The following is a 104,148-nucleotide window of genomic DNA, read 5'->3' on the forward strand; positions in this document are numbered from 1 at the left end:
CATCGCCTGGGAGATCGCAGACACCGGCCCGACTCCGCCTGGCCCCGTGGCTCGAGTCGACGACGTCACGTTCAGCCCGACCACCGCACGATACGTCCGCCTGTTGGGCGTCACTCCGTTGACGGCATACGGCTACTCCGTCTACGAGATGGAGGTCCGTAACGGAGCGTCGGGTGCCAACCTTGCACGAGGAGAGGCGGCGACCGCGTCCTCGCAGAGCTTGCCGGCCACGAATGCCGTCGACGGTGACTACTCGACGCGCTGGGCGGTGTCCGCAGGCGACCGCGGTCGGGCGGACTCCTGGCTGTCGGTAGACCTCGGAGAGACCACAACGGTGGACCGGGTAGCTGTCTACTGGGAGGCAGCCACGGCTCTTGTCTATCGCGTACAGACCTCCACAGACGGCACGCGGTGGACCGATGTCGCGACGTATGACGTGTCCACTCAGGACGACGGCGTGGTCGCTCGGCCAGTATTCGATTTCGAGGACCAGCGGCTGGAGCCGGGCCCGCCGCCCATCCTCACCCGAGACGGCAAGATCCTGCTCGTGTACAACGGCCAGACAACCGGGGCAGGTGGCTTCCCGAAGAACTCGTATTCGAGTGGCCAGATGCTCATCGATCCTGCGAACCCGAAGGTCGCGCTCGCCCGGCTTGAACGCCCCTTCATCGCGCCGTCGACGGGCGACGAGCAGAACGGTCAGGTCAACAACGTCGTCTTCAGCGAGGGTCTCGTTGAGTTCCGCGGCACCTATTTCCTGTACTTCGGGATGGCTGACTCAGTCCTCGGAGTAGCCACTTGGAAACCCTGAGCGCGAGCGGGTGACCGTCAGTCAGACGCCTCTGTCGTTACAAGGACGCTAGCCAACCGTCAGCTTGATCGCCGACCATCGCCCCGTCGACTGAAGTTCAGGTCAGCGACGACAGACCATCTCAAGAGGACCACCACGTCGCCATCAAGGACGCGGTCCAGATGGCCGTCGGCCATCGCGAGCGGTCTACCTTTATAAGGGTGCAGCTCCCGGCTCCGTGGTGTTCAACGTCGGTCAGACCCTGTCGCTACGCACTGGACCGAGGCGTTCGGGGCGGGCCTCGGTGGGTCAGTGTGCGGGTCCATCAGACTTCGCGGGTTGGATTTCAAACCCGGAACACACGCGGCGGTTTGACGCACCCTGAGCACGCGCACCGACCATGCGGAAAGACCTGTGTGGCGAGCGCTGTGCGAGGAGACTCGGAGGATGAGACTCAGGAACTTCCCTTGCTGGTTCATGGGCCACATGTTCCGGGTGAAGCCGGGCGACAAGGAGATGCTCGTCTGCCAGCGATGCGGCAAACAAGAGCTCGCGGCGATGAAGCGCCTGCGCGACAACACCGACAGGCCGTGGGTGTAGCGGCTCAGTCACCAGGGACGGCCGTCACGACGACGCCGGACTGGGCGAGCGAGGGGGGATCGGCGCTGTGGAGTATCGACCGAAACGCGGCGGAAAGACGCCGTGCAAGGCGTATGACCTCGGTCTGCCCGAGGGCGGATGCGGGGGTGTTTGCCTGGTGCTGCTTGGACCCCGACAACCAGGCTCGGATGCCCTGACTGAGGAGGCCGGGGGGCGGAGGGAGTCGCCACCGGTTGAGGACCCGTTCGGGGGCCGCGGTTGAAGTGGGCATGGAGAGATCGGTCGGTCGCCGCCGTCGGCGAAGTTGAGGTTCTTGCCTACTCGCTCCGGCAGCCCGAGATGATGGCTTGGATGACGTAGCTGGTTTGACGATGAGGAGGACTGGATGCTCCCCAACGACTGGGATGTCGTCCTGGGTGACGCCGTGCGCTCGCGTAGCTGGTCAGAACTCACCGAGTTCGTCGATCAGGAGCGCAAAGCAGGCAAGGTGTATCCGCCGACGGAGAGCGTCTTCCGCGCGTTCGAACTGACCCCCTACGCCAAGGTGCGCGTTGTCATCCTGGGTCAGGACCCGTACCACAGGGAGGGTCAGGCGCACGGCCTTGCATTCTCGGTCGCCCAAGGAAAGCCCCCGCCATCGCTGCGCAAGATCTTCAAGGAACTCGAGCGGGACCCCGAGGTTGCTCCACCCGATGATGGAAACCTCGAAGGCTGGGCACGTCAAGGGGTTCTCCTCCTCAACGCGGCGCTCACCGTGCGTGCTGGCGCTCCCAACTCTCACCACGCCCGAGGTTGGGAGGACTTTACCGACGCTGTCATCAGGGCCATCAACAAGAAGTCGGATCGCGTCGTGTTCCTCCTCTGGGGCGGCCAAGCACAGAAGAAGGCGAGACTGATCTCGAACGAGAGGCACAAGGTCATTCGCGCCGCGCACCCGGCAGCGCGCGCGAGCGCTCACGATCCCCTCGTCGGGTCGGGCGCGTTCTCCCGGGCGAACAAGGCGCTAGTCGATGCAGGTCTGTCGGCGATCAAGTGGGATCAGGCTGCCCAAGCGTCCTGAGCGCCGAGTGAGCGCAGACGAGCGGCGGATCCACGCCGCCCTGCAAGCGGCGGTATGGGTCGCCAGATGGGCCGCGGCCACGGTCGTCGCTAGCTCAACGGCCATACCCTGAAGTCGTGACGGCTCGGGATGAGGTACTCGCGGCAGCCAAAGAGTTGTCGGCTCGGTCTGTCGACGGAGCCTTCACCGTTGATGAGGTGGTCGAGTACCTCGAGCGCTCAGGATCGCGATACCTGCCGTCGACCATTCGAACTCATGTCACGTCGCGTATGTGCACGAACGCTCCCGACCATCACGCAGTCACTTACAGGGATCTGGTTCGAGTCGACGCCGGCAGGTATCGACTCGATCAGGCGAGTCGCTGATATGACTCGGGCCGGGACGAATGCGCGTGGACATCGCGCGATAGGCGGCGGTGTGACGCACCTGTCGCCGCCCGCGTGGCCGTGACCACACCGGGCGGAAGTCGGCTCCCGGCCAGGAGCACCACAGCCGGCTTAAAGCGCCTCGGTGTGCATCGGAGGTGGTGTCCTTTGACTGCTTGGTTTCCTTCGATTCCTTGCTTTGCTGCTTTGTTGGGTTTAGGCTGGGGATGCTGGACGATTCGGAACCAGGAGCCCTATATGTACACCGTCGACCTAGACGAAGACACCTTCAACGCCATCCAACTGGCGGCACGACTGACCGACATCCCGCCGGGCCAGGTTGTTGCTCGCCTCGTCGCGAAGTCGCTGGCCAATCCTGCGGCTGCGCTGGCCGACCCCGCACCCGTGCAGGTGCCGGCGCAACTAGAGGAAATTGGCGAGCCCAATGAATGGGTGCCGATCTACAACGACTACGCGGGTGTGCGGACGAAGGCGCGGTTCTTTCCACTGACGGGCAGGGTAGAGATAACGTCCGGCCCCATGGCCGATCAACGCGCCGGAAGCCCGAGCCAGGCGGCGCGAATGGTCGTCGGTCACTACAAGCCTGATGTAGACCCGAACCGGAACGGCTGGACCTTCTGGGTCATCGATGATGGGTCCAACCGCTTCATTCAGTCGATCCGCCGCATCGACTCTCCTGACCAGCAGATTCCGCGCCTGCCCGCTTCATGATCGAGCCGGGGCATCCCTCGACAGATGCGCTGCTCTAGGTGCGAGCTGTTGCATTGCGACCTCATGACGCACCTGCAGCAGTTCGCGACGAGATAGGCGCTTTGGCACTTACCCGAAACGAGCGCACAGCGCAGCGTTGCCCTGATTCCGTCGCAGTTGGGGCGCAGGCGTCCAGACGCGGGCCCGACTCCGATGGGATTCATCATCCGCCGTGGCAGTCTGGCGTGTCGACCGTGATGAGCATGTGCGGCTCGATCGGGGACGCCTCGCAGCTAGTGATGCGCGGCCGGCTACGAGAGTCTGACCAGTTGCGGCGCCGCAGTGGGTTGGCCCTTCCGCTGGAGCTTCGGTACGACGAGTACTACGTTGACATCGCCGAGAACCGAGTACTTCGCGCGGCGACGGAGCGGCTGCTGCGTGTGCCTCGTCTGCCGTCGTCGATCTCGCGGCGGCTCCGGCATCTGCTGAGTCGCCTGTCTGATGCCGGACGGGTCGTGCCGGGTTTGCCGCTACCCGCCACCCCCACGACGCGGCTCAACGCGCGGTACCAGCCTGCGCTCGCGCTCGCGCGGATGGCGCTCCACGGCCGCTCGGTCGACGTGCTGGATGCGGGCGTGCGAGCGACTGGCTTTCTTGTCAACATGAACGCGGTTTTCGAAGACTTCGTCACCGTGGCACTTACCGAGGCTCTGGCTGCGTTCGGGGGCCAGTGCGTCGCACAGGACACAAGGCACCAATTGGACATGGCACGGAGAGTCCGCCTCAGGCCAGACCTCGTTCATTATGGGGCGAGCGGGCATCCAAAAGGCGTCGTCGACGCGAAATACAAGGCCGAGGGCCCGGCGGGATACCCCTACGCTGACCTGTATCAGATGCTTGCATATTGCACGCCGCTGGAGCTCCCCCAAGGCCACCTTGTCTACGCTGAGGGCGGCAGCGCTAGGGATATCGCGGGGCGCCACACGGAAATCACGATCGTCCAGCACGCTGTCGATCTGGGCGGCTCCGTGGCCTCGCTCCTTGATCGAATGGCTCAACTGGCACGAGAGCTGGCATCGACGGGGTCTCCTGACCCAATGCAAGTCTGACCTGTCCTTGGCGCCGGGCTGATGGGGCCAGTCGTGGGCTGGTCCTCGTAGCGGAGCATCTATAGGGCGCGGTGGGTTGGGTCAAGGGTGGCCGAAGGCCATCGCGTAGCGACGCCGGTGGCGCGCTTGACGCGCTCCGCCGCGCCCGGATGATGGGGAGCGGGGGGCCAGCTCGTCTCGCCACCACTGGGATTCGCTGAGCACGCGGGCGTGCCCGGGACAGCGCTGGGGGCGGGGGCTCGGTACGAATCAGACTTCTCCGTGGGCGAGCGGTGCCCATTTGGCGGGCTGGTGACCAAGGATCCTCCGCCCAGCTCGTGTGGCACCTTTTGCCGATCAGTCGCTAGGTGAATCTCGCGCGACGCCCAAGTCCAGATGTATAGAGCCCACGGTCGCCGACCTCAAGTCGGCCACGGACCCAAGCACGGTGGCGTCGATCCGTCGTGGAGCGGCTGCCGACTGGACTTCGCCAGATAATTGGTGACCATGCGCGACATGCCGCTTCTGTCGATAGCATCCAGCTGTGACGGGAAAGATATGGACGGTCGAGGCGCGCGGAAACATCATGCTCGACGTAATGCAGAGGGACCTCAACTTGAGCTACCCGCAAATGGGTAGAGAGATACGCGCTGCGCACACCGCGACCGTCAACATTTTGGCCGACAAGGGCGTCGACTATTCTCGACTGCGAGGCGCCTTGACACCGAGAAGAGATCGACACGAGATCGCTTTCGTTTTTGATTCGTCAGAGAGTGATGGATACGACTACGGTTCCGCAGTTCATGAACGATTGCTCGCGCTTTTGCCAGCGAAGGACTTCTCCTGCGCACTGCTCTCGGGAGACCTTCTTATCAGGGATCAGGATCTCGGATTCCTCTTGCTTGAGAGTGGACTGCGACTCCACAGGCCGGTGCGGGCATTTGGGCACACAAGTGAACTGTTCGCTATCTATGTCAACAACTTGACCCGTGGACGCGCGCAAGCTCTGCACCGCGGGCTACAGTCCTGGAAGGGATATGTTGGCTACATTCCGGCGACATATTCCTCGCCTGTTAAGGACTGGCTATCCACGACATTGAGCACGAGGTATCTGAAGTTGGACAAGACCTTCATCGGCACTCACGAGGATGACGCCAATAGCGCCGAGAACACCAATCTTCCAGGATGGCCGCTAGACCGGCATGGATTCTCCATCGTTAGCATTCCCACGATGTACTTTGACCTTCTCTTGTCCTACAAGATCGAGCGCCGGGTCGTACCGGGAGAGACTGATACATCGCACGCGTTGGCGGTCATATCCGATGACGCCTTGGATCTGAGCACTCTCGAAGTCGCGATTGACAGGGACAAAATGAACTACATCTCGTCCCATGGCGGTGGCTACCGAGCTGCAGGGCTCGAAGGCAACAGCTCGGCTGAGATGGCCGACCTTATACGAGCTCGAATTGGTGAGAACTACATTTACGAGTTGGAGGTCAAGGAGCATGATCAAGGGGAGACAAGCAAGTTCAACCTGATGCTGGAATTTCCTGGAACTCGCGGGGCCAGAGTGCGCATGCAAGCCACCATGGAGTACCTTCCGACAGACCGGACGTTGCGCCTAATCACGCTGTATTAGCGCTCACGCCTCAAGACCGGTGTCACCAACGTCATGAGCAACTACAGCTAGGCTCAAGAGTCGGCGCAGCTACTTGTGACGTCTCGCGAGGGGGGCGATATTGCTCACCTGAGGCTTGTTTTCGGTGGTTGGCGAGCGTTGCACGTCAGTCCCTTCCGTTGCTGGCGCGTGAGGAGACCGGTTCCACTCGGACTTCTCGCCGATATCGGCGCCTGGCAAAGCGCGCTGCCTGCGAGTCCTGGCGGATGATGGTGTGCCCGAGTCCGGTGGGGTGCGCGCAGGGCGCGAAGCGCCCGGAGCGCGGCCCCCCGCCGCTGCGGCGCGAAGCGCCGCCTTGATCCACTAGAGGCCGATTCGGCAGAGGTAGGAAGCTGCAATGCTCATGTCCTAGGCCGAAGTTGTCTGTCTTGGGGCACCGCTTCGCCGTTGACCGGATCCGCCAGTCTGGTCCGGAGCATCCCTTGACCCGGAGCGCTTGGTTCACTCCTCGCGCTCTTGGGCCCCACCCCTTGAAGAGGGACGGTGTCCTCGCCGCCATCAGCTCCAAGCTAGATCACGCCCTCCGTCATCCTGCGCGAATGATCCCGACGAGACCCTATGTGGCTCGAGTCCGACTGAGAGGGTGGCCCGCGCCGCTAGGGTGTGACTCTCTGTACGGATCGAGAGGAGCTACACATGGTGCGGGCCGCCAAGAAGGCAGCACCGGCAAAGTCTCTGGAGCGTCGCCTCTGGGATGCAGCGGATGCCCTCCGTGGGAACCAAGAGCCAAGTGAGTACAAGCACATCGTCCTTGGCCTGGTTTTCTTGAAGTACATCTCCGACCGCTTCGAAGCCCGGCGCCGCAACTTGGCGGCAGAGCTCACCGCAGATGGAATCCCGGCGGAGAGGATCGCGGAGTTCCTTGAAGCCCGCGACGAGTACGCCTCTCACAACGTGTTCTGGGTCCCCGTGGACGCTCGCTGGTCAACGATTCAGTCACGCGCGAAGCTGGCATCGATCGGCTCCGACCTAGACACTGCGATGGACCTCATCGAGAAAGAGAACCCGGTCATTCGTGGAGTACTCCCGCGAAACTACGGAAGGGAGGGCCTTGATAAGGGTCGCCTCGGTCAACTCGTCGACCTTATAGGGTCGATCGGATTTACCGAAACGGACGACCATGGCTCCGACGACGTCTTGGGCAGGGTGTACGAGTATTTTCTCGGCCAGTTCGCCGGCAAGGAGGCGGGCAAGGACGCCGGAGCGTTCTACACCCCTCGCAGCGTAGTCAAGACCCTTGTCGAGATGCTCGAACCGTTTGAAGGCAGGGTGTACGACCCTGCATGCGGATCGGGTGGAATGTTCGTCGAGTCAGCGAAGTTCGTGGAGGCCCACGGCGGTAACACAAATAGGATCTCTGTCTACGGCCAGGAGTTCACGGATACCACTTGGCGTCTGGCCAAGATGAACTTGGCGCTCCGGGGCATCGAGGCCGACCTCGGGGACCGTTCGGCCGACTCATTTACGCAAGACCTGCATCCAGACTTGCGGGCCGACTTCGTCCTTGCGAACCCGCCCTTCAACGTCAGCAACTGGTGGGACCCCAAATTGGCGGACGACCCGCGGTGGGAGTACGGGACCCCTCCCCCGGGTAACGCGAACTTCGCGTGGGTGCAGCACTTCATCTACCACCTGTCTCCGAGAGGCACCGCTGGCTTCGTTCTTGCCAACGGCTCGCTGTCTTCGAAGTCTGGTGGCGAGGGGGACATACGCCGAAGGATCCTAGAAGCCGACCTCGTCGACTGCATTGTTGCTATGCCCGACAGGCTGTTCTTTAATACGGGCATTCCCGTGTGCCTCTGGCTCGTGTCTAGGGAACGTTCGGGAAACGGTCACCGTGAGCGCGAAGGCGAGGTACTCTTCATCGACGCTCGCAAGCTGGGGCGCATGGAGAACCGCCGCCTCCGCGTCCTCGATGATGATGACATCGCCCAGATCGCCGATACGTTTCACTCTTGGCGGAGCCGCGACGGCGTATACGACGACATCGCGGGATTCGCGAAGTCCGCATCGCTGGCCGAGATTAAGGCGCACGACTTTGTCCTAACCCCGGGTCGGTATGTTGGCGCGGAAGAAGCTGAGGTCGACAGCGAGCCACTTGCCGACAGGATTGATCGGCTTACCACGGTGCTGTATGCCGAATTCCAACGAGGACGCCAGCTCGAAGACGAAGTCCGCCGGCGTCTAGGGAGCCTGCAGGGATGAGTTGGCGGCGTGTGACCCTCGGAGACCTCGAACTCGAGTCGGGGGGCACCATCCAGACAGGCCCGTTTGGTAGTCAACTGCATGCCAGCGACTACTCCGTCGTGGGGACTCCCGTCGTCATGCCCACGAACATACGGGATCTCCGCATCTCAACAGAAGGAATAGCGCGCGTCTCAGACGATCACGTTGAACGGCTGAGCCGGCATAAGCTTCAGCAGGGCGACATCGTGTATAGCCGCCGCGGTGACGTTGAGAAGTGCGCGTTAGTCACCGAGGCCGAAGCCGGTTGGTTGTGCGGGACCGGCTGCCTCCTCGTCAGAGTTGGCGGCGATGGTGTCGATCCTCGGTTCCTCTCGTACGCCCTCGCACTTCCGGAAACGCGGAACTGGATCAGTCAACACGCGGTTGGCGCCACAATGCCTAACCTAAACACGGCAGTCTTGCGAGAGGTTCCCGTCCGTCTGCCACCGATCGGAGAGCAACGCTCGATCGCCGCAACCCTAGGTGCCCTCGACGACAAGATCGAGTCGAACCGGCGCGCAGTCGGGGTCATAAGCGATCTCGCTGCAGCACGCTTTTCTGAGTGGCGCGGAAGGAGCGATGTCGTGAGTACAGAGACCTTTGGCTCCTTCGCTGATGTCTTTGGTGGGGCAACACCGAAGACCACTGAACAGTCGTATTGGGATGGGGATCTCGCGTGGGCAACCCCGACTGACGTTACGCGGCTGTCGTCACCCTACTTGTTGGCGACAACTCGCAAGATCACGGCGGACGGACTGCGGAGTTGCGCAGCAATCTTGCATCCCGTGGGGACCATCTTTATGACTTCGCGTGCCACTATTGGGGCATTCGCCGTGAACCAACTCCCCGCGGCCACCAACCAGGGCTTCATTGCAGTTCGCCCTCGCCGAGACGCTGATAGATGGTTCTTGTTCGAAGAGATGCGTTCGCGCGTGGCGGAGTTCCTCGATAATGCAAACGGCAGCACCTTCCAGGAGATCAGCCGCGGAACCTTCAAGGAACTTCCCTTGCTTGTACCTGCACCGGAGGCAATTGATGAGCTGGATACCGCGATCTCCCCGCTGCATGGCAAGGCGGCTCAACTGGCTCAGGAGTCTTCAGCCCTAGAGGCCCTACGCGACATGCTCCTGCCAGAGCTCCTGTATGGGCGCCTCCTCGGAGCCGGGCCGAAGGCTGGCTGATCAACTTGCCGATCACCGCCTGGACCGCTGTCGTTTCCGGAGCACTGTGCGTTCTTCTGGTCGTTGTCACCGTGCTTGCCGCACGCTCCGTGCAACGGCCGCCATCGACCAGTGGCGCCACGACGACGGACGATGCATGGCTCCTCCGAGCACCGTTGATTCCCTTGGTTCTGGCTGTGGTGCTGGGGCTGGTCTCGACATATGCTTTACTGCTCCTTTTTGCATTCGGGGCGCACGACTTCCGGCTGACTGCCACGGACAGTCGGGCGAGTCCCGTGGTTGTCGCAGCTACGCTTATCGCAGGCGCGCTGACAGCCGCATACGCGGTGCTTCGGCTTCGTGCGCACCTACTAGCTGAGACTCGGGGAAAACTGGATCTCCACGGGGACGCACGTGCCGACGAGAAGCACCGAAGCGAACAAGAGGATGCCCTAGTCGAGCGGTTTTCCCAGTCTGTTGCGCTGCTCGCCGCGGACCACGCAATCTCTCGAATCGCTGGAGCCCACTTAATCCTCGCACTCGGGGATGAATGGCCGGGTGGCGCGCAGCGTTGCCTTGATGTCCTGGTCTCGCACCTGAGGGGTCTTCGGGAGAGCAACAGTGTCGAGGACAGCGCGGTTCCTAGAGGGGTCCGAGAGGAGGTCCGCCTGATCACCAGGGGGCTGTTCTTTCGACTGTCCAAGAGCGAACCACGATGGGATGTACGCTCTGGCGACTTCAGCGGCACAGCTCTCGACGGCGTAGAACTGGACGAAGTGCTTCCGTTCTCAACGCTTGATCTTCGCGAAGCACATATCTTCGGGAGTCTCGCGATCCCAGCTACCTCAAGCCCCTTGGCACCACTTCTCGCGGGCCTTCGATGCGAGGGGGATTTGACGATCGAATACGCGCCGGGGTGGGGAGCGGTTGACCTGTCCAATGGATCCGTGCGTGGCTCCGTTAGCATTGTTGGTGAGGCGCTCGCCGGTGAGTTCAACGCGACGGGGTTGCGCGCGGGTGAATCTTTGAACCTGTCGTTCGAGACTTTCCGTGGTGACGTCTTGCTGGACTCATTGGACGTCCAGGGGGAGGTCCGTGTGGGGCTTTTGGAGCTGGGCGCGGCATTCGGGCTGGAGGACGCGCCTGTGGATCTTTCCCTGGTGGACGCCTCATTCGGGCTACTGGCGCTGCAGCGGCTGACGCGTGGGCCGCGACTAAACATGTCCGGCGCCACCGGGTCTGTCGACCTGGCGGAGTCCGTCTTCCCGTTCGAGGTGACTGCCAACGATCTGGATGCCTCGTCAGGGTTCAGCCTACGTGGGGCACGGTTTGGGGACGCCTTCGTCCTGGACGGAGCTAAGCTGCCTGAAGTCGTGGACATGGACGGGCTCTACTTGTCCGACTATGCGCGAAGTGCAATCGAATCGTCTGAGTTCCCTCTGCGCGCTCGCATGCTCGGTCTGTTGCAGGGCAAAGCCTCGTCCTCCGCCACTGCAGGCCACCACGATTTCGACTGGCGCGGCGCTATCGAGCCCCTTCGGGAACGAGCGGGTAGCAAGCTGATGAAGGAACTCGAGGGTCGGCTTACCCGGATTGAAGCGAACCTTCCACTTGACTGGGCCAACAAGGCGTCCTTTGCCGCGCAGGTGGCGAGCGAAGTGTCTCGCGCAGTGGCCCGGGTCGGAGCCGCTCCTGACATTGAGCGTTCCCTGCAGTCGTCTCTTCGGGACCTGATCCACCCTTCTCCACTTTTGGGCGGGCCTCCGAAATGAGCACCATTAGGGAATCCGTTGTTGAGGCTGCGGCAATGGAGTGGTTCGCAGAACTTGGATTTACGACCATCCTTGGTCCAGAAATCGGACCCGGTGGCAGGTTCCAAGAGCGTTCGTCCTGGGATGAGGTCTATCTCCTTGACCGTCTCAGGTCCGCTTGCCGTCGTATCAACCCAGAGCATGTCGACCTTGTCGACGAGGCGATTAATAGGCTTCAGCGAGCCGAGTCGCAGTCAGAGATGTTGGAGAACTTTCGCCTCCACACACTGTTGGTCTCTGGTGTGCCGGTTGAGCATCGTGGCTCGGATGGGCAGGTGCGAACTTCGTACGTCCGTCTCGTCGACTTCGACGATCCAAGAAACAACGACTGGCTGGCGGTCAACCAATTCTCCATTGTGCAGCACAAGGTTCGTCGACCCGACATTCTGGTATTCGTCAACGGATTACCGCTTGCCCTCTTCGAGTTGAAGAGCCCTGCAGATGAACACGCGACCCTGAGGAGTGCATGGAACCAGGTTCAGACCTACCGGAGTGACATTCCAGCCGTCTTCACGCCCAATGCGGTGACCGTGATTTCCGATGGGACGTCTGCAGCAATGAGCTCGTTCAGCGGCAATTTCGAACACTATGCACCATGGAAGACAGTAAACGGCCGTGATGTCATCTCTAGCCGCCCCGCGCTGGAGGTCTTGCTTAAGGGCGTCTTCGATCCGGTTCGCTTCTTGGACCTGGTGCGAAACTTCATCCTGTTCGCAGATGAGCGCTCAAGCAGTTCGGCGGGATTGGTCAAGCGGGTCGCCAAGTACCACCAGTACTGGGCCGTTAACGCGGCGGTGGAGTCCACAGTTGCCGCAGCAGGTGATGGTGGCGATCGACGTGGTGGCGTCGTGTGGCACACGCAGGGCTCAGGGAAGAGCCTCGAGATGCTCATGTACGCGGCCAAGGTGATGCGCGACCCGCGGATGGGGAACCCTACCCTCGTCTTTCTGACCGACCGTAACGATCTTGATGATCAACTCTTCGGCGAGGTGTTCGCCCCCGCTGAGATTCTGCCAGAAAGGCCGGTGCAGGCCCGTTCCCGGGCGGGTCTGCGCACTCTGCTGCAGCGCTCCTCCGGGGGAATCGTCTTCACGACTCTTCAGAAGTTCGCGCCGTTAGCCGGCGATGATGTCAATCCGGTGTTGACCGAGCGTCGTAACGTAATCGTTGTGGCCGACGAAGCCCATCGTTCCCAATACGGATTCTCCGAGAAGCTGGTCCACGACGGCACATTGAAGTCTGGCATGGCCAAGCACATGCGTGACGCACTACCTGGCGCCACATTTCTGGGTTTCACCGGAACGCCGATCGAGACTGGGGACAGGTCCACGAGGTCGGTCTTCGGCGATTACATTGACGTTTACGATTTGACGCGCGCGGTGGAGGATGGCGCCACGGTCAAGATCTTCTACGAATCCCGGCTGGTGAAGGTTGCCCTATCGGAGATCGACATGGATGCCCTTGACGAGCTCGCGGAGGAGATCACCAGCGAGGTCGACGAGAAGGCAGCCACTTTGGCGAAGTCAAAGTGGGCACGATTGGAGGCGGTCGTGGGGGCCGAGGATCGGCTCGATCTGATCGCCCGTGACATCGTCGAGCACTGGGAGAAGCGTCGCGAGGCTCTGCTCGGCAAGGGAATGATCGTGACAACGTCACGACGTATTGCCGTGCGGCTTTACGAGAAGCTCGTGACTTTGCGTCCCGACTGGCACGCCGACGACCCAGCCAGCGGACGCATCAAGGTAGTGATTACAGGCTCGGCCGCAGATCCGCCTTCCTTCCAGCCGCACCTCTATACCAGAGAGGAGCGTCGAAATATCAAGGCCCGCGCGAAGAACCCCAATGATGGATTGGAGTTGGTGATCGTCCGGGACATGTGGCTCACGGGCTTCGACGCGCCGTCCATGCACACCATGTATGTCGATAAAACAATGCAGGGGGCGGGTCTGATGCAGGCTATTGCGCGCGTCAACCGTACGTTTCGGGACAAGCCTGGTGGGCTCGTAGTTGACTACATCGGCCTGTTCGCGAACCTGCAGAGGGCTCTCGTGGAGTACTCACCTTCTGATCGCGACCAAGCCGGCGTGCCTATCGAAGAACTTGTGGACGCCATGCTGGAGAAGCACGACGTGGTGCGGGGCCTTTTGCACGGCAGCGCGTTCAACTCCGCTTCCGACCTACCGCCTGCACAACGACTCGCCGAGCATGCGAAAGTCCTTGACTTCGTTATGGCTGACCCCGACCGACAGAGGCGCTTCCTTGATCAGGTGCTGGCGCTCGCCAAAGCTTACGCTATTGCCGGAGCGCGAGAGGAGGGCGCTGCGATTCATAACGACGTGCGCCTTTTCACAGACGTTCGCGCGGCGATTCTCAAGATTCTTAATTCCGATTCTGGCCGAGGTGGATCAGGAACCGTCGAAATTGACACTGCCATCGGGCAACTCGTGAACGAGGCCGTAACAGCCGATGAGGTCGTTGATATCTACAGGCTCGCCGGGGTCGAGGAGCCTGAAATCTCCATTCTTTCGGACGATTTCCTCGACTCCTTGGTGCACAGAGACAAGCCCAACTTGCAGCTCGGTTTGCTTCGACGGATCCTGAGCGATCGCATCAAGACGATATCTCGCTCCAACTTGGTGCAGTCCCGAAAGTTCTCTGCGCAGCTCGAAGAGGCGATAAGTAAATACACCAACCGATCGCTGACCACCGCCGAGATAATTGCCGAACTGGTGAGACTGGCCAAGGACATAAGAGATCAAGGCAACCGACACGAGCAGCTGGGACTATCCGAAGCGGAAGCCGCCTTCTACGATGCGATCGTTCAGAATGAGTCGGCTGCGCTTGAACTCGGCGATGAGAAACTCAAGAAGATCGCCGCCGACCTCGTTCAGTCCGTGCGTAGCTCAGTCACGATTGATTGGAATTATAAGGAATCCGTAAGAGCCGGCCTTCGATCCAAGGTCCGTCGGCTTCTAGCCATAAACGGATATCCGCCGGACCTCGAAGACCGGGCCATAGAACTGGTTCTCGAGCAGGCTGAACTATTTGCGGGCGCCGACAACTAGGATATTCGTTGACCAGTTGCGAAGGACGGTGAAAAGCTAACGTCTTCGGTTCCAGCCGAAACATGAGCCGCCTTCGACGCCTCGCGGACGTGGACGTACTACTCCAGAACGGGTCGAGGTCACGCCCGGCTGATCGGCGGAGAGGCACCCGGTTGACCCATGACCGCAACGGCACGTCGTCAGCCGTGAGGATGGTCGAGGTCGGTTCGGAGACCCCGCTGCATGCCAGGAGGACCTTGCCCGGCTCGCTGATCCAGATCGCTTCGCCGTCGGCCTGCCCGAGGTGGGAGGGCGCGTCTATCTGGGCGGGATGGGCTACGTGCAGGGAGTCCATTGCTCAGCAGCGAAACGGCCGGGGTGCGACGTCTTGTCGTGACCCCGGCGGTTTCTCGTACCTCTGACTTCAGGGCCGCAGAGCGCGCTCCCCCGGGGCCAGCTCCACGGGCAGGCCGTCGACGATGACCGTCGTGCCGCCGTGCTCGTCGAGGCCCGGCCGGAAGTGCACCGTGCCGTCGGCGTCGACACCGGCTATCTCCGCCGAGGCCCAGTCCAGACGCCGCCCCGCGACGTCGAGGCCGAGGGGCAGGATGTGCCCCGACCGCGGCGGCACGTGCAGGGTGGTGCCGGCCGCGATCGGGGTGCCGTCGAGGGCGACCGTCACCGTGGCCGGTGCGCCCGAGGTGTTGATGACGTGCACGGCGCGCTGCCCGTCGTCGGTGCTCGTCGTCGTGGCAAAGACGCCCGGCCACTGGGTCTCGAGACGCAAGCCGGGACTCACACCCAGACTCGACAGGGCCCGGTCGAAGAGCACCGGGTCCGACGGCACCTGCGCAGCGAGCACGATCGCACGCCCCTCGCCGAGCGGCACGTCGACGCCGCACACCGCGCCGTAGACGTCCGTCAGCACGACGTCCCCACGCTGGTGGTCAAGCTTCTGCACCCACCCGGCCCGCATCTCCGGCCACGGCTCCGCCCACCCGTGCGCGACGAGCGACGGGTAGTAGTGGCCGGTGTCGCGCACCACCTCACCCGCCGTGAGACCCAGCGCGTCCGCCAGCACCGTGCACGGCGACCCGTCGAGGTCGCGCTCGGGCAGCCGCCCGAGCAGCACGACGTTGCCGCCCGTCGTGACGTGCCCGACGAGTCGCTCCTGGACGACCCGCGACAGGTAGCGCCCCGTCCCGACGAGCACCGTCGACCCCGGCACAGGATCGCGCCGCTCGAGATGCGTTGCGCCGTAACGGAAGCCGCCGAGCAGGAGCGACCGCGCCAGCGCCTTGCGCTCCCCGGCCCCCCGATGCGACGTCAGGTCGTCGACGACCTCCGTCATCACATCAGACGAAGGGTGGTGGTACTCCGTCATGTACGCGTCGAGCACGAGCCCCAGCGACACGTCGTCGTGGTCCTCGTCCATCCGGGCCAGCCACGGCTCGTTGGCCTTGATGGCCTTCACCGCCCGCGCCGTCGCCGAGTACGCATACCCCCGCTGCCCCTCCGGCCCCACCGGCGCAGCCGTCCCGTGCCGCTCGCCGGTGAAGCTGATCCGGTCGTTGCCATCCCCCACAGCCTCGTCGAGCGGCGGGTTGATGCCGCCGGCGAAGAGGTAGTAGTTGATGAGCCGGTTGCCCTGCGCCAGGCACAACCGCGTCTTGAGGTCGGCCGTCGAGGGGTCGTACTGCATCTCCGCCCCTGCGCCGTAGTCACCAGAGCCGGCCTCGAACTCGAGCGAGGTCAGCGGCTGGTCGGAGTCGTGCACGGCCGCCATGTAGGCGTTGATGACGTAGAGGTCGGTCATCGTGTTGAGCGTCGCCTCGCCGAGGTAGTGGTCCGACCCCGAGACCATCCCCGGGATGCCGGCATACGTGTCGACGAGCTGGCTGATGCCGATCGGGAAGGGGGCGCCGTTGCCGCCCTCGGTCCCGTGGATGTTGACGAAGAACGGCACCCCCGCGACCCCGCGCTCCTCGCACATCGAGCGCAGCGCCGCGACGTAGTCGGCGAACCGCTGCCGCATGAAGAGCCCGAGGTCGAGGCGCAGCGCACCCGCCCACTCCTCCTTCGGCGACCGCACGACCTCGGCCCACCCCGACGAACCCGGCGACACGGCATACGGCCCCGAGTCCCCATGACGCGACCGCACGAACTCGCCGAACGACGCGACGAGCCCGTCGGTGAGGTCGGGCGAGTTCGTCACCCAGGCGAGCATGCCCACCTCGTTGTCGAGCTGGACGCCGACGATCGGGCCGCCGTTGGGCTGCAGCCGCGGCGCGAGCACCGGCATGATCGCGTCGAACCACCGCGCGCTCTCCGACAGGAACGCCGGCGCCAGGTAGTCCACGGTGCTCGAGCTGACCTGCTCGCCGTCCCACCCCACCGGGATGACCTCCGGGTGGTCGCGGTAGACGCTGAACGGGATGCCCTCGTTCTTCAGCTCGGCCATGATGAACGGCCCGGGCCGGGCGATGAAGCGCAGCCCCTTCTCGGCGGCGAGGTCGATGAACGCGCCGATGTCGCGCTCGGGACGCGTCTCGCCGGTCACGTCGAGCGAACCGTCGGGCAGCTCGTGGAAGATCCACGGGATGTAGGAGGCGACGGTGTCGCAGCCGGCCTCGACGAGCAGGTCGAGGCGCTGGCCCCACTCGGCTCGCGCGACGCGGAAGTAGTGCACCTCCCCCGACATGACGATGACGGGCTCGCCGTCGATGCGGATCTGGCGCTGGACGGTCTCGATCATGAGAAGGCCTTCGGGGACGTGACGGTCACGGACACGGACTGGAGTCGGGCGGCGTCGGGCCCGGTGAGCAGGACGATCTCGCCCTCGTCGACGCGCGTCGTGAGGTCACGGCCTGCGTATGCCGCCTGCTCGGCCTGCACGTCGAAGGTGACCTCGCGTGCCTGGCCGGGCTCGAGGTCGACGAGCGCCCAGTCGGTCAGCTCGACGAGCGGGCGGGTCACCTGGGCGACGGGGTCGCGGAAGTAGAGCTGGACGACCTCGCGGCAGGGCCGCTCGCCCGTGTTGGTCACGGTGACGGTGAGGGTCGTGGACCCGTCGGTCGTCATCGTCGGCGACGACAGGACGGGTGCCCCGTAGTCGACGCTCGTGTAGGACAGGCCGAAGCCGAAGGGCAGCCGCGGGTAGGTGAGGGCGTCGATGTAGCGGCCCTCCCGGTGGTCGACGTCGGCCCGGATGAGCCGCCCCGTCGGGCGCTGGTGCGTGCTCGTCGGGATGTGGCCCGTCGACAGCGGGAAGGTCATCGGCAGCCGGCCGTGCGGCTCGGCGTCGCCGAACAGGACGTCGGCCAGGGCAGTGCCGGCCTCGGTGCCCGGGTGCCACACGACGAGCACCGCGTCGGCGAGGTCGAGCAGCTCGGTGAGGTCGAGCGGGCGGCCGGTGTAGACGACGGCGACGAGCGGCTTGCCGAACCCCGCGACGGCGCGCACGAGCTCGAGCTGTCCCGGTGGCAGTCCGATGTCGACGACGGACTGCGCCTCGCCGGAGCGGGACCGGTGCTCGCCGAGGAGCAGCACCGACGTGTCGGCGGCCCGCGCCTGCATGAGGGTCACGTCGGGGAAGCGGCCGTCGGCCACGGTGACCCGGTCGCCGAGGCGCTCGCGCAGGGCCGCCTCCGGAGTGACGACCTCCTCGCCACGGCCGTCGAGGACCCACGTGCCGAGCAGCGCGTCGCCGTCGTCGACGAACGGACCTGACAGCAGGACCTTCCCGGCATCGTCGCCGAGCGGCAGGACGCCGTCGTTCTTGACGAGCACGTGCGCGGCCTGCGCCGCGCGGCGGGCGACGGCCCGGGTCTCGGGGGTGGGCGCGTTGGACACCCCCGGCCGGGCGGCATACGGACGCTCGAAGAGCCCGAGGCGGAACTTCAGGCGCAGCACGCGGCGCACCGCGTCGTCGACGAGCGCGAGGTCGACCTCGCCGGACTCGACGAGCTCCTCGAGGTGCTCGAGGTAGGCGCCGCTCACCATGTCGAGGTCGACGCCCGCGCGGATGGCGAGGGCCGCGGCCTCCCGCTTGTCGGCGGCGACGCCCTGGAAGACGATCTGGCCGATGCCGTTCCAGTCGGCGACGACGACCCCGTCGAAGCCCCACTCGCCCTTGAGGACCTCGCGGACGAGGTGCTCATGGGCGTGCATCGGGATGCCGTCGACGTCGTTGAAGGCGGCCATGACGGTGAGGACGCCGGCGTCGACGGCCGAGCGGAACGGCCGCAGGTGGAGGTTGCGCAGCGTGTTCTCGCCGACGCTGACCGTGTCGTAGTCGCGGCCACCGGCGGCGAGGCCGTAGCCGGCGAAGTGCTTGGCGCACGCCGCGAGGCGGTCGGGGTCGCTCGGGTCGTCGCCCTGGAAGCCGCGGACGAGCGAGGCGGCGAGGCGGCCGGAGAGGACCGGCGTCTCGCCGAGCGACTCGGCGACCCGGCCCCAGCGCGGCTCCTCGGAGAGGTCGACCATCGGCGTGAAGGTCCACGCCACGCCGTCGACCGCGGCCTCGCGGGCGGCGATCTCGCCGATCTCCTCGGCGACGTCGGGGTCGAAGGACGCCGCGATCCCGAGCGGGATCGGCGCGACGGTGCGGTGCCCGTGGATGACGTCCCGGCCGAAGAGGAGCGGGATGCCGAGGCGGCTGCCCTCGACGGCGTGCCGCTGGGCGGCGTCGATGTTGCCGACGAGGACGCCCTCGTCGCGCTCGTTGCCGGCCGTCGCGCCGGAGGCGTAGAGGCTCGAGCTGATCCGGCCCGACGCGATCTCGGCGGCGTCGGCCTCGGGGTCGATGTTGGCGACCTGGTGGGTCTGGCCGACCTTCTCGGCCAGGGTCATCTCGGTCATAAGGAGGTCGATGCGCTCCTCGACGGGCCGCGTGGCATCGAGCCACGGCCGCTGCTGGGTGGGCGGCGTGGCGGTGACGTCAGTCATGTCAGTGGGTCTCCACGAGGATCTCGCTGGTCGGGGCAGTGGCGTCGGGGCCGTCGGTGGTCTCGCCGGTCGGGGGCGCGAGCAGGTCGGCGGTCCGGACGGCCGCTCCCGCCCGGCGGTAGGGGTTGGTCAGCGGTCGCAGGCTCAGCTCGCGCCCGTTCACGGTGACCCGGCGGACGCCGTGGCCCTCGGGCCCGACGACGTAGCGGACCGTGAGGTCGGTGCCGGCCAGGGGCAGGCGCGCGGTCAGCTCTGAGGTGCCGGCGCCGGCGCCACCGTCACCGCTCGGCGGCAGGACCGGGTCGATCTCGACGTCGTCGCCGCGCTGGCGGATGCCGAGGAGCACCTCGGTGACGAGCCGGAGCACGAGCCCCGGACCGGACGAGTAGACGCGCCACCCGCCCTCGAGCGGCACGTCGCCGGCCATGAGCGCGGCGTACCGCTCCGACGCGTCGTAGCGGTCGGTGAAGGCGCCGTCGGACGAGGAGTAGTAGCACGTCGTCTGGCGCGGGCGCGCCTGCGGCACGAGCGAGTCCAGTCCGACCGGGCTCGCCTTGGCGAGCGCCGTGAGCAGGGCCGCGCCGTCACCGACACGGGCCAGCGCCTCGGCGTAGCGCAGGTGCGCGTGCATGTACATGAGGCCGATCTCGCGGCCCCAGAAGGTGCTCGCCTCGGCGCGCTGGAAGACCGTCATCGGACCGCCGACGTAGCTGACCGGCCGGTCGAAGAGGCGCGCGCCGTCCGGCCCGAGGAGGTGCTCCTCGATGAGGTCGAGGTGGTGGCGGGCCTGCTCCGGCGTCAGCAGGTCGGCGCCGATCGCGTGGATCCACGGCAGCACGCCGTAGTGCAGGCCGGTGCGCTCGTCGGTCGGGTGGACGAGCGGCTCGAAGTGCCCGTCCTCGTGCTGCAGCAGGTAGCCCGGGAGCACCGGGTCGGCCGCGAGCTGGTCGAGGAGGGCGTCGTGGGTGCGCTCGGCGAGCTCGTCCGCGTCGGCGGCCAGCGCAGAGGCGCCGTTGGGCGCACCGACCGCGTGGAGGCCCTCGGCGAGGGTGCGCAGCGACTGCGTCTGGAGCACGGCCGTCCACGTGGAGACGAGGTGGGCGGCGAGGTGCGGGTCGGCCGGCTGGAGCGAGTCGTTCCAGTCGCCGTGGCCGTATGCCGGCAGCGGGCTCCCGGGGACCGTGCACTCCGCGATCCGCGCGACCGCACGACGCAGGTGCTCGGCCACCGTGGCCGGCTCGCCGAGCGCGTCGTCGCCGACGAAGGCGACCGTCTCGTCGAGCAGGCTCGCGTCGCCGCTCGTGCGCAGGTAGTCGCCGGCTGCGAGGACGGGCCAGAAGACGACGTCACCGTGCGAGTCCTGCTGGCCCGTCTCGGGCAGCGGCGGGAGGAACTCGAAGGCCTGCGGCCAGTCGCCCCGGGCGTTCTGGGCGCGGAAGACGCGCAGCAGCACGTCGCGGACGGCGTCCTGCCGGCCGAGCGCCGTGAGCAGCCCGACGGGCCCCTGGCAGACGTCGCGGGTGCCCCACGCGCCGCCCGAGAACTGCTCGAGCCCACGCGGGGAGAGGTAGTGCACGAAGGCGTTGTGCGTGAACCACGGCAGGGCCGCCGAGAGGTTCGCGGCCTGGGACCCGGCGTGGCCGAGTGACGACCCGTCGAGGGTCACGGCGTGGCCGGCCTTGTCCCAGAAGGCTGCTCCGAGGTGCTCGCCGGTGGGGACAACCTCGCCGGCCGCTGCCTCGCCGGCGCCGGGGGCGGAGCGGACGACGACCTCGAGCTGCTCGCTCGGGTCGAAGAGCACGGTGAGCCAGCCCGGGCCGCGGCCCTCGCCGTCGGCCTGGAGCCGGGCGTCGCCGACCTCGGCGGTGCCGGAGCCGGACCACGAGACCCGCCACGGGCGCGGGTCGCCCGCGGTCGTGACCTCGACGTGGTCGTCGGCGGTCGTGACGGAGGGTGCGTCCGAGAGGTCGTCGGCGACCTGCAGCGCGAGCATGACCCGGCGCGGAGCCGCGCCGCGCTGCCCGACCGACAGCGTCAGGGCGTGCTCGTCGGCAGGCGCGGCGGACGTCACGGTGAGCACGGGACCCGACGCGGCGGCATACCACCACGTGCAGTGGTCGAGGCCGGTGAACCACGCGCTCGGGGTCTCGAGGAGGCTCCACGTGCCGTCGGCGTCCTCGACGAAGAGGCGCACGCCGTGCGCGCGCTGGAGGCCGAGGTAGGTACGGCGACCCGTGACGACGGGGTTGCGGCCGACGTGGCCGCGGGTGACCTGGGAGTGGAAGGTGCCGGCCATCCACACCGTCGACGCGAGCGACCGCGAGTCGGGTGTGAACGCGTCACCGGTGCGCAGCAGGTGGCCGTGCGGACGCAGGACCGCGAGCTCCTTGGCGGGAGTCACGAGCTGGCCGCCGCGGACGGTCCACGCGAGCTCGGTGCCGTCGTCGGCCGTCTCGACGTCGGTGCGGCCCTCGAGCAGGCCGGCGGCGTCGAGCTCGTCGCGGTCGAGGGCCCGTGACGCGAAGGCCGGGCTCGACGACCACAGCGTGGCGGGTGCCGCCGCTCGGTCGCCCTCGGCAGCATCTGTCGGCCGGCCGTGGGCGCCGTCGCCCGCCGGCGCCCACGGGGTCGGGGTGGCCGCGAGCGCGACGTCGGCCCAGCGGGCGTCGGCGTCGGACGTGGCCTCGGGGTGGTCCTCCAGGGCGATGCCCCAGAAGCCGGTGCGGTGGGATTCGGCCGGCACGATCTCGACCGGGGCGTCCTGCAGGGCGATGAGCGAGTGCTCGTGCTGGAGGCGCGCGCTCGGCAGGTCCGCGGCGTCGAGGCCCGGCCACGTCACGCCGCGACCGGTGCGGCGGACGAGCTGGAGCGCGTCGGTCGCCCAGCCGGTGCCGGTGCCCACCGTGCCGACCATGAGCCACGGCACGCGCTCGCCCGGCATGTTCTGACGCACCGCGACGGCCGTGCCGTGCGCGGCCGTGGCGACCGGGGTGATGTCGAGGTACTGGCTGACGTAGTACTCGTTGATCCGGACGTTGCCGAGCGGTGCCAGGGCGGGGTCGTGGGTCAGGACCGCGTCGGCGGTGACGGGCTCGCCCGTCGTGTTCGTCAGCTCGAGGTCCCAGTGCCACGTCGGGGTGGCGGGGGTGGCCGGGGCTTCGGGGGTGTCCGCTGAGCCGTCACCGACCTGGAGGGTGAGGCGGTAGTCGAGGCCCTCGTGCTGGCCGGTGACGACGACGGCGCCGTCGCCCTGGGTCCCGCCGACGGTGACGACCGAGCCGCTGCCCGGCCCCAGCAGGGCCCGACGACGGATGCCGTCCGGCCGGTGCACGCGGAGGTGGACGTTCGTCAGTCCCGCCTCGGCAACGGTCGCGGGGTGCAGCAGCAGGCTGGTGCCGAAGGCCTCGAGACGGCGGAGCGCACCGTTGTCGAGGACCTCGGCGAAGAGCCCGGAGCTGCCCTCCAGGGTGAGGACCGAGGGGGCGGTCAGGACGGCGTTGTCGTCGGGCACCTCTCTTTCCTACCAGTGCCTCCTCCGATCAGCGATAGGCGAATCCCCCTGAAAACAAATGAAAGTCAGGGGCAGCACGGAAGTGGGTATGAAAGTAGTTACATGGTCGCAAGTCGTTGACAGGGGGCGTTGACGGACGCCTAGCCTGACGCAAAACGCCCCCGACGGAGGTCTGCAATGACGCTGACTCGAAGTAAGCCCGTGCTGATCGTGACCGGCCTGACCGCCGCGCTGGCCCTCGCCAGCTGTGCCGGCAGCGCCAAACAGAAGGAGAACGACGGCGCAGCAGGCGCCGGAGGGATGATCGCCCAGCTGACGTTCCCCTCGGAGGCAGACGCATCGGTCGGCAGTCTCGCGAACTACAACCCCTATGCGCCGAAGCCACTGACGACGACGTGGCTCTACGAGCAGCTCATCGTCCGCAACGCGCTGACCTGCGAGGAGACTCCGTGGCTGGCCGAGAAGGCCACCTGGGAGGGTGGCGAGAAGCTCACCTTCGACATCCGGCAGGGTGTCAAGTGGACCGACGGCCAGCCATTCACCGCGAAGGACGTCGCCTTCACCTTCAACCTCATGAAGCAGTATCCGGCGCTCGACAAGCCCGGTGTCTGGACGTCGACCTTCGGTGCGCCCGCCACCAGCGTGACGGCGGAGGGCAACAAGGTCGTCTTCGCCTTCTCCGGCAACGCCGCACCCAAGTACGACGGGATCATCGCCGCGAAGATCCTGCCCGAGCACATCTACTCGAAGGTCGGCGACCCGACCAAGTACGTCGACAAGACGCCCGTGTCGACCGGGCCCTTCAAGGTGGGCAGCTTCAACGGCCGCCAGCTCGTCCTCGAGCGTCGACCGGACTACTGGCAGGCCGACAAGATCAAGGTGAAGAAGCTCGTCCTCGAGGGCCAGTACGACGCGGCGCAGGCAGCCCTCAAGCTGCGGTCCGGTCAGCTCGACGCCTACTTCGGTGAGATCCCCAACCCCGAGAAGACGTTCGTCAGCGCGGACCCCAAGAACAACCACTTCTACTACGCGCCCAACGGCATGACCGTGCTCACGGGCAACAACGAGAAGGCGCCCTTCAACGACGTCAAGTTCCGCGAGGCCATCTCCTACGCCATGAACAAGAAGGAGATGTCGGTCAAGGCGACCTACGGCGTCATGAAGCCGGCGAGCCAGACCGGTCTCAAGCTGCCGTCCATGGAGAGCCTCCTGCCCGACAAGTACGCCGGGGAGGACACGGTGCTGCCCTACGACCTCGCCAAGGCCGGTCAGCTGCTCGACGCGGCCGGCTACAAGAAGGGTGCCGACGGCAAGCGCACCAACCCCGACGGCTCCCCGCTCGCCGTCAACTTCTCCGTCCAGGCCGGGTTCATCGACTACCAGGCGATGGCCGACGTGGCCGTCAAGGGGCTCAACGACCTCGGGATCACGTCGAAGGTCACGGCCTCCGCACCGGACTCGGTGGACGGCCAGAAGAAGACCGGTGACTACCAGCTGATGCTCGAGTACCTCCACGGTGGCTGCGAGCTCGCCAAGAACCTCGGCACGAAGCTCTCGAGCACCCAGATCCCGACCAAGACCGAGGTGCTGCCCAACGTCCAGCGCTTCAAGGACCCTGCGGTCGACGCGGCCGTGACGAAGCTCGCCGGTGACACGGACAAGGAGAGCCAGAAGGCCGACCTGGCCCCGCTCGTCGACACGATGATGACGCAGTACCCGGTCACGTCGCTCATCTACGCGCCGGCTCGCGTCATCTACCGCACCGACAAGGCGGTCGGCTGGCCGAGCGAGCAGGACCCGTACGCCAACCCCCAGGACGACAAGCTCCTGATGCTGACCCACCTCGCTGCCCCGAAGTGACGAACCCCGCCTCCGCCGGGGCGGCTGGTCCAGCCGCCCCGGCCCGGGCAGAGAGGCCCGCATGACGTACTTCGCGCGGAAGTTCGGCTTCTTCCTGGCCACCCTCTGGGCGGTCGTCACCCTGAACTTCCTCATCCCACGACTGCAGCCCGGCGACCCGGCCGAGATCATGGTGAAGCGGATGGCCGGCAAGGACGCCGCCCTGGACCAGGCCCAGGTCGAGGCGATGCGGGCCATGCTCGGCACCCCGACGGATTCGCTGTGGCACCAGTACATCTCGTATCTGGGCGAGCTCATCCACGGCAACTTCGGCCTGTCCTACACCTACTACCCCTTCCCGGTGACCGAGGTCATCGCGCAGGCGTTCTGGTGGACGGTCGTGCTCGTGACGATCGCGCAGGTGCTCTCGTTCGTCGGTGGCGTCGTGCTGGGGGCGTATGCCGCGTGGCGACGCAACTCGCGCTTCGACTCAGTCGTCACGCTGGGCTCGACCTTCCTCGGCACGCTGCAGCCCTTCTGGATCGGTCTGCTGCTCCTCTACGTCTTCGGCTACAGCCTCGGCTGGTTCCCGACGTCGGGCGGCTACGAGGAGGCCACCCCGGGGTGGAACTGGCCGTTCATCCAGGAGGCCGTCTCGCACTCCTTCCTGCCCGCTCTGGCCCTGCTCATCGTCACGCCCATCGGCTGGATCCTCGGCATGCGCAACACGATGATCATGAACCTCGGCGAGGACTACATCCGGCTCGCCAAGGCCAAGGGCCTGCGCGACCGGGACGTCGCGCTGAAGTACGCCGCCCGGAATGCCTTGCTGCCCAGCGTCACCGGCTTCGCGCTCGCACTCGGCGGCGTACTGGGCGGCGCGATCCTCGTCGAGACGGTCTTCGACTATCCCGGCATGGGCCGGTTGATGGGCGAGGCCGTCGAACAGAAGGACTACCCCTTGCTGCAAGCACTGATGCTCCTGACCACGGTCGGCGTGCTCCTTGCCAACCTCGTCGCAGACCTGCTCTACGGCGTGCTCGACCCGCGTGCGAGGAGGGCTGAAGGATGACGACGACCCCCGTACCCACCCCCGGCGAGGACTTCATGTCAGCGGGAGAGCCGGGTCAGGACCTCGCCGTCGAGCAGGTCAGCGACGTCGAGACACCCGACCAGTGGTGGCAGGTGATCTGGAGCAGCAAGAAGGCCAGGGTCGGCGTCATCGTCCTCGGCATCTACGTGCTCGTGGCCGTCTTCGCGCCCCTGATCGCTCCCCACGACCCGCTCGACGGGTCCTTCGAGCCGCTCGCCGGCCCGAGCTCGACCAACTGGCTGGGCACGACGACGAGCGGACAGGACATCGCGTCACAGCTCATCTACGGCTCGCGGATCTCGTTGCTGGTCGGTCTCTTCGGCGGTCTCTTCGCGACCGTGATCGCCACCGTCATCGGCCTCATCTCGGGCTACGCGGAGGGCAGTCTGCTCGACGACGGGCTGTCCTTCCTGACCAACGTCTTCCTCGTCATCCCCGTCTTCCCGCTCATCATCACCCTCGTCGCCTACTCGGAGGTGCGCGGACTCTGGCTCATCGTCGGCGTCGTGTCGATCACGTCCTGGGCCGGCGCGGCCCGTGCGAAACGCTCGCAGATCATCACGCTGCGCAACCGCGACTTCGTCACCGCGGCGAAGTTCTCGGGCGAGGGGACGTGGCGCATCGTCTTCCGCGAGATCATGCCCAACATGAGCTCGCTCGTGCTCGCGAGCTTCGTCGGTGCCGCGACCGGCGCCATCGCCGCCGAGGCAGGCCTGGCGGCACTGGGACTCGGTGACAGCCGCAACGTCTCGTGGGGCACGATGCTCTACCAGTCCAACGCGCAAGGGGCCATCGCCCAGGGTCTGTGGCTGTGGGTCTTCGCGCCGGGTCTCGTGCTCGCCATCCTCATGACCGCGACGACGTTCATCAACTTCGGCGTCGACCTGCTGAGCAACCCCCACCTGCGGGAGGACGCATGACACTCCTCGACGTGCGCGACCTCAGCGTCCGCTACGAGCCCAAGGCATCACGCCCCCTCGACGCCGTCCAGGGCGTCAGCTTCTCCATCGAGCCGGGTGAGTTCGTCGGGCTCATCGGCGAGTCCGGGTCGGGCAAGACGACGCTCGGCACGGCACTGTTGCGGCTGCTCCAGCGCCCGGGTCGCATCAGCGGTGGCTCGATCGAGTTCAACGGGACCGACATCACCGAGCTCCCGGAGGACGAGCTGCGCTCGCTGCGCTGGCGTGACCTCTCGACGGTCTTCCAGAGCAGCATGAACTCGCTCAACCCCGTCGTCCGGGTCGAGGCGCAGTTCCGCGACGTCATCGAGCAGCACTCGCAGCTGCGCGGCGAGGCGGTGACGCGCCGCATCCGCGAGCTCTTCGACATGGTCATCATCGACCCGAAGTTCATGACCGCCTTCCCGCACGAGCTCTCCGGGGGCATGCGCCAGCGGGTCAACCTCGCGCTGGCCCTGGCGCTCGACCCGAAGTTCATCCTCCTCGACGAGCCGACGACCGGTCTCGACGTCGTCGTGCAGCACTCGATCCTCGAGAACGTCCGGCGCCTCCAGGCCGAGCAGGGCTTCGCGGTCCTCTTCATCAGCCACGACATCGGCACCGTGCTCGAGCTCTCCGACCGCATCCTCGTGATGTATGCCGGTCGCATCGTCGAGGACCAGAGCGCCGGCGCGCTGCTGCGTGAACCCCTGCACCCGTACACGAAGGGGCTGCTCGGTTCGTACGGCGACCCCCGCGACGAGACCGTCAAGATCACCTACGTCCCCGGCCGGCCGCCGGACCTCAGCCGCGACATCGTCGGGTGCAGCTTCGCCCCGCGGTGCCCCGAGCGGATCCAGCTCTGCCTCGAGCAGGACCCCCCGCTCGTGCCGCTGAACGGTGGGCGGGTGGCCTGCCACGTCGCCGTGCTGCAGCGTGCGGACGGCGGCGCCGAGAAGTTCGGTGAGCCGAAGCGCGGATTCGAGGGACCCCAGTTCGTCAAGACCTCCGACGAGTCCCGGAGCGCCCTGGCCAACGAGGTCGTGCTCTCGGTCGAGAGCGTCTCGAAGGTCTTCGAGCGCCGACGGGGCTTCACCGTCACCCGCACCGAGGCGGTCAGCGACGTCAGCTTCGAGCTCCGCAGGGGCGAGGTGACGGCGCTCGTGGGCCAGAGCGGCAGCGGCAAGTCGACCCTCGCCAAGATGATCACCGGTGTCGAGACCCCGACCGAGGGGCGCATCGTCTTCCACGGCCCGGACGGCGACAAGCTCGTCTCGGGCTTCAAGGGAAGGGCGCTGCGTGACTACCGCAGCGACGTCCAGATGGTCTTCCAGGACCCGTACAGCTCGATCAACCCCGCCAAGCGACTCGGCTACGTCCTGTCCCGTCCGCTCGTCAACTACCAGGGGCTCAAGGGCGAGGAGCTGCGCGAGCGCGTCAAGGAGCTGCTCGAGCGGGTCGCGCTGACTCCGGCCGAGCGGTTCATCAACCGCTACGGCTACGAGCTCTCCGGTGGCCAGCGCCAGCGCGTCATCATCGCCAAGGCGCTCGCCGTCGAGCCGGAGATCATCGTCGCCGACGAGCCGATCTCCAGCCTCGACGTCTCGATCCGTGCCGAGATCCTCGAGCTGCTCAACGACCTGGTCAAGGAGAACGACGTCGGCATCCTCTACATAACCCACGACCTGCTGAGCGCCCGCATGCTCTCCGACGAGGTCATCGTCCTCAACAACGGGAAGGTCGTCGAGAAGGGGCCGACCCTCGGAGTCATCCGTGACCCCAAGGACGACTACACGCGCAGCCTGCTCGATGCGATCCCCAACCCGTTCTGAGGTCTCGCTCGGCAGGACCGTTCGGACGTCGCGGCGGGGTGGTCCGGGAGGGAGCCCCGGACCACCCCGCCGTGGCTGCCGAGCCGGCCGGACGGCATACGCCATCGGTCGCCGTGGCGGTCGGCCCGGGGTGCTGCGCCCCGCTTGTGAAGCGGCGCGGCGCCGTGCACAGTTGTCCCCGGAAGAGGGAGCCCGGGTGTCCACTGAGCACGATGACGCGCGACCGGTCACGATCTACACCGTGGCCGAGCGGGCCGGCGTGTCCATCGCCACCGTCTCGCGCGTGCTGAGCGGCTCGACCCCGGCGTCGGCGATGACCCGTCAGCGGGTGCTGCGGGCCGTCGAGGACCTCGAGTACGTCCCGCTCCGCGCCGGCCGCACCGTCGACGTGCCGTCGCACGAGACGCACGGCCTCGTCCTGCCGGGGCTGCGCGGGCCCTACTACTCCGAGCTGCTCTCGGGCTTCGAGTCGACGGCCGCCCGCGAGGGGCAGTCGGTCGTCGTCGTCGTGTGCGACGCGTCCAAGGACGCCGAGGCCTCGGTGCGCAAGATCCTCGGCCGTGTCGACGGCATCGTCATCGCCAACGACACGGTCAGCGACACGATGGTGCGCCAGATCGTGCGCTCCACCCCGACGGTGCTCGTCGCGCGCGACGCCATCGAGGGCTGTGACTCGGTGCAGGTCGAGAACTTCATCAGCTCGGCCGAGCTGACCCGGCACCTGCTCGAGCACGGCCGCACGCGGCTCGTCTTCGTCGGCGACCCCGACACCTCGCACGACGTCTCGGAGCGCTACCGCGGCTTCCAGCACGCCCTGACCCGCAAGCGCGGCGCCGAGGTGGCCGGCCCGATCCGCGTGCAGTACGAGGAGACGTCGGGTCGCCGCGTCATGGAGGGCCTGCGCGAGGCCGAGGCAGCCGGTGCCGAGATCGACGGGCTCGTCTGCGCCAACGACGAGCTCGCGCTCGCGACGATGGTGCTGCTCGGCCGCGAGGGCCGGCGCGTGCCCGACGACATCGCGGTCGTCGGCTTCGACGACATCATGACCTCGCGCTACCTCGCGCCGGGCCTGACCACGGTGCAGCAGCCGATGCGCGAGCTCGGGCGGTGGGCCGCGATCCGGCTCCACGAGCGCATCGCCGGGCGCACGTTCGACGTGCACCCCCAGGTGCTGCCCACCCGCATGGTCGTGCGCGGCTCGTGCGGCTGCGACTGGGACCAGACCTCCGTCGTCGGCGACTGACCCCACCGCACCCCAACCCCGTCGAGTGGTCACTCCCGCTCGTCGAGTGGTCACTCCCGTGCGTGCGGAAGCGACCACTCGAGGGAGGGACGGTCTCCCGACCCCGTCGAGTGGTCACTTCCGTGCATCCCCCAGACCCGCCAACCCAAGCCGAAGGACCCTTCCGTATGCCTGACCGCACCACCCTGCTCCGCTGGGCCGCCGACACGTGGCGCTCCTTCGAGGCGATGACCGACCCCGACACGGGCCTGCCGACCGACAGCATCGCCGCCTCGCTCGACCCCGCGACGCGCAGCGGCTACACGTCACCGACGAACATCGGCGGCCTGCTGTGGTGCACCGTCGCCGCCCGCGACCTCGGCCTCGTGGCCGCCGACGACGCGCACGACCGCCTCGCGCGGCTCCTCGCGACGCTCGCCCGCATGGAGGTGCACGACGAGTCCGAAATGTTCTACAACTGGTACGACGACCGCTCCGGTGCCCTGCTCCGCCGGATGCCCGACAGCGGGCACGAGATCCAGCAGTTCCTCTCGAGCGTCGACAACGGCTGGCTCGCGGCCGGCCTCATGGTGGCCGCCGCCGCCGAGCCCCGCGTCGCGCCTGCAGCCCGCGTCGTGCTCGACCGGATGGACTTCGGGGTGTTCCACGACCCCTCGGCCGGGCCCGACGGGCCGGGCGGGCGCCTCACCGGCGGCTTCTGGGTCGACGACCCGGGCCAGCCGACCCGGCGCGCCGCCTTCGTGCCGGGGCACGCCGAGGTGTTCCACACGACGCACCACTACGACCTGCTCGACTCGGAGCCGCGGATCGCGAGCTACGTCGGCATCGCCCACGGCCAGATCCCGCCGGAGCACTATGCCGCGCTCGACACCCCGCTGCGGCACTACCGGGGCCGCGACGTCGTGCCGACCTTCGGCGGGTCGATGTTCGAGGCGCTCATGCCGACGATCTTCGTGCCCGAGGCGACGTGGGCGCCGGACACGTGGGGCGTCAACGAGGCCCGAACGGTCGCGTTGCAGCGGGAGTACGCGATGGACGACAAGGGTTACGGCTACTGGGGATTCAGCCCCTCGGCCTGCCCCGGCGAGGGCTACTCCGTCTTCGGCGTCCCGCCCATCGCCTGGGAGCCCGACGGCTACCCGAGCGAGCGCGACGGCGAGGTCGTCGTCACGCCGCACGCCTCGGCCATGGCGCTCATGGTCGAGCCGGACGAGGCAGCCGACAACCTCGTGCGCATCGAGCGCGACCTCGGCGCCTACGGACCGGGCGGCTTCATCGACGCCGTCGACACCCGCACCGGTCGGCACGCGGGTCGCCACCTCTCGCTCGACCAGTCGATGGTGCTCGGCGCCCTCGCGAACGTCCTCGCCGACGACTGCCTCCGGCGCTGGTTCTGCACGCCCGAGGTCGAGGCCGTGCTGCGCCCCGTCGTCGCCGCCCGCGAGATGCCGCTGACCGGCCCTGCCTGACGGACGAGACCCGGCAGGTCGTGGAGTTCTTCCGGCACCTGGTGCCGGAAGGACTCCACGACCTCACCGACAGGCCGGTCGTACGCTGGAGGTGCCCCGAGCGCGTGAGAGGCGGTGGCGGTCGTGTCGCAGTGGCGTGAGCAGTGGTCGGAGCAGGAGTGGGTCACGCTCCGGTTCGCCCCCGTGTGGGTGCTGAGCGCCCTGGCCGGACGGGTCCGCTTCGACGAGGACGAGCGTGGCGCCTTCTGGGACGCCGTGACCGACGCGGCCCTGCGCAGCGCGGGTCCCGGACGCGAGCTGCTCGGCACCGCCGCAGCCGAGCGCCGTTGGCTCTTCGACGAGTTCGAGCTCGACGGCCGCCCGATCGTCTCCGGACTGCTCTCCGTCACGCGGCTGCTCGAACGGATGGCCGTCGAGACCCGGGACGACGTGCGCGCCACCGTCCTGCGGGTCGGGGAGGGCGTCGCCCGCGCCCGCGGCCACTTCGGCCGGCGCATGACGCTCGAGGACGAGCAGACGCTCCTGCTCGTCCACCAGCTGCTCCGGACCGCGCCGGAGACCACGAGCAACAACCCGCTCAACTCGCCGGCCGCCATCTGAGCCACGTCCCGGCCGCTCGGATGTCGGGGAGTGGCCCATCCGGCATACGCGGAGGTTACGGGCATACGATCGCCGGGTGGGCGAGGTCGAGCAGACTGGCCGGACGTCCACCGTGGTGAACGGCGCCCGCACACCCGGGCAGGAAGGACGCAGGGGAACCTCATGTCTGACAAGGAGATCGGCCGCGAGATCGGCCAGGCCCTCGGGGGCCACCTCAGCCGGCGCTCGCTCTTCGCGCTCGGCGGTGCCGCTGCGGTCACGGGTGCGCTCGCCGCGTGCGGCAGCAACACCGGACGCGAGCCGGCAGCCACCGGTGGCGCGACCGGCGGAGGCAGCGGCGCCACGCTCAACCAGTGGTACCACCAGTACGGCGAGGCCGGCACGCAGCAGGCCGTCGAGCGCTACGCCGCCGCCTACAAGGACGCCACCGTCAAGGTCAGCTGGAAGCCCGGCGACTACGACCAGTCCACGGCCGCCTCGCTGCTCACCGACGCCGGGCCCGACGTCTTCGAGTACGGCAACGGCCCGACGATCGACATGATCAAGGGCGGCCAGGTCGTCGACCTCACCGACCTCATCGGCGACACGAAGTCCGACCTCAACCCGAGCATCCTCGAGCGGATGACCTACGAGGGCAAGACGTACGCCATCCCGCAGGTCGTCGACATGCAGCTGCTCGTCTACCGGAAGTCGATGCTCGACAAGGCCGGCATCACCCCGCCCCAGACCATCGACGAGCTCATCGACGCGGCGAAGAAGCTGACCCAGGGCAACGTCAAGGGCCTCTTCCTCGGCAACGACGGCGGCGCCGGCCTCATGGGCGGCCCGATGCTGTGGTCGGCCGGGCTCGACTACCTCACCAAGGACAACCAGTTCGGCTTCGACGACCCACGCGCGGCGACCGCCCTCGGCAAGCTCCGCGAGATGTGGGACGCCAAGGTGCTGCTCCTCGGGGCGCCCAAGGACTGGTTCGACCCGTCGGCCCTGACCGCCGGCCTCACGGCCATGCAGTTCACCGGCCTCTGGACCTTCCCCGACCTCAAGAAGGGCCTCGGCGACGACTTCGGCGTCATGGCCTGGCCCGCCCTCGACGGCCAGGGCAAGGCGTCGGTCCCCGTCGGCGCCTACGGCTCGTGCGTCAGCGCCAAGAGCAAGGACGTCGAGGCCGCCAAGAAGTTCGCCAAGTGGCTGTGGATCGACCAGACGGCCTACCAGCTCGACTTCGCGACGGCCTACGGCTTCCACATCCCGTCGCGCACGAGCCTCATCAGCCAGGCGTCGACGCTCGCGAGCGGGCAGGCGGCCGAGGCGGCCAAGCTCGCGACCGACGTCGGCCACGCGCAGAGCCCGATCCTGTGGACGCCCAAGTGCGCCACGGCCTTCGGTGACGCGATGAACCGCATCGTCAAGGAGGGCGCCGACCCGGCAGGCGAGATCGCCAAGGTCAAGACCGTGGCCGACGCCGAGCTGAAGCGGGTCCTCGCCTGACGGCGCAGGCCGACCCGGCGGCATACGACAGCGCCGCGCAGCGGAAGGCAGCCGACCGGGCGACGCCACCCCCCACCGAGCCGGGGAGGCCGTCGCTCGGTCGCCGCCTGCGCGGGCGCCAGGACCGCAACCTGTGGTTCTGGGTCTTCGTCGGGCCGTTCGTCATCGGGCTCATCGTCTTCGTCTACATCCCGATCGCCTGGTCGATCTACCTGTCGTTCTTCGAGTCCTACAACACCGTCACCCCCACGAAGTTCGTCGGCGTCGGCAACTACCTCGACATGCTCCGCGACCCCGCCTTCCGCAACAGCCTCGTCACGTTCCTCGCCTTCGCCGTCTTCATCGTGCCGACGACGTTCGTCATCTCGCTCGGGGCGGCGCTGCTCGTCGCGCGCACCCGCGTCATGCAGTCGTTCTTCCGGTCGGTCTTCTTCCTGCCGACCGCGTGCTCCTACGTCGTGGCCGCGCTCGTCTGGAAGATGTCGATCTTCAGCGGCATCCGCTCGGGCCTCGCCAACGCGGTGCTCGGCTGGTTCGGCATCGACTCGATCCCGTGGCTCAGCCTCGCCGAGCCGCCGTGGTACTGGCTCGTCATCGTCACGGCGAGGCTCTGGCTGCAGGTCGGCTTCTACATGATCCTCTTCCTCGCCGGCATCCAGCGGATCAGCCCGACGCTCTACGAGGCGGCTGCGATCGACGGCGCCGAGGGGTGGAAGGTCTTCCGTCACATCACCCTGCCGCAGCTGCGCGCGACGTCGACGGCGGTGCTGCTGCTCCTGCTCATCAACGCGTTCCAGGCGTTCGACGAGTTCTACAACATCCTGTCGACCTTCGGCACCTACCCGCCCTACGCGCGGCCGCCGCTCGTCTACCTCTACTACACGGCGCTCGGCTCGGGTCAGGACTTCGGCCACGGGTCGGCCGGCGCCGTCATCCTCACCCTCATCATCGCGATCGTCGCCGTGGTGCAGGGCCGCATCCTCCGACTCGGCGACAGGGGCGACTGATGGCGATCGTCCGCAGCAAGCGGCAGTCCCGCATCACGGGGTGGGCCCGCTACAGCGCCCTCGTCGCGGCGGCGCTGCTCTTCCTCGTCCCCTTCTACCTGCTCGTGCGCAGCGCGTTCATGCGCGAGCAGGACCTCGGCTCGCCCGACTTCCACTGGCTGCCGCCGGTCTGGGAGACCTCCAACCTCACGGGCCTCTTCGACAACCCGGCGATCCCGATGGCGCGCAGCCTGCTCAACTCGGGCCTCATCGCGGTGACCCAGACGGTCGGCGTCCTCATCGTGTCAGGCCTCGCCGGCTACGGCCTGGCGCGCATCCCGTACCGCTGGTCCAACGCCGTCTTCTACACGATCACCGCGACCCTGCTCATCCCGGCGGCCGTGACGTTCGTGCCGAGCTTCGTCCTCGTGTCGACGCTCGGCTGGATCTCGACGCTGCGCGGCCTCATCATCCCCGGGCTCTTCCAGGCGCTCGCGACGTTCCTCTTCCGGCAGTTCTTCCTCGGCTTCCCCAAGGAGATCGAGGAGGCGGCCTTCATCGACGGACTCGGCTACTGGGGCACGTTCTGGAAGATCGTCGTGCCCAACTCGTTCGGCTTCGTCGCGGCCATCGGCACGATCACCTTCATCGGCTCGTGGAACGCCTTCCTCTGGCCCCTCGTCATCGGCCGCGACCAGGAGTCGTGGACGGTGCAGATCGCGCTCTCGACCTTCCTCACGGCGCAGTCGGTGCAGGTGAGCCAGCTCTTCATGGCGGCGCTCGTCGCGATCGTGCCGCTGCTGCTGATGTTCCTCTTCCTCCAGCGCTGGATCGTCGAGGGCGTCGAGCGCACCGGCATCGGCGGCGACTGAGTGCGGTGGATCGTCGGCACCCGAGGCCGGTGATCCACCGCGCACCGCTGCGTGGCGGCGACCGACGGCGTGTGCCGTGCCGCCGGGGTCGGCCCGGTCGGGCCGGGTCAGCCCCCGTCAGGGCAGCTTGGCGACGGTGAGCAGCACCGCAGAGTCCTCGAGCGCCTCGAGGGAGTGGCGCGCCTGCGGGACGACGATCAGGTCACCCGGCGCACCCTCCCAGGACGCGTCGGCCGTGCTGATGCGCACCCGTCCGCGCAGCACCTGGACCGTGGCCTCGCCGGGGTTCTCGTGCTCGGTCATCGACCGGCCGGCTGTCATCGCGACGACGGTCTGGCGCAGCACGTGCTCGTGGCCGCCGTAGACCGTGTCGGCGTCGCGCCCGCTCGAGGCCGTCGTGGCGTGTTCGAGCAGCTCCCGCGCAAGGGCGGTCAACGACGACTTCTCCATGCACTCACCATGGCACCCCGGGGCCCGGCCGTCGATGGCGCCGACCCACCGATGGCGTATGCCGGGTGGCCCCGTCCCCGGGTCAGCGCACGCGCCGCAGGTGGTCGGGAGCCGGCATCCGGCGCACCTCGACGCTCCAGAAGCGGACGACGAGCGGGTAGGACGGCACGAGCACGACCCGGTGCTCGAAGCCGCCCTCCCCGGTGGGCACGACCTCGGACCGCTCGACCGCGGCGGCGGCCGCCACGGCGCGGTCGAGGTCGCGCCGGTTGGTGTGGAGCACGACGGCGCCGACGTAGGTGACGGTGGCGAGCTCGTGGCCCCGGTCGGTGTCGCCGGCGAGGAGGGTCCAGCTGAACGAGTCCCCGGCGATCGACCAGTCCTGCACCTGCGCGGCGTGGAGGTCGAGGGCCGCGAGGTCGCTGACGTCGGCGGGCAGCTCGGGCAGCTCGGGCAGCTCGGGCAGCTCGGGCAGCTCGGCGGGCATCTCGGTCACCTCACCATCGTGCCCCGTGGCGACGGGTGACGGTCAGTCGAGGTCCTGGACGTCGGCGCGCTTGGCGATCGTGGCGGTGGCGCGGCGGCACGCCATGACCGGCACGCGCGGCACGATCTCGTCGAGGAAGCCGAACCGGCGCCGGAGCGAGCGGTGGTAGGCGTCGCCGCTCGTGTCGGAGACGAGTGCGGTCCACCAGTCGGCGAGGTCGCCCCAGCCGGGAGCCGCGAGCGAGCCGCCGTACTGCTGGAGCGCGAGCCCGGCACACAGGCTGGCGAAGGTCATCCGCTGCTCGAGCGGCCACTCGGCGAGGGTGCCGACGAGCAGGGCGGCTCCGAAGACGTCGCCGGCCCCGGTCGGGTCGACCTCCTGCACCCGCAGCGCCGGGACCCGTGACTCCTCGCCCGTGCGGGCGTCGATGCCGAGGGCCCCGTTGGCGCCGTCGGTGACGATGGCGACGGGCACGCGGTCGGCGAGGGCGTAGACGGCCTCGACGGGCGAACGGGTGCCGGTGTAGGCCATCGCCTCGACGGCGTTGGGCATGAAGACGTCGCAGCGCTCGAGCCGGTCGAGCACGTGCGGCGACCACTGCTCCTTGGGGTCCCAGCCGACGTCGGCGAAGACGAGCGCGCCGTTGTCGCGGGCCCGGTCGACCCACGTGGGTCCGCTCGCCCCGAAGGCCTCGTCCTCACCGAGGTCGACCATGACCGCGCGCGACCGCGGGGGCGTGCCGATGAGCTCAGCGGCAGCGACCGGCGCGGGGTGGCCGTGCGAGACCATGCTGCGGTCGCGGTCGACCGACATCGAGACGGTGACGGGGCTGTGCCAGTCGGCGAAGCGGCGGCTCCGGGCGAGGTCGATGCCCTCCTGCTCCTCGAGCGTGCGCCAGCAGAAGTCGCCGTAGTCGTCGTCGCTGAACGCGGCCGCGAGCCCAGTGCGCAGGCCGAGGCGGCGGGTGGCGACGGCGAGGTTGGCGATGCCGCCCGGGCACGAGGCGAGACCCTCGGCCCACACCTCGGTGCCCGGCTTGGGTGCGCTCGGGAGCCCGGCGAAGATCATGTCGAGGAAGACCGTGCCCCAGACGAACACGTCGAGCGACGGCTCGTCGGCGGTGCGACGGGACGCGAGCGGGTCGAACGTGTGGTTGAGAGGCACGCCCCCATGATCCCGCACTCCGGTCCGCGACTCGCCGGGATTGACGCCGACGTATGCCGGGTGGCCACTCTTCGTGCCGGGCGCGAGCGTCTGGCGTCGCGACCGTCGAGTGGCCCCGTCGTCACACCTTGGTACGGTCCGAGGGTGGTGCTGCCATGAAGCTGGTCATCCTCGGCGGGGGCGGGTTCCGCGTGCCGCTCGTCCACGGTGCGCTGCTGCGCGACACCGCGGACCGGCGCGTCACCGAGGTCGTGCTCCACGACACGGACGGCGCACGGCTCGACGTCATGCGGCAGGTCCTCGCCGCCCAGGCCGCGTTGCACCCGGCCGCCGCGACCGCGCCGCCCACGGTCACGGCGACGACCGACCTCGACGCGGCGCTCGCCGGCACCGACTTCGTCTTCTCCGCGATGCGGGTCGGAGGCGTCGAGGGCCGCACCGCTGACGAGCGGATCGCGCTCGACCTCGGGCTCCTCGGCCAGGAGACGACCGGACCGGGCGGGGTCGGCTACGGCCTGCGCACGGTGCCGGTCGCGCTCGACGTCGCCGAACGCGTACGCCGTCTGGCGCCCGACGCGTGGGTCATCAACTTCACCAACCCCGCGGGGCTCGTGACCCAGGCGATGCAGACGGTGCTCGGCGAGCGGGTCGTCGGCATCTGCGACTCCCCGCTGGGTCTCGCCAAGCGCGCGGCCGGAGCCCTCGGTCACGACCTCGACGACCTCGAGATCGACTACGCCGGGCTCAACCACCTCGGCTGGCTCACGGGTCTGCGCCACGACGGCCGCGACCTGCTGCCCGACCTCCTCGCGGACGACGCCGCGCTCGGCGCCATCGAGGAGGGGCAGCTCTTCGGCACCGACTGGCTGCGGTCGCTCGGGTCCCTGCCCAACGAGTACCTCTTCTACTACTACTTCACCCGCGACGCGATCGCCCAGATCACCGGCGCTCCGCAGACGCGCGGCGAGTACCTCGTCGGTCAGCAGGCCGACTTCTACGCCGGGGTGGCCGCAGCCCCCGAGCAGGCCTGGCAGCGTTGGGACTCCGTGCGTCGCGACCGCAACGCGACCTACATGCAGGAGACCCGCGAGGGCGACGACGGGCAGTCGCACGAGCGCGCCGAGGCCGACGTCGAGGGCGGCGGCTACGAGGGCGTGGCGCTGGCGCTCATGGCGGCGATCGCCCGCGACGAGCCGGCCCGCCTCATCCTCAACGTCCGCAACGGCGGCGCCGTCGCGGGACTGCCGGACGACGCCGTCGTCGAGGTGCCGTGCCGGGTCGACGCGGCCGGCCCCGTGCCCGTCACGGTGAGCCCGCTCCCCGGCCACGCGCTCGGGCTCGTGCAACAGGTCAAGGCCGTCGACGAGATCGTCATCCGAGCGGCCGTCGAGCGGTCGAGATCCCTTGCGGTGCAGGCCTTTGCGCTCCACCCACTCGTCGACTCAGTCACGGTCGCGCGCGAGGTGCTGACGGCATACGAGAGCAGGTTGCCCGACTTCTACGGGTCGCTCTCGTAGACGTCCTCAGCCCGACGTGACGGTGAACCTCCGGACCGTGACCGTGCGGCCCGACTCGCCGGGCGCCTCGACGGACAGCCCCACGTAGCGGGCCGAGGTCCCGAGCCTCAGGGAGCCCAGCTGCGTGCCGGGGCCGACCCGGCCGACGCGGCGGAAGGTCAGGCCGTCGTCCGAGACCTCGACGGTGCCGAAGCCGGGCGCGGTGCCCCAGTCGACGACCGCCGTGCCGAGGGCGCGGGCGTCGCCGAGGTCGACCACCATGCGGCCCGACCCGGTGACCTCCCACGCCGTCGAGTCCGCCCCGTCGACCGCCGCAGCCGGCGAGGTCATCGTCGGGGGCAGGGGTGAGGTCGGGAACGTCTGACGGGTCAGGGCCAGGTCGTCGAGGGGGTATGCCGTGCCGCTGACCCTCGCGGTCGTCGTCCGGGTGCGCGACACCGTCACGCGGCGGTGCTCGCCGTTCGCGAAGGTGAGGTCGACCTGGCCGTCGATGCCGCTCAGGCGTGCGGTGACGGCGTCGTCGATGGTGACGACGAGGCCCTCCGCCGGCCGGCCGCCGCCGATCGCCGAGACCGTCGCCCGCGCTGCGAGCACCGCTCCCGACGACGCGGCGAGCGCGGCCGTCAGCACGCTGCCGTCGCCGGTGACGCGCTGCGTGCCGTCGTAGCAGGCCACGGGGCCCTCGGAGGGCAGCGCGACGTCGGTGTCGACGGCCGCGCCGGTGAGGTTGACGAGGCTGAGCAGGCCGCCCACGAGCGACGCCGTGACGCCCGGCGTCCCCGGTCGCGGAGCAGAAGCCTCCGCGGTCGCTGCGAGCCGCGCGAGATCGGCCGACCGGACGTCCGGGAGGCCCTCGACGACGATGCCGGCACTGCCTGCGGCCGGACCGGCCGACAGCGTGAGGATGCTGTCACCGACCTCGATCGGGTTGGTCGAGCCGCGCACGAGGAACCCGACCCGGTCGTCGATGCCGACCCAGCGCGAGCTGCGCAGCACGCGGGGGTAGGAGGCGCGCGTCGTCCACGACGTGCCGTCGTCGGACGTCTGCACGACGTAGGCCCGGCCGGCCGACGCCTCCCAGTCGATCGTCACCTCGGCGATCGCGGTCGGGGTCCCGAGGTCGACGGCGAGCCAGCTGTCGGCACGCGGACGGTCGGCCCGCGACACGGCCCACCGGGTCGAGGAGCTCGCGTCGGTCGCGAGGGACGGGGCGCGGCCGGTGTCGCTCGACGAGGCCGTGGTCGGGCGTCGGGCCGCGAGGTCGGCGCCGTCCGCCGAGGAGCGCACCTCGAAGGAGACGATCGAGTAGCCGTAGGTCGGGTCGGGTGTCACGCCGAGCATCCGGACGTGGCGCGCCGTCACCGACCCGGGGACGTCGACGACGTCACGGCGCGCGACTCCGCTGGGCAGGGGACCCTGAGCGTCGGCGGCCTTCGCCTCGAGCGTGCCGTCTGCGGTGACGAAGGTGCGGCTGCCGTCCAGCCCGCGCACGCCGGGCATCGTCAGGTTGTGCAGCCCGAACGTGCCCTCGCGATCGGCCACCCCCGAGCTCGTCATGACGACCTCGCCGCCGGGAAGCGTGGCGAGCCCGACCCGTCCGGCCGTGCCGAGGGTGAGCACGGTGACCGACGCGTCGTAGCCGTCGCGTGCCGCGGCATACGTGCGCACGTTCCGACCGGTCACCCCGAGGTTCGTGCGAGGAAGGTACATCGGTGAGCTGCCACCGAGGTTGAAGAACCAGTCGTCGTGCTCGGGCTGCCACGCGAGCTTGACGAAGCCGGCCTTGCTGACGGCGCCGGCCCAGGCGCGCGGGCTCTGGTGCGAGACGATGCCCGGACCCGAGCCCAGGTCGACGGCCCCGGTGCCGGCGGCATACAGCTCCTCGGAGGTCAGGGGCACGGGCACGTCGCCGTGGGCCGCGCGCCACTCGTGGAGCAGGAAGCTGATCGCGACCTCGGCGCGCGCCTCGGGCTCGTACTTCGGCTCGCCGGAGAACTTCGTCAGGCGGTACTCCGGCGGGTAGGCGAGGTAGGGCAGCAGCCGCTCGGCGAGGTCGGTCTCGGCGCGGGCAGCGGCGCGGTCGCCGATCACCTGCGCGAGGAAGGCGATCGGGATGACGTCGCGGCCGTAGAGGTGCTCGCGGTCGTCGACGAGCGGCATGAGGGGCTCGCCCGCGTCGCTCATGACGCCGACGAGGCGGTTCCACAGCGGCTCGCCGTTGGGCTGGCGGGTCAGCACCTCGGGCAGCGGCCGGCCGGCGACGATGAAGTGGGCGGAGTTGCGGCCCGAGGTGCGCCAGAGCTCGGACTGGTAGTGCGGGCCGAACGACCCGTGGTTCTCGACGACGAACGTGTCGTAGATGTTGTGGGAGGTGTTGGTCAGCACCGGGATGCCGTCGACGAGGGTCGGGTTGGCCGCGTCGGCCTGCGGGAGCCCGGCCTCGTTGCGGCTCCAGCGGCCGTACGTGGCCATCCAGCTCTCCCAGCGGGGGTCGTCGGACCCCCACGCCAGGCCCGGGGCGAGGGACTGCGTGTAGACCCCCATCTCCTCGAGCTTCGTGTCGCCGACCCAGCCGCCCTTGAGGCCGTTGGGGCTCCAGGACCCGGAGGCGGGGTCGTCGGAGGTGCCGAGGGACGTCGTGTAGGCCGCCTGCTCGACGGCGATGGCCTGCATGCGGTCGCGGGTCTGTGGGTCGAGCTCGTCCCAGAGCAGGCGCGCGGCCAGCTGGACGTAGAGCTGGAAGGTGCTGTCCCAGAAGAGGGTCCGGCCCCACTCGGTGCCGCCGGCGTTGCGGTTGGTGCCGGCGAAGTGCTTGATGGTGGCCAGGGTGCGCTGCCGGAGGGTGGCCTCGTCGATGCCGGCCTCGTCGGCGTCGTAGTCGCCGCGTGTGAGCAGGAGCGCGTGGCCGAGGACGACGGCGAAGTTGAAGTCCGTCTTGCGGTAGGTGCCCGCGGACGCGTCCCACTGCGTCTCCGTCCAGCGGGTGTGGCGCAGCAGCGCGCGGTGGTAGGTCTGCGCCACCGCGTCACCGTCCAGCCATCCGGCGGGCGGCGCGAGCGGCGCCACGCCGGACTCGGACACGCCGAACGCGGACGCCGTGGGCGTTTGGGTGAGGGGCAGACAGGTCGCGACTCCTCCCGCTCCGAGGAGCCCGAGGAAGCGGCGGCGAGAGGTGACGGTCGTTGTCATGCCGTGATCCTTCGGCGGCGCCCGAACGGACGTCAACGGTCCGTCACAGGACTGTCCGATCCGGACAGCCGCATCGGACAGGGCGCGCCACGCGTCGGGCTGTCGCATTCCGCGGCGGGCCCACCACGGCGCACGGTCGTGGGGCAGGATCGAGACATGCGACTCGACCTCAACGCCGACGTCGGCGAGTCCTACGGCGCCTGGACCCTCGGAGACGACGCCCCCGTGCTCGACGTCGTGACGAGCGCCAACGTCGCCTGCGGCTTCCACGCCGGCGACCCGCTCACCCTGCGCACGACGTGCCGGTATGCCGCCGAGCGGGGTGTCGTCGTCGGCGCCCAGGTGGCCTACCGCGACCTCGTCGGCTTCGGTCGGCGCTTCATGGACGTCCCGCCCGACGAGCTCGCGGCGGACATCATCTACCAGCTCGGTGCCCTCTCGGCGATCGCCCAGGTCGAGGGCACCGACGTGGCCTACGTGAAGCCGCACGGTGCCCTCTACAACGCGGTCGCCCACCACGAGGCGCAGGCCCGGGCACTCGTCGACGCCGTCGTGGCCGTCGACACGTCGCTGCCCGTCCTCGGACTGCCCGGCAGCCTCGTGCTCGAGATGGCGACCGACGCCGGGCTGCGCGCCGTCACCGAGGCGTTCGCCGACCGCGGCTACACCCCGGACGGGCGACTCGTCCCGCGCACCGAGCCCGGCGCCGTGCTGCGCGACCCCGCCGAGGTGGCGGCCCGGGTGGTCAGGCTCGCCCGCGACGGACTCGTGACCGCCGTCGACGGCACCGACGTCGAGGTGCGCGCCGAGTCGGTGTGCATCCACGGCGACACCCCCGGTGCGGTCGCGATGGCGCGGGCCGTGCGCGCTGCGCTCGAGCAGTCCGGCGTCGAGATCCGCCCCTTCGCGGGCTGAGCGTGGACGCCCGGCTGCTGCCGATGGGCGGCACAGCCCTGCTCGTCGAGGTGGCCGACACCGACGCCGCGCTCGCCCTCCGCGCCCACCTGGCGCCGCTCGTCGACGGCGCCACGGGGGTGTGGGAGGCCGTCGACCACCTCGTCGTCGGGGCGCGCACCGTGCTCGTCGCGCTCCGCGACCCCGGCCGGCGCTGGGACGTGGGACGGGCGTGCCTCGACGAGGCCACCGGTCTGGCCGCGGCGGTGACCGAGGTGGCCGAGGCGGTCGTCGACATCCCGGTGCGCTACGACGGGCCCGACCTCGAGGAGGTCGCCACTCTGACCGGGCTGACCCGCGAGGAGGTCGTCCGTGCCCACGCCGGCACGACCTGGCGGGTGGGGTTCGGGGGCTTCGCGCCCGGCTTCGCCTACCTCGTCGACGGTGACCCGCGCCTGCAGGTCCCGCGTCGCGCCGAGCCCCGCACGCGGGTCCCAGCCGGGTCCGTCGCTCTCGCAGGGCCGTTCGGCGGCATCTACCCCCAGGACTCGCCCGGTGGGTGGCAGCTGATCGGCACGACGGACGCCGTGCTGTGGGACGTGGACCGGGACCCACCGGCGCTGCTCGCTCCGGGCACCTCGGTCCGCTTCGTCGATCTCGACGCCACCGCCCACCCCCCGTCGAGTGGCCCCGTGACCCCTCCCGCCACCTCCAACCCTCTGTCGAGTGGCCCCGTGACCCCTCCCGCCACCTCCAACCCCCCGTCGAGTGGCCCCGTGACCCCTCCCGTCCCATCCAACCCCCGGTCGAGTGGCCCCGTGACCCCTCCCGTCCCGGAGACGCATGGGACGGCGGGGCCACTCGACGGTCTGGAGGGTGTTCAGGCTGGGACGGCGGGGCCACTCGACGGTGGTGGGGGTCGAGCACGTGGGGCCTCTGGGGCTTCTGGAGTTCTTGGAGTTCCTGGGGCTGTGGGGCCACTCGAGGGTGGGGTTCGTCGCGGGCTGGAGGTGCTTGCGACGGGGCCGCTCACGCTCGTCGAGGACCTCGGACGTCCGGGACTCGCCGACGTGGGAGTGGGCCGCTCCGGGGCAGCCGACCCCACGGCATACCTGCTCGGGCTGCGGCTCGTCGGGCACCTGCTCGACCCCGCGGACGTGGACGGGCCGGCGCCCGCGTCGCTCGAGGTCACGCTCGGCGGCCTCTCGGTGCGGGCTCACGGAGACCTGCTCGTCGCGCTGACCGGCGCGCCCTGCCCGGCCGACGTCGACGGCAGACCGGTCCCGCACGGCGCCCCCGTCGCCCTCGCCGACGGACGGGTGCTCACCCTCGGTGCGCCTGCGGCCGGACTGCGCACGTGGCTGGCGGTGCGCGGCGGCATCACGGTCGCGCCGGTGCTGGGCTCCCGCTCGACGGACACGCTGGCCCGGGTGGGCCCACCGGTGCCGACGGTCGGTGACGTCCTGCCCGTCGGAGCCGCGCCGCCGACGTTCCCCGTCGTCGAGGTGGCGCCCCAGCAGCCGACCCGCGGTGGCGAGGTCGTGCTCGACGTCGTCCCGGGACCACGTGCCGAGTGGTGCGACCTCGCCGGCGTGGACGAGGGTGCGTGGACCGTCTCGTCGCGCAGCAACCGCGTGGGAATCAGGTTGGAGGGCAAGGCGATCCAGCGCAAGCCCGCGTATGCCGACTGTGAGCTCCCGAGCGAGGGCGTGGTCCCCGGCGCGGTGCAGGTGCCCCCCGGGGGCGAGCCCGTCGTCTTCCTCGCCGACCACCCGGTCACCGGCGGCTACCCCGTCGTCGCCGTGCTCACCCGACGAGCCGTGGCACTCGCCGCCCAGCTGCGCCCCGGCCAGCACGTGCGGCTGCGCTGGTCCCGCGAGGGCTAGGAGGGTCTGATCTCTCCCGAGCCGCGCACGACCAGCGTCGGCTCGATGACGACGCGACGCGGCGGCGACGTGTCGCCGGCGATCCGTGAGAAGAGCAGTCGCCCCACCTCTGCGCCCATCTGCGCGACGTTCTGGCGGATCACGGTCATCGGCGGGTCGAGGAGGTCGGCCAGGGGGAAGTCGTCGAAGCCGACGACGGCGACACGACCGCCGAGTCCCAGGGCGCGCAGGGCCCGGACCGCGCCCACGGCGAGGTCGTTGCGTCCAGCGAAGATCGCCGTGGGCCCCTCTCCTGCCACGAAGAGGGAGTGCACGGCGTGCTGGGAGGCCTCGGGCGTGCGCAGGTCGAGCAGCTCGAGCGCGTCGTCCGCGGCGACGCCGGCCTCCTGCAGCGCCTCCCGGTATCCCCGGAGGCGCTCCTGCGCCGTCTGGATCGTCGACAGGTCGAGCAGCGCCGCGACGCGGCGGTGACCGTGCCCCAGGAGATGGCGCACGGCCTGTCGGGCGCCATCGACGTTGTCGACCGTCACCGAGTCGGCATCGACCCCTCTCGGCACACGATCGACGAACACCGTGGGCAGTCCGGCGCGCAGCTCAGGCGCGAGGTAGTCCTGCCGCGAGGTCGCTGGCATGAGGACCAAGCCGTCGACCCGACGGGCCACCAACCCTCGTACGAGGGCGATCTCGCGCTCGGGCTCCTCGTCGAGGCTTGCGGCGAGGACCGCGGTCTGCCGGGCCCGGGCGACATCCTCGAGCGACCGCAGGAGGCTGGCCGAGAAGCTGTTGCTGATGTCTTGGAAGAGGGCGCCGACGGTGCCCGTGCGCCCGCTGGTGCGACGCAGGTTGCTCGCATGCACGTTGTGGCTGTAGTCGAGGCGCCGGGCCGCCCGAGTCACTCTCTCGCGCACCTCGGGCGAGACGCCGGGCTCGTCGTTGACGACCCGCGAGACGGTCTTGAGACTGACGCCGGACAGGGCCGCGACGTCCTTCATCGTGGCGCGCGCGACGGTCCGACCCTCGTGCTGCTCGGCGAGCCGCGTGCCCTCGTCGTCACCTGACATCGTTGTCTCATTCACGATGCGAGTTTTAGCGGATCACTTGACGCCAGCGCAACAGGCCACCTATAAACACCTTTGACAACGTTGTCACCGTGGCGACGTCGGACAGAGAGGTCTCCGTCATGCAGCTCAGCTCCACCTCCCGCATCACGGTTCGTCGCGCGGTCGTCGCCATCGCGGCCGGCACGCTCGTGCTCGGCGCGTCCGCCTGTGGCAGCAGCAGCGACAACACGTCGTCCGCCGCAGGCACGGGCGGCGACAGCGGCGAGAAGGTGGGCGTCGCGCTCATCACCAAGGACTCGACCAACCCCTTCTTCGTCGCCATGCAGAAGGGCGCCCAGGCAGACGCCGCCAAGAACAACGTCGACCTCACCATCGCCTCCGGCGCCAAGGACGGCGACGAGCAGGGGCAGGTGCAGGCCATCGAGAACGCCATCGCGGCCGGTGACAAGGGCATCCTCATCACCCCCAACGGCCCAGGCGTCAACGCCTCGATCAAGAAGGCCCGCGACGCCGGCCTCTTCGTCATCGCGCTCGACACCCCGCCCGACCCGGCCGACACCGTCGACATCACCTTCGCCACGGACAACTTCAAGGCCGGCGAGCTCATCGGCCAGTGGGCCAACAAGCAGCTGGCCGGCAAGAAGGCGACGATCGCCCTGCTCGACCTCTTCAACGACAAGGTCGTCTCCGTCGACTACAACCGCGACCAGGGCTTCCTCACCGGGATGGGCATCGACACCAAGGACAAGCAGAAGAACGCCGACGAGGACAAGACCGGCACGTACGCCGGCGGCGACTACGCCATCGCCTGCAACGAGCCCACGCAGGGCAGCGAGGACGGCGGCCGCACCGCGATGGAGAACTGCCTCACCAACACCCCCGACATCAATGTCGTCTACACCATCAACGAGCCCGCCGCCGTCGGCGCGTACAACGCCCTCAAGGCCGCCGGCAAGGAGAAGGACGTCATCATCGTCTCCGTCGACGGTGGCTGTGCCGGCGTCAAGTCCGTCAAGGACGGCATCATCGGCGCGACGTCGCAGCAGTACCCCCTCAAGATGGCGACCCTCGGCATGGAGGCCATCGCGAAGATCGCACGTGGCGGCGAGAAGCCCAAGACGAGCGACGGGCTCGACTTCTTCAACACCGGCGTCGCCCTCGTGACCGACAAGAAGGCCGACGGCGTCGAGAGCATCAGCTCCGACGAGGGCTCGAAGATCTGCTGGGGCTGATGAGATGACTGCTGGCACCTCGGCCGCTGCGGCGGAGCTGGCTCGTCGTCGACACAGCCCCCTGCAGCGCGTGCAGCACCTGCTCCACGGCTACCCGTGGATCAGCCCGCTCGTGATCCTCGTACTGACGATGGTGGTCTTCACGTTCGTCAACCCGAGATTCGCCAACCCGGCGGCGCTCTCCCTGCTGATCCAGCAGACCGCGGTCGTCGCCTGCCTGGCCATCGGCCAGACACTCATCATCCTCACGGCGGGCATCGACCTGTCGGTCGGCGCCATCGTCATCCTCTCGATGATGGTGATGGCCAAGCTGGCGGCCGAGAACGGCGTCCCGGCCCCGTTGGCGCTGCTCATCGGCATCGCCCTCGGGGTCGCCGCCGGGGCCCTCAACGGCCTGCTCGTCACGAGGGTCAACCTGCCTCCTTTCATCGTGACCCTCGGCACGCTGAGCATCTTCACGGCCATCGCGCTGCTGTACTCCGGCAGCAAGAGCTTCCAGAACAACGAGCTGCCCGACCTGCTCAACTGGACGGGGACGAGCTTCCCGGTGGGGCCGTTCCGCCTCACCGTCGGCGTCGTCATCGTGCTCGTGCTGTATGCCGTCGTCGGCTTCGCCCTGAGCCAGACGGCGTGGGGACAGCACGTGTATGCCGTCGGTGACGACCCGGAGGCGGCGCGCCTGTCGGGCATCGCCAGCAAGCGGGTGCTGCTCAGCGTCTACGTCGTGGCGGGCCTCGTGTACGGCATCGGCGCCTGGGTGCTCATCGGCAGGGCCGGCGCCGCGAGCCCCAACGCGATCACCGACGCGAACCTGCAGAGCATCACGGCGGTCGTCATCGGTGGCACGAGCCTGTTCGGTGGTCGTGGCCGACTTGTCGGCACGCTCATCGGCGCGCTCATCGTCCAGGCCTTCTACGTCGGCCTCAGCCTGGCGCGAGTCGACCAGCAGTACCGCCTGCTCGCGGTCGGTGTCCTCGTCATCGTCGCCGTCGCCATCGACCAGTGGATCAGGAAGGTGAAGTCATGACCGCAGTGGCACGCGACACGACGGGCGCCGCCGGGGGGCCGGGCCGGCCGATCCTGTCCGCGCGGGGGCTCATCAAGACCTTCGGCCGCGTCGTAGGGCTCGACGGGGTGGACCTTGACCTACACGCCGGCGAGGTGCTGGCGGTCATCGGAGACAACGGCGCCGGCAAGTCGACGCTCATCAAGTGCCTCACCGGTGCCCTCGTGCCGGATGCCGGCACCATCGAGCTCGACGGCAAGCGGGTGCACTTCCAGCGCCCGCAGGACGCCCGCGACGCCGGCATCGAGACCGTCTACCAGCAGCTTGCGGTCATCCCGGCGCTCGACATCGCGAGCAACCTCTACCTCGCCCGCGAGGAGCGGCGTCCGGGCCCGCTGGGCTCGGTGCTGCGGATGCTCGACAAGAAGGGCATGCGTGAGCGGGCCGGAAAAGCCGTCCAGGACCTGGGCATCCAGACGATCCAGAACATGGGTCAGGCCGTCGAGACGCTCTCGGGCGGTCAGCGTCAGGCGGTCGCCGTGAGCCGCGCAGCGGCCTTCGGCGGCAAGGTGGTCGTCCTCGACGAGCCGACGGCCGCGCTCGGCGTCAAGGAGAGCAACCAGGTGCTCGAGATGGTGAAGTCGCTCCGGGACAAGGGACTCGGGGTCATCCTCATCTCCCACAACATGCCCCAGGTCTGGGACGTCGCCGACCGCATCCACATCCAGCGGCTCGGTGGGTGCGCCGGCGTCATCACCCCGCAGTCGCACTCGATGACCGACGGCGTCGGCATCATGACCGGCGCCATGAGGCTCGAGGACTGAGCCCACCCGACCAAGCGGGGTCGCCGACCGAGGCGGCGGCCCCGCTTGCCGACCCGCACGCAACCACCACGTCACCGAACAGGCTCTCGGCCAGCCCTCTCGTAGGAGACCCCATGTTCGCCAGGATCGTCGTCGGCTACATCCCCACGCCCGAGGGGGTGGCGGCTCTCGAGGCCGCCATCGGGCTCGCCCGGCAGGACGCCGCGCACCTGACCGTCGTCAACACGGGTCGGGACGGCAACTACGCCGACCCGTCCTTCGCCACGGCCGAGGACATCGACACCATCGACCTCCAGCTCGCCGACGCCGACATCGCCCACGCGGTGCGCCAGCCCACCACGGGACGGTCGGCGGCCGAGGAGATCCTCGCGGCCGCGAGCGAGGTCGATGCCGACCTCGTGGTCATCGGCGTCCGACGCCGCTCGCCCGTGGGAAAGCTCGTCACGGGAAGCACCTCGCAGCAGGTGCTCCTCGACGCGTCCTGCCCCGTCCTCGCCGTCAAGGCCGGCTGACGGACCGGTCACCGGCGGCTACCCCGTCGTCGCCGTGCTCACCCCACGAGCCGTGGCGCTCGCTGCCCAGCTGCGCCCCGCCAGCGCGTGCGGCTGCGGTGGTCACGCGGGGAGTGACCCTCAGGCGCTGCGGGCCCCGGTCCCGGCGTCCGGCTCGTGCCGCACCCCGGAGCGCCACAACGACACCCGCTCGGGGGCAGCGGGCGCGCTGACCGGCGTCGGGCGGACGACGGGAAGGACCGCCGGCTCGTGACGGACGGGGAGGATCATGGCGACGTCTGCGCCGCCCCAGGGTGAGACCCCGAGCTGGACCCAACCGCCGAGCCGCGTCGCGACGTCGCGCACGAGGGAGAGACCGAGACCCGTCTGTGAGAGGTCGTCGCGGGTCCCGTCGAGCACGAGGCCCTCCTGCCCGGGTCCGCGCTCGTCGGACTCCCGCAGATCCCGGGTGGCGGCCGACCGCAGCATGTCCGTGGTGAAGCCGCGCCCCGAGTCGGCGACCCCGATGGCGACGGCGTCGCGCATGGGACGGGCATAGAGCAGCACGGTGTCGTCGTCGTGCGTCGTGTAGCGCAACGCGTTCTCGATGAGGGTGTCGAGACACGCTCGCAGGCGCTCGCCCGAGCACTCGAGCGTGAGCGCCGACGACTCGACCTTCCAGCGGCGCTGGGCGACGGCCGACCACCTCTCGGCCGTCTGGTGCAGCACCGCGTCGAGCTCGACCTCCGTGACCTCGAGGTCCGACCCGACCCGCATGCTGCGCACGAGCCGCTCGCACACGCGGGTGAGCCGCGCCAGCTCCTCGTCGACGACCTGGAGGTCGGCGAGGTCCTCGCCGGGTGGCGTCCGGTCCATGAGCATCTCGAGGTAGCCGCGCGAGATCATGAGCGGCGACCGCATCTCGTGGGAGGTGCGCAGCGTGAGCAGCTCACGCATCGTCGAGTCGGCCCGTTCCCGGGCGGCGTTGACCGTGAGCTCCGAGAGGGCCTGCTGGCGTCGGCGCACGTGCCAGATCATGAGCGCCATGAGCAGCAGCATGAGCGGGATCTCGCTGGTCTCCTGCCAGTCGAGGACGTCGATCGAGACGCGGTAGACGAGGATCGCCCCGGTCACGAAGGTGAAGACGCCGAGACTGACCCACGTGGAGCGTGGGCTCCACTGCTCGATGCCGAAGCAGAGCGCGAAGGCCGCCCAGGCGATGTGGTACGGCACCGTCTCGCTGCCGGGCAGCGCGATCATCGCGACCGAGCAGACCGCTGCGATCAGGCTCCACACGAGGACCATCCGGTGCCGCACCATCAGGCGTCCTCGTAGAGCCCGTACCCGACGCCGCGCAGCGTCTCGATCGGGATGTCCTGGCCGAGCTTGGCGCGGAGCCTGCCGACGCACACCTCGACGACGTTGCTGCCCGGGTCGAAGTCGAGGTGCCAGACGTCGTGGAGCAGCTCCTCCTTGTGGCACACCTGGCCAGCGCGTCGCATGAGGTGCGCGAGCAGGCTGAACTCGCGCTCGGTGAGCGAGGCGCTGAGCGAGCCGAACGTCGCCCGACGTCGCCCGACGTCGAGGCGTATGCCGGCCACCTCGAGGAAGCCGTCGTCCACGGGCGCGCGGGTCACCCCGACGTTGCGCCGGACCCGGGCCAGCAGCTCCGTGAGGCTGAACGGCTTGGACACGACGTCGACGGCGCCGCGGTCGAGCGCCTCCACCCGGGCGCCCACGTCGGTGACGCCGGACAGGACGATCACCGGTGTCGTCCGATTGCGCTGGTTGAGGGCGGTGAGCACGGCGAGGCCGCTACCTCCCGGCATCACGAGGTCGAGCACGACGAGATCGACGTCCCTCGACTCGAGCCGGTCTATCGCGGCGTTCGCCGATGCAGCCGTCACTACCGAGTGGCCCTGTGACGACAGCGACTTGGCCAGCAAGGCCCGGACGCGTTCCTCGTCGTCGACCACCATGACTGTTGCCATGAGAAGCCCCCCTCCCCGATCTGCGCCAAGCATGGATCGGAGCGCCATTTCGCGCTGTGAGAAGTCGCACTCTCGCGCGAAATCTCGGGACGACAAGGTGACGTACTGCCACATAACGGATGCGAAGATGACGAAAGAATGACGGCTGCCTCACGGTTGTCTGAGAGGTTGATGATGCGGCCATCCGGAATTCATGACGGCCCGGTGAGTCGGCAGGACGACGTCCCGCGCGTGGTGTAGCGGGGCAGCCGTCCATCCCGTGGATTCGCCAACGTGAGCGCCGTGGTGGGGTTGTACTTGGTCAAGGACCACGCCGTCGTCGAGGAGAAGAGGACATGACACGCCGCACCGGGCGACGACTGACCGCGGCACGAGCCGCGGCGGCCTCCGTCGCCGTGGCGACGGTGCTGCTCGGGTCGGCGTCATGGGCAGCGGCCGACAGCGCGCCGGCCGTGCCGACACCGACACCCGCACCGCTGCTGTCACCCCTGGTCGGTGGGGCCACGCCCTCGACGAGCCCCGCAGGCCCGACCCAGCCCGCGACACAGCCGCCGTTCGATGCCGGGTTCGGCTCCGTGGCGGGCGACCTCGTGCTCCCGGTCTTCGACGAGATCCGCGTCGCGGCCGCGCTCTTCGCCGAGGCCGCGGCTCCCGTCCCGGTAGAGGCGCTCGAGCCCGGCGGTGGGTCGAGCAGCAACCCCACGCCGTGGCGGCCGAAGGCGGTCATCAAGATCCCGGTGGTCACCAGCGTGCCCCCGAAGGGCACCACGAAGCCGACCGCGCGCACCAAGGACGAGATCGTCTGGGCGGCATACGCCTCCGCCGCGGAGCGGCAGCGCTCCTGCCGCATCCCCGTCATGCTCCTCGCCGCGATCGGCGAGGTGGAGTCGTCCTCGCTCCGCGGCCGGAGGCTCGACGCGTCGCACGACGTCGTCCCCCCGGTCCGGGGTCCGGCGCTCTCGGGCGGCTCGTTCGCCGCGATCCGCGACTCCGACGGCGGTCGCTACGACGGCGACCCGGTGTGGGACCGCGCCGTCGGTCCGATGCAGTTCATCCCCGGCACGTGGCGCCTCTGGGGCGCCGACGGCAACGGCGACGGCGTCAAGGACCCGCAGAACATCGAGGACGCGGCGCTCGCCGCGGCGAACTACCTCTGCGCGGGCGGCCGGGACCTGTCGCGACCGGCTGACCTCTCCGCGGCGGTGCTGTCTTACAACCACTCGCAGCGCTACCTCTCGACCGTGCTCGGCATCGTCCAGGCGGTCGACTCCGGCCAGCTCGCCGGCCCCTGACCCCGAGCCCCAACCGTCGAAAGGCCACGAACCTGGACGCAGTTCGTGGCCTTTCGACGGTTGGGGGGCGTGGCTGCGCGGCATTCCCACCGGTTCGGTGGGAAAGGGCCGCACTCTGGACCCGCTTGGGCGGGGATAAGCAGTGGTTATACATTCGATTACATGACCGTCACCGACACCGCGACCGGCACGGCCCCGGTGCGCCCCGGCACCCGCCCGCCCCGCACCGGCCGCTCCAACGGCCAGTGGAAGGTCGACGGCGCCGAGCCCCTCAACGCCAACGAGGCGTGGAAGCAGGAGGACGGCGGCCTCAACGTCCGCGAGCGGATCGAGCAGATCTACTCGCGCGAGGGCTTTGCGTCGATCCCGCCCCAGGACCTCTCCGGGCGCTTCCGCTGGTGGGGGCTCTACACGCAGCGCCGCCCCGGCATCGACGGCGGCCGCACAGCCCACCTCGACGACACCGAGCTCTCCGACGAGTACTTCATGCTCCGCGTCCGCCTCGACGGCGGTGCGATCAGCCTCGCCCAGCTCAAGGTCCTCGCCGAGATCAGCCACGAGTTCGCCCGCGGCACGGCCGACATCAGCGACCGCCAGAACATCCAGTACCACTGGATCCGCGTCGAGGACGTCCCGGAGATCTGGCGGCGGCTCGAGGCCGTCGGGCTCCAGACGACCGAGGCGTGCGGCGACACCCCGCGCGTCATCCTCGGCAGCCCCCTCGCGGGGGTAGCGCAGGACGAGATCATCGACCCGACGCCGGTCATCGACGAGATCCTCGACCGCTACGTCGGCGACCCCGAGCTCGCCAACCTGCCGCGCAAGTTCAAGTCCGCAATCACCGGCCACCCGAGCCTCGACGTCGTGCACGAGATCAACGACATCTCCCTCGTCGGCGTCGTCCACCCCGACCTCGGCGCCGGCTACGACCTCTGGGTCGGCGGCGGCCTCTCGACGAGCCCCCGCCTCGCCGAGCGCGTCGGTGTCTTCGTGCGGCCCGAGGAGGCGGCCGAGGTCTGGCACGGGGTCATCCGGATCTTCCGCGACTACGGCTACCGCCGCCTGCGCAACAAGGCCCGCCTCAAGTTCCTCCTCGCCGAGTGGGGTCCCGAGAAGTTCCGCCAGGTGCTCCAGGACGAGTACCTCGAGCGCGAGCTCCCCGACGGCCCGCCGCCGGCACCCGCCAGCGGCCCCGGCGACCACGTCGGCGTGCACCTGCAGAAGGACGGCAAGCGCTACATCGGCGCGGCCCCGACCGTCGGACGCATCAGCGGCGACGTCCTCACCGGTCTCGCCGACCTCATGGAGTCGGTCGGCTCCGACCGCCTGCGCCTCACCCCGCACCAGAAGCTCGTCGTCCTCGACGTCCCGGGCCGCCGGGTCCGTGGCGCCGTCAGCCGTCTCGAGAAGCTCGGCCTCAGCACCGCGCCGAGCCCCTTCCGTCGGCACACGATGGCCTGCACCGGCATCGAGTTCTGCAAGCTCGCCATCGTCGAGACCAAGGCGACGGCCGCGACGACGATCGCCGCGCTCGAGCAGCGGCTCGCCGACGTGACCGAGCAGCTCGACACCCCGATCAGCCTCAACGTCAACGGCTGCCCCAACTCCTGCGCCCGCATCCAGGTCGCCGACATCGGCCTCAAGGGCCAGCTCGTGACGATCGAGGGCGAGCAGGTGCCGGGCTTCCAGGTGCACCTCGGCGGCGGCCTCGCCTCCGTCGACCGCGACGAGGCGGGCCTCGGACGCACCGTCCGCGGCCTCAAGGTGACGGCCGACGACCTGCCCGACTACGTCGAGCGCGTCGTGCGGACCTTCCTCGACCAGCGCGAGCCCGGCGAGACCTTCTCGTCGTGGACCCGCCGAGCAGACGAAGGAGCACTCCTGTGACCGCAGTCCCCCTCGCGACCCCGAAGGTCCCGCGCAAGCGGCGCAGCGAGGCCGAGCTCAAGGCCATCGTCGACGACTTCAACGCCACGCTCGGCGCCGACCCGGAGCACGAGCCGACGGCCGACGAGGTCGCCGCCTGGGCCGCCTTCCACTTCGACGGCACCCTCGCGGTGGCCTGCTCGATGGCCGATGCCGTCCTGCCGCACGTCGTCTCGCGCTTCGCGCCCGGCGTCGACGTGCTCTTCCTCGAGACCGGCTACCACTTCTCCGACACGATCGTCACCCGCGACATCGTCGCCGAGGACCTGCCGATCACCCTCGTCGACGTGATGCCCGAGCTGACCGTGGCCGAGCAGGACGAGAAGTACGGCCCGCGCCTCTACGAGCGCGACCCCGCGCTCTGCTGCCAGATGCGCAAGGTCGAGCCGCTCGCTCGCACGCTCCCGCTCTACGAGGCGTGGGTGACCGGCGTCCGTCGCGAGGAGGGCCCGACCCGGGCCGACACCCCCCTCGTGACGTGGGACGCCAAGAACGGCCTCGTCAAGATCAACCCGCTCGCCGCGTGGACCTTCGACGAGCTCCTCGCGTATGCCGGTGAGCACCAGGTCGAGGTCAACTCCCTCCTCTCCGACGGCTACCCGTCGATCGGCTGCGAGCCGTGCACCCGCCGGGTCGAGCCCGGCGAGGACCCCCGCGCCGGCCGCTGGGCCGGCTTCTCCAAGACCGAGTGCGGACTCCACACATGACGACGACCAGCACCCCGACCACCCGCGTCATCGCCGACGACAGCGTCACCGACGACAGCGTCGCCGACGACACCGCATTCCGGAATGAAGGGTCGGACGCTCACAAGCTCGCGAGCGACCCTTCCCCGGCTCCAGCCAGCGACGGAGACGAGCGGCGCCTCACGCACCTCGACGCCCTCGAGGCCGAGGCGATCCTCGTCATCCGCGAGATGGCCGGCGAGCTCGAGCGTCCCGCCCTGCTCTTCAGCGGCGGCAAGGACTCCGTCGTCATGCTCCACCTCGCGACGAAGGCCTTCTGGCCGGCGCCGATCCCCTTCCCGGTGCTCCACGTCGACACGGGCCACAACTTCCCCGAGGTCCTCGCCTACCGTGACGAGACGGTCGAGCGGCTCGGTCTGCGGCTCGTCGTCGCGAGCGTGCAGGACTACATCGACGACGGCCGGCTCCGCGAGCGCGCCGACGGCACCCGCAACCCGCTCCAGACCATGCCCCTGCTCGACGCCATCAACGAGCACCGCTTCGACGGCGTCTTCGGTGGCGGCCGGCGCGACGAGGAGAAGGCGCGCGCCAAGGAGCGCATCGTCAGCCTCCGCGACGAGTTCGGCCAGTGGGACCCCAAGAACCAGCGCCCCGAGCTGTGGAACCTCTTCAACCCCAGGCACCGACCGGGCGAGCACGTGCGCGTCTTCCCGATCAGCAACTGGACCGAGGTCGACATCTGGCGCTACATCGACCGCGAGGACATCCCGCTCGCGCCGCTCTACTACGCCCACGAGCGCGAGGTCTTCCAGCGCGACGGCATGTGGCTCGCCGTCGGGCCGGTGAGCCGGCCGCGTGACGACGAGGCCGTCGAGACGCGTCTCGTGCGCTACCGCACCGTCGGTGACATGTCGTGCACGGGCGCCGTGGAGTCCCCGGCCCGCACGAATGCCGAGATCGTCGTCGAGGTGGCCGCCTCGACCCTGACCGAGCGCGGCGCGACGCGCGCCGACGACCGGATCTCCGAGGCCGCCATGGAGGACCGCAAGAAGGAGGGGTACTTCTGAACTCCCCACGACGTTCTCCGCTCGTCCCTCGCTCCGATACGTCGCGGGGGCCCCACGACAAGGACATCCTGAGATGAGCGCCACCACCACGCCCGTCCTCGACCCGGCCGCCGTCGCCGGGGCCGCCCGCGGCACGCTGCTCCGCCTCGCCACGGCCGGCTCCGTCGACGACGGCAAGTCGACCCTCGTGGGCCGGCTCCTGCACGACACGAAGTCGGTGCTCTCCGACCAGCTCGCCGCCGTCGAGCGGGTCAGCCGGGACCGCGGCCTGACCGCCGCCGACCTCGCCCTGCTCACCGACGGGCTGCGAGCCGAGCGCGAGCAGGGCATCACCATCGACGTGGCCTACCGCTACTTCGCGACGGCGAGCCGTTCGTTCGTCCTCGCCGACTGCCCCGGTCACGTGCAGTACACCCGCAACACGGTCACCGGCAGCTCCACCGCCGACGTCGTCGTCCTCCTCGTCGACGCGCGCAAGGGGGTGCTCGAGCAGACCCGCCGACACCTCGCCGTGACCGCGCTGCTCCGCGTGCCGCACGTCGTCGTCGCCGTCAACAAGATCGACCTCGTCGACTTCTCGCAGGAGGTCTACGACCGGGTCGAGGCAGAGGTGCAGGCGGTGGCCCGCGAGCTCGGTGTCGTCGACGCCATCGCCATCCCGGTCAGCGCCCTCGACGGCGACAACGTGGCCGAGCGCTCGCCGCGCACTCCCTGGTACGACGGTCCGAGCCTGCTCGAGCTGCTCGAGGCGCTCCCGCCGTCGGACGACCCGGCGAACGAGTCCTTCCGCCTGCCGGTGCAGCTCGTCATCCGCCCCCAGGGTGCGGCCCGCGACGAGGCGCACCGCGACTACCGGGGGTATGCCGGCCAGGTGGCGTCGGGCGTCGTGCGCGTCGGTGACGAGGTGGTGGCCCTCCCGTCCGGCCGCCGCACGACCGTCGCCGGCATCGACCTCGGTGACCGTGAGCTCCAGGAGGCCTTCGCGCCGCAGTCGGTGACGCTCCGCCTCGCCGGCGAGATCGACATCTCGCGGGGCGACGTCATCGCCGCGGCCGCCGGCGCCCCGGAGCCGACGCAGGACATCAAGGCCGTCGTCTGCTGGCTCGGTGACGCGCCGCTGCGGCCCGCCCAGCGCCTCCTGCTCAAGCACGGCTCGCGCACGGTGCAGACCGCGGTGCGCTCGCTCGACGGCGCCCTCGACCTCGACGACCTGCACGCGGTCCCCTCGGAGGCCTTGTCCCTCAACGACATCGGCCTCGTGACGCTCCGACTGGCGGCTCCGGTCCCGGTCGAGAACTACTCGACCTCGCGCCGCGGTGGGTCGTTCCTGCTCATCGACGCGCACGACGGACGCACGGTTGCCGCGGGCATGGTGGGCGCGACGCTCCCGACGGCGGCCGACGCCCCGACGCAGCCCGAGGGTGACGAGGAATGGGAGATCTGAAGCCGGCCCTGCCGGTCGTCCTCGACCTGACCGGCAGGCTCGTCGTCGCGGTCGGCGGTGGGCCCGTGTCCGCGCGCCGGGTCCGGGCCTTCCTCGACGAGGGCGCGGTCGTGCGGGTCGTCGCCCCCTGGCTCTGCGAGGACCTGCGCGACCTGGCCGTCGCCGGTCGGGTCGACTGGCTCGAGCGCGACTACGCCGGGCCCGTCGACCTCGACGGCGCGTGGTTCGCCCACACCGCGACGGGCGAGCCGTCCGTCGACCGCGAGGTCGCCGCCGACGCCGAGGCCCTGCGCGTCTGGTGCGTCGACGCGACCGACGCCGCCGGCACGACCGCGAGCGTGGCCGCCCGCGCCGACGTGACCACCCCCGACGGCCGCGTCACCGTGGCTGCGTATGCCGCCGGCGACCCCGGTCTGGCCGTGACGGTCCGCGACGGGGTCGAGCGGGCGCTCGCCTCGGGCACCCTCGACCTGCGCCGCACGCGGACGCACGGCCGACGCGGCTGGGTGGCGCTCGTCGGTGGCGGGCCGGGAGCCGACGGCCTGCTGACGACCCGTGGCCACGAGCTGCTCGCCTCGGCCGACGTCGTCGTCGTCGACCGGCTCGCGCCCCGCGCCGTCGTCGACCGGCTGCCCGCGTCGGTGCGCGTCATCGACGTCGGCAAGACGCCCGGCCACCACCCGGTGCCGCAGTCCCGGATCAACGACATCCTCGTCGAGGAGGCCCAGCGGGGCCTCGGGGTCGTCCGCCTCAAGGGCGGTGACCCCTACGTCCTCGGGCGCGGGGGCGAGGAGCGCGACGCGTGCCAGGCCCACGGCATACGGGTCGAGGTCGTGCCCGGCGTGACGAGCGCGGTGAGCGTGCCCGCGGCGGCCGGCATACCCGTGACCCACCGCGGGGTCGCGCGCGGCTTCACGGTCGTCACGGGCCACGACGACATCCCGGTCCTGCCGACCGGCGGTGACCACACGCTCGTCCTGCTCATGGGTGTGACCCAGCTCGCCCGCACGACCGAGCTGCTCGCCCTGCACGGCCGGTCGGCCGACTGTCCGGTCGCGGTCGTCGAGCGCGGCTTCGCCCCCGACCAGCGCACGACCGTCGGCACGGTCGGCACCATCGCCGAGCTCGCGCGCGAGCGGGGCGTGCGGGCTCCCGCGGTCGTCGTCGTGGGCGACGTCGTGCGCCTCGGCCCCGACTGGCAGCAGCGCTGACCCGTCCCAGTAGCGCCGGTCCCGCTCACCGGCCCCGCAGTGCTTAGGCGCCACTGAGCCGTATGCCGCCCGCTCAGCCGTGTGCCGCAGGCTGAGCAGGCTTGGACGCGCGCCCCCTCTCGGCTATCGTGGTCGCGAACGCATACCCCCGTGGGTATCTAACGACCAAGGAGAGCGACCATGTGCCGAGCGGCCACCTGCAAGACCTGCGGCAAGACGACGTGGGCCGGCTGCGGCCAGCACGTCGACCAGGTCATGCGCAACGTGCCGACGGGCCAGCGCTGCCCCGGCCACGCGGAGTCGGAGAAGGCATCCGGTTCCGGCTTCCTCAGCCGCATCCTCGGTCGCGGCTGACGCCGTCGCGCCACCGGTCCCGCTCAGCCGAGCGCGGCCGCCTGGGCCTCGACGATCGCGGCGAGCTGCGGCCACCGGACCGCCTCGGCCCGTCCGCCGAGCGCCGCGACGACGACCGTGCTGCCGGCGACGCACCACACCGTGAGCGTGCGCGAGTGCTCGCCGTCGAGGACGAACGGCTGCTCGGCCGCCTCGACGTGCGTCGTGCCGGCCACCTCCGGTGCCTCCACCGCCCGCAGCTCGCCGACGTCGGAGAGGCCCTTGCTCTGCGGCATCGTCCGCGGCAGCGAGCGCAGCTCGGTGAGGGCCGCGCGGGCGTCCTCCGGTGACGCGAAGGGGATGACCTGGATGAAGAGGTCGGCCCGACCGACCTCCTGGTAGCCGCGCACGCTCGTGACCGACCGGATCGCCCGCGCCCGGGTGATGGCCTCGCTCGTGCTGCCGCTCGCCCCGGTGCGGTAGGTCCGCCCGCCGCGCGCGACCCACGGGCCGCCGGGCACGTCGCCCGCGGCCAGGCAGGCGTTGCGCGAGCCGATCGACTTGACCTGCGCGAGCATGAGGCGTCCGATGTTCGTCACGCGGTCACGATATGCCGGGGGTCGCCACTCGCGGGGATCGGCCGGGTCGTGTGCACGGACCGAGACCGTGGACCCCCGCACTCCCGAGAGGCAGCCATGCACGACGACATCCCCCTGACCGTGGGGCGCGTGACGCGCGTTCTCAAGGAGCGCATCCTCCCGGCCGTCCACGCCGAGTCGGTGCCGCTGACGGCCCAGTGGCACGAGCTGCCGGGCGAGCCCGTGGCGCCGGCCGAGGGCCTCGCCCTCGACTACACGCCGTATGCCGTCGGCACCCCGTGGGGCGCCGCCTGGGGCACGACGTGGTTCCGGCTCACCGGGCAGGTGCCGGCGCACTGGGCCGGGCGCCGCGTCGAGGTCGTGGCCGACCTCGGCTTCGACCGCGACATGACGGGCTTCCAGTGCGAGGGGCTCGTCTACCGCGCCGACGGCACGCCGGTGAAGTCGCTGAACCCGCGCAACCAGTGGGTCCTCGTCGCGGACGAGGCCGAGGCCGGGCAGGCCGTCGAGCTCTACGTCGAGGCCGCCTCGAACCCGATCCTCGTCGCCGGCAACCCCTTCGTGCCGACGAGCGAGGGTGACATCGTCACGAGCTCCTCGAAGCGCCTCTACACGACCGGCCGCCTCGACCTCGCCGTCTTCGAGCGCGACGTCTTCGAGCTGGCGCTCGACGTCGAGGTGCTGCTCGAGCTGCAGGCCGAGCTGCCGGCCGGTCCGCGCCGCATGCAGGTGCTCCAGGCCCTCGACGACGCCATGGACCGCCTCGACCTCCAGCACGTGGCGTCGACGGCCGCCGAGGCACGCGCCGCCCTCGTCGACGTGCTCGCGCGGCCCGCCGAGGCGAGCGCGCACGAGATCTCCGCCGTCGGCCACGCCCACATCGACAGCGCGTGGCTCTGGCCCGTGCGCGAGACGATCCGCAAGGTGGCCCGCACGACGTCGTCGATGGCGACGCTCATCGACGAGACCGACGACTTCGTCTACGGCATGTCGAGCGCCCAGCAGTACGCGTGGATCAAGGAGCACCGGCCGGAGGTCTGGGAGCGGGTCAAGGCGGCCGTCGACGCGGGCCGCTTCGTCCCGCTCGGCGGCATGTGGGTCGAGAGCGACACCGTCATGCCGTCGGGCGAGTCGCTCGTGCGCCAGTTCCTCCACGGCCAGCGCTTCTTCGAGACCGAGCTCGGGATCCGCTGCCGCGGCGTCTGGCTGCCCGACAGCTTCGGCTACTCCCCGGCGCTGCCGCAGCTGATGCGACGGGCGGGCTTCGAGTGGTTCTTCACCCAGAAGATCTCGTGGAACCAGGTCAACACGTTCCCGCACCACACCTTCCTCTGGGAGGGCATCGACGGCTCCCGCGTCCTCAGCCACTTCCCGCCGATGGACACCTACAACGCACAGCTCTCCGGCGCGGAGGTCGCCCTCGCCTCGCGCCAGTTCCGCGAGAGCCGCGTCGCGACCGGCTCGATCGCGCCGGTCGGGTGGGGCGACGGCGGTGGCGGCACGACCCGCGAGATGACGGGCCGGGCGAGCCGCCTCGCCGACCTCGAGGGCAGCCCGAGGGTGCGCTGGGAGCACCCCGACGCCTTCTTCGACCGCACCCGTGAGCAGCTGCCGCACGCGCCCGTCTGGGTCGGTGAGCTCTACCTCGAGCTGCACCGCGCGACGCTGACGTCGCAGCACCGGACGAAGCAGGGCAACCGTCGCACCGAGCACCTGCTCGTCGAGGCGGAGCTGTGGGCGGCCACGGCCGCGGTGCGGACGGGGACGGCATACCCCCACGACGAGCTCGACGCGCTGTGGCAGCAGGTGCTGCTCCAGCAGTTCCACGACATCCTCCCGGGCACGTCGATCGCGTGGGTGCACCGCGAGGCGGTCGAGCAGTACGCCCGGGTCACCGAGGCGGCCGAGGCGATCGTCGCGCGGTCGCTCGCGGCGCTCGTCGGTGAGGGTGACGTCGTGGTCGAGGCCAACGCGGCGCCCTTCGAGCGTGCCGGGGTGCCGGCCGGCGGCGTCACGCCGCTCGAGGCACAGGGCCCCGGGGCGTATGCCGTGTCGCTGGTCGAGCGCGACGGCGGCTGGGTGCTCGACAACGGCGTCGTCGCCGTGACCGTCTCGGCCGAGGGGCTCCTCACCTCGGCCGTCGACCTCGCGACCGGACGCGACGCCATCTCGCCGGGCCGCGAGGGCAACCTCCTCCAGCTGCACGAGGACGTCCCGAACCGGTGGGACGCGTGGGACGTCGACCGCTACTACCGCAACCGGGTCACCGACCTGCGCGACGTCTCCGCCCTCACGGCGGCGGTCGACGACGAGGGCGTGGCGCGGGTCGTCGTCGAGCGCCAGATCTCGGCGGACTCGACCGTGCGACAGGAGCTCTCGCTCGCACCGGGCGCGCGTCTCCTCGAGATCTCGCAGCAGACCGACTGGAACGAGACGGAGAAGTTCCTCAAGGTCGCCTTCCCGCTCGACGTGCGCGCCGAGCACGTCGCCGCCGAGACGCAGTTCGGCTTCCACCGCCGGGTCACGCACACGAACACGAGCTGGGAGGCGGCGAAGTTCGAGACGTCGATGCACCGCTTCGTGCTCGCCGAGGAGCGCGGCTTCGGGGTCGCGCTCGTCAACGACTCGACCTACGGGCACGACGTGACCCGCGACGTCGTCGGCGACGACGTCGTCACCACCGTGCGGCTGTCGCTGCTCCGGGCTCCGCGCTTCCCCGACCCCGAGACCGACCAGGGAGTCCAGACCCACCGCTACGGGCTCGTCGTCGGTGCGGACGCCGACGTCGCCACCCGGGAGGGCGCGCTCATGGGCACGTCGGCCCGCCGGGTCAGGGGCGCTCACGGGGTCGCGCCGCTCGTCACCGTGACGGGTGAGGGCATCGTCCTGTCGAGCGTCAAGGAGGCGGCCGACCGCTCGGGCGACCTCGTCGTCCGGGTCTACGAGTCCCTCGGCGGGCGGGCCCGCGGCGTGCTGCGGCTCGACCTCCCGGTCGCCTCGGTGACGACCGCGACGCTCCTCGAGGAGCCGCTCGACGACGGCGGGGTCGCGGTCACCGACGGCGACGTGCCCATCGTGCTGAGCGCGTTCGAGGTGCGGACCCTGCGCGTCGTCCGGGCCTGAGGGGGACGAGCCCCCGGTGCCCGCCGACGTCAGGTGACGGCGGCGAGCACCCGGTCGATGCGCGGCAGCGTCACCGGGTCGTCGGGGATCTCGAGGAACCAGGCCGCGAGGCGCTCGCGCTCGGACTCGCTGCTCGCGCCGACCCAGCGCGAGCAGGCGAGCTGGCCGATGTGGGCCTGCTCGGCCACGAGCATCGTGAAGTGGCCCCGCCGCGTGACCCGTCCCGGGCCGCCGGCCTCGCGGTATGCCGTGTGGAGCAGCCGCGCCCGCGCCGGGTCGTCGTCGCCGAACTCGAAGAGCACCATGGCGAGCTCCTGGCTCGGGTCGGCCGGGCCGAGGTTCTCGAAGTCGATGACGCAGACCTCGCCGCCCACCGTGGCGAGCACGTTGTCGGCCCAGAGGTCGCGGTGGCAGACGATGGTCGACTCGTGCGGCTCGACGACCGACTCGACGGCGACGAGCTCGTCCACGAGCGCCCCGAGCTGCCCGGCGAACGGCGCGCCCTCGTCGAGCACCCGCTGGTGCAGGTCGCGCCAGCGCTGCTCGCCGAAGCCGGTCGCGAACCAGTTGTCGACGGCCTCGTCCGACGGCGCACCCGCCCGGTGCAGCCCCGCGAGGGTGCGTCCGACCGCGACGGGGTCGAGCCGGCGCGTGCGCGGCTGCAGGTCGACCCACTCGAAGACCCGCACCGCCGTGTCGCCGTCGGCCGTGCAGACGGTCGTGGCCACGTCTCCGGTGGGCGTGTGCCGGATCCGCGGTGTGACGACCCCGTGCCCGCGGGCCGCGTCGACGAGGTCGGCGTCCCTGGAGGCCGCGTCGAGGTCGGGCGTCGCGAACCACTCCTTGACGGCGTGGCTCTCGTGCCCCGTGTCGAGGCGCCACACCTGGCCGAGCTGGCCCCGCGCGACCGGCCCGGTCAGGGTCGCGGTCCCGTCGAGACCGTAGGCGTCTGCGACCTCCCGGGCCGCTGAGGGGGTGAGCATCGGATCTCGCTCGCGCTCAAGCGATCCCGGTCACGGCAGCAGGCGCCAGACGGCGACGCCCACCGTGACGACGGCGAGTGCGAGGGAGGCCCATCCGAGGGGTGACCGGCCGGAGCGTCCACGACCGAGCAGGAGCAGCAGTGCGGCGAGGACGGACAGCACCGCTGCGACGACGGTCTCCTCGGCGCCGAGGTCGATGGTCCGGATGAGGATCGTGTCGGTGAGACCGTTGCGGGTCAGGAAGCCGAGCACGCGGATGAGGACGAAGAGCCACCAGCCGACGGTGATCCAGAAGAGCGCCACCCCGATCTGCCCGAGGAGCGGGTCGACGGTCTCGTCGGTGACTCGGCCGGGAGTGGGGCTCGCCGGCCAGACCGGCTGTCCGGCATACGGATTCGGCGGCACGGGTGGAGCGGACGGTGGCGGGGCGGGCCACGACGGGTCGGCCGTGGGCAGCTCCCGCGTCGGCTCGAAGACGGGGATGGCCTGCGTCGGAGCCGCAGCCGCAGGCGTCGTCGGTCCGGCTGCGCCGGCGCCCGGGCCGCGTGGCACGTTGGGCACGTTGGGCACGGGGACCGTGAACTGCTCGTCGGGGACCGTCGGCCCGGTGGACCCGCCTGAACCGGGGGTGTCGCTCATGGCGACAACGTACCTCGCGACCCGGCGCCCCGGCGGGATCGTCAGCGCTCTGGGCCACCGGCCCGGAGGTGGGTGATGATGATGTCGCTCAGCCCCGCTGAAAGGTGATCGATGAGACCCCCGACCCTGTTCCTGACCGTGGGACTGCCCGGCACCGGCAAGACCACGACCGCCCGGCGCCTCGAGGTCGAGCGCGGCGCCCTTCGCCTGACGAAGGACGAGTGGGTCAAGGCGCTCTACGGGAGCGAGAACCCGCCGGCGGCCCAGGACGTCATCGAGGGCCGGCTCGTCGAGGTCGGCCTCCGCGCCCTCGAGCTCGGCACCGACGTCGTCATCGACTTCGGCCTCTGGTCCCGGGACGAGCGCTCGGCGCTACGCCAGGCAGCCACGGACCGAGGTGCGGTCGTCGAGATCCACTACGTCGAGCTCACCCGCGCCGAGCAGCGCCGTCGCCTGGACCAGCGTCTGGCCGATGCGTCACACACGACGTGGCACATGTCCGAGTCGGAGCTCGACGCCTGGGCCGCGAGCATCGACGTCCCGACGCCCGGTGAGCTCGACGGGAGTGAGCCGGTCGACGATCCTCCGGCCGGCCTCGCGACCTGGGACGAGTGGCGCCGTCGTCGCTGGCCCCCGTCCGTCTGACGCCCGCCTGACCGGGGGGCGTATGCCGTCCGCGACGTCGGGCGAGCACGCCGACGCCGCGGACGGCCGGTGCTCAGGCGGCGCCGTAGCGTCGGCGGGCCACCGTCAGCCCGACGAGCGAGACCACGGCGACCACCATGTAGTAGACGCTGGGAGCGTTGAGCGAGCCGGTGAGGCCGATGAGCCAGGTCAGCACGAGCGGGGCGATGCCGCCCATGACCGTGACGCCCACGTTGTAGGCCACGGAGACGCCGGTGGCGCGCACGTCGCTCGGGAAGAGCGTCGTCAGCAGGGCCGGCAGGGGGCCGAAGTAGAAGGCCATGATGACGCCCAGCACCCCGATCGACACGACGAGGACCGGGACCGTCGGCGAGGCGATGACGATGGCGAAGAGCGGCCACGCGAGCACGAGCGCACCCACGGCGGCCCAGACCATGATCCGGGCCGGTCCGACCCGGTCGGCGAGCCGGCCGACGAGCGGGACGCCGACCATCGTCACGATGCCGGCGACGACGCCACCGAGGTAGGCGGCGCTCGCCGGGACGCCGAGGTTCTTCACGGCATACGTCGGCATGAAGAGGATGAGGTAGACCGAGATGGTGGCGACGCCGACGCAGGCCGAGCCGGTGAGCACGCGCCCCAGGTGCTCGGTGAAGGTCGCGCGGATCGGGGCCTCGTTCGGCGTGCTGTCGGTGAACTCCTTGGGCTCGGAGAGACGCGCCCGGATGTAGAGGCCGACCGGGCCGATGAGGCACCCGATGATGAACGGGATGCGCCAGCCCCAGGAGTAGAGGTCCTCCTTGGACAGCTGGTTGAAGAGCACGTAGCCGAACGCCGACGCGAGGAACATCGAGATGCCCTGGCTCGCCACCTGCCACGAGGCGTAGTAGGCCTTGCGGTGGGGTGCGGTCTCGACGAGGAACGTCGTCGCCGAGCCGAACTCGCCGCCTGCCGAGAAGCCCTGGACGAGGCGCGAGACGAGGATGATGACCCCGGCCCAGGCGCCGACCATGGCGTGGGTGGGCGCGGCCGCCATGAGGACGGTCCCCACCATCATGAGCAGGAGCGTCAGGGTCAGCGCCTTCTTGCGTCCGTGCCGGTCGCCGTAGCCGCCGATGAGCATCCCGCCGAGCGGCCGGACGAGGTAGGAGATGGCGAACGTCGCGAACGTGAGGATCAGGCCCAGGGTCTGGTCGCCCTCGGGGAAGAAGTTCTCGGCGATGACGATGGCGAACGAGGCGTAGACGATGATGTCGAACCACTCGAGCGCGGCGCCGATGGAGCTGCTCAGCACGGCCTTGCGGGCTTCGGCCAGGCGCTCGGGAGTCACGTCTGTCGGTGTGGCGGTCAGGGTCATGGTGTTCCTTCGGGACGGCGGGGGAGGTGGGGCGGAGGTCACGCGCTGAGGTGGGTCAGGAGGTTGGCGAGGAACGCGTCGCAGCGCTCGATCTGGTCGATCGCGACGAACTCGTCCGGCGCGTGGGCCTGCGCGATGTCGCCGGGGCCGCAGACGACGGTCGGGATGCCGGCCCTCTGGAAGAGGCCGGCCTCGGTGCCGTAGGCCACCTTCTCGGTGGAGGCCTCGCCGCCGAGCCGGGTCACGAGGTCGATGACGTCCTCGTCGTCCGGGGTGTCGAGGCCGGGGGCCTGGGCGCCGATGGACACCTCGACGCGGGCGTCGGGGTTCTCGCGACGCATCTCGGCCTCGATGCGACGCGCCTCGGCCCGGAACCTCTCGACGGTCGCGTCGACGTCCACCGCGCCGACGGCGCGGAACTCGAAGGTGAGGGCGCACTGGGCCGGGACGGTGTTGACGGCGATCCCGCCCTCGATCTGGTTGACGGTCGCCGTCGTGAAGGGCACGTCGTAGTGCTCGTCGAACGGGCCGTCGGTGCGGAAGCCGTCGGCGACGCCACGGACGAAGCGGACGAGCTGGGCGGCATACTCGATCGCGTTGACGCCGAAGGGCGTCCGCGAGGAGTGGGCGGCGACGCCGTGGAAGGTCACCTGCAGCATCGTCAGCGACTTGTGGCCGCGGATCACCCGCATGCTCGTCGGCTCGCCCACGATGCAGGCGCGGGGGCTCAGCCCGCGCTCGACGATCGCGTCGACGAGCGAGACGGCGCCGACGCAGCCGACCTCCTCGTCGTAGGACAGGGCCAGGTGCACCGGCTCCCGGAGCGGCGTGGTGCTCAGGGCCGGCACGGTGGCGAGGACGGACCCGATGAAGGCCTTCATGTCGCAGGAGCCGCGGCCGTAGAGCCGGCCGTCGCGGATCTCGGGGACGAACGGCTCACTGGCCCAGTCCTGCCCGTCGACCGGCACGACGTCGGTGTGCCCCGACAGGACGACGCCACCGGTGGTCGTGCCGTCCGCGGCCGGGAAGGTCGCGAGCAGGTTGGCCTTGGTGCCGTCGTCGTTCGTGACGAGGACCGGCTCGACGCCGTGCTCCCGGAGGTACCCGGCGACGAGGTCGATGAGCGGCAGGTTGCTGTCGCGGCTCGTCGTGTCGATCTCCATGAGCCGCGTCGTCCAGTCGAGGCCGGCCGGCTGGGTGGGTCGCGTCATCTCGCGGGTCGCGCCTTCGGGAGGCATCCGTCGCTCCTGTGTTCGTCGTCGGTTCGTCGTCTGGTGGTCGTCTGTTCGTCGGTGCGGACCCTGCCTTGAGCCGGCCGCGCCCGGGGACGAGAATGGCAGCCATGCCACGAGGAGCCCGGAATGCGCAGGATGGCGCGACGAGTGCTGAGATTCCGCAGGATTCCGCCGCACGTGCTGACGAGCTGGACCTGGCGATCGTCAACTGCCTCCAGCTGCAGCCCCGCGCGTCGTGGACGCTCGTCGGCGAGGCGCTCGACGTCGACCCGGTGACGGTGGCCCGGCGCTGGCAGCGCCTCTCCGGGGCGGGCATCGCCTGGGTGTCCGGGCGGGCGACGGGTCAGGGCCGCCCCGAGTCGTGCCTCGCCGTCGTCGAGCTGAGCTGCAGCGCCGCCCAGACGCTCGCCATCGCCCGGCGCGTCACGGAGCTGCCCCACGTGCTCAGCGTCGAGCACACGAGCGGGCCGCGGTCGCTGACGATCCTCGTCGAGGTGCGTGACCTCGCGTTCCTCTCCCGCTTCCTCCTCGAGTCGGTCGGCACGATCCCGGGCGTCGTCGCGACGAGCAGCCACGCGGTGACGAAGGTCTACTCGATGGGCGACCACTGGCAGCTGCACGTGCTCGACGCCTCGCAGCGCGCCGTCATGATGCGGGCGCCGCAGCCGCGTCTCGACGGCCTGACGTCCGAGCAGACCGACCTCGCCCGCGGCTACGACGCGGTCGAGCGGCAGCTGGTCCTGCTGCTCGGCGAGGACGGCCGCATGCCGGTGGCCACCATGGCCGCCCGTGCCGGCCTCAGCGAGAGCACCGTCCGGCGGCGTCTCGCCGACCTCGTCGGCAACGGTCGCGTCGTCCTCCGCTGCGACATGGCGCTGCCCGACTCGGGCTGGCCCGTCATCAGCTGGCTGTGGGCCTACGCCGACGCCGGCGACATCGACGCCGTGGCGACGACCCTCCGGCGCCTGCCGGGCATCCGGGTGTGCTGGCGCATCTCCGGTGGTCGCCCCAACCTCATGATCGCGCTCACGACCCACTCGCTCCACGAGCTCTCGCACGTCGAGGCGCGGCTCGCCGCCGAGGTGCCGCAGATGACCATCCACGACCGGTCGATGGTGCTCCGCTCGATCAAGCGGATGGGCCGCGAGCTCGACCTCGACGGCCGCAGCATCCGCTCGGTGCCGCTCGACATCTGGGCCGACGCGGCCGGTCGGCCGCACTGACGCTCGTCGCCGACCGATGGCGTATGCCGTCCGCTCCCCCGGGCGCGCCGCCGCGGATCAGGGGGCGCTCGTGAAGCGCCGTGGCTTGCCCGGGCCGAGGTCGGCCGCAGCGGCGACCGTCTCGACGGTGACCGGACGGTCGAGCAGCGCCTCGAGTGCCTTCCGGAGGCCGTCCGCGTCCCCGCCGAGACAGCGCGTGGTGACCGACCCGTCCGCGTCCTGCACGACCGCCCAGGCGCGGACGCCGAAGCGCTGGAGCTGCTGGGTCAGCTCGACCGACTGGACCCGCCGCCCGTCCCCGGCCGCGAACGTCACCGCCGACCGGCCCTCGAGCCCGACGATGCGGCGCTCCGTCCCCGTGCCGACGAGGGCGCCGCGGTCGCCGGTCCGGTAGCGCAGCAACGGCAGGTAGGGGTTCTCGAGCGACGACACCGTGATCTCACCCGCCGTCCCGTCGGCCACGCGGTCGCCGGCCTCGTCGACGACCTCGACCCACGCGCGTCGCGGCACGAGCACGTGCCCGGCCCCGGTCGCCGTCTCGCACGCCACCGGGCCCACCTCACGCAGCCCGTAGAGGTCGAGGACGGGCACCCCGAGCGTCGTCTCGAGGTGGGCCCTGGCCGGGGTCGCGAGGTCGACGGCCCCCGAGACGAGGGCGAGCGGTGAGCACGGGAGGTCGAGGGCGGCATACGTCTGCAGGGTGAGGGCGGAGCCCGTGACGACCTGCGGGTCGGCGGCCGTGAGGAAGGCGCGTCGGGCCCCGGCGTCCGCCCACGCGGAGGCGTGGAGGCTGACGCGCGACATCGACTGGCCGCCGCGCAGCGTCATCGCGGACGCGTACGTGAAGGCCTGCTCCTGGTCGACGACGCTGAGCAGCCCCATCCGAGAAGGGTCCTCGCGCCAGTCGACCCCGACACCCGTGAGCAGGAGGTCGAGCAGGGCGAGGTCCTTGGCGATGTCGACGGGGTGCCACGGGATGACGAGCGCCGACCCGCTCGACCCCGAGCTCGTGCCCTGCACGACACGGTCGAGGGGCACGTCGAGGGGCACGAAGTCGGCCACGCCACGGGCGAGGTCCGCGCGCGAGATGGTGGGCACGTCGGCCCACGCACGCACCCCGAGCCGGCGCAGGTGCGGCACGACGCGTGCGAGCCGCTCCGTCTCGGCGACCAGCCAGGCGGGCGGCTCGGCGCTCGCTGCCGCCGCGAGCGACGGCACCTCCCGCCGCCAGGCCTCCAGCGTCAGGTGGTCGACGTCGGTGAGCAGGTCGCCGCAGGCGTGGCTCCAGGCGGGGGCGTGTGCGTGCTGCCGGAGGGCGTCGAGGCGCTCGCGTCCGCTCGGGTCGAGGGCGGGGAAGCGCTCGGCGTCCGTGCGCACGGCGGCGCCCATCGGCTCGTAGCCGGGGAGGGCCGTGGGCCGGGCGACCGGGTCAGACATGGGTGTACTGGGCCGCAGCCTCCCGGGCCCGCCTGCTGGCGAGGGCCTTGGCGAGCTCGTCGGCGCGCTGCTGCTCGATGGCGGCGAGGCGGAGGGCGTCGGAGCGCAGGACGGTGCTCACCGCCTGCCACCGGTCCTCGGACTGCGCGTGGGTCTCGCCGCGGGGACGGATCTCGACGCAGCGCAGCAGCGCTCGTGCGACCTCCTCGTGCCGCTCCGGGTCGTCGCCGAACCACTGGCGCAGGGGCACATCCGAGGGGAGGGAGGTGAAGTGCCAGATCGCCTCGACGAGGTCCGCGACGGTGCGCGAGGCCAGCGCCGGCCGCAGCGCCGGCTCGGTGAGCAGGTGGGCGGCGACGTGGGCGGCAAGGCGCTCGGGCAGGGCGGCTGACGCCAGGCGCCGCAGCGCGGCGAGCGCTCCGGGCGTGAGCCGCTCCGTCCGCACCAGCTCGAGACCGTCGCGCAGCACGGCCTCGGTGACGACCTCGGGACGGAGGAAGACCGGTGGCATCGTGACGAGGCGGTCGGTGAGGGTGCGCAGCCACGGTCCCTCGTCCGAGTGGTCGAGTGGCTGCTCGTAGGGGCGGGTGCTCATCGCAGGGTCCTCCTCGGGCCGGTGTCCCAGTGTCGCCGCGCGAAGTGCCGCGCCAGCGACACGACGTCGTCGAGGCTGTCGACCGCCTCCACGACGTAGTCGCCGGACATGGTGCGGGTGCGCTCGGCGGTCTCCGGTGCGACGCGGAGCACGAGCGTGCCACCGCCACCGGCACGGTCGAGGGCGCGAGCGGCCGCGGACTCGAGGCCCGGCTCCTGGCCCCGGCCGAACATCGACTCGACGCCGTCGTCGGAGATGACCGCGACGTGGCAGCGCCGGCGGGTGGCACGGTCGGCTGCTCGCCCGTCGTGGGCGGTGGCGAGGTCGTGCAGCGGGAAGCTCGTGCCGCCCCCGTGGTAGGTCAGCAGCGCCGCGACGAGCCGGTCGCGGTCCGTGCCGAGGTCACCGCTCGAGGTCACCTGTCCGGGGCTCGACCAGCTCGTCACCCGGACACGAGCGCCCACCCGAAGTGCGGAGAGCACGAGCACCGCACCGCCGAGGACGGCTGGCGACACGAGGGCGCGTGGGTCCGGCATCGAGCCGCTCGAGTCGACGTAGAGGTCGAGGTCGACGGGGCGCTCGACCGGGTCGAGCCCCTCCGCCTCTTCGACGACGCGGCGCTGCGTCGTCATCCCGGGCAGCACGGTCGCCGAGCGCAGCGTCGTGCCGGTCCAGTCGAGGTCGGTCAGGTCGTCGCCGAGCTCCCACGTCTCGAGGCCCTGCAGCTCGGGCTCGCTGACGGGCTGCTCGTGGTCGACGGGGAAGGGGACGAGATGGCGCCGCGCGCGGGCGACGTACCAGTCGGCAGCGGCATCGCGGGTGACGCCGAGCGTCGCGTATAGCGTGGCGAGGTCGGCCGGCCCGAAGACCTGGCCGGACCCGTTCCCGGTCCCGTCGACCGCGCCCTCCGCCGTGCCGGAGCCGTCGCTGTCCGGGCCATTCGCCCCGGGGGCCTGGCTGTTGACGCGCGGGTCGAGCGCCGGGTGCGTCGGCAGGCCCGCGAGCGAGTCGTCCTCGGCGACGTCGGGGGCCGTCGCGCTGCCGCCGGTGACGTGGCACGGGCCCTGGAGGCCGGACGGCGTCGGCTCGGGCAGCCAGTGCCGGATCAGCGCCGCGAACCCGCCGGCCCCACCGACCGCGTCGCGGGCGAAGACACGGGCGTGCCGCGCGAGGAAGCCGGCGTCGACCTCGGCCGCGGCGCCGAGCGGCGGCACGAGGCTCCCGCTCGGCAGCGACCACATGAGCTCGTACGCACGGAGGTAGACGTCGAAGTACGTGTCCGGCGCCGTGGCGTCGTGACGCGCGGTGCCTGCGCGCTGCCTCGCGTCAGGGGCCGGCTCGGGGTGCTGGGCGGCGACGGTGCGCCGGGACGCGCGGTAGGGCGCGGTCATGTCGAGCCCGGCGAGCCGGGTCAGGCGGTCGTTGATGAGCAGGTCGGTCCACAGGTTCGAGACCATGGGCGCGTCGGCATCGCGGTCGACGAGACCACGGCGGCAGCGCTCGACGATGCGGGCCCGCCCGGTCGCGTCGGCAGGAGCGAGCACGTGGTGGCCGATCTCGTGGGCGAGCACCGGGACGGCGACGTCCTCGATGCCGAGCCGCACGACGGCGCGCAGGTCGATGGTCGCGCCGACGTCGTCCAGGTCGAACCACGCGAAGCTCGTCGTGCCCGGTGCGTCCGCAGGGGTCAGGAAGCGGGGCTCGCCGAGCCGCAGCGACGGCCCCCAGCAGGCGAGGGCCGTGGGCCAGGCTGCGCGCCAGCGCTGCTCGAGCCCGTCCCAGTCGACCGTGCCAGTCGTGCCCGTCGTGCCCGTCGTGCCCGTCGTGCCTCTCGTGCCTTTCGCCGCGGCGTCCGTCATGGAGTGACCCCGGGGTCGGGCACGAGCCTGAGCCGGTGGCTCGAGCGCCGGCTCACGAGCACCGCGCCCCCGGCCCGCACGGCGCCCGTAATGTCGTCGCCGTAGCGGTCCCACCACTCCTCACGGACGAGCGGCGCCGGGTCCTCGGTGGTCGGCTCGCCCTCGTCGGGCAGGACCGCGTCGCCGAACGCGTCCGTGAGGACCGTCCACCGGGTGGGGCCCGACACGACGCTCCAGCGGTGCCCGTCGCCACCGGTGACGACCGGCGGCAGGAGCCACGCGCCGCCGAAGCCCTGGAAGGCGCCGACGGGCCGCTTCTCGACCGCTGCACCCCACGCGCACGGCACGGCGGCGTTGCGCGCCAGCAGGTCGCCGACCTGCTGGCCCTCCTCGAGCCGGAGCACCGCACGCGCCACAGGGTCGGGCAGGCTCGCCGCCACCGACCGGGCCGCGGCGCGGAGCCGCACGTGCCCGGCGCGCCAGGCCGACACCGCGCCGAGCTCGCGCACGCGGTCGTCGGTGAGCGGCACGTCGGCCGGCCAGCCGGCGAGGCCCGCCTCGATGCCTCGCGCCCAGCCGGTGGCATCGGCTCGCCCCGACACCTGCGCAGCCGCCGTCACGAGGTCGTCGACGACGAGCGGGGTCACGGTGCGCAGGTCGAGCCGCAGCGCAGGGACGACCCACTCGAGCACCCACCGCGCGACCGAGCCCTCGCCGTAGCGGCCCGCCGCGGTGAGCGCGACGACGGACCGCGCCCAGTGCGTGGCCCACCGGTCGACGACCGGCTCCGGGACGGACCCGGCCGGGGCTCCCTGGCGGGCGACGAACCGCTCGAAGCCGGGGCCCGCCGCCCGCAGGGCTGCCGCCAGCGCGGCGTCCGAGGCCCCACCGGCTCGCGCCACGTCGAGGTCGTGGCGCAGGTCGTCCGCCACCCGCCGGAGCGCAGCGGCCCACAGCGGGGCTGCCTCGACCGACGAGCCCGGCCCGGCGGCATACGCACTCATGACGACCAGCGCAGCCAGGAGAGGTAGTTCGTGTAGCGCTGGTGGAGGTACTTGAGCGTGAGCGCGTCGTCGAAGGTGTGACCGTAGACCTTGCGCTGCGCGGCGAGGGACGTGAGGAGCCGCCCGACGTGGGTGATCCGGGCACGCACCTCGTCGGCGCCCAGCCCGTCGAGGCCGCGGTCGAAGAGCGCGAGTGCGTCGCCGACCGGGTCGTCACGGTCGAGCCCCTCGGCGTCGAACTGCCGGCACGTCGTGTCGAACATCGCGTGCAGCCAGGACACCCGGTCGAGGCGCAGCGCCGCGGTGTCGTCCTGCTCGAAGACGCGCGCCTCGGTGTCCATCGGCAGCTTCTGGAAGAGGACGAAGGGCAGCACCGCGCGCACGTGGTCGACGCCGACCGCGTCGTCGCCGCGGAAGAGCGCCATCGCCTTGCTGTAGAGCACGAGAGACTGGAGCGCGCGCACCGACAGGCCCGCGGTCGTCTGCGTGCCGACGTCGCTCAGGGCGTCGCGGCCCGTGTCCTCCTGCTGCACGAGGTGGGGGTCGACGCCGGCGAGCCGCGCCGTGTCCTTGGTGCGGTACTCGAACTGGCTACCCGCGCGCTCGAGGTACTCGAACTGCCCGGCGAAGTGCTCGATCCGGCGCAGCACCGGCCGCGGGATCGGCACCTCGAGCACCGCCCGGTGGAGCCGGTCGTGCTCGGCCTCGGAGAAGACGATGGAGTCGGGGACGACGTCCTCGGGGCGCACGCTCCGCTCGGCGCGCGAGACGAGCGCCGAGAGGAAGCGGTTGTTGAAGGGCAGCGCCGCGACGACGACGTCGATGCGGTCCCGGAGCGCGTCGATGACCTGGTAGGTGCCGCCGCCGGCGTCGTCGTTGGCCGTGAGGTACCACGCGCTGTGGCCCGTCTCGTAGACCTGGTCGAAGGTCTCGACGTAGCCGTCGGCGAGCACGGTGAGCAGCGCCGACTGCGTCCGCGTCGGGATGCGGTTGTACTCGTCGACGATCTTGACGCGCATGCCGAGCCACGAGCGCCACGCCACCTCGACGTCCGAGAGCCTCTCGGCCTCGACGAGGTCGCGCGGCAGCGGCGTGCCGAAGAGGTCGGCGACGGTCAGCTGCGGGTGGCCGTGCTGCATCCCCCGTCGCATCTCGGTCGGGGTGTAGCCGGCGAGGACGCCCATGAGCAGGGCGCTCGCGGTCTTGCCGCGCCCCGGGCCGCCGACCATGAGGCAGCGGCCGCGCACCATGAAGGTCAGCAGCGGCATGAGGACGAAGCTCGAGTAGGACTGCCCGCTCGGCAGCGTCAGCTCGCCGCGACTGTCGCCCAACGGGATCCGCTCGCTCGGGCCGTCGTGGAACTCGACGTCGTAGTGGGGGCTGATGATGGCGTGGTTCGTGATCCAGAAGTACGCCTGCCGCAGCTTCTCGTCGAGGGGCGGGCCCGCGTCGGCGCCGGCCTCCCGGGACGTGCCGTAGAGGTCGGTGAGGTCGAGCTCGTCCGTGTGCCGTCCGGCCGCGCCGGGGCGCGTCGGTGCGTTCGAGACGTGGCCGAGCCCCGTGTGTGCCTGCTCCCCTGACGTGGTCACGCTCGTGATTGTGCCAGCCGGAGCGCGGCGGGCCTCAGCCCACGGGGTCGGCGAGCTGCCAGCCCGCGGCGATGACGTCGTCGACGGCCGCGGTGGCCGCGGCCAGCCGCTCCTCGTGGCTGCCGCGCACCTCGACCCACGGCACGCCTCGCGCAGCGAGCTCCTCGCGGAACCGGCCCTGCATCCACGCCCGCACGTGCTCGCCGTCGCGCATGCCGTCCTGGACGAACGGGATCTCGTCGCCGGTGAGGACGTAGAGGGCGGGTGCCGGCCGCGCGTCGGCGAGGGCGCGCACGGTCGGCGACGGCGAGCCGACGTAGCGCTCGTGCCAGAGCGTCGTCGCGAAGGCGTCGGTGTCGCAGACGAGCAGTGGTCGGGGTGCGGCGGCGGCCGCGGCGTCCTCCTGTGCTGCCTGCTCGCGCGCGACGAGGTCGAACTCGGCGGTGTGCCAGGGCGCGGTGAGCCCGCCGGGTCGCCGCTCGGTCCACTCCCGGCCGAACTCGGGGACGACCGTCGTGCCGTAGTGCTCGCCGAGGGCCTCGGCCAGCGTCGTGGTGCCGGTCGACTCGGCGCCCACGACGACGACGCGCTTGGCGAACCACGCCCGCACCGGCGACGGGAGCGCCCACCACGACCCGGCGACGTCGGCGCGCACCGCGGTGCCCGAGATCGGGGTCGAGGCCCGTCCCGGGTCGACCTGCACCCACGTCGCGCCGAGCCTGCGGGCCATCTCCTCGCCGTAGGCGTCGCTCGTGAAGACCGCGTCGACGGGACCGTCGAGGTGCGACTCGATGACCTCCATGTGCAGGTCCCAGACCTCCGGCGAGTCGAAGTCGACGTCGTGGTCGTCGGGGGCCGCGACGACGCGAGCCGTCGGGTGCTCGGCCTGCACCCAGCCGACGCGGACGTCGACGGGGATCGACTCGACGGCGTGCGCCATGACCTCGACGGTGACCCGGTCGCAGGTGCTCGTCGCGGCCCGCACGAGCGCCTGGTGGCCGGCGTGGAAGGGGTAGAACTTGCCGATGACGAGCCCGTGCCCGTGGCGCCCGCTCACCGTCCGCCCACCTCGCCTGCTGGAGCCGGGGAAGGGTCGCTCGCGAGCGTGCGAGCGAGCGAGCCTTCACTCCGGAAGGCCGCGTCGCGGGTCCCGGCCACGTCCGCGGGCGCGTCGCGCAGCCGCCACCACTGCCAGAGGCCGACGGCGCAGAGGACGAGGAAGCCGGCATACAGCACGGCGGTGAGCGTGAGCCCCTTGTGGAGGTAGAGGGGGACGTAGAGCAGGTCCGCGGCGATCCACAGCACCCAGTTGCCGATCCACTTGAAGCTCAGCATCAGCTGCGCCACGAGGCTGAGGGAGGTCGTCAGGGCGTCCCACGTCGGCACGTCGGAGTCGGTGTGCCGGGTGAGCAGCGACCACACCGCCCACGTCGCGACGGCGACGAGCACCACCGCGACCGGCCAGAACCAGCGCGGCGTGCGGCGCACCGTCAGCGGCCCGCGGTCGGGACCGCCGCGCAGCCAGGCCCACCAGCCGAGGACCGCGAGGGCGATGTAGAGCACCTGGAGGGCGGCGTCGCCGTAGAGGCCGGCGCCGGTGAACAGCACGAGGAAGAGGACGTTGTTGGCGATGCCGACGGGGAAGTTCCACACGCTGCGGCGCACGACGAGGGCCACGCACGCGGCGCCCGTCACGAAGCCCGCCACCTCGGTCCAGTCCATGAGGCGTCAACGTACACGCGCGAGGGCGACGCGAAGCCGGGCGGTCACGAGCTCCAGCTGGGGAAGCCGGGAGCGAGCTCGTGACCGCCCGACGTGCGAGCGACCGGTCGTCTCAGGCGAAGGCGATGAAGGCCACGGGGTTGGAGGTCGGCTGGTCGGAACCGCCCTCGGGCTCGACCGTGATGCCGGCGCCCTTCGAGTGGCTGGCGTCGCCGCTCAGCACGACCACCTGGTCGCCGCCGCCGGGCATGAGGCCCGCCGAGGTCATGTGACCCGTCGCGTCCTGGAGCCACAGCTGGAAGACCTTGCCCGAGGGCGGCTGCGACATGCCGGAGGTGACGATGACGGCCTTCTGGAGCGAGTTCGAGCGGACGACCGTGGCCGTCGCACCGCCGGCGAGCCGCGCCCCGTAGCGCGTGGCGTCAGGTGCTGCGAGCACCTGGTCGGCGATGGCCCGGGACGGGTCCTTGTCGATCTGCTTCCACACGGTGAACCCGCCGATGGCGAGCACGGCCACCGTGGCGGCCGCGACGACGACGCGCCAGCCGCGGGCGAGCCCACGGGCCGAGCGGGACCGGCGTCGGCCGGCGAGGTCGTCGCCGTGCTCGATGCGGGTCTCGGGGGCAGCAGCGGCCGGAGCCTGGACGGGGGCCGGCGGCGTGGACGTGACGTCCTCGTCGGCGGCGTCGCCCTGCTGCGCGGTGAGCGGCGGCAGGGGACGGACGGTCGCGATCTCGGCGAGCACCTTGGCCCGGAGCGAGGCCGGCGGGGCGACCTCGGTCAGCACCGACAGCTCCGACGCGGCGGCGACGAGGCTCTCGACCTCGGCCTGGCAGGCGGTGCAGCCGGCGAGGTGACGCTCGAAGCGCGCCCGCTCGACCTCGTCGAGGGCGTCCACGGCGTAGGCACCCGACAGTGCGTGGATGTCCTCGCTCACAGTGTCACCCCCAACGTGTCTCGTAGTCTGATCAGTCCATCACGGATGCGTGTCTTGGCGGTCCCGAGTGGCAGATCGAGCATGGTGGCCACCTCCGTATGGGTGTATCCCGAGAGGTAGGCCAGCTCGAGGGCCTGCCGCTGAACCGGTGTGAGCGTCTCTAACGCCCGATGAACCCGCTCCGCATCGAGCCGTTCGACGACGGCCTCCGCTGTGGAGTCGTGGGTGACGTCCTGGTTGCTGGCGCCGTATCCCTCGTCGCGGTGGCGGGCTGCCTCCGCCGACCGGACCCGGTCGACGGCCTTGCGGTGAGCGATGGTGAGCATCCACGAGAGAGCACCACCCTTGCTCGGGTCGAAGCGTGCGCTGTGTCGCCAGATCTCGAGGAAGACCTCCTGGGTGACTTCCTCGGACTGGGCCGGGTCGCGCACGACCCGGCGGACGAGACCGAAGAGGCGGGGGGAGACGGCGTCGTACAGCTCTGCGAACGCCGTCTCGTCTCCCGTCGCCGCTCGGCGGAGCAGCTGCTCCGGGGTGACTGGGCGGGCGGGTCCCTCCGGCGAGTCATCGCCGGAGGGAACCACCGAGAACCGTGACATGGGGTCCATTGTGTCGCCCGTCGTCGTGGTCTGCGTCAGCCTGGTCAGGAGACGATCAGGGCATCAGGACGCCGTCGATGATGTACACCGTGGCGTTGGCGGTCGGGACGTTGCCGCAGATGACCTTGGCGTCGGCCTTGCCGACGGTGAAGTTCTCGCCAGAGCCCTTGACCGTGATCGTGGTGCCGGCGAGCGTCTTGTGGTCGCCCGCGAGCTGGTCCGGCGAGAGCTTGCCGGCCACGACGTGGTTCGTGAGGATCTTGGTGAGGGTCGGCTTGTCGGCGAGGACCTTCTTGAGGTCGGCGGCCGGGATCTTGGCGAACGCGTCGTTGACGGGCGCGAAGACGGTGATCTCGGGAGCCGAGTTCAGGGTGTCGACGAGGCCGGCCGTCTTGACGGCGGTGACGAGCGTCGAGAGCAGCGGGTTGGCGCTCGCCGCGGTCGCGACGGGCTCGGTGGCCATGCCGTTGAACGAGCCGGCACCGTCCTTCGGCACGGCGGCGCAGCCCTCACCGAAGACGGCCGCAGCAGCGTCCATCGACTCGGACGAGGTCATCGTGTCGGAGGGCGTGCTCGTCATGGCGTCCGAGGACGTCGCGGCGGGCGTGCTGCCGGCACCGGCGGAGGCGGTGTTGTCGCTCGAGCTGCCACAGGCCGCGAGGCTCAGGGGCAGGGCGATGGCGAGGGCGACGAGGCCGGTACGGGTCTTCATGCTCTTCATGTCAGTCACTCCTTGTGGCTGTGTGGTGCACGGTCATGGGGGATTCGGTGCCGTTGTGGCTCCGGATTGCTTGTCGGAGAAGTTTTTTCGCGGATCTTGGTGCGTATGCGTTCACGCGACGGACACCACCACCTCCTGGATGCCGCTCGACCCGCTGGGGAACGGCGTGGCGCGTTCGGTGATCTGCGCCTGACCCTTGAGGTCGGTGGCGCGCACCGCGATGCGGTGGAGTCCGGGCTTGGCGTCCCATTCGAAGTACCACTGGCGCCAGTAGTCGATGCCGACGTCCGGTCCGAGCTTCGTCTTCTGCCACTGGCCGTCGTCGATCTTGACCTCGACGGTGCCGACGCCGCGGTGCTGGGCCCAGGCGACGCCACCGATGGCGGTCGTGCCGGCCTTGATCGTCGACAGCGGCGCGGGCGTGTCGATGCGCGCGCTCGTCTTGATCGGGGCGTCCGTCGCCCACTGCCGCTTCGTCCAGTAGGCCTGGTCGGCGGCATACGTCGTCAGGGTGAGCTTGGCCAGCCACTTCGTCGCGCCGACGAAGCCGTAGAGGCCGGGCGTGATGAGGCGGGCGGGGAAGCCGTGGGTGGCGCTGAGCTGGGCGCCGTTCATGCCGATGGCGATCATCGCGTCGCGCCCGTCGCGGACGACGGCGAGCGGCGTGCTGATGGTGAAGCCGTCGACGGCGGTGCTCAGCACCTGGTCGGGGCTGCCCGTGATGCCTGCGCGGTCAAGGACGTCGGTGAGCCTGACCCCGAGCCAGCGGGCGGCGCCGATGTAGCCGCCGCCGACCTCGTTGGAGACGCACGTCATGGTGATGTCGCGCTCGATGAGCGGCATGGCGGCGAGCTCGGCGAAGGTCATCGTGAAGGGCTTCTCGACCATGCCGTCGACCTCGAGCGTCCACGTGTCGACGTCCACCTGCGGCACGACGAGGTTGGTGTCGACGCGATAGAACTTGTCGGTCGGCGTGCGCAGCGGCGAGATCCCGGTGACGGTGGACTCGAGGCCCTTCGGCAGCGCCTTCGCCTTGTCGGCCGCGGCGGGCAGGACGACCTTCTTGACCGACTGGGCGCCGGCGCGCAGCTGGCCACCGACGGCGGCGAGCACCGCGAGGGCGGTGACGCCGAGCGCCCCGCCGAGGAATCCGCGACGTCCGGCGGTCGAGCGTGCCGTGGCCGAGCGGGTGCCGGGTTCGGTGGCGTTCGTCATGACCGAGCCACGCGGCCCGGTCGTCTCCTCGGCGACGTCTCCGGAGGCGGTGCGGGCGAGGCCGGCGAGCCAGACGAGGGTCGCGACGCCGGCGGCCATCGCCGCGAGGGCGGGCAGGGCGTCGAGCGGGCGGGCGGCGGGACGCAGCAGCGCGGCGGCCCCGGCGAGGCCGGTGAGCAGCACGATGAAGCCGACGGCGAGGGGCATCCGGCGTCGGGCGAGCAGGCCGGCCACGGCGGCGAGGACGAGCGTCACGACGAGCACCGACCCCTGGAGGATCAGCTTGTCGTTCGTGCCGAAGGTCGCGATCGCCCACTCCTTGACGGGCGTGGGGGTCAGGTCGATCACGGTCGACCCGATGGCGAGCACCGGCGACGATGCGGGAGCGAGGAAGCCCGCGACGAGGTGGCCGGCTGCGATCCCGGCGACCGCGGCGAGGATCCCGCTGAGGGCAAATCGTAGGCGCGTCATGCCTTGTCGTTCGGCGCGACAGGGGTTTCCGGATTGTCCGACCGGTGCGCACCGGCCCGCGCGGGCGTCCGTGGACCGTGCGGGAAGAGCGCCGCAGTCGGCGTTGTTCACCACACGTGAAGAACATCGGATTCCTCTCGTTCGGGCACTGGAACCCCTCCCCGCACTCGGGGACGCGGTCGGCCTCGGACGCCCTGCTCCAGTCCATCGACCTCGCCGTCGCGGCCGAGGAGCTCGGCGCGGACGGCGCGTACTTCCGGATCCACCACTTCGCCCGCCAGCTCGCCTCGCCGTTCCCGCTCCTCGCCGCGGTGGGCGCGCGGACGAGCCGGATCGAGATCGGGACCGGCGTCATCGACATGCGCTACGAGAACCCGCTCTACATGGCCGAGGACGCGGGCGCGGCCGACCTCATCTCCGGCGGCCGGCTCCAGCTCGGCATCAGCCGTGGGTCACCCGAGCAGGTCGTCGACGGCTTCCGCTACTTCGGCTACGAGCCCACCGACGGCGACCACGCCGCGATGGCCCGGCAGCACACCGAGGTCTTCCTCGACGTCCTCTCCGGCCGGGGGTTCGCCGAGCCGAACCCGCGCCCGATGTTCCCCAACCCGCCCGGTCTGCTCCGCATCGAGCCGCACGCGCCGGGGCTGCGCGAGCGCATCTGGTGGGGCGCCGGCAGCCGGGCCACCGCCGAGTGGACGGCCGAGCAGGGGATGAACCTCATGAGCTCGACCCTCCTCACCGAGGACACCGGCGTGCCGTTCCACCAGCTGCAGGCCGAGCAGATCCAGCGCTTCCGCGACGCGTGGACGGCAGCCGGGCACGAGCGCGAGCCGCGGGTCTCCGTGAGCCGCAGCGTGTTCCCCATCGTCGACGACCGGGACCGCGCGTACTTCGGCCGCGAGTCCGCCAGCCAGGACCAGGTCGGACACATCGACGGCGGGACGGCGCGCTTCGGCAAGACGTATGCCGGTGAGCCCGACCAGCTCGTCCGTGACCTCGCGGAGGACGAGGCGATCGCCGCCGCCGACACGCTGCTGCTCACCGTGCCCAACCAGCTCGGCGTCGACTACAACGCGCACGTCATCGAGAGCCTCCTGACGCACGTCGCGCCGGAGCTCGGCTGGCGGTGACCGCCTCGGTCCCCCACGACACACGAAGCCGGTCCGGCGCGGGGTGACCACGCGCGGGGACCGTCCCCGCGCGGCACTTCGTGTGTCGCGCGGGCCCGCGCCGGGCCCTCAGCTGCGCGCGAGCAGCCTGCGGATCGTCGAGCCGTATGCCGCCCCGGCCACCTTCGCGACGACGGGGTCGAGGCGCGCGGGCACGCCGCGCACGCCGATGCGCTGCCTCCACACGACCGTCGAGCCCGAGGCCGTGGGCGTCACGAGCAGGTCGATCCGACCACGGACGACCTTGCCCTCCTTGCGGATCCGGGCGCTCCCGGGTGAGTGCGTGGTCGGCGGGTCGATCGCCTGCACGACCATGACGTCGTCGAAACCGACGGGCCCGAGCCCCGTGCGCGCGACGAAGCGTGACCCGTCGACGAGGTCGCTGGCCGCCATCGCCGCGCCCGTCACCGTCGTGAGCGGGATGACGGCGGTGTGCGCGCGCAGGTCGAGGATGCGCCGCCACGCCTCGGGTGCGGGCAGGGGTGAGTCGAGGTGCACCTCGAAGTCGGCCATGGGCCCAGTCTGTCCGGTCGGGCGCGCCGTGACACCTGTCACGGGCACTTCGTGACGCCTGCTGCAGACGCGGTGCGCCGCCGAGCGGGAGAGTTGGGTCATGACCACAACACCTCTCTCGGTCGCCGGCGCCTCGGGGGCGCCGGCGATCGAGCTGCGTTCGCTCGTCAAGAGCTTCCCTCCCCGGCGCGGTTCCCAGGATGCCGAGGTCCGTGCCGTCGACGGCATCGACCTGCGCATCGAGCCGGGCGAGGTCGTCGCCTTCCTCGGTCCCAACGGCGCCGGCAAGACGACGACCCTCGACATGGTGCTCGGCCTCACCGAGCCGACGAGCGGCACGGCGGACGTCTTCGGCCGGCGTCCGCGCGAGGCCGTCGTCGGCGGGCACGTGTCCGCCGTCCTCCAGACGGGAGGGCTGCTGCGCGACCTCACCGTCCGCGAGACGGTCCGGATGATCGCGTCCACGTATGCCGTCCACTCCCCGGTCGACGGGGTGATCGACCGCGCCGGGCTGAGGACGCTCGCCGACCGCCGCGTCTCCAAGTGCTCGGGCGGCGAGCAGCAGCGGCTGCGCTTCGCCCTGGCCCTGCTGCCCGACCCGCGGCTGCTCGTCCTCGACGAGCCGACCGCGGGCATGGACGTCACGGCCCGGCGCGACTTCTGGGACACGATGCACGCGGACGCGAGCACCGGGCGCACCGTCGTCTTCGCCACGCACTACCTGGAGGAGGCCGACGCCTTCGCCGACCGCATCGTCCTCATCGCCGGCGGGCGCATCGTCGCCGACGGCACGACGGCCGAGATCCGGTCGCAGGCGAGCGGGCGCACCGTCTCCGCGTCCCTGCCGCCGGGCTCGGTCGCCGAGTCCGTGGCCAGGCTGCGGACGGTCGAGGGTGTTCGGGAGGTCGAGGAGCGCGGGAGCCGGGTCGTCGTCACGGCCGGCGACTCCGACGCCGTGGCGCGGCTGCTGCTGCTCGACCTCGGCGGCACCGACCTCGAGATCGTCACCGCCGGCCTCGAGCAGGCCTTCATGACCCTGACCGGCGACGGTCGCGACGCCCGCGACGCCCGCGACGCCCGGACCCCCGACGAGGAGCTCGTCCGATGAACGCCACCTTCACGCTGCTCGAGATGCGCCGGATCACCCGCGACTGGGCGGGCATGTTCTTCACCGCCGTCCTGCCCGCCTTCTTCTACCTCATCTTCGGCGCGACGGTCGATGCCAAGGACGCGACCATCGGCAACGGCAACGTCGCGATGTACGTCATGATCAGCATGGCCGCCTACGGCGCGGTCACGGCCACGACGAGCATCGGCGGCAACGCGGCCGTCGAGCGCCAGCAGGGGTGGGGTCGCCAGCTCGGCCTGACGCCCCTCGCCGACTCGTCCTACATCGCCATGAAGGCGCTCATCGCCATGACCGTGGCGGCCGTGCCGATCCTGCTGACCTTCGCCCTCGGTGCCGCGACCGGTGCCCGCGGGTCGGCGCAGGCGTGGGCGCTCAGCGCGGTCCTCTGCCTCGTCGGGTCGGCGGTCTTCGCGGTCTACGGCCTGCTCGTCGGCACGGCCTTCCGCTCCGAGGCCGCAGTGGGCGCCGCGAGCGGCACCATGGTGATCTTCGCCTTCCTCGGCAACCTCTTCATCCCGCTGTCGGGCGCCCTGCTGACCTTCGCCAAGTTCACGCCCCTCTACGGGTATGCCGCCCTGGCGCGCTTCCCGCTCACCGAGGGCTACCTGCCCGACGGGTCGCAGGACCCGCTCTGGCTGCCGATCGTCAACGTGCTCGCCTGGCTCGCGATCTTCGGGGCCGGCGCCGTGCTCCTCGTCCGCCGCGGCCGGGAGCGCCAGTGACCCCGGAGCCGTCGGGCTCGCCCGCACGCAACCCGTGGGAACGATTCGGCTGGGTCGTCCAGTCGGTGTGGCTGGTCTTCCTCGTCTTCCCGGTCATCGCGATCGTGTCGAGCGGGCTGCCGGTCTGGCAGGTCGTCGTCGGGCTCGCCCTCGTGCTCGCCTTCGCGGTCGTCTACGGCCTCGGGGCGCAGCACCTCCAGCGCCTCGACCGGGCCTGCGAGCCCACGCAACGCCGGGGGGTCGTCTACCTGCTCGTGCTCGCCGCCTGCACCGTCGGGCTCGTCCCGCTCATCGGCGCCGGCAGCCTCAGCTTCCTGCCCTTCATCGTGTCGTTCGGCATGTTCGCCCTGCCGCTCGTCTGGTCGATCGCCCTCGGCATCACGTGCGTCGCCATCGCGACGGCGGTGGCCGTCTTCGTCGACCCCGACGAGGGCACGTGGGTCGTGGCCATCATCGTCTTCGCCGTCGGCGCGATGACCGGGGCGGTGCGGCTCATGACCGACCGCGGCGAGGACTACGAGCGGATGTCGCGCGACCTCGCCATCGTCGAGGAGCGCGAGCGCGTGGCCCGCGACGTCCACGACGTGCTCGGTCACTCGCTCACCGTCGTCACGGTCAAGGCCGAGCTCGCCGAGCGTCTCGTCGACCTCGATCCCGAGCGCGCCAAGGCCGAGCTCGCCGAGATCCAGTCCCTGAGCCGCCAGGCCCTGGCCGAGATCCGGGCGACCGTCGGCGGCCTGCGCGTGGCCCGGCTCGGGGACGAGCTGGCGTCCGCGCGCACCGCGTTCTCCGGTGCGGGCATCGAGGGCCACGTGCCCGACGACCCGGGCGCCGTCGACCCGCGCCACCGCACGGTCCTCGCCTGGGTGCTGCGCGAGGCGACGACCAACGTCGTGCGCCACAGCGACGCCGACGCCTGCTGGGTGGAGCTCGAGACGAACCGCCTGAGGGTCCGCGACGACGGACGCGGCCTCGGCGAGCGCCCGGAGGGGAACGGCATACGCGGGCTGCGTGAGAGGGTCGAGGCCGCGGGAGGTCGGCTCTCGATCGAGACGGGCCCGCAGGGCCACGGGACCGTGCTGGAGGTGACGCTGTGAGCGCGACGATCAAGGTGCTGCTCGCCGACGACCAGGCCCTCGTCCGAGGGGCGCTCGCGGCACTGCTCGCACTCGAGCCCGACCTCGAGGTCGTGGCCGAGGTGGGGCGCGGCGACGAGGTCGTCGACGCCGCGCGGGCCTCCGCTGCCGACGTGTGCCTCCTCGACATCGAGATGCCCGGCGTCGACGGCATCGCCGCGGCGGCCGCCGTGCGTGACGCCCTCCCCGGCGTGCGCACCCTCGTCGTCACGACCTTCGGCCGACCGGGCTACCTGCGCCGGGCGCTCGAGGCCGGCGCGTCGGGCTTCGTCGTCAAGGACACCCCGGCCCGCCAGCTCGCCGAGGCGGTGCGCCGCGTACACGCCGGGCTGCGCGTCGTCGACCCGTCGCTCGCCACCGAGTCGCTCGTCGACGGCGCCAACCCGCTGACCGGGCGCGAGCGCGAGGTGCTCGGGGTCGCGCTGCGCGGTGGCACCGTCGCCGCCATCGCCGGGGTCGTCCACCTGTCACCGGGCACGGTGCGCAACCACCTGAGCTCGGCCATCGGCAAGACCGGCACGTCGACCCGCGCCGAGGCCGCCCGCGTCGCCCAGGAGCGCGGCTGGCTCTAGTCAGCCGCCGACGACGACGCGGGCCCACTGGTAGTGGCCGCCGTCGGCGAACCGCGACCACGTGTCGAAGGCGACGACCTCGCCCACGGCGGCGAGCAGGCCGACCAGCTCGTCGTCGGTGCGGCTGCGGAAGTAGCGCCCGCCGTCGTCGGTCCACTCGTGGCTCGTGTCCGAGCCCCAGACCCCGACCTCGAGCAGGCCGCCCTGCCGCACCACCCGTCGCAGCTCGTCGAGCGCCGTGACGACGTCGTCGCCGGGCAGGTGCATGAGCGTGCTCATGCTCCAGCCCGCGTCGAAGGTGGCGGTGTCGAACGGCAGATCGGTGGCCGGGCCGACGTGCGCGTCGAGCCCGAGGCCCCGGCACAGCTCGACGGCGGCCGGGGTCAGGTCGAGCCCGGTGTAGGCCAGCCCCGCCGCCGCGAGGACGACGCCGTCGCGACCGGCCCCGCAGCCGACCTCGACGACCGAGGCGAGCTCCTCCCGGCGGGCCGTGTCGACGAAGGCGGCCAGTCGCCGCTCGCGCTCGTCGCCGAGGGGCCGGTGGGCGCGCTCGGCCATCTCCCGCTCGTAGTAGTCCACCAGCCGGCCCGCGACATCGCTCATGACGGCCAACCTAGCGAGCGCAGGTCCTTCGACGATCGAAGTGTCGAGTCGGGCCGCCACCGTTCGACGTCGTGGTGAAGGCTGGGACCGACCCGGCACGACACCGAAGGAGAGCACCGTGCGCTACCTCATGATCCACAAGATCGACGAGTCCCGCCCCGAGGCGTGGAACCCGAGCCAGGAGTTCCAGGACGCGATGGGTGCGCTCATGGGCGAGTACGCCGAGTCGGGCGTCCTGCTCGCCGCCGAGGGCGTCACACAGAGCAAGGACGGCGCCGTCGTCCGCAAGACCGAGGGCGCCGGCGTCACGGTCACCGATGGTCCGTTCAGCGAGGCCCGCGAGGTCATCGGCGGCTTCGCGCTCGTCAACGTCGAGAGCAAGGAGCAGGCGCTCGAGCTGGCCGAGAGGTTCGCGTCGCTCTTCGAGGAGGTCTCGGTCGAGGTGCGTCGCGTCTACGAGTTCGAGGACCTGCCCCAGCCGTCCTGAGCCGGCGGGCGTCGTCGAGGCTCGCACCCCTCGGTGGGGTGCGAGCCTCGACGATGTCGTATGCCGTCCGGTGGCCCCGAGCGGGTCAGGCAGGCTCGGGCGGGCTCGGGCGGTGGCCGGTCAGGCGGTGGCCGGCGTCGTCGTGCTCCCGCTGCTGTTGCCGGCGGCGCGGCGGGCCATGACGGCCGTCACGAGCTCGACGATGCCGATGACGATGAGCACGATGCCGGCGATGCGGGTCAGCACGACGAGCGAGGAGCCGGGGAAGATCGCGACGATGAGGCCGCCGAGGATCGAGACGACGCCGCTGACGATGAGGAAGACGCGCGTGCCGGTCGTCCGGTCGGAGCCGAAGCCCTGGACGAGCGCGGCGATGCCCTCGGCGACCCAGCCGATCGCGATGAAGAGGGCGATGACGAAGAGGGACGCGTTCGGCCGGAAGAGGCAGATGATGCCGGCGACGATCGAGAGCGCGCCGAGACCGATGGAGACGGGCTTGATCCAGCCCGGGTCGCTCGGCAGGTCACGCGTCACCGAGAGGCGGACGGCCCCGGCGATGATGAGCTGCAGGCCGAACATGATGGCCACGATGAGCAGCGTCGCCTTGGGCCAGACGAGCACGAGGATGCCGAGGACGATCGAGAGGATGCCCATGACGATGAGGGCCATCGACCATCCGGACGGGCTCACGGGTGCCTCCCACGTGGCCGTGGCCTCCCGGCGCGTCCTCGGTGAGTCCGGGGCGGGGTCGGTCGGGTCGGGTGACGCTGCGTTCGGGACGGTGCTCGACATGGCTTCCTCCTGAGGGTGAGGTACTGCCCGAGGTGCGGCACCACCAGTCTCGTCCTCAACGGGGTCCGGCGCGCGCTTTTGCCCCGCGACCCGCGCGGCGGCACACGGCGGTCCGTGGCGGGCCTCCCGGTGGACCGATAGCGTCGACGCCGTGAACATCATCTTCGTGGAGCCGTCGTTCCCGGCGAACCAGCGTCGCTTCGTGCACGCCCTCGCATCGGTGGGCGCGAACGTCTACGGCATCGGCGAGTCCGACGAGGCGCACCTCGGCGACGACGTGCTCGGCGCCCTCCGCGGCTACTACCGCGTCGGCTCGGTGACGAACGTCGACCAGATGGTCGAGGCGGTCCGCTACTTCCAGGACAAGGTCTGGATCGACGCGCTCGAGGCGACCGTCGAGGCCCACACGATGCCGGCGGCGCAGGTCCGCGAGGCGTGCGGCATCCCCGGCACGAGCGTGCGCACGACGTGGCTGTGCCGCGACAAGCCGTCGATGAAGGAGGCGCTGCGGCAGGCGGGCGTCCCCACCGCTGCGAGCGCGGCCGTCGACTCGGCCGCCGAGGCGCGGGCCTTCGCCGAGCGCGAGGGCTACCCGCTCATCCTCAAGCCGCGCGCAGGCGCCGGCGCCCAGGGCACGGTGCGCGTCGACAGCGACCACGAGCTCGAGCAGGCGCTGCAGGGCTACGCCCGCGAGGGGGCGAGCTCGATCGCGATCGAGGAGTTCGTCGAGGGCCACGAGGGCTTCTACGACACGATCAGCCTCGACGGCCGGGTCGTGCACGACTGGGCGACGCACTACTACCCCAACGTCCTCGAGGCGATGCGTCAGCGCTGGATCTCGCCGCAGTTCATCACGACGAACCGCATCGACGAGCCGGGCAACGCCTTCTACGCCGAGGTCCGCGAGCTCGGGCGCCGCGTCATCGAGGCGCTCGGCATCGAGACGTCGGCCACGCACATGGAGTGGTTCTACGGCCCGAAGGGCCTGAAGTTCAGCGAGATCGGCGCCCGCCCGCCGGGGGTCGGCGCGTGGGACGTCTACTCCGCCGCCAACGAGGTCGACGTCTACCGCGAGTGGGCACACGTCATCACCCACCGCGCGCCCGAGCAGCAGATGAAGCGCACGTATGCCGCCGGCATCGTCGCGCTCCGCCCTGACCGCGACGGGTCGATCACCGGCTACACCGGCATCGACGAGATCCAGTCCCGCTACGGCGAGTGGGTCATCGACGGCCACTTCCCGCCGGTCGGCCACGGCACCCAGGGCGTCGAGGCCGGCTACATGGCCAACGCCTGGGTGCGGCTGCGCCACCCCGACTTCGACACGGCCCGCGCCATGCTCGACGACATCGGCCGCACGATCCACGTGCACGCGGGCTGAGCGCGGCCGAGCCCTGCCTCCATGTCGACGACGATCCTGCTCGGGCCCCAACGGTTCACGACGACCGTGGGGGCCACCGTGCGCTCGCTCGGGGTGACCGGGCGCATCGCCATGGTCAACTCCGGCTGGGAGGAGCGCGAGTCCGACGACGCCGAGCTCGCCGGCCACCTCGACGGCCGCGGCGTCAACCTCCAGCTGCACCACCGGATGATGGACGTGCTGGCCAAGGACGAGCACTTCGCCGCGGCGGCGGTCGCGTTCCGCGACCGGATGGACGAGCTGCGCGCCTTCTACGGCATACGCCTCCAGGCGGCGATCGACGCCGTGCACGCCGTCGCGCACCGCACGTCGATCCACGCCGTCGGTCCCATCGCCGAGGAGTCCGCCATGGAGGCCGTCCGCGAGGTCGACCGCTGGTATGCCGCCGAGCTCGACGAGCTGTACCGCTCGGTCCGCGCGACCGCGCCGCTCGACGAGAGCGGCACCATCGGCTGGCACCGGGGTGAGATCGGAGCGATCCTCGACGAGTGCGAGGCGGTCGTCATCGCCGGCGGCAACGTGCGCACGCTGCTGCGCACGTTCCGGGTCTTCGACGTCGCGCTCCGGCCCGAGCAGTCGGTCGTCGCGTGGTCGGCCGGGGCGATGGCGCTCACCGACGAGGTCGTCCTCTTCCACGACTTCACCCCCCACGGGGTCGCGGCGGCCGAGCTGCACGACCGCGGGCTGGGGCGGCTGCCGGGCGTCATCGCGCTGCCGCACGCCAAGCGTCGGCTGCTGCTCGACGACCGCGAGCGCATGTCGGTGCTGGCGCGGCGCTTCGCCGAGCACCGGCTGCTCCTGCTCGACGACGGTGCCGTCGTGCGCTTCCCCGACGGCGCGACCGACCTCCCGGCCGGCGCCCGCGTGCTCGACCGCACCGGCCGCGTCTCGGTGGTGGGGGTCGCATGAGCGCCATGGAACGCCTCGCCGTCAACCGCCTGCGCGAGCGGCTGCCGCTCGACGGGCCGACGATCGACCGCTTCGTCGAGCGCTTCGGCTGCCCGATCATCGAGGGCGAGCGGGCGACCTTCCTCTACCGTGGCGACGTCGACGAGGTGTGGGTGCGCCACCGCGTCGTCGGCCTTCCGGACCCCTTGCCGCTCAAGCGGATCGGCGAGTCCGACCTCTGGGCCGTGACGACCGTCCTGCCCGAGGGGTCGCGGGTCGAGTACCAGATCGAGATCCGCAAGGGCGAGCACTACGAGCGCTTCAACGACCCCCTCAACCCACGCCTCGCGCACAGCCCGATGGGGTCGTCGTCGGTGTGCGCGGCGATCGGCTACCGCGTGCCCGAGTGGGTCGCGTACGACCCCGAGGCCCGCCAGGGCACCCTCGTCGAGGAGCAGGTCCGCAGCAAGGCCCTGCGGCGCGACCAGTCCGTGCAGATCTACCTGCCGGCGCGCTTCAACCGGGCGCAGCGCTACCCGCTCCTCATCGTCCACGACGGCACCGACTACCTCGAGTTCGCGGCGATGAAGACCGTCCTCGACAACCTCATCCACCGGCTCGACGTCGACCCGCTCGTCGCCGTCTTCGTGCCGCCGCGCGACCGGCTCAAGGAGTACCCCAACCACGCCCCGCACGCCCGGTTCATCGCGCGGGAGCTCGTGCCGCTGCTCACCGAGCGCCTGCCCCTCATCGACACCCCGGAGGCCCGCTGCCTCATGGGCAGCTCCTTCGGCGGCGTCGCCTCGCTGTCGACGGCGGTGCGCTACCCCGGCTTCTTCGGGTCGCTCATGCTGCAGTCCGCGTCGCTCGTCTTCACCGACATCGGCTTCGACCACGGCGGCGGCCCGGCCTTCGACCCGGTCGTGAAGTTCGTCAACCGCTTCCGCGAGAAGCCGTCCGCGGTCGTCGACCGGCTCTTCATGTCGTGCGGGGTCTACGAGCCGCTCATCACCCCGAACCGGTCGATGGTCCCGGTCTTCCGGCACGCGGGCATGACGGTGCGCTACACGGAGTCGCGCGACGGCCACAACTGGGAGAACTGGCGCGACCGTCTCGGCGACGGCCTCGCGTGGCTCTTCCCCGGACCCCAGAAGTTCGTCTACGAGTGACGAGCGCGAGTGAGAAGGCAGGTCACCCATGAAGGTCACCGACCGGTGGTACTCCGACCGTCTGGGCCAGGACATCAGCGTCGCTCGGTGGGGCACCTACGGCGCGCCCGTGCTGCTCTTCCCGACCGCGGGCGGTGATGCCGAGGAGGTCGAGCGGCACAAGATGATCGCCCACCTCGAGCCGCTCATCGCGGCCGGCCGCGCCAAGGTCTACTCCGTCGACAGCGTCGCGGGCCGGGCCCTGGCCGAGCGGCGGGGCACGCCCGACTACCAGCTCGCCCTCTTCAACGGCTTCCACGAGGCGATCGCCCGCGAGGTCATCCCGGCGATCCACTCCGACCTCGGCGGCCAGCCGATGCCCGTCACCGTCGCGGGGGCGTCGATCGGTGCCTTCAACGCCCTCGCCATCACCTGCCGCTACCCCGAGCTCGTGCAGTCGGCCGTGTGCATGAGCGGCACGTACGCCATCGAGCAGTTCCTCGGCGGCCACGTCAACGACGACCTCTACTTCAGCTCGCCGCTGCACTTCCTGCCCGGGCTCGAGGGCCCGGCGCTCGACCTGCTCCGCACGCGGATGATCGTGCTCGCCTCGGGCAGCGGCCGCTGGGAGGACGTCGGCGAGTCGCGCGCCGTCGCGCACGTCCTCGGGAGCAAGGGCATCCCCAACCGCGTCGACGACTGGGGCACGGACTACGACCACGACTGGCCGACGTGGTGGGCCATGCTCCCGCTCTACCTCGACGACCTCCTCCCCTGACGGCATACGCCTCCCCCCACTCCCGTCGAGTGGTCAGTCCCGTACGGTGCCGCGGGTGCCGAACCGACCACTCGAGGTGACCCTCTCGTCGAGTGGTCACTCCCGTACGGTGCCGCGTCGGGAATCGGGAGGCCGGGGGTGGGTGCGGGGCCGTAGCGTACGTCGCATGGAGTCGAAGAGCACCGCTGCGAAGACCGCGTCGAGCCCCTCCGCCGGACACCACCCGGCCGACGTCCACGACATGATCCGCGTACAGGGCGCGCGCGAGAACAACCTCAAGGACGTCAGCCTCGACCTGCCGAAGCGCCGTCTCACGGCGTTCACCGGCGTCTCGGGCTCGGGCAAGAGCTCCCTCGTCTTCGCGACGATCGCTGCGGAGTCGCAGCGGATGATCAACGAGACCTACAGCGCCTTCGTCCAGGGCTTCATGCCGTCGCTGGCGCGCCCCGACGTCGACTACCTCGACGGCCTGACGACGGCGATCATCGTCGACCAGGAGCGGATGGGCGCCAACCCGCGCTCGACGGTCGGCACCGCGACCGACGCCAACGCGATGCTCCGAATCCTCTTCTCCCGCATCGGGACCCCGCACATCGGGCCGCCGACGGCGTTCGCCTTCAACGTGCCGACACGGGTCGCGAGCGGCGTCATGAAGACCGACAAGGGCAACCGGCAGGAGACCTCGATCGTCCGTGAGGCCGTCTACCAGGGCGGCATGTGCGCGCGGTGCGAGGGCATGGGCTCGGTCAACGACTTCGACCTCACCGCGATCTACGACGAGAGCAAGTCGCTCTCCGACGGCGCACTGCTCGTCCCGGGCTACAGCATGGACGGGTGGTACGGCCGGATCTTCAGCGGCGCCGGCCTGCCCATGGACAAGCCGGTCGGAAAGTTCACCGAGCGCCAGCTCCAGAAGCTGCTCTACGGCCAGCCCGAGAAGATCAAGGTCGACGGCGTCAACCTCACCTACGAGGGCGTCCTGTCGAAGGTGCAGAAGTCGATGCTGTCCAAGGACCTCGACGCGATGCAGCCGCACGTGCGCCGTTTCGTCGAGCGCGCGGTCACCTTCACGACCTGCCCCGAGTGCAAGGGCACCCGCCTGTCGCAGGAGGCGCTGAGCTCGAAGATCAAGGGCAAGAACATCGCCGAGCTGTGCGCCATGCAGATCAGCGACCTCGCCGAGTGGCTGCGCGACCTCGACGACGCGTCGGTCGCACCGCTACTCCGCGGTCTGCAGCACCTGCTCGACTCCTTCGCCGAGATCGGTCTCGGCTACCTCTCGCTCGACCGGCCCGCCGGCACCCTCTCCGGTGGTGAGGCCCAGCGCACCAAGATGATCCGTCACCTCGGCTCGTCGCTCACCGACGTCACCTACGTCTTCGACGAGCCGACGATCGGCCTGCACCCGCACGACATCGCGCGGATGAACCAGCTGCTGCTCCAGCTGCGCGACAAGGGCAACACCGTCCTGGTCGTCGAGCACAAGCCCGAGACGATCGCCATCGCCGACCACGTCGTCGACCTCGGCCCGGGCGCCGGCACCGCGGGCGGCGAGGTCGTCTTCGAGGGCACCGTCGAGGGGCTGCGCAAGAGCGACACGGTCACGGGCCACCACCTCGACGACCGGGTCAGTCTCAAGGACGCGCTGCGTGCGGCGTCGGGTGCGATGGAGGTGCGCGGCGCCTCGACCCACAACCTGCGCGACGTCGACGTCGACATCCCGCTCGGGGTGCTCTGCGTCGTCACCGGCGTGGCCGGGTCGGGCAAGAGCTCGCTGATCCACGGCTCCGTCGCCAAGCGCGACGGGGTCGTCGTCGTCGACCAGGGCGCCATCCGCGGCTCGCGCCGGAGCAACCCCGCGACCTACACCGGCCTGCTCGAGCCGATCCGCAAGGCCTTCGCCAAGGCCAACGGCGTCAAGCCGGCCCTCTTCAGCTCCAACTCGGAGGGGGCCTGCCCCGCCTGCAACGGCGCCGGTGTCATCTACACCGAGCTCGGCGTCATGGCGACCGTCGAGTCGACGTGCGAGGAGTGCGAGGGCCGCCGGTTCCAGGCAGCGGTGCTCGAGTACGAGCTGGGCGGGCGCAACATCGCCGACGTCCTCGCGATGCCCGTGAACGAGGCGCTCGACTTCTTCGACACCGGCGAGGCGCGCACGCCCGCCGCGCACACGATCCTCGCGCGGCTCGCCGACGTCGGCCTCGGCTACCTCACGCTCGGCCAGCCCCTCACCACGCTGTCGGGCGGCGAGCGGCAACGCCTCAAGCTGGCCACGCAGATGGCCGAGAAGGGCGACGTCTACGTCCTCGACGAGCCGACGACCGGCCTGCACCTCGCCGACGTCGAGAACCTCCTCGGCCTGCTCGACCGGCTCGTCGAGTCGGGCAAGTCGGTGCTCGTCATCGAGCACCACCAGGCCGTGATGGCGCACGCCGACTGGATCATCGACCTCGGCCCCGGTGCCGGCCACGACGGCGGCAACGTCGTCTTCGAGGGGACGCCCGCCGACCTCGTCGCCAGTCGGTCGACGCTCACCGGCGAGCACCTCGCCACCTACGTCGGAGCCTGACGGGCGACCCGCCATGGACGGCCTGGACGCCGCGGTCGCCGACGTCGTGCGCGAGCACGGCTTCTCCGGCGTCGTCCGGGTCGACCTCGAGGGCCGGACCGTGCACGCCTCCGCGCACGGTCTCGCCGACCGGGCCCACGGCCTGCCCAACACGCTCGACACGCAGTTCGGAGTGGCGAGCATCGCCAAGGGCCTGACCGCCCTCGCCGTGGTCAGCCTCGTGGCCGAGGGGCGCATCGCCCTCGACACCCCGGTGCGGTCGGTCGTCGGCGACGACCTGCCCGACATCGGCGGTGACGTGACGGTCGAGCACCTGCTCTCGCACCGTTCGGGCATCGGCGACTACCTCGACGAGGACGCCGACCTCGACGCCTCCGACTACGTCATGACCCTGCCCGTCCACCAGCTCGCGACGACCGAGGGCTACCTGCCGGCACTCCGCGGGCGACCGGCGAAGTTCGCTGCGGGAGAGCGCTTCTCGTACTGCAACAGCGGCTTCGTCGTGCTCGCCCTCGTCGTCGAGCGCCTGACCGGCACGGGCTTCCACGAGGCGGTCGAGGAGCGGGTCTGCGCCCGCGCCGGGATGGGTGACACGGCATACCTCCGCTCCGACGCGCTGCCGGGGCGCGCCGCGCTCGGCTACCTCGACGGCGACGGGCTGCGCACCAACGTGCTGCACCTGCCCGTCCGCGGCAGCGGTGACGGTGGGGTCCACACGACCGTCACCGACCTGCACGCGCTGTGGGACGCGTTCCACGCCGGACGCATCGTCGACGAGCGCTGGGTGGCTGAGATGTTGCGCCCACGCACCGACGTCATGGCGGACGGCCGGCGCTACGGCCTCGGCCTCTGGCTCGACGCGGCGGGTGACGGGGTCGCTCTCAACGGCTACGACGCCGGCGTCTCGGCGGTCACGCGGCACGAGCCGTCGCGGGCCCTGACGTGGTCGGTCGTGGCCAACCGGAGCGACGTCGCCTGGCCGGTCTCCCGGCGCCTCCGCGAGGTCCTCGGGGGCTGACGCCCTCCCCGGAGAGTCCGCATCGCGGACGTCCCGGGGTGCGCGCGAGACCCGTGCCGCGAGCGCTTCGGGCAGCCCACAGGGACCCGCGGCGGCCTGCTCTGCAGGCGTGTCCCGGGCCTTGATCTGACCCGTCCTACGGATTGACAGGTGATCGAATGTGCTCGATTGTAGTCCCGCCCAAGCACAAACGAGCGATCAGGCTTGGGTTGCCCGATGACGTGCACCGGACCGCAGCCGCCCACCAGCCAGCTGCGGCCCCCCATCCAAGGAGTCGCGAATGCGCAGAACGTCCACGCTGGCCCTCACGGCCGCGCTCACCCCGCTGCTCGTGCTCGGCCTCGCCGCGTGCGGCCAGTCGACCGGCGGCGCCACGGCCGACGCCCAGCCCGAGTCGGGGCCGGTGACGATCTCCTACGGGATCTGGGACAAGAACCAGATGCCGGCCATGCAGAAGATCGCGGACGAGTTCCACGTCGCGAACCCCAACGTCACGGTCAAGATCCAGGTGACGCCGTTCAAGCAGTACTTCACGACCCTGCAGACGGCCGCGGCCGGCGGCGGCGCCCCCGACGTCTTCTGGATGAACGGCCCCAACGTCAAGCTGTATGCCGCCAACCAGCAGCTGCTGCCGCTCGACCAGACGATCAGCCGAGCCAAGCTCGACCTCGCGAAGTACCCCGAGGCGCTCGTCGACCTCTACACCTACGACGGCAAGACGTACGGCATCCCGAAGGACTTCGACACGATCGGCGTCTGGTACAACAAGGCGCTCTTCGACGCGAAGAAGCTCGCCTACCCCAAGGACGACTGGACGTGGGCCGACTTCCAGTCCGCCGCCCGCACCCTCACCGACCGGACCAAGGGCGTCTACGGCGCGGCCGCACCGGTCGAGGACCAGGCCGGCTTCTACGACACGATCCCCTCGGCCGGTGGCCAGGTCATCGACGCCGCGGGCACCAAGAGCGGCTTCGACACCCCGGAGGCGCTCAAGGGCATCGAGTTCTGGACCTCGCTCGTCAAGGACGGCGCGTCGCCGACGGTCCAGCAGATGACCGACACGAGCCCCGGCGACATGTTCAAGGCCGGCAAGGTCGCGATGTACTGGAACGGCTCGTGGGCCGCCGTCGAGTACAACGGCGTCCCGGAGCTCAAGGACGCCGTCAACGTCGCGCCGGTCCCCGCGGGCCCGAAGGGGCAGATCTCCGTCATCCACGGCCTCGGCAACGTCATCTACGCCAAGACGAAGCACCAGGACGCCGCCCAGAAGTTCGTCGGCTTCCTCGGCAGCGAGCGTGCGGCGCAGATCCAGGCCGACGCCGGCGCCGTCATCCCCGCCTACGAGGGCACCCAGGACGCCTGGGTGAAGTCGATGCCGCAGTTCAACCTCAAGGCCTACGTCGACGAGGTCGCGACCGCCGTGCCCTACCCGGGCTCGAAGAACACCAAGGCGTGGACGACCCTCCAGACCGACATCCTCACGAAGGTGTGGAACGGCGAGGTCGACGCGGCGACGGGCCTGAAGGACCTCGCCGCCCAGATGAACGCAGCGCTCGCCAAGGAGAAGTGACCGTGCCGGGCGTGCTCACCGACACGGACCGGCTGGAGGGGGCCGCCGGCGCGACCGCGCCGGACGGCGTCCCGTCGGGGTCGGGGAGCCGGGGCGACACCCCGGTCCCCGGCCGCCGGGCCCGGCTGCCCCGCGGGCGCCGCGGGCGCCGTGGACCGATGTCGCGGATGCGGCGCAACGACCTCTTCTGGGCGGCGGTCTTCATCCTCCCGACGCTGCTCGGCCTCGTCGTCTTCTACCTGTGGCCGGTCGTGCGCACCCTGCTCATCTCCTTCACCGAGACCGGGCCGTTCGGTGGGTCGGAGTTCGTCGGGCTCGCCAACTACCGCGAGCTCCTCGGCGACGCGCGCCTGTGGGAGACGATGCTCAACACCCTGAAGTTCACGGTCGTCGCACTGCTCGGCATCCCGGTCGCGCTCGTCATCGCGGCGCTGCTCAGCACCGAGGGACTGCGCGGGGTCCGCATCTACCGGGTGCTCTACTTCCTGCCCGTCGTGACGATGCCGGCGGCCGTCGGCCTCATCTGGCGCACCCTCTACAACGGCGACGTCGGCGTCATCAACGCGCTGCTCGGTCTCGTCGGAATCCAGGGCACGAACTGGCTCTCCAACCCCGCGACGGCGCTGTATGCCATTGCCGCAGTGGGCATCTGGCTCGGCCTGGGCACGCAGATCGTCATCTTCCTCGCCGCGATCCAAGGCGTGCCCAAGGACCTCTACGAGGCGGCCGCGCTCGACGGCGCGGGTCGCGTCCGGCAGTTCTGGTCGATCACGCTCCCGCAGATCAGCCCGAGCGTCTTCTTCATCTCGGTGCTCGCCGTCATCGGCGCGCTGCAGACGTTCGACCTCATCTTCGTCATGACGGGACCGACGAACCCGGCCTACCCCCAGACCGAGACGATCGTCGCGCAGTTCTACCAGCGTGGCTTCGTCGAGAACCACCAGGGGTATGCCGCCGCGATCGCTCTCGTCATCCTCGTCGTCATCGTCGCGGTGACCGCGCTGCAGTTCCGGCTCCAGAAGAAGTGGGTGTACTATGTCTGAGCTCGCGACCCGTCTCCCCCGCCGGCAGCGCCCGAAGCCCTTGCGCCGCAAGCACCTCGGTGTCCACGCCGTGCTCATCCTCGGCTCCGTCGTCATGGTCGGCCCGTTCTTCTGGGAGGTCGTGACCTCGCTCAAGACCCTCGGCGAGACGTTGTCCGTGCCGCCGACCGTCTTCCCGCGATCGCCTCAGTGGAGCAACTACGGCGACGTCTTCGACACGCTCCCCTTCGGCCAGATGTTCTGGAACAGCACGATCCAGACGCTCGGTCGGGTGCTCGGTCAGCTGGTCCTGTGCTCGATGGCCGGCTACGCCTTCGCCCGCTTCGAGTTCCGGGGACGAGGCCTGCTCTTCGGCCTCTTCCTCTCGGTGCTCATGGTCCCGAGCCAGCTCTTCCTGCTGCCGCAGTACGAGATCGTCGCGGGCCTGGGCTGGCTCAACTCGCTCCAGGCCCTCATCGTGCCCGGGCTCTTCAGCGCCTTCGGCACGTTCCTGCTGCGCCAGTTCTTCCTCAGCCTGCCGCGCGAGCTCGAGGAGGCCGCCAAGCTCGACGGCGCGAACCACTGGCAGATCTTCACCCGGATCATGCTGCCGCTCGCCAAGCCCGGTCTCATCGCGCTCGCCGTCCTCGACGTGCTGTGGTCGTGGAACGACCTCATGTGGCCGCTCGTGGTCAACAACGACCCGTCGAAGATGCCGCTGTCGGTCGGGCTCGCCTCGCTCATCGGCCAGTTCTCCGTCGACACGACGACGCTCATGGCCGGCTCGGTCCTCGCGACGCTGCCGGTCCTGATCCTCTTCGTCGTGCTCCAGAAGCAGTTCATCCAGGGGATCGCGTTCAGCGGCTCCAAGGGCTGAGACCCTCGAACCACCACCACACGGAAGGTGCCCACGCACTCATGACCGACCAGGCCACCCAGGCGCCCCAGGCCACCCAGGCCACCCAGGCCACCCAGTCCTGCCAGCCCGACCTCCGCATCGCGATCATCGGCTTCGGCCTGCGCGCCAGCCTCGCGAGGTACGCCCACCGCCCCGGCGAGGGCAGTCGCGTCACGGTCGTCTGCGACCCGGCCGAGCGGGGCCGCGCGGACGCGGCGGAGCGCATCGAGGGCGTACGCCTCGTCGACGGTCTCGACGAGCTGCTCGCTCCCGACGTGCGCGCCGACATCGACGCGGTGCTCGTCCTGACCCCCGACCACGCGCACGCCGAGCACGCCGTGCGCACCCTCGAGGCCGGCATACCGACGTTCGTCGAGAAGCCGCTCGCGACGAGCGTCGCCGACGCCGACCGCGTCCTCGAGGCCGCGCACCGCACCGGCACGCGGCTCTACGTCGGGCACAACATGCGGCACATGCCGGTGGTCCGGGCGATGCGTGACGTCATCGAGGCGGGCACGATCGGCGAGGTCAAGGCGGTCTGGTGCCGGCACTTCGTGTCGGCGGGCGGTGACTACTACTTCAAGGACTGGCACGCCGACCGTCGCAACACGACGGGCCTGCTCCTGCAGAAGGGCGCCCACGACATCGACGTCATCCACTGGCTCGCCGGCGCCTACACGCGCCGGGTCAGCGCGGTCGGCGACCTCGCGGTCTATGGCGACATCACCGACCACCGCGACAACTCCGACCGGCGGATGGCCGACTGGTACTCCCTCGACAACTGGCCGCCCACCGAGCAGCGCGAGCTCAACCCGGTCGTCGACATCGAGGACATCTCGATGGCCAACCTCGTGCTCGAGGGAGGCGTGCTCGCCAGCTACCAGCAGTGCCACTTCACGCCGGACTACTGGCGCAACTACACGGTCATCGGCACGAAGGGTCGGCTCGAGAACTTCGGCGACGGCCCGGGCGCCCTCGTCAAGGTGTGGACCCGCCGCACCGACACCTACCGCGACGACGCCGACGAGGTCATCGAGATCCCGGCGGCCGACACGACGGGCCACGGCGGCGCCGACCCGCTCCTCATCGCCGAGTTCGTCCGCTTCGCCCGCGACGGCGGCCCGACGATGACCTCGCCCGTCGCCGCCCGCGAGGCCGTCGCGGCCGGGGCGTCGGCGACGACGTCGCTGCGCTCGGGCGGTGGTGCGGTCGACGTGCCGGCACTCGACCCGGACCTCGTCGCGTGGTTCGAGGGCGGCCAGGCCTGAGGCAGATCACCGCGAGGCGGTATCACCGGCGTCCGTGGCGTCCTCTGGGGTGAAGGGGTCCGTTGGTCGAGCGGGCCCGTTCCCCGAAGGACGAGCCATGAGCGTCACCGACGTCTTCCCGCTGATCAAGGCACCCGAGGCCTGGCCGGTGCCGGTCGTCGCGACGGTCGCGATGGTCTGCCTCGCCGGGCTCGACCTGCTCGGTGCGGTCTTCGCCAAGGAGTGGGCCGAGAACGGCAGCGTGCGGGCGCTCGTGCTCGGCGCGGGCGCCTTCCTCGTCCTCTTCTGGGTGTATGCGTCGTCGCTGAGGTACGCCGAGCTGGCCCTCGTGACGATGGGCTGGGTCGTCATGCTCCAGGTCGGGCTCGTCCTCATCGACCGCTGGCGCTACGGCGTGGAGCTGCCCACCGGCAAGTGGGTGGCCATCGGCGTCGTGCTCGTCGCGCAGGCCTATCTCGTGCTCGCGCCGACCGCTGAGCAGGTCAGCGCCTCGGCGGGCTCCGGCGGCTAGACTTCCGAGCACGGACAGGGGTGCTCCGGGTCGCCGTCGGTGCCACCTGCCGCCGTGCTCTCCGTGCCCGCCGAAGTCCCGGGTCCGGTCTCCGGTCCGGGCGCCCCCGAAGGAAGTCCATGCGTCGACGTCTCGTCCGCCCCACCGTGGTGGCGACCCTCGGCGTGCTCGCGCTGGCCTCGGGTGCCGCGTGCACGAGCAGCACGGCGACGCCGGCCCCCTCCCGGGGCACGACACCGGGCGCGACGCCGGGCGCGACCTCCACCGCGACCCCGACGACCACGGCCCCGCCCCTCGTCGTCGGAGCGGTGTTCGACCACACGACGCTCGACCCGACGCGCCAGTTCGACCGCAGCGGCGCGATGCTGACGCACGCGCTCTACGAGACGCTGACGACGCTCGACCCCGACGACCCGACGAAGGTCGTGCCCGGCATGGCCGAGTACACCCTCTCCCCCGAGGGCCGGTGGCTGACGCTGCGGCTGCGAAAGGGGCTCGTCTTCTCCGACGGCACGCCCGTCACGACCGACGACGTCCTCTTCACCCTCCAGCGCGCGCGTGGCCTGTCCGGTCCGGCCGGCTCGATCCTCGGCACCGTCTCGGCGCTCAAGGTCGACGACCGCACCTTCACGCTCAGCTCTCCCGGCTCGAACTTCGCCCTGCCGGCGATCCTCGCCAACCCGGCCTTCGGCATCCTCAACGCCACGGCGGTCAAGGCGCACGGCGGCACCATCGGCCCCGGCGACGAGGCGAGCTCCTACCTCTCGCAGCACTCCGCGGGCTCGGGCCCGTACGTCATCGAGAGCGTCCGGGGCACCTCGGAGGTGCGCCTCGCCGCCAACCCGATGTGGTCGGGGGCAGCCCCCGCCTTCCCCGAGATCGTCGTGCGCAACCTCGACGCGCGCCAGCAGCTGGCCGCCATCGGGTCGGGCAGCGCCGACGTCGTGCTCGACCTCTCGCCGAGCCAGGCCGACGCCGCGACCGGCCGGCCGCAGACGTCGGCGGTCACGGTGACGACGATGCGCTCGAGCTCGCTCGTCTACCTCGCGCTCGGTCGTGACAAGGCCCTCAACGCGTGGACCGGCAACCCCGACTTCGCCGAGGCGGTGCGCCGCGGCCTCGACCGTGAGGCGCTCGGCACGGCCGCCCCCGGGTCGATGCCCGCCGCGGGGCTCATCCCCGCCGGGATCGTCGGCGCGCTCGAGGACCTCGCACCCTCGCCCGCGCCGACCCCGACCGACGGCACGGGGACCGACGGCACCGGGACGCCGACCCCGACCACGACGTCACCGACCACTCCCACGCAGGCCCCGTCGTCGTCGGGCACCACGGCGACACCCGACGGCATCCTCACGACCGGGGCGGACGGCACACCCACGCCCGTCGTGACGCTGCCCGTCGTCCCCGAGCGCGACCTCGCGGGCGCCAGGGCGGCGCTGCGACGCTCGGGCTACACGGGCCAGCCGATCCCCCTGTCGTATGCCGCCGACCTCCCGATCCAGGGCATCCCGACGAGCGCACTCGCCGTGGCCGTGCGCGCCCAGCTCGCGCAGGTCGGCATCAAGGTGAGGCTCAACCCCGCGCCCGCGGCGCAGGCGATCGCCGCCTACCGGGAGGGGCGCACCGCGTTCAGCCTGTGGAGCTGGAACCCCGACTACCCGGACCCCGAGAACTACCTCGCCTTCGCGCCGGGTGAGCTCGTCGGCTCGCGCGCCGGCTGGGCGCGTGGCACCGACCCGCTCGTCGACGACCTCACCGAGGCCGCGCGCGCGTCCGTCGGTGACAACCGGGCGGGGGCGTATGCCGCGTGGCAGCTCGCGATGAACCAGCGCAGCCCGTTCGTCCCCCTCATCCAGCCGGCGACGCGCTTCGCGAGCGGCGACCGGGTCAAGGTCCTGCCGGGCAACCCGGTCTGGACCGTCGACCTCGCGCGGCTCAGCTGAGCCGAGCTGTCACACGGGCTCTCGAGGGGCTCCCGAGGCGCTCTCGAGGCGCTCTCGAGGCGCTCTCGAGGCGCTCTCGAGGGGCTCCCGAGGGGCTCCCGAGGAGGTCGCCGAGCGCCTCGCCGAAGGGTCTCGGAGGCGCTCGTGGCGGCCCTCCGGAGGGCCCCGGACGAGGGTCCGAAGGCTCGATTATGAGATCTCGGGGGATGCCCTGTAACGTTCTCTTCGTCAGCCCGACAGGGAGCACCGGACGCCACCGCTGAGCGAGTCTTCGCTCGCGAAGTAGGCCGGTCCCGGGGTTGGCACCACAGCGAGACAGGCCGTTCGTTCGGTCCGATCGACGTGGAAGCCCGCGTGTCTGGCGTGGCCGGTTGGGTCTGCTCCTCGGAGCAGGAGCCGATTTGGACCAGCGCATCGAGGCGGGTAAGTTTGAAGGGTTGCCCCGGAGGCCTCCTCGTTGAGGTGGTTGATGGTGTGTGTCCGATTCTTGAGAACTCAACAGCGTGTCAAAAATCGATGCCAATTACCTCGTCC

At 70.6% G+C, this 104,148-nt stretch carries 85 protein-coding genes and 1 pseudogene (1 of these 86 only partly in view); 57 read left to right on the forward strand and 29 right to left on the reverse strand.

Going from position 1 to position 104,148, the window contains the following annotated elements; translation table 11 throughout:
* The 12 genes and pseudogenes from ACSQ2D_RS20965 to ACSQ2D_RS21020 all read left to right on the forward strand — a co-directional run.
* Positions 1-811: the 3' portion of a discoidin domain-containing protein gene (locus ACSQ2D_RS20965; RefSeq protein ID WP_435987935.1), read on the forward strand. It extends 533 nt beyond the left edge of the window; 811 of the gene's 1,344 nt are visible here — the last part of the coding sequence; its start codon lies off the left edge, out of view; it ends in the stop codon at positions 809-811.
* A 426-nt stretch (positions 812-1,237) separates the two neighbouring features.
* Positions 1,238-1,390: a hypothetical protein gene (locus ACSQ2D_RS20970; RefSeq protein ID WP_435987936.1), complete on the forward strand. Its 153-nt coding sequence runs from the start codon at positions 1,238-1,240 to the stop codon at positions 1,388-1,390.
* 385 nt (positions 1,391-1,775) lie between these two features.
* A complete protein-coding gene (locus tag ACSQ2D_RS20975; RefSeq protein WP_435987937.1) occupies positions 1,776-2,450 on the forward strand; it encodes a uracil-DNA glycosylase in 675 nt (224 codons plus the stop codon).
* A gap of 116 nt (positions 2,451-2,566) precedes the next feature.
* Positions 2,567-2,815, forward strand: a complete 249-nt coding sequence (locus ACSQ2D_RS20980; protein ID WP_435987938.1) for a DUF7669 domain-containing protein — start codon at positions 2,567-2,569, stop codon at positions 2,813-2,815.
* Between the two features lie 258 nt (positions 2,816-3,073).
* The gene (locus ACSQ2D_RS20985) at positions 3,074-3,547 is read left to right on the forward strand and encodes a hypothetical protein (protein ID WP_435987939.1); all 474 of its coding nucleotides are present in this window, start codon (positions 3,074-3,076) and stop codon (positions 3,545-3,547) included.
* Between the two features lie 224 nt (positions 3,548-3,771).
* On the forward strand, positions 3,772-4,635 hold the full coding sequence (locus tag ACSQ2D_RS20990) for an McrC family protein (protein WP_435987940.1): 864 nt from the start codon (positions 3,772-3,774) through the stop codon (positions 4,633-4,635).
* Between the two features lie 523 nt (positions 4,636-5,158).
* Entirely contained in the window at positions 5,159-6,253 is a 1,095-nt protein-coding gene (locus tag ACSQ2D_RS20995; protein ID WP_435987941.1) for a hypothetical protein, read from the forward strand.
* A gap of 675 nt (positions 6,254-6,928) precedes the next feature.
* The gene (locus ACSQ2D_RS21000; RefSeq protein WP_435987942.1) at positions 6,929-8,497 is read left to right on the forward strand and encodes a type I restriction-modification system subunit M; all 1,569 of its coding nucleotides are present in this window, start codon (positions 6,929-6,931) and stop codon (positions 8,495-8,497) included.
* Positions 8,494-9,021, forward strand: a pseudogene (locus tag ACSQ2D_RS21005) (restriction endonuclease subunit S); the annotation flags it as partial. The gene ACSQ2D_RS21000 and the pseudogene ACSQ2D_RS21005, both read left to right, overlap by 4 nt.
* 81 nt (positions 9,022-9,102) lie before the next feature.
* Complete coding sequence (locus ACSQ2D_RS21010) at positions 9,103-9,699, forward strand: restriction endonuclease subunit S (protein WP_435988020.1); 597 nt, start codon at positions 9,103-9,105, stop codon at positions 9,697-9,699.
* A 5-nt stretch (positions 9,700-9,704) separates the two neighbouring features.
* A complete protein-coding gene (locus ACSQ2D_RS21015; protein WP_435987943.1) occupies positions 9,705-11,450 on the forward strand; it encodes a hypothetical protein in 1,746 nt (581 codons plus the stop codon).
* Positions 11,447-14,554, forward strand: a complete 3,108-nt coding sequence (locus tag ACSQ2D_RS21020; protein WP_435987944.1) for a type I restriction endonuclease subunit R — start codon at positions 11,447-11,449, stop codon at positions 14,552-14,554. The genes ACSQ2D_RS21015 and ACSQ2D_RS21020 overlap by 4 nt, the downstream gene beginning before the upstream one ends.
* Positions 14,555-14,957: 403 nt before the next feature.
* On the opposite strand, the gene ACSQ2D_RS21025 is transcribed toward ACSQ2D_RS21020, so the two are convergent.
* Genes ACSQ2D_RS21025 through ACSQ2D_RS21035 form a run of 3 tightly spaced genes read right to left on the reverse strand, consistent with a single transcriptional unit; the run spans position 14,958 to position 22,991 of the window.
* The gene (locus ACSQ2D_RS21025; protein ID WP_435987945.1) at positions 14,958-17,288 is read right to left on the reverse strand and encodes a beta-galactosidase; all 2,331 of its coding nucleotides are present in this window, start codon (positions 17,286-17,288) and stop codon (positions 14,958-14,960) included.
* The gene (locus ACSQ2D_RS21030) at positions 17,285-19,480 is read right to left on the reverse strand and encodes a glycoside hydrolase family 3 N-terminal domain-containing protein (protein WP_435987946.1); all 2,196 of its coding nucleotides are present in this window, start codon (positions 19,478-19,480) and stop codon (positions 17,285-17,287) included. Before ACSQ2D_RS21030 ends, ACSQ2D_RS21025 begins: the two co-directional genes overlap by 4 nt.
* A gap of 1 nt (position 19,481) precedes the next feature.
* Positions 19,482-22,991 (reverse strand): GH36-type glycosyl hydrolase domain-containing protein, encoded by a 3,510-nt coding sequence (locus tag ACSQ2D_RS21035; RefSeq protein WP_435987947.1) that lies wholly within the window; start codon positions 22,989-22,991, stop codon positions 19,482-19,484.
* A gap of 201 nt (positions 22,992-23,192) precedes the next feature.
* On the opposite strand from ACSQ2D_RS21035, the gene ACSQ2D_RS21040 reads away from it, so the two are divergent.
* From ACSQ2D_RS21040 to ACSQ2D_RS21085, 10 genes are all read left to right on the forward strand, one after another.
* Entirely contained in the window at positions 23,193-24,851 is a 1,659-nt protein-coding gene (locus tag ACSQ2D_RS21040) for an ABC transporter substrate-binding protein (protein ID WP_435987948.1), read from the forward strand.
* Positions 24,852-24,912: 61 nt separating this feature from the next.
* The gene (locus tag ACSQ2D_RS21045) at positions 24,913-25,902 is read left to right on the forward strand and encodes an ABC transporter permease (RefSeq protein ID WP_435987949.1); all 990 of its coding nucleotides are present in this window, start codon (positions 24,913-24,915) and stop codon (positions 25,900-25,902) included.
* Positions 25,899-26,843 carry an ABC transporter permease gene (locus tag ACSQ2D_RS21050; RefSeq protein ID WP_435987950.1) on the forward strand — a complete coding sequence of 315 codons (945 nt, stop codon included), beginning with the start codon at positions 25,899-25,901 and terminating at the stop codon, positions 26,841-26,843. Before ACSQ2D_RS21045 ends, ACSQ2D_RS21050 begins: the two co-directional genes overlap by 4 nt.
* Positions 26,840-28,693 (forward strand): ABC transporter ATP-binding protein, encoded by a 1,854-nt coding sequence (locus ACSQ2D_RS21055; protein WP_435987951.1) that lies wholly within the window; start codon positions 26,840-26,842, stop codon positions 28,691-28,693. Before ACSQ2D_RS21050 ends, ACSQ2D_RS21055 begins: the two co-directional genes overlap by 4 nt.
* Before the next feature lie 196 nt (positions 28,694-28,889).
* Entirely contained in the window at positions 28,890-29,936 is a 1,047-nt protein-coding gene (locus ACSQ2D_RS21060; protein ID WP_435987952.1) for a LacI family DNA-binding transcriptional regulator, read from the forward strand.
* A 167-nt stretch (positions 29,937-30,103) separates the two neighbouring features.
* On the forward strand, positions 30,104-31,405 hold the full coding sequence (locus tag ACSQ2D_RS21065) for a glucoamylase family protein (RefSeq protein WP_435987953.1): 1,302 nt from the start codon (positions 30,104-30,106) through the stop codon (positions 31,403-31,405).
* Between the two features lie 123 nt (positions 31,406-31,528).
* Entirely contained in the window at positions 31,529-32,005 is a 477-nt protein-coding gene (locus ACSQ2D_RS21070) for a hypothetical protein (RefSeq protein ID WP_435987954.1), read from the forward strand.
* A 162-nt stretch (positions 32,006-32,167) separates the two neighbouring features.
* Positions 32,168-33,493 carry an ABC transporter substrate-binding protein gene (locus ACSQ2D_RS21075; protein WP_435987955.1) on the forward strand — a complete coding sequence of 442 codons (1,326 nt, stop codon included), beginning with the start codon at positions 32,168-32,170 and terminating at the stop codon, positions 33,491-33,493.
* Between the two features lie 281 nt (positions 33,494-33,774).
* A complete protein-coding gene (locus ACSQ2D_RS21080) occupies positions 33,775-34,500 on the forward strand; it encodes a carbohydrate ABC transporter permease (protein WP_435987956.1) in 726 nt (241 codons plus the stop codon).
* Complete coding sequence (locus ACSQ2D_RS21085) at positions 34,500-35,351, forward strand: carbohydrate ABC transporter permease (RefSeq protein WP_435987957.1); 852 nt, start codon at positions 34,500-34,502, stop codon at positions 35,349-35,351. Before ACSQ2D_RS21080 ends, ACSQ2D_RS21085 begins: the two co-directional genes overlap by 1 nt.
* Before the next feature lie 117 nt (positions 35,352-35,468).
* On the opposite strand, the gene ACSQ2D_RS21090 is transcribed toward ACSQ2D_RS21085, so the two are convergent.
* From ACSQ2D_RS21090 to ACSQ2D_RS21100, 3 genes are all read right to left on the reverse strand, one after another.
* Positions 35,469-35,801: a cupin domain-containing protein gene (locus tag ACSQ2D_RS21090; RefSeq protein WP_435987958.1), complete on the reverse strand. Its 333-nt coding sequence runs from the start codon at positions 35,799-35,801 to the stop codon at positions 35,469-35,471.
* 82 nt (positions 35,802-35,883) lie between these two features.
* Positions 35,884-36,297 (reverse strand): hypothetical protein, encoded by a 414-nt coding sequence (locus ACSQ2D_RS21095; protein ID WP_435987959.1) that lies wholly within the window; start codon positions 36,295-36,297, stop codon positions 35,884-35,886.
* 33 nt (positions 36,298-36,330) lie between these two features.
* Positions 36,331-37,452, reverse strand: coding sequence for a carbohydrate kinase family protein (locus tag ACSQ2D_RS21100; RefSeq protein WP_435987960.1), 1,122 nt, complete (start codon positions 37,450-37,452; stop codon positions 36,331-36,333).
* A gap of 155 nt (positions 37,453-37,607) precedes the next feature.
* On the opposite strand from ACSQ2D_RS21100, the gene ACSQ2D_RS21105 reads away from it, so the two are divergent.
* The gene (locus ACSQ2D_RS21105; protein WP_435987961.1) at positions 37,608-38,969 is read left to right on the forward strand and encodes a 6-phospho-beta-glucosidase; all 1,362 of its coding nucleotides are present in this window, start codon (positions 37,608-37,610) and stop codon (positions 38,967-38,969) included.
* 6 nt (positions 38,970-38,975) lie between these two features.
* Here the strand turns inward: ACSQ2D_RS21105 and ACSQ2D_RS21110 are convergent, their stop codons facing one another.
* Positions 38,976-42,158, reverse strand: a complete 3,183-nt coding sequence (locus ACSQ2D_RS21110) for a discoidin domain-containing protein (protein ID WP_435987962.1) — start codon at positions 42,156-42,158, stop codon at positions 38,976-38,978.
* 156 nt (positions 42,159-42,314) lie between these two features.
* Between ACSQ2D_RS21110 and ACSQ2D_RS21115 the strand changes: the two genes are divergently transcribed.
* Positions 42,315-43,073 carry a LamB/YcsF family protein gene (locus ACSQ2D_RS21115; RefSeq protein WP_435987963.1) on the forward strand — a complete coding sequence of 253 codons (759 nt, stop codon included), beginning with the start codon at positions 42,315-42,317 and terminating at the stop codon, positions 43,071-43,073.
* A 23-nt stretch (positions 43,074-43,096) separates the two neighbouring features.
* Positions 43,097-44,938 carry a carboxyltransferase domain-containing protein gene (locus tag ACSQ2D_RS21120; RefSeq protein WP_435987964.1) on the forward strand — a complete coding sequence of 614 codons (1,842 nt, stop codon included), beginning with the start codon at positions 43,097-43,099 and terminating at the stop codon, positions 44,936-44,938.
* On the opposite strand, the gene ACSQ2D_RS21125 is transcribed toward ACSQ2D_RS21120, so the two are convergent.
* The gene (locus ACSQ2D_RS21125) at positions 44,935-45,999 is read right to left on the reverse strand and encodes a LacI family DNA-binding transcriptional regulator (RefSeq protein WP_435987965.1); all 1,065 of its coding nucleotides are present in this window, start codon (positions 45,997-45,999) and stop codon (positions 44,935-44,937) included. The genes ACSQ2D_RS21120 and ACSQ2D_RS21125 overlap by 4 nt on opposite strands.
* Before the next feature lie 119 nt (positions 46,000-46,118).
* Here ACSQ2D_RS21125 and ACSQ2D_RS21130 point away from each other — a divergent pair, with 119 nt between their 5' ends.
* The 4 genes from ACSQ2D_RS21130 to ACSQ2D_RS21145 all read left to right on the forward strand — a co-directional run bounded on the left by ACSQ2D_RS21130 (position 46,119) and on the right by ACSQ2D_RS21145 (position 49,573).
* On the forward strand, positions 46,119-47,231 hold the full coding sequence (locus ACSQ2D_RS21130) for a substrate-binding domain-containing protein (protein WP_435987966.1): 1,113 nt from the start codon (positions 46,119-46,121) through the stop codon (positions 47,229-47,231).
* Between the two features lie 4 nt (positions 47,232-47,235).
* Positions 47,236-48,258, forward strand: a complete 1,023-nt coding sequence (locus tag ACSQ2D_RS21135) for an ABC transporter permease (protein WP_435987967.1) — start codon at positions 47,236-47,238, stop codon at positions 48,256-48,258.
* Positions 48,255-49,061, forward strand: coding sequence for an ATP-binding cassette domain-containing protein (locus ACSQ2D_RS21140; RefSeq protein WP_435987968.1), 807 nt, complete (start codon positions 48,255-48,257; stop codon positions 49,059-49,061). The genes ACSQ2D_RS21135 and ACSQ2D_RS21140 overlap by 4 nt, the downstream gene beginning before the upstream one ends.
* Before the next feature lie 113 nt (positions 49,062-49,174).
* Positions 49,175-49,573 (forward strand): universal stress protein, encoded by a 399-nt coding sequence (locus tag ACSQ2D_RS21145; RefSeq protein WP_435987969.1) that lies wholly within the window; start codon positions 49,175-49,177, stop codon positions 49,571-49,573.
* A 120-nt stretch (positions 49,574-49,693) separates the two neighbouring features.
* On the opposite strand, the gene ACSQ2D_RS21150 is transcribed toward ACSQ2D_RS21145, so the two are convergent.
* Positions 49,694-50,872: a sensor histidine kinase gene (locus ACSQ2D_RS21150; RefSeq protein ID WP_435987970.1), complete on the reverse strand. Its 1,179-nt coding sequence runs from the start codon at positions 50,870-50,872 to the stop codon at positions 49,694-49,696.
* Positions 50,872-51,543 carry a response regulator transcription factor gene (locus ACSQ2D_RS21155; RefSeq protein WP_435987971.1) on the reverse strand — a complete coding sequence of 224 codons (672 nt, stop codon included), beginning with the start codon at positions 51,541-51,543 and terminating at the stop codon, positions 50,872-50,874. Before ACSQ2D_RS21155 ends, ACSQ2D_RS21150 begins: the two co-directional genes overlap by 1 nt.
* A gap of 335 nt (positions 51,544-51,878) precedes the next feature.
* Here ACSQ2D_RS21155 and ACSQ2D_RS21160 point away from each other — a divergent pair, with 335 nt between their 5' ends.
* The 7 genes from ACSQ2D_RS21160 (at position 51,879) to ACSQ2D_RS21190 (ending at position 59,523) form a co-directional block, all read left to right on the forward strand.
* Positions 51,879-52,835 carry a lytic murein transglycosylase gene (locus tag ACSQ2D_RS21160; protein ID WP_435987972.1) on the forward strand — a complete coding sequence of 319 codons (957 nt, stop codon included), beginning with the start codon at positions 51,879-51,881 and terminating at the stop codon, positions 52,833-52,835.
* Positions 52,836-52,997: 162 nt separating this feature from the next.
* Positions 52,998-54,722 carry a nitrite/sulfite reductase gene (locus tag ACSQ2D_RS21165; RefSeq protein ID WP_435987973.1) on the forward strand — a complete coding sequence of 575 codons (1,725 nt, stop codon included), beginning with the start codon at positions 52,998-53,000 and terminating at the stop codon, positions 54,720-54,722.
* A complete protein-coding gene (locus tag ACSQ2D_RS21170) occupies positions 54,719-55,468 on the forward strand; it encodes a phosphoadenylyl-sulfate reductase (protein ID WP_435987974.1) in 750 nt (249 codons plus the stop codon). The genes ACSQ2D_RS21165 and ACSQ2D_RS21170 overlap by 4 nt, the downstream gene beginning before the upstream one ends.
* Entirely contained in the window at positions 55,465-56,514 is a 1,050-nt protein-coding gene (cysD, locus tag ACSQ2D_RS21175; protein WP_435987975.1) for a sulfate adenylyltransferase subunit CysD, read from the forward strand. Before ACSQ2D_RS21170 ends, cysD begins: the two co-directional genes overlap by 4 nt.
* Positions 56,515-56,587: 73 nt before the next feature.
* On the forward strand, positions 56,588-57,958 hold the full coding sequence (locus ACSQ2D_RS21180) for a sulfate adenylyltransferase subunit 1 (RefSeq protein ID WP_435987976.1): 1,371 nt from the start codon (positions 56,588-56,590) through the stop codon (positions 57,956-57,958).
* The gene (gene cobA, locus ACSQ2D_RS21185) at positions 57,946-59,169 is read left to right on the forward strand and encodes a uroporphyrinogen-III C-methyltransferase (RefSeq protein WP_435987977.1); all 1,224 of its coding nucleotides are present in this window, start codon (positions 57,946-57,948) and stop codon (positions 59,167-59,169) included. The genes ACSQ2D_RS21180 and cobA overlap by 13 nt, the downstream gene beginning before the upstream one ends.
* Positions 59,170-59,349: 180 nt before the next feature.
* Positions 59,350-59,523 carry a hypothetical protein gene (locus ACSQ2D_RS21190; RefSeq protein WP_435987978.1) on the forward strand — a complete coding sequence of 58 codons (174 nt, stop codon included), beginning with the start codon at positions 59,350-59,352 and terminating at the stop codon, positions 59,521-59,523.
* Positions 59,524-59,546: 23 nt separating this feature from the next.
* Here ACSQ2D_RS21190 and ACSQ2D_RS21195 read toward each other — a convergent pair whose 3' ends face one another.
* The gene (locus tag ACSQ2D_RS21195) at positions 59,547-60,101 is read right to left on the reverse strand and encodes a hypothetical protein (protein WP_435987979.1); all 555 of its coding nucleotides are present in this window, start codon (positions 60,099-60,101) and stop codon (positions 59,547-59,549) included.
* 96 nt (positions 60,102-60,197) lie between these two features.
* On the opposite strand from ACSQ2D_RS21195, the gene ACSQ2D_RS21200 reads away from it, so the two are divergent.
* A complete protein-coding gene (locus ACSQ2D_RS21200) occupies positions 60,198-63,224 on the forward strand; it encodes an alpha-mannosidase (protein ID WP_435987980.1) in 3,027 nt (1,008 codons plus the stop codon).
* 29 nt (positions 63,225-63,253) lie between these two features.
* On the opposite strand, the gene ACSQ2D_RS21205 is transcribed toward ACSQ2D_RS21200, so the two are convergent.
* A complete protein-coding gene (locus tag ACSQ2D_RS21205) occupies positions 63,254-64,207 on the reverse strand; it encodes a phosphotransferase enzyme family protein (RefSeq protein WP_435987981.1) in 954 nt (317 codons plus the stop codon).
* Between the two features lie 30 nt (positions 64,208-64,237).
* On the reverse strand, positions 64,238-64,846 hold the full coding sequence (locus tag ACSQ2D_RS21210; RefSeq protein ID WP_435987982.1) for a hypothetical protein: 609 nt from the start codon (positions 64,844-64,846) through the stop codon (positions 64,238-64,240).
* A 111-nt stretch (positions 64,847-64,957) separates the two neighbouring features.
* Between ACSQ2D_RS21210 and ACSQ2D_RS21215 the strand changes: the two genes are divergently transcribed.
* Positions 64,958-65,491 carry an AAA family ATPase gene (locus ACSQ2D_RS21215; RefSeq protein WP_435987983.1) on the forward strand — a complete coding sequence of 178 codons (534 nt, stop codon included), beginning with the start codon at positions 64,958-64,960 and terminating at the stop codon, positions 65,489-65,491.
* A 73-nt stretch (positions 65,492-65,564) separates the two neighbouring features.
* On the opposite strand, the gene ACSQ2D_RS21220 is transcribed toward ACSQ2D_RS21215, so the two are convergent.
* Together ACSQ2D_RS21220 and argE are read right to left on the reverse strand one after the other, a co-directional pair.
* Entirely contained in the window at positions 65,565-66,848 is a 1,284-nt protein-coding gene (locus ACSQ2D_RS21220; protein WP_435987984.1) for an MFS transporter, read from the reverse strand.
* A 38-nt stretch (positions 66,849-66,886) separates the two neighbouring features.
* Positions 66,887-68,086 (reverse strand): acetylornithine deacetylase, encoded by a 1,200-nt coding sequence (gene argE / locus ACSQ2D_RS21225; RefSeq protein WP_435987985.1) that lies wholly within the window; start codon positions 68,084-68,086, stop codon positions 66,887-66,889.
* A 104-nt stretch (positions 68,087-68,190) separates the two neighbouring features.
* On the opposite strand from argE, the gene ACSQ2D_RS21230 reads away from it, so the two are divergent.
* A complete protein-coding gene (locus tag ACSQ2D_RS21230) occupies positions 68,191-69,306 on the forward strand; it encodes an Lrp/AsnC family transcriptional regulator (protein ID WP_435987986.1) in 1,116 nt (371 codons plus the stop codon).
* Positions 69,307-69,363: 57 nt separating this feature from the next.
* On the opposite strand, the gene ACSQ2D_RS21235 is transcribed toward ACSQ2D_RS21230, so the two are convergent.
* The 11 genes from ACSQ2D_RS21235 to ACSQ2D_RS21285 all read right to left on the reverse strand — a co-directional run bounded on the left by ACSQ2D_RS21235 (position 69,364) and on the right by ACSQ2D_RS21285 (position 81,455).
* A complete protein-coding gene (locus ACSQ2D_RS21235; RefSeq protein ID WP_435987987.1) occupies positions 69,364-70,743 on the reverse strand; it encodes a CoF synthetase in 1,380 nt (459 codons plus the stop codon).
* The gene (locus tag ACSQ2D_RS21240; RefSeq protein WP_435987988.1) at positions 70,736-71,338 is read right to left on the reverse strand and encodes a hypothetical protein; all 603 of its coding nucleotides are present in this window, start codon (positions 71,336-71,338) and stop codon (positions 70,736-70,738) included. The genes ACSQ2D_RS21235 and ACSQ2D_RS21240 overlap by 8 nt, the downstream gene beginning before the upstream one ends.
* Complete coding sequence (locus ACSQ2D_RS21245) at positions 71,335-73,197, reverse strand: hypothetical protein (protein WP_435987989.1); 1,863 nt, start codon at positions 73,195-73,197, stop codon at positions 71,335-71,337. The genes ACSQ2D_RS21240 and ACSQ2D_RS21245 overlap by 4 nt, the downstream gene beginning before the upstream one ends.
* Positions 73,194-74,201: a hypothetical protein gene (locus tag ACSQ2D_RS21250; RefSeq protein ID WP_435987990.1), complete on the reverse strand. Its 1,008-nt coding sequence runs from the start codon at positions 74,199-74,201 to the stop codon at positions 73,194-73,196. The genes ACSQ2D_RS21245 and ACSQ2D_RS21250 overlap by 4 nt, the downstream gene beginning before the upstream one ends.
* Positions 74,198-75,790 (reverse strand): ATPase, encoded by a 1,593-nt coding sequence (locus ACSQ2D_RS21255; protein ID WP_435987991.1) that lies wholly within the window; start codon positions 75,788-75,790, stop codon positions 74,198-74,200. Before ACSQ2D_RS21255 ends, ACSQ2D_RS21250 begins: the two co-directional genes overlap by 4 nt.
* Before the next feature lie 34 nt (positions 75,791-75,824).
* A complete protein-coding gene (locus ACSQ2D_RS21260; RefSeq protein ID WP_435987992.1) occupies positions 75,825-76,847 on the reverse strand; it encodes an AAA family ATPase in 1,023 nt (340 codons plus the stop codon).
* The gene (pnuC, locus tag ACSQ2D_RS21265) at positions 76,844-77,512 is read right to left on the reverse strand and encodes a nicotinamide riboside transporter PnuC (RefSeq protein WP_435987993.1); all 669 of its coding nucleotides are present in this window, start codon (positions 77,510-77,512) and stop codon (positions 76,844-76,846) included. The genes ACSQ2D_RS21260 and pnuC overlap by 4 nt, the downstream gene beginning before the upstream one ends.
* 112 nt (positions 77,513-77,624) lie before the next feature.
* The gene (locus tag ACSQ2D_RS21270; protein WP_435987994.1) at positions 77,625-78,449 is read right to left on the reverse strand and encodes an anti-sigma factor; all 825 of its coding nucleotides are present in this window, start codon (positions 78,447-78,449) and stop codon (positions 77,625-77,627) included.
* The gene (sigK, locus tag ACSQ2D_RS21275; protein WP_435987995.1) at positions 78,446-79,048 is read right to left on the reverse strand and encodes an ECF RNA polymerase sigma factor SigK; all 603 of its coding nucleotides are present in this window, start codon (positions 79,046-79,048) and stop codon (positions 78,446-78,448) included. The genes ACSQ2D_RS21270 and sigK overlap by 4 nt, the downstream gene beginning before the upstream one ends.
* Positions 79,049-79,103: 55 nt before the next feature.
* Entirely contained in the window at positions 79,104-79,769 is a 666-nt protein-coding gene (locus ACSQ2D_RS21280) for a fasciclin domain-containing protein (protein ID WP_435987996.1), read from the reverse strand.
* Positions 79,770-79,880: 111 nt separating this feature from the next.
* Entirely contained in the window at positions 79,881-81,455 is a 1,575-nt protein-coding gene (locus tag ACSQ2D_RS21285) for a molybdopterin-dependent oxidoreductase (RefSeq protein WP_435987997.1), read from the reverse strand.
* 116 nt (positions 81,456-81,571) lie between these two features.
* Between ACSQ2D_RS21285 and ACSQ2D_RS21290 the strand changes: the two genes are divergently transcribed.
* The gene (locus ACSQ2D_RS21290) at positions 81,572-82,588 is read left to right on the forward strand and encodes an LLM class flavin-dependent oxidoreductase (protein WP_435987998.1); all 1,017 of its coding nucleotides are present in this window, start codon (positions 81,572-81,574) and stop codon (positions 82,586-82,588) included.
* Between the two features lie 108 nt (positions 82,589-82,696).
* On the opposite strand, the gene ACSQ2D_RS21295 is transcribed toward ACSQ2D_RS21290, so the two are convergent.
* The gene (locus ACSQ2D_RS21295) at positions 82,697-83,140 is read right to left on the reverse strand and encodes an SRPBCC family protein (protein ID WP_435987999.1); all 444 of its coding nucleotides are present in this window, start codon (positions 83,138-83,140) and stop codon (positions 82,697-82,699) included.
* 100 nt (positions 83,141-83,240) lie between these two features.
* On the opposite strand from ACSQ2D_RS21295, the gene ACSQ2D_RS21300 reads away from it, so the two are divergent.
* The 4 genes from ACSQ2D_RS21300 to ACSQ2D_RS21315 are packed head-to-tail and all read left to right on the forward strand — an operon-like array spanning position 83,241 to position 86,699.
* Entirely contained in the window at positions 83,241-84,248 is a 1,008-nt protein-coding gene (locus ACSQ2D_RS21300; RefSeq protein WP_435988000.1) for an ABC transporter ATP-binding protein, read from the forward strand.
* The gene (locus ACSQ2D_RS21305; protein ID WP_435988001.1) at positions 84,245-84,991 is read left to right on the forward strand and encodes an ABC transporter permease; all 747 of its coding nucleotides are present in this window, start codon (positions 84,245-84,247) and stop codon (positions 84,989-84,991) included. The genes ACSQ2D_RS21300 and ACSQ2D_RS21305 overlap by 4 nt, the downstream gene beginning before the upstream one ends.
* Positions 84,988-86,088 carry a sensor histidine kinase gene (locus tag ACSQ2D_RS21310; protein WP_435988002.1) on the forward strand — a complete coding sequence of 367 codons (1,101 nt, stop codon included), beginning with the start codon at positions 84,988-84,990 and terminating at the stop codon, positions 86,086-86,088. Before ACSQ2D_RS21305 ends, ACSQ2D_RS21310 begins: the two co-directional genes overlap by 4 nt.
* Positions 86,085-86,699 (forward strand): response regulator transcription factor, encoded by a 615-nt coding sequence (locus ACSQ2D_RS21315; RefSeq protein ID WP_435988003.1) that lies wholly within the window; start codon positions 86,085-86,087, stop codon positions 86,697-86,699. The genes ACSQ2D_RS21310 and ACSQ2D_RS21315 overlap by 4 nt, the downstream gene beginning before the upstream one ends.
* On the opposite strand, the gene ACSQ2D_RS21320 is transcribed toward ACSQ2D_RS21315, so the two are convergent.
* Positions 86,700-87,302, reverse strand: coding sequence for a class I SAM-dependent methyltransferase (locus ACSQ2D_RS21320; protein ID WP_435988004.1), 603 nt, complete (start codon positions 87,300-87,302; stop codon positions 86,700-86,702).
* A 118-nt stretch (positions 87,303-87,420) separates the two neighbouring features.
* Here ACSQ2D_RS21320 and ACSQ2D_RS21325 point away from each other — a divergent pair, with 118 nt between their 5' ends.
* Positions 87,421-87,789 carry a YciI family protein gene (locus ACSQ2D_RS21325; RefSeq protein WP_435988005.1) on the forward strand — a complete coding sequence of 123 codons (369 nt, stop codon included), beginning with the start codon at positions 87,421-87,423 and terminating at the stop codon, positions 87,787-87,789.
* A 120-nt stretch (positions 87,790-87,909) separates the two neighbouring features.
* Here the strand turns inward: ACSQ2D_RS21325 and ACSQ2D_RS21330 are convergent, their stop codons facing one another.
* Complete coding sequence (locus ACSQ2D_RS21330; protein ID WP_435988006.1) at positions 87,910-88,581, reverse strand: HdeD family acid-resistance protein; 672 nt, start codon at positions 88,579-88,581, stop codon at positions 87,910-87,912.
* Positions 88,582-88,732: 151 nt separating this feature from the next.
* Here ACSQ2D_RS21330 and ACSQ2D_RS21335 point away from each other — a divergent pair, with 151 nt between their 5' ends.
* From ACSQ2D_RS21335 to ACSQ2D_RS21390, 12 genes are all read left to right on the forward strand, one after another.
* Positions 88,733-89,962, forward strand: a complete 1,230-nt coding sequence (locus tag ACSQ2D_RS21335; RefSeq protein WP_435988007.1) for an ATP-grasp domain-containing protein — start codon at positions 88,733-88,735, stop codon at positions 89,960-89,962.
* A 21-nt stretch (positions 89,963-89,983) separates the two neighbouring features.
* Positions 89,984-90,910 carry a hypothetical protein gene (locus ACSQ2D_RS21340; protein WP_435988008.1) on the forward strand — a complete coding sequence of 309 codons (927 nt, stop codon included), beginning with the start codon at positions 89,984-89,986 and terminating at the stop codon, positions 90,908-90,910.
* Positions 90,907-92,058 carry an alpha/beta hydrolase-fold protein gene (locus ACSQ2D_RS21345; protein ID WP_435988009.1) on the forward strand — a complete coding sequence of 384 codons (1,152 nt, stop codon included), beginning with the start codon at positions 90,907-90,909 and terminating at the stop codon, positions 92,056-92,058. Before ACSQ2D_RS21340 ends, ACSQ2D_RS21345 begins: the two co-directional genes overlap by 4 nt.
* A 28-nt stretch (positions 92,059-92,086) precedes the next feature.
* Positions 92,087-92,815 carry an esterase family protein gene (locus tag ACSQ2D_RS21350; RefSeq protein WP_435988010.1) on the forward strand — a complete coding sequence of 243 codons (729 nt, stop codon included), beginning with the start codon at positions 92,087-92,089 and terminating at the stop codon, positions 92,813-92,815.
* Between the two features lie 166 nt (positions 92,816-92,981).
* Positions 92,982-95,384, forward strand: coding sequence for an ATP-binding cassette domain-containing protein (locus ACSQ2D_RS21355; protein ID WP_435988011.1), 2,403 nt, complete (start codon positions 92,982-92,984; stop codon positions 95,382-95,384).
* A gap of 13 nt (positions 95,385-95,397) precedes the next feature.
* On the forward strand, positions 95,398-96,402 hold the full coding sequence (locus ACSQ2D_RS21360; RefSeq protein ID WP_435988012.1) for a serine hydrolase domain-containing protein: 1,005 nt from the start codon (positions 95,398-95,400) through the stop codon (positions 96,400-96,402).
* 280 nt (positions 96,403-96,682) lie between these two features.
* Complete coding sequence (locus tag ACSQ2D_RS21365; RefSeq protein ID WP_435988013.1) at positions 96,683-97,972, forward strand: ABC transporter substrate-binding protein; 1,290 nt, start codon at positions 96,683-96,685, stop codon at positions 97,970-97,972.
* An 11-nt stretch (positions 97,973-97,983) separates the two neighbouring features.
* Positions 97,984-99,015 carry a carbohydrate ABC transporter permease gene (locus ACSQ2D_RS21370; protein ID WP_435988014.1) on the forward strand — a complete coding sequence of 344 codons (1,032 nt, stop codon included), beginning with the start codon at positions 97,984-97,986 and terminating at the stop codon, positions 99,013-99,015.
* A complete protein-coding gene (locus tag ACSQ2D_RS21375; RefSeq protein ID WP_435988015.1) occupies positions 99,008-99,871 on the forward strand; it encodes a carbohydrate ABC transporter permease in 864 nt (287 codons plus the stop codon). Before ACSQ2D_RS21370 ends, ACSQ2D_RS21375 begins: the two co-directional genes overlap by 8 nt.
* Positions 99,872-99,912: 41 nt before the next feature.
* On the forward strand, positions 99,913-101,160 hold the full coding sequence (locus ACSQ2D_RS21380; RefSeq protein WP_435988016.1) for a Gfo/Idh/MocA family protein: 1,248 nt from the start codon (positions 99,913-99,915) through the stop codon (positions 101,158-101,160).
* Between the two features lie 97 nt (positions 101,161-101,257).
* Positions 101,258-101,671: a hypothetical protein gene (locus tag ACSQ2D_RS21385; protein ID WP_435988017.1), complete on the forward strand. Its 414-nt coding sequence runs from the start codon at positions 101,258-101,260 to the stop codon at positions 101,669-101,671.
* Between the two features lie 119 nt (positions 101,672-101,790).
* Complete coding sequence (locus ACSQ2D_RS21390; RefSeq protein WP_435988018.1) at positions 101,791-103,614, forward strand: ABC transporter substrate-binding protein; 1,824 nt, start codon at positions 101,791-101,793, stop codon at positions 103,612-103,614.
* The last annotated feature ends 534 nt before the right edge of the window (positions 103,615-104,148 follow it).

It is taken from the genome of Terrabacter sp. LjRoot27 (genome assembly GCF_964254175.1).
Lineage (GTDB): Bacteria > Actinomycetota > Actinomycetes > Actinomycetales > Dermatophilaceae > Terrabacter.

Excerpts from the sequence above, each read along its gene's own strand:
- ACSQ2D_RS21055 (WP_435987951.1), top strand. The coding sequence starts at position 26,840 with ATGACACTCCTCGACGTGCGCGACCTCAGCGTCCGCTACGAGCCCAAG.
- ACSQ2D_RS21105 (WP_435987961.1), top strand. The coding sequence starts at position 37,608 with ATGAAGCTGGTCATCCTCGGCGGGGGCGGGTTCCGCGTGCCGCTCGTC.
- ACSQ2D_RS21295 (WP_435987999.1), bottom strand. The coding sequence starts at position 83,140 with ATGGCCGACTTCGAGGTGCACCTCGACTCACCCCTGCCCGCACCCGAG.
- ACSQ2D_RS21200 (WP_435987980.1), top strand. The coding sequence starts at position 60,198 with ATGCACGACGACATCCCCCTGACCGTGGGGCGCGTGACGCGCGTTCTC.
- ACSQ2D_RS21235 (WP_435987987.1), bottom strand. The coding sequence starts at position 70,743 with ATGTCTGACCCGGTCGCCCGGCCCACGGCCCTCCCCGGCTACGAGCCG.
- ACSQ2D_RS21115 (WP_435987963.1), top strand. The coding sequence starts at position 42,315 with ATGCGACTCGACCTCAACGCCGACGTCGGCGAGTCCTACGGCGCCTGG.
- ACSQ2D_RS21155 (WP_435987971.1), bottom strand. The coding sequence starts at position 51,543 with ATGGCAACAGTCATGGTGGTCGACGACGAGGAACGCGTCCGGGCCTTG.
- ACSQ2D_RS21210 (WP_435987982.1), bottom strand. The coding sequence starts at position 64,846 with ATGAGCGACACCCCCGGTTCAGGCGGGTCCACCGGGCCGACGGTCCCC.
- ACSQ2D_RS20975 (WP_435987937.1), top strand. The coding sequence starts at position 1,776 with ATGCTCCCCAACGACTGGGATGTCGTCCTGGGTGACGCCGTGCGCTCG.
- ACSQ2D_RS21250 (WP_435987990.1), bottom strand. The coding sequence starts at position 74,201 with ATGAGTGCGTATGCCGCCGGGCCGGGCTCGTCGGTCGAGGCAGCCCCG.
- ACSQ2D_RS20985 (WP_435987939.1), top strand. The coding sequence starts at position 3,074 with ATGTACACCGTCGACCTAGACGAAGACACCTTCAACGCCATCCAACTG.
- ACSQ2D_RS21390 (WP_435988018.1), top strand. The coding sequence starts at position 101,791 with ATGCGTCGACGTCTCGTCCGCCCCACCGTGGTGGCGACCCTCGGCGTG.
- ACSQ2D_RS21240 (WP_435987988.1), bottom strand. The coding sequence starts at position 71,338 with ATGAGCACCCGCCCCTACGAGCAGCCACTCGACCACTCGGACGAGGGA.
- ACSQ2D_RS21160 (WP_435987972.1), top strand. The coding sequence starts at position 51,879 with ATGACACGCCGCACCGGGCGACGACTGACCGCGGCACGAGCCGCGGCG.
- ACSQ2D_RS21020 (WP_435987944.1), top strand. The coding sequence starts at position 11,447 with ATGAGCACCATTAGGGAATCCGTTGTTGAGGCTGCGGCAATGGAGTGG.
- ACSQ2D_RS21180 (WP_435987976.1), top strand. The coding sequence starts at position 56,588 with ATGAGCGCCACCACCACGCCCGTCCTCGACCCGGCCGCCGTCGCCGGG.
- ACSQ2D_RS21350 (WP_435988010.1), top strand. The coding sequence starts at position 92,087 with ATGAAGGTCACCGACCGGTGGTACTCCGACCGTCTGGGCCAGGACATC.
- ACSQ2D_RS21050 (WP_435987950.1), top strand. The coding sequence starts at position 25,899 with ATGACGACGACCCCCGTACCCACCCCCGGCGAGGACTTCATGTCAGCG.
- ACSQ2D_RS21065 (WP_435987953.1), top strand. The coding sequence starts at position 30,104 with ATGCCTGACCGCACCACCCTGCTCCGCTGGGCCGCCGACACGTGGCGC.
- ACSQ2D_RS21025 (WP_435987945.1), bottom strand. The coding sequence starts at position 17,288 with ATGATCGAGACCGTCCAGCGCCAGATCCGCATCGACGGCGAGCCCGTC.
- ACSQ2D_RS21090 (WP_435987958.1), bottom strand. The coding sequence starts at position 35,801 with ATGGAGAAGTCGTCGTTGACCGCCCTTGCGCGGGAGCTGCTCGAACAC.
- ACSQ2D_RS21360 (WP_435988012.1), top strand. The coding sequence starts at position 95,398 with ATGGACGGCCTGGACGCCGCGGTCGCCGACGTCGTGCGCGAGCACGGC.
- ACSQ2D_RS21340 (WP_435988008.1), top strand. The coding sequence starts at position 89,984 with ATGTCGACGACGATCCTGCTCGGGCCCCAACGGTTCACGACGACCGTG.
- ACSQ2D_RS21215 (WP_435987983.1), top strand. The coding sequence starts at position 64,958 with ATGAGACCCCCGACCCTGTTCCTGACCGTGGGACTGCCCGGCACCGGC.
- ACSQ2D_RS21140 (WP_435987968.1), top strand. The coding sequence starts at position 48,255 with ATGACCGCAGTGGCACGCGACACGACGGGCGCCGCCGGGGGGCCGGGC.
- ACSQ2D_RS21345 (WP_435988009.1), top strand. The coding sequence starts at position 90,907 with ATGAGCGCCATGGAACGCCTCGCCGTCAACCGCCTGCGCGAGCGGCTG.
- ACSQ2D_RS21355 (WP_435988011.1), top strand. The coding sequence starts at position 92,982 with ATGGAGTCGAAGAGCACCGCTGCGAAGACCGCGTCGAGCCCCTCCGCC.
- ACSQ2D_RS21125 (WP_435987965.1), bottom strand. The coding sequence starts at position 45,999 with ATGTCAGGTGACGACGAGGGCACGCGGCTCGCCGAGCAGCACGAGGGT.
- ACSQ2D_RS21375 (WP_435988015.1), top strand. The coding sequence starts at position 99,008 with ATGTCTGAGCTCGCGACCCGTCTCCCCCGCCGGCAGCGCCCGAAGCCC.
- ACSQ2D_RS21075 (WP_435987955.1), top strand. The coding sequence starts at position 32,168 with ATGTCTGACAAGGAGATCGGCCGCGAGATCGGCCAGGCCCTCGGGGGC.
- ACSQ2D_RS21120 (WP_435987964.1), top strand. The coding sequence starts at position 43,097 with ATGGGCGGCACAGCCCTGCTCGTCGAGGTGGCCGACACCGACGCCGCG.
- ACSQ2D_RS21205 (WP_435987981.1), bottom strand. The coding sequence starts at position 64,207 with ATGCTCACCCCCTCAGCGGCCCGGGAGGTCGCAGACGCCTACGGTCTC.
- ACSQ2D_RS21285 (WP_435987997.1), bottom strand. The coding sequence starts at position 81,455 with ATGACGCGCCTACGATTTGCCCTCAGCGGGATCCTCGCCGCGGTCGCC.
- ACSQ2D_RS21330 (WP_435988006.1), bottom strand. The coding sequence starts at position 88,581 with ATGTCGAGCACCGTCCCGAACGCAGCGTCACCCGACCCGACCGACCCC.
- argE (WP_435987985.1), bottom strand. The coding sequence starts at position 68,086 with ATGCCTCCCGAAGGCGCGACCCGCGAGATGACGCGACCCACCCAGCCG.
- ACSQ2D_RS21135 (WP_435987967.1), top strand. The coding sequence starts at position 47,236 with ATGACTGCTGGCACCTCGGCCGCTGCGGCGGAGCTGGCTCGTCGTCGA.
- cobA (WP_435987977.1), top strand. The coding sequence starts at position 57,946 with ATGGGAGATCTGAAGCCGGCCCTGCCGGTCGTCCTCGACCTGACCGGC.
- ACSQ2D_RS21365 (WP_435988013.1), top strand. The coding sequence starts at position 96,683 with ATGCGCAGAACGTCCACGCTGGCCCTCACGGCCGCGCTCACCCCGCTG.
- ACSQ2D_RS21280 (WP_435987996.1), bottom strand. The coding sequence starts at position 79,769 with ATGAAGAGCATGAAGACCCGTACCGGCCTCGTCGCCCTCGCCATCGCC.
- cysD (WP_435987975.1), top strand. The coding sequence starts at position 55,465 with ATGACGACGACCAGCACCCCGACCACCCGCGTCATCGCCGACGACAGC.
- ACSQ2D_RS21150 (WP_435987970.1), bottom strand. The coding sequence starts at position 50,872 with ATGGTGCGGCACCGGATGGTCCTCGTGTGGAGCCTGATCGCAGCGGTC.
- ACSQ2D_RS21385 (WP_435988017.1), top strand. The coding sequence starts at position 101,258 with ATGAGCGTCACCGACGTCTTCCCGCTGATCAAGGCACCCGAGGCCTGG.
- pnuC (WP_435987993.1), bottom strand. The coding sequence starts at position 77,512 with ATGGACTGGACCGAGGTGGCGGGCTTCGTGACGGGCGCCGCGTGCGTG.
- ACSQ2D_RS21085 (WP_435987957.1), top strand. The coding sequence starts at position 34,500 with ATGGCGATCGTCCGCAGCAAGCGGCAGTCCCGCATCACGGGGTGGGCC.
- ACSQ2D_RS21165 (WP_435987973.1), top strand. The coding sequence starts at position 52,998 with ATGACCGTCACCGACACCGCGACCGGCACGGCCCCGGTGCGCCCCGGC.
- ACSQ2D_RS21300 (WP_435988000.1), top strand. The coding sequence starts at position 83,241 with ATGACCACAACACCTCTCTCGGTCGCCGGCGCCTCGGGGGCGCCGGCG.
- ACSQ2D_RS21080 (WP_435987956.1), top strand. The coding sequence starts at position 33,775 with ATGCTCCGCGACCCCGCCTTCCGCAACAGCCTCGTCACGTTCCTCGCC.
- sigK (WP_435987995.1), bottom strand. The coding sequence starts at position 79,048 with ATGTCACGGTTCTCGGTGGTTCCCTCCGGCGATGACTCGCCGGAGGGA.
- ACSQ2D_RS21130 (WP_435987966.1), top strand. The coding sequence starts at position 46,119 with ATGCAGCTCAGCTCCACCTCCCGCATCACGGTTCGTCGCGCGGTCGTC.
- ACSQ2D_RS21220 (WP_435987984.1), bottom strand. The coding sequence starts at position 66,848 with ATGACCCTGACCGCCACACCGACAGACGTGACTCCCGAGCGCCTGGCC.
- ACSQ2D_RS21045 (WP_435987949.1), top strand. The coding sequence starts at position 24,913 with ATGACGTACTTCGCGCGGAAGTTCGGCTTCTTCCTGGCCACCCTCTGG.
- ACSQ2D_RS20970 (WP_435987936.1), top strand. The coding sequence starts at position 1,238 with ATGAGACTCAGGAACTTCCCTTGCTGGTTCATGGGCCACATGTTCCGG.
- ACSQ2D_RS21305 (WP_435988001.1), top strand. The coding sequence starts at position 84,245 with ATGAACGCCACCTTCACGCTGCTCGAGATGCGCCGGATCACCCGCGAC.
- ACSQ2D_RS21110 (WP_435987962.1), bottom strand. The coding sequence starts at position 42,158 with ATGACAACGACCGTCACCTCTCGCCGCCGCTTCCTCGGGCTCCTCGGA.
- ACSQ2D_RS21320 (WP_435988004.1), bottom strand. The coding sequence starts at position 87,302 with ATGAGCGATGTCGCGGGCCGGCTGGTGGACTACTACGAGCGGGAGATG.
- ACSQ2D_RS21190 (WP_435987978.1), top strand. The coding sequence starts at position 59,350 with ATGTGCCGAGCGGCCACCTGCAAGACCTGCGGCAAGACGACGTGGGCC.
- ACSQ2D_RS21230 (WP_435987986.1), top strand. The coding sequence starts at position 68,191 with ATGCCACGAGGAGCCCGGAATGCGCAGGATGGCGCGACGAGTGCTGAG.
- ACSQ2D_RS21380 (WP_435988016.1), top strand. The coding sequence starts at position 99,913 with ATGACCGACCAGGCCACCCAGGCGCCCCAGGCCACCCAGGCCACCCAG.
- ACSQ2D_RS21030 (WP_435987946.1), bottom strand. The coding sequence starts at position 19,480 with ATGACTGACGTCACCGCCACGCCGCCCACCCAGCAGCGGCCGTGGCTC.
- ACSQ2D_RS21245 (WP_435987989.1), bottom strand. The coding sequence starts at position 73,197 with ATGACGGACGCCGCGGCGAAAGGCACGAGAGGCACGACGGGCACGACG.
- ACSQ2D_RS21000 (WP_435987942.1), top strand. The coding sequence starts at position 6,929 with ATGGTGCGGGCCGCCAAGAAGGCAGCACCGGCAAAGTCTCTGGAGCGT.
- ACSQ2D_RS21145 (WP_435987969.1), top strand. The coding sequence starts at position 49,175 with ATGTTCGCCAGGATCGTCGTCGGCTACATCCCCACGCCCGAGGGGGTG.